We start from the raw sequence: 115343 nt of genomic DNA, 5'->3' as shown, positions 1-115343 counted from the left end.
ACAATCGTAGGAAGAAAAGTGGAATGTGAAGTCGATATGACGTGCATCGATGAAGCATCGTGCCGTGTCGGCTGATGGCATGAGGTCATTCTAAAATCACTCATGCATAAATAATTAATATTTTAATCATTCAAAAATTCATTTTTGAATGGAGGCCTGGTTTTTCGCGAATTCGATTGATCCCTAAATATATGAGGACAGTCGACGAGATGAGAAGCATGTTTCGGGGCGCCGCTGTCCGCTGCATTGAGTGCCGAAGTGTGGCGGGAAGCAGGAAATCACCGCCACTTGCCGGCTCGCGGCTGTCGTCGCGTGCTCGGCAAGCCTGAGACGGGCTGCTGCGCCTGCCGTTGCTCACATGTCACGCATTTTTGTTAGGGGGTCGTCAAGTGACTTTTGCTCGCGTTATCGGCGATATTCTTCGCCCCAACGGCTTGACGGAAGGTTTCGATCAACTGGCTGAAAAGATCAGGAAGGTGATTCCGTTCGACAGGTGCCTGATCCTGCACGAGGGCCGTGGCGATACGCGGCCGCACGGGCTGATTTATCGCTACGGGACGCTCGTCAATCTCGCGGACGCCCGGCGGGGCGTGACGCTGTTCGGGTCCACGCTCGACATCGACCGATACCTCGATTGCTTTGCCTTGTCCGACCAGCAGGATCACACGTATCGCTGGCGCGATCTCGATACCGACAGGTCGTCGCTGCATGCGTCGGAGGCCGATGTCGCATCGTACATGCGCGGGCAGGGCATCGTGGCCTGCATCGGTGCCTCGTCTGGCGACCCCGCCGCGATCCGCACGGTGCTGCAGCTGAAATGCGAGGACGAGTCGCTGCACTCGGCCCTGATCCTGAGTTTCATCGCCATGCATCTGCATGCGGCGCTGACGCAGAAGATCCCGGATCGCAGCCATGGCGAGGCGCGAATGCCCGCGGCCGAGACGGATGGTGTGGGAAGCGCCGACGGCGAGGGGTTTCAATTCACCAGGAAGGAGTCCGAAGTCGTCAAGTGGGTCGTCGAAGGCAAGACTGCTTGGGAAATCGGGCGAATCCTGTGCATGTCGGAGCGCACGGTCAAGTTTCATCTGACCAACGTATACGAAAAGCTGCGTGTCACCAACCGCGCGCAGGCGGTGGCGAAAGTCAGCCGTCTGGGCCTGATCTAGGAGAGTCGAGATATGTCGTTCAAGGAAAAGATTGGAGCGTTCGTGGCGCGCCATGGGTTGACGTACAAGGCCTATGTTCTGTCGATCCTGTTCATGCCGCCCGCTGCGCTCTACATCGCGTGGAAGCGGCCCGGGCTGCCGGTGCCGGGCCGCGTGCTGCTCGGCGTGACCGGCGTGCTTGCGCCGCCGCTGATCGGCGTGCTGACGGCCGTGATCGCGAAGCGCGCATTCGATGTGATCCACGCGGTCGTGGTGGGCTAGTCCGATGCGGTTTCGAACATGTCGTCTCGGCCTGAAGGTTGAAGATTGCCTCGCGATCATCTGTAGAAGTCGCGACCCGATCTGACAGTTACCCGTTCCGACGGTGCGTGACTGTCAGATCAGATTCAGGTGGCTCACTTTCTCCTTCCACACCTCCTTGCCCGCGATGAGCGTCTGCAAAGGCGTGCGACCACAACACATCTTACCTTGATGCGTTCGCTCGCCGTTGTAGTACATCAGCCAAGTATCGAGATCGACCTGCAGTTCCGCCAGCGTCAGATAGAGCTTGTGGCGGAACGCGACCTGATAAAACTCCTGCAGGATGGTTTTATGGAACCGCTCGCAGATGCCATTGGTCTGCGGATGTCGCGCCTTGGTTTTGGTGTGCTCGATGTCGTTCAGCGCCAGGTACAGCTGATAATCGTGCGATTCCGGCTTGCCGCAATACTCCGTGCCTCGATCGGTCAGCATGCGGATCACACCCATGCCGTGCTCCTCGAAGAACGGCAACACCCGGTCATTGAGCAGATCGGCCGCCGTGATCGGCGTCTTGGTCGTGTACAGCTTGGCCATCGCCACTTTGCTGTAGGTGTCGACGAAGGTCTGCTGGTAAATCCGGCCTACGCCCTTGATCGTGCCCACGTAGAACGTGTCCTGCGAGCCCAGATAGCCGGGATGAGCGGTTTCGATTTCGCCATGAGCCACATCGTCGTCCTGCTTTCTTTCCAGCGCGGCCACCTGGTCCTCGCTCAGCACGATGCCTTTTTCAGCGACCTGCTTCTCCAGCGCCACGAGCCTCAGCTTGAAGGACGACAACGCGTGACGCAGCCAGATCGAACGAACGCCGGATGCAGACACGAAAATGCCGCGCCGGCGTAATTCGTTGCTGACCCGAACCTGCCCGTGGGCGGGCTGCTCGATGGCATAGGCCAGCACGGCGATTTCCGTCGCTTCATCGACTCGATTCTTGGGATTCGGCTTGCGCCGATTGCTGTCGAACAGGGCATCGACGCCGCCCTCGGCCACGGCGTTCTGATAGCGGTAGAACGTATCGCGCGACAGCCCCATCACCTTGCAGGCTTTCGACACGTTGCCCAGCTCGGCGGCCAGATTCAGCAGACCGATCTTGTGGCGGATGACATTTTGGTTGAGACTACTCACGGGGTTACTCCTTGGCGCTTGCGCGCTGTTTTGATGAAGATTCGCACCTCTATCAAAACGGGTAACCCCGCCTCTTGGCAAGGCCTTACTGTCAGATCAAGTCTGAACTTCTACAGATCATCTTGTGTCCGGTTGCGTAACCTCTTGTTTCGTCGATCCCCATGAACGCCCGACAACCCCTGTCCTACCTGCTCGATCGCGTCTGGGATTTCGACGGAGTACACCGGCCGTCGCGCGACATACCGTATAACTACACCTCGTTTGCCGATCGCGAGATCGTCCTTCGTCTGCTGGACGAGCGGGCCTGGCACCTGTTCGATGTATTGCGCGGCGAACATCGCGCGAGCCGGGCGATCCGCATGCTGTACGAAGTGCTCGGCGACATCTGGGTGGTGCGTCGCAACCCGTACCTGCAGGACGACCTGCTCGACAACCCGAAGCGGCGCCAGATGCTGGTGGACGCGCTGAACCACCGGCTCGCCGAGATCGACAAGCGGCGCCAGGCCGACCTCAGCACGCACGACGACGACGCGGGCCACGACCGCGCCTCGCGCGTGGCGCTGCTGACGGTGGCCGCGCGCGGCGCGGTCGACGCGTTCGCGCGCGAGTTCGAGCAGATGGCCGAGCTGCGCCGCCGCGCCACCAAGGCGCTCGGCCGCTGCACGCAGAAGGACAACATCCGCTTCGACGGGCTGGCGCGCGTCTCGCACGTGACCGACGCCACCGACTGGCGCGTCGAATACCCGTTCGTGATCCTCACGCCCGACACCGAGGCGGAGATCGCCGCGCTCGTGAAAGCCTGCATCGAGCTGGGCCTGACCGTGATCCCGCGCGGCGGCGGCACCGGCTACACGGGCGGCGCGGTGCCGCTCACGCCGTTCTCGGCCGTGATCAACACCGAGAAGCTCGAGCAGCTCGGCGCGGTCGAGCTGACCGAGCTGCCCGGCGTCGCGCACAAGGTGCCGACCATCTTCTCCGGCGCGGGCGTCGTCACGCGCCGCGTGACCGAGGCGGCCGAGGCGGCCGGCTACGTGTTCGCGGTCGATCCGACCTCGCTCGACGCGTCGTGCATCGGCGGCAACGTGGCGATGAACGCGGGCGGCAAGAAGGCCGTGCTGTGGGGCACCGCGCTCGACAACCTGGCCTGGTGGCGGATGGTCGATCCGGACGGCAACTGGCTCGAGGTCACGCGCCAGGAGCACAATCAGGGCAAGATCCACGACGTCGCGCTCGCGCGCTTCGAGCTGAAATGGTTCGACGGCGCCCACGCGCCGGGCGAGAAGCTGATCAAGAGCGAGATGCTCGAGATCGAGGGCCGGCGCTTTCGCAAGGAAGGGCTCGGCAAGGACGTCACCGACAAGTTCCTGGCGGGCCTGCCGGGCGTGCAGAAGGAGGGCTGCGACGGGCTCATCACCTCGGCGCGCTGGATCTTGCACAAGATGCCCGCGCACACGCGCACCGTCTGCCTCGAATTCTTCGGCCAGGCGCGCGAGGCGATCCCGAGCATCGTCGAGATCAAGGACTACCTGTTCGAGACCTCGAAGCAGGGCGGCGCGATCCTCGCCGGCCTGGAGCATCTGGACGAGCGCTACCTGCGCGCGGTCGGCTATGCCACCAAGAGCAAGCGCAATGCGTTCCCGAAGATGGTGCTGATCGGCGACATCGTCGGCGACGACGCCGACGCGGTGGCCGCGGCCACCTCGGAGGTGATCCGGATGGCCAACGGCAAGAGCGGCGAGGGCTTCGTGGCGGTCAGCGCCGAGGCGCGCAAGCGCTTCTGGCTCGACCGCAGCCGCACCGCGGCGATCGCCAAGCACACCAACGCGTTCAAGATCAACGAAGACGTCGTGATCCCGCTGAACCGGATGGGCGAGTACACCGACGCGATCGAGCGCATCAACATCGAGCTGTCGATCAAGAACAAGCTGCAGCTGCTCGAGGCGCTCGAGGCGTTCTTCCGCACCGGGGACCTGCCGCTTGGCAAGAGCGACGACGCCAACGAGATCCCCAGCGCCGAACTGCTCGAGGACCGCGTCCAGCACGCGCTGGAACTGCTGCGCCAGGTGCGCGCGCGCTGGGAATTCCTGCGCGAGCGGCTCGACATGCCGCTGCGCGAGGCGCAGCACTACCTCGTGCAGCTCGGCCACGGGAAGCTCGCGGCGGGCTTCGCCGCGCGCGCCGACGCGCAGCCCGAGGCGACGGTATTCCACATCATGCAGGACCGCACGATCCGCGTGTCGTGGAAGCAGGAGCTGCGCGCGGAGCTGCGCGCGATCTTCAACGGCGGGGCGTTCAAGCCGATCCTCGACGAGGCGCAGGCGATCCACAAGCGGGTGCTGCGCGGGCGCGTGTTCGTGGCGCTGCACATGCACGCGGGCGACGGCAACGTCCACACCAATATTCCGGTCAATTCCGACAACTACGAGATGCTGCAGGACGCGCACGTCGCGGTGGCGCGCATCATGCGGATCGCGCGCTCGCTCGACGGCGTGATCTCGGGCGAGCACGGCATCGGCATCACCAAGCTCGAATTCCTGACCGAGGAGGAGCTGCGCGAATTCCGCGAGTACAAGCATCGCGTCGATCCGCACGGCCGCTTCAACCAGGGCAAGCTGATGGAGGGGGCGGACCTGCGCAACGCCTATACGCCGAGCTTCGGGCTGATGGGCTACGAGTCGCTGATCATGCAGCAGTCCGACATCGGCGCGATCGCCGAGTCGGTCAAGGACTGCCTGCGCTGCGGCAAGTGCAAGCCGGTCTGCGCGACGCACGTGCCGCGCGCGAACCTGCTGTACAGCCCGCGCAACAAGATACTGGCGACCTCGCTGCTGGTCGAGGCGTTCCTGTACGAGGAGCAGACGCGGCGCGGCGTGTCGATCCAGCACTGGGACGAGTTCAACGACGTGGCCGATCACTGCACGGTCTGCCACAAGTGCGCCACGCCGTGCCCGGTCAAGATCGACTTCGGCGACGTGACGATGAACATGCGCAACCTGCTGCGCAAGATGGGCAAGAAGAAGTTCAATCCGGGCCAGGCGGCGGGCATGTTCTTCCTGAACGCCACCAATGCGCGGACCATCAACGCCGCGCGCAGCGTGATGATGGGCGTGGGCTACAAGGCGCAGCGCCTGGCCAACGACCTGCTGAAGACGCTGGCCAGGAAGCAGACGGCGCGGCCGCCGGCGACCACCGGCAAGGCGCCGGTGGTCGAGCAGGTGATCCACTTCGTGAACAAGAAGATGCCGGGCAACCTGCCGAAGAAGACGGCGCGGGCGCTGCTGGACATCGAGGACAACAAGATCGTGCCGATCATCCGCAACCCGAAGACCACCTCGGTCGATTCGGAGGCGGTGTTCTACTTTCCGGGCTGCGGCTCGGAGCGGCTGTTCTCGCAGGTCGGTCTGGCCACGCAGGCGATGCTGTGGGAGGCCGGGGTGCAGACGGTGCTGCCGCCGGGCTACCTCTGCTGCGGGTATCCGCAGCGCGGCTCGGGGCAGTACGACAAGGCCGAGCAGATCGTCACCGACAACCGGGTGCTGTTCCACCGCGTGGCGAACACGCTGAATTATCTCGACATCAAGACGGTGGTGGTGTCGTGCGGCACCTGCTACGACCAGCTGGCCGGCTATGAATTCGACAAGATCTTCCCGGGCTGCCGGATCATCGACATCCACGAGTTCCTGCTCGAGAAGGGGATGAAACTGGAGGGGGTGACGGGCACGCGCTACATGTACCACGACCCGTGCCACACGCCGATCAAGACAATGGACCCGGTCAAGCTGGTCAACGAGCTGATGGGCGCGGAGCGGGACGGCTACCGGATCGCCAAGAACGACCGCTGCTGCGGGGAGTCGGGCACGCTGGCGGTCACGCGGCCGGACGTGTCGACGCAGATCCGCTTCCGCAAGGAGGAGGAGATCCGCAAGGGGGCGGCGCGGCTGCGCAACATTCCGGTGGTGTCGGGTGACGGCGCGGCCGTGGCGGGCCAGGCGGACGTGAAGATCCTGACGAGCTGCCCGTCGTGCCTGCAGGGGCTGTCGCGCTACAACGAGGATGCCGGCATCGAGGCCGACTACATCGTGGTCGAGATCGCGCGCAGCCTGCTGGGCGAGAACTGGATGGCCGACTATGTGGCGCGCGCCAACCACGGCGGGATCGAGCGCGTGCTGGTGTGAGCCTCGGGGCCGCCGGCAGCCAGGCGTGGACAGCATGGCGGCGGCACGCCCTCGACGAGGCGGATCGCGAGGGGGGCGCGGGCGCGCGGCGGCCCGCGGCCGGGACCTGTCGGGCCTTTGTCGCGGCACCGGCCGCAGGCAGCTTTCAGGCCGGACGCTCGCGCCTGGGGCGGACCTCGTCACGCGCGTGGCCTTGCCCTTTCACTGAGGCGAGCCGATGCGGCGCCCCGGCGGCTCGACGGCGGCGACTTCGAGCCAGCCCGGCAGCGCGAGCGCCCAGCGCCGATACGAGAGCGATCCGCCGCCGGCGCAAGGAAAGCGCAACAGCCGATCGGCCGCCGCGGCTTGCGGGCGGCGCAGGACGAACCCGGGAGGTGGATTGACCAGCATGCCGGTCTGAAACCAGAGCCGGGGCAAGCGGGGGCGCGGGCGCCGCGCTGGCCCGTGCGAACGCGCAGGCCAGGCGACGCATGGCGCGTTGCCCGCCGCGCGCGGGTACGGCCTGACCTCGCGCGCCGTGCGTGAGCGCTTGCAAGCGCCGCGCTGCCCCATCGAACAGGTTTGCCGCGCGCGCCAAGTTGATATTCTGCGCAGCGCGATCGCTCCTGCTGTCGTGGGCCGCCAACTTCGTAGATCGAGACCATGAACGCCGTAAAACTCGAAGCCGTTGAGAAGTCGTATCTGATGGGTTCCGTCAACGTGACCGCGCTGCGCGACGTCACGCTCGAGATTCGCGACGGAAGATTCACCGTGATCGCCGGCGCGTCCGGCAGCGGGAAGTCGACGCTGCTGAATCTCGTCGGCTGCGTCGACCGGCCCGATCGCGGCCGCATCGTCGTCGCCGGCGAAGACGTGGGCCGCCTCTCGGACGACGCGCTGTCGGATTTCCGCGCGCGCCGGCTCGGCTTCGTGTTCCAGAACTTCAATCTGCTGCCGGTGCTCACGGCGCACGAGAACGTCGAGTATCCGCTGCTGCTGGCCGGCATGCGGCTGACCCAGGCGGAGCGTGCGCAGCGCGTGCGCGACATGCTCGATGCGGTCGGGCTGGCCGACAAGGCGCATCATCGTCCGGGCCAGCTGTCCGGCGGCCAGCGCCAGCGCGTCGCGATCGCGCGTGCGCTCGTTGCGGCACCCAACCTGGTGCTGGCGGACGAGCCGACCGCCAACCTCGACAGCAAGACCGGCCAGCAGATCATCGCGCTGATGAAGCGGCTGCAGCGCGAGCGGCGCGTGTCCTTCGTGATTTCGTCGCACGACCCGCAGGTGCTCGCCGCGGGCGACGACGTGATCCACATCGCCGACGGCTGCGTATCAGCGCTCACGCATGCCGATACTCGTGAGGTCCTTGCATGAAGACGCTTTCTCTCGCGCTGCGCAACCTGCTGCGCAACCGCCGCCGCTCGATCACGACCCTGCTGGCGATGATCGTGGGCGCCCACGCGGTGCTGCTGTTCGGCGGCTATACGCGCAACATCACGTATGGCCTGCAGACGGACTACGTGAAATACGGCGGCCACTTGCAGATCGAGCGCAAGGGGTTCTACGAATTCGGCAGCGGCAATCCATCCGAGTACGGAATCGGCAATTACCAGACGATCATCGACGCGGTGAAGGCCGATCCCGTGCTGGCGCCGATGCTGCTGGTGGCGACGCCGACGCTGCAGCTGCAGGGCATCGCCGGCAACTTCGATGCGGGCCTGTCGCGCACCGCGCTTGCGCTCGGCGTGCGGGTGGCCGACCAGAACCGGATGCGCGAATGGAACGACTATCGCTTCCCGGTCACGATTCCGCCGATGGCGCTCACCGGCACGGCGCAAGACGCGGCGGTGATCGGCACGGGGCTCGCGCGCGTGCTCGAATTGTGCGCCCCGCTCCAGGTAGCCGACTGCCAGCCGCCGAAGCGGGCGGCCGGCCCGGCCGACGCGCCCGCGCTGCCGGGCGACATCGCGGCGCTCGCCAACGGGATGCGCGCCGCCTCGCCGGCCGGCGCGAACGGCAGCCGCATCGAGCTGCTGGCGGCGACCGCGCGCGGTGCGCCGAATGTCGCCGAGCTGCGCGCGGTGAAGGCCGAGCGGCAGGGCATCAAGGAGTACGACGACATGTACGTCGGGCTGCATCTCGCGCAAGCGCAGCGCCTGGTGTACGGCAACGAGCCGCCGAAGGCCACGGCCATCGTCGTGCAGCTGCGCCATACGTCGGATCTGCCGGCCGCGAAGGCCCGGCTCGACACGCTGCTGCGCACCCGGTTCGGCGATACGGATACCGAAGTGGTCGACTACACCGTGCTGAATCCGTTCTACGGCCAGGCGCTCGCGATGTTCACGACGCTGTTCGGCTTCGTCGCGCTGCTGATCGCCGCGATCGTGCTGTTCACGGTTGGCAACACGATGAGCACCGCGGTGTTCGAGCGGACGGTCGAAATCGGCACGCTGCGCGCGATGGGGTTGCGCCGCGGCGGCGTGCGCCGGCTGTTCCTCTGCGAAGGGATGCTGCTCGGCGTGATCGGCGCGCTGCTCGGCGTGACGAGCGCGGCCTTGCTCGCGGGCGCGATCAATCACGGCGGCCTCACCTGGACGCCGCCCGGCCGCTCGCCGGTGCCGCTGATCATTCGCGTGTGGGGAGAAAACGACCTGATCGTGTGTACCGCCCTGGGCTTGCTGGTCGTGTCGATGTTGTCCGCGTTGCTGCCGGCCCGTCGCGCGGCCCGGATGGAGATCGTCGATGCGCTTCGTTATGCCTGAGCGTGCACGGCATGCTTGCGTAATCGAAATGAATATGAAAGAGTTGCGTCGGCAATTCATCATGAGAATCGCCGTGCTCGGCGGGGTGGCCTGGCTTGCCGGCTGCGGCGTGTCGGGCGATTCGCGGCCGCCGGCCGGCTTGAATCTCGCGCTGACCCAGCCGACGTCGGGCGGCACCTATGTCGTGACGCTCGTTCCGCCCGAGCCGCCCGCGGCGCTGCCGCTGAACCGGATCCACGCCTGGCGCGTCGCGCTGAGCCGCGCATCCGGCGAGCCGGTGAGCGGCGCGCGCATCGACGTGGCCGGCGGCATGCCGCAGCACGGGCATGGCCTGCCGACCCGTCCGCGCGTCGTATCGGCCGGCGGCGGCGGCTACCGGCTCGAGGGCATGAAGTTCAGCATGCCCGGCTGGTGGACGATCACGTTGAAGGTGCGGGCCGCGCAGGGCGACGACGACGTGACCTTCAACGTCGTGCTGCCCCCGGCCGCCGCGTCGTGACGCGCCCCGCGGGCCGCGCGCCGACGGCCCCGATCCATCCCATCCACGGAGAAGTTTCGATGCGAAAAGTCATGGTGTACTGGATGCTGCTGCTGTTCGCGCAAGTCGTGCCCGGCGCCGCGGGCGCCGCCCAGGCCGGCCCGGCGAGCGGCACGGCCGCCGCCGCGCCCGCCGCCGAGCGCGCGGACCGCCTGCCCGCCTATACGCCGCGCTTCGGGCGCACGCGTCCGGTCGTGGCCGTGGTCGGCGAGAACTACTACACCGAACTGACCGATTACGTGGTGCCCTACGGCATCGTCGCGGAATCGGGCGCGGCCGACCTGGTCGCGCTCGCGACGAAGCCCGGCCCGATCCGGATGTTTCCGGCGCCGATGAACCTGATCCCCGACGAGACCACCGCACAGTTCGACCAGCGCGTGCCCGAAGGCGCCGACTACGTGATCGTGCCCGCCGTGCATCGCGACAGCGACCCGGCGCTGATCGCCTGGGTGGCCGGGCAGGCGAAGAAGGGCGCGACCGTGATCGGGGTGTGCGACGGCGTGTGGGTGGTCGCCCGCGCGGGCCTGCTGGACGGCCGCCGTGCGACCGGCCACTGGTACTCGATGGACGATCTGCGCAAGAAGTTCACCGATACGCGCTGGGTCGACGGCAAGCGCTACGTCTCCGACGGCAAGGTCGTCACGACCACCGGCGTGACCGCGACGATTCCCGTGTCGCTCGCACTCGTGGAGGCCATCGCCGGCCGTGCGCGTGCGCTGCAGGTGGGCGAGCGCCTCGGCCGCCCCGCCTGGTCGTCGGAGATCGCGAGCGAGCGCTTCAGCCTCGGCTTGCCGGCGATGGCGACGATTGCCGGCAACTACGTGCAGTTCTGGGCTCACGAGGATTACGGCATTCCGATCGCGCCGGGCGTCGACGAAATCGCGCTGGTGCTGGAGGCGGACGCGTATTCGACGACGTTCCGTTCGACCGCGTACACCGTCGCCGCGAATCGCGAGCCGCTGCGCACGCGCCGCGGGCTGACGATCGTGCCCGACCGGGTCGCGGGCGTCGATGCGCCGGCGCGCATGCTGCCGGCACCCGTCACGCAGCATCCGCTGCACGCGCTCGACGCGTCGCTGGAGGCGATCGCCACCGAGTTCGGCAAGCGCACGGCCGCATGGGTGGCGCTGCAGATGCAATACCCCGGCTACTGAGCCGCGCGCGTGCGCGCGCCGTTCGCCCCGCTCACCCCGCTCATCCCGATACCCGCCTGGAGAGGATTTTCATGCAGATGCATACGATGGCGCGCCGCTGCGCGGCCGCGCTCGTCGCACTCGCGTGCGGCACCGCCGCGGCCGCGCCCGATCCGCAGCGCATCCTGGCCGCCAGCGACGCCGTGCGCAATCCGGGCGAGCCGTTCTCGCTGAACGTCACGCTGACCCAGTACACCGATGGCAAACAGACGGACGCCAACGCGCTGGCCGCGTATTCGCGGATCAATCCGGCGAGCGGCCAGTTCCGCAGCCTGATCCGCTTCGTCGCGCCGGCGCGCGACGCGAACAAGCTGATGCTCAAGAGCGGCAACGATCTGTGGTTCTTCGATCCGGCCAGCAAGGCGACGATCCGCATCTCGCCGCAGCAGCGCCTGCTCGGGCAGGCGTCGAACGGCGACGTGGTCACGGTCAACTTCGCGCAAGGCTACCGCGCGCAGCTCGAAGGCGAGGAGGAGGTGCAGGACGGCGAGCGCCAGACGCGCCGCGCCTACCGCCTGAAGCTCGTGCAGAGCGTACCCGACATGACCTATCACGCGGTCGAGATGTGGATCGACACGACCGACTCGCGGCCCGTCAAGGCGCGTTTCTTCAGCGAAAGCGGCAAGCTTCTCAAGACCGCGTTCTACCGGCGCTACCAGCAGCAGCTCGGCGCGCTGCGGCCGACCGAAATCGTCATCATCGACGGGCTCAATCCGAACCTGGTGACGGTGATGCGCTATGCGGACTATGTCGCGCGCGAGATTCCCGACGCGTGGTTCCAGTCCGATTTCATGGCGCGTTTCGAGCCTCAATGACGCGCCGAGCCTGCATCGCGTTGGCCGTGCTGACGTGCTGCGCGACGAGCGTGTGCCGTGCCGACGACGCGGAAGCGGCGGGCCTCGCGCTGGCCGATGCGACGCCCGTGCAGACGGTCGACGAGCGCAACTACCGGTTCAGCATCGAACCGGGCCTGCGGCTCGCCGAGGTGCGCCCTGGGGGCGGTTTGCGCACGGCCGGGCGGCTCTCGCTCGACCTGTTTGCGCGGCATGCGCTGGCGGGCGGCTGGAGCGTGAACTTCGCCGATCGGCTCGACCTGAACGGCCCGCTGCGCTTCGACGGCGACGCGGCGGCGATCAACACGCTGAAGGAACTGTACCTGGACGGCCGGCTGGGCGGCGGCAAGACGCTGCTGCAGGCCGGCCGCGTCAACGTGCGGCTCGGCGTTGCGACCGGCTACAACCCGACCGATTTCCTTCGCGACAACGCGGTGCGCTCGGTGACCTCGGTGGATCCGGCGAGCCTGCGCGAGAACCGGCTCGGCACCGTGATGCTGCGCGGCCAGCAGCTGTGGAGCGGCGGCTCGGCCAGTGCGCTCGTCGCGCCGCGCGTCGCGGACCGTCCGAGCGATGCGTCGTACTCGCCGGATTTCGGCGCGACCAACCAGCGTACACGCTGGCTGCTGCAGTTCAGCCAGCGCATGGTGCTGGACCTCACGCCGCAGTTCATGGTGTACCACGACGGTAAGCCGGGCAGTTCGCCGCAATTCGGGCTCACGCTCGATCATCTCGTGAACAATGCCTGCGTGACCTATGCCGAGTGGTCGGGCGGCCGCGGGCCCTCGACGCTCGCGCGCGCGCTGGGGCGCCCGTACGGCGACGTCGCGTTTCGCTGGAAACTGGCGGCCGGGCTGACGTGCACCACGTCGCGCAACCTGTCCGTCACGCTCGAATACGACCGCGACGGCGCCGCGCTGGACCGTGCCGGCTGGCGGGCATTGCGCAGCGGGCCGCCCGCCGCCTATGCCGCCTATCGCGCGCTGGCCGCCGCGCAGCAGGATCCCGTCACGCGCGACGCCGTGTTCATGATGGCGCGCTGGCAGGACGCGTGGATTCAGCGGCTCGACCTGTCGGGATTCGTGCGGATGAACCTCGCCGACCGCAGCCGGCTGACCTGGCTCGAGGCCCGCTACCGGTTCGCGCGCACCGACGTCGCCCTGCAATGGCAGATCGATGCCGGCGCCTCGTCGACCGAGTTCGGCGCGCTGCCGCAGTCGAACCTGTGGCAACTGCTCGTCAAGCACTACCTCTGACCCGGCATCGGCACGGCGCATCCGATCGAGCCGATCCACGCGGCGCGCCGGCAGGGCGCCGCATCCTTCCAGGAGATTTCCATGAAACGCTATGTGACCTCGGGCGAGGGCCTGCCGCAATGGCCGTCACCCATCAGCCACGCGGTCGTCGTGAACGGCACCTGCTATCTGAGCGGGCAGTTGTCGCTCGACGCCGATGGCCGCTACCTGCCCGGCACGCCGGCCGACGAGGCGCGGCGCGCGTTCGACAACCTGTTCCGCGCGCTCGCCGCGGCCGGCTTCGAGCGGCACGACCTGGTGTTCGTCGACATCGCGTTCACGGATATCGGCGCGCTGCCCGACGTGAACGCCGTGTATGCGGAACTGTTCGACGCGCAACGCCGTCCGGCGCGTACCGTCTACCAGGCCGCCGCGTTGCCGTTCGGCGGGCAGGTGAAGGTGATGGGCGTGGCGGTGAGGGACACGGCGCCGTGACGCGCGAGGCCGCCGCGTTCAGCGCGCGAGCGGCCGTTCGACGATGGAGCCCGACAGGGCGCCGAGCAGCGCGATGAGCTGCCGCTGCTCCGCGTCGGACAGCGCGATCCGCTTCAGTTCGCTGCGGCCGATCGCGGCGGGCGGCGGGTCGGCATAGTGGCGCACGGCCGCGTCGAGCGACGCGAACTGGCCGGCGTGCATGTAGGGCGCGCGCGCCGCGACGTTGCGCAGCGTGGGCGTCTTGAATGCGCCGAGCAGCTGCGGATCGTCGTTCGAGATGAACTGCAGCTCCTCGCATTGCGCGGGCTGCGCGTCGCTGAACGGCCCGAGGCAGTTGAATTCGTCGGCGAGCACCTGGCCGATGGCCGCCGCGCGTCCCGCATCGGCCGCCGCCGCGCCGCGCGGCGGCACGCCGATGTTGTGAAACTGGCGGTCGCTCAGCATCGGCCCGGTGTGGCAGCTCACGCATTGCGCCTTGCCGATGAAGAGGCGCAAGCCGGCCTTTTCGACCGGCGTGAGCGCGGCAAGCTGCGCCGCGTTGCCGCTGCTTACGCCGTCGAGGTAGCTGTCGAAGCGCGACGGCGCGTATTGCAGCGTCGCTTCGTATGCGGCGATCGCCTTGCCGAGATTGGCGAACGCGCGTGACACGCCGGCGCGCGTGGGCTCGTCGAGCGCGCGCCAGGCCGCCTGCTCGGTGCCGGTACCCAACGGGCCGGCATCGCGCGGCAGGCGGCTGACGTCGGGCAGCGCGCCGAACAGCCGCGCGTAGTCGGCACGATAGTGCTCGGCGAGGACATGCACGGCGCGAAGCCGTGTGGCGCCGTGCTCGCTCGGGTTCTCGATCGGGCCGACTGCCTGCGACCACAGGCTGTCCTTGCGGCCGTCCCAGAACAGCCACGGCGCGTCGGTCGCGCCGACCACGGGCATGGTGCGCCGCGCGCCGGTGGCGATGCCGAGCGCGAGCGGCCGGCCGTCCTGGAACTGGTCGCCCGGCAGATGGCAGCTCGCGCAGGCGACAGCGCCGTTGCGGCTCAGGCGCGGGTCGGCGAACAGCCGCTTGCCGAGCCGGGCGGCGTCGGCGGACGCCGCGACGCGATTCGACGGATCGACGCTGGCCGGCCGCTCCGGCGGCAGCCGGAGCGAGGCCAGCAGCGCGCGCTGGTCGGCGCGCCAGCCGTCCGGCGCATCGCTGGTTCCGGCCGCCGCGGTGTCGGCCGCGCCCGGCCAGCCGCTCGCGGCCAGCGCGGCGCAGGCGAGCGCGGCGGCCGCCGCGGCCGTGAGCCGGCGAGGCGCGCGAGCCGTCCGGCGCGCGCGCCGCAGCACGTCATGCGGCCGCATCGGCGGTGTGCACGGCCGGCAGCAGCGCGCGCGCATTGTCGGCCATCAGCCACTTGCGCTGCATCGGCGCGACCGCTGCGAGCGGCCCGCTGCGGGCGAGGAACTGGTTCATCACCTTGCGGTGTCCGCCCGAGTTGCGAAACAGCGGCCAGTCGGTGCCGAACAGGATCTTGTGATTGAGGTTCATCCGGAACAGGTCGGCGAGCGCGGCCGGCCAGCCCTGCGGATGCTGGGAGCCGAGAAACGCGCTGATGTCCAGGTACACGTTGGGCCGATACGCGCATTGGCGCACGCAGGCGTCGACGTGATGCACCGCGCCGTGCGCGAGGATGAAGTTCACCTCGGGAAAGTCGAACGCCGCGCGGTCGAGCAGGTCCGGGTGCGAATACGAGAATTCGAGGGTCGGGGCGGTCGGGCCGATATGCAGCAGCACCGGCAGCCGGTGCGCGCGGCAGATCTCGTAGAGCGGGTAGAGCCTGCGGTCGCTCGGGCTGTAGCCGCACGGCGGGTACAGTTTCAGCCCCGAGAAGCCATACTCGACCACGCCCTGCTCGAACAGCGCGACGCCGTCCGCGCCCCAGCGCGGATCCATGCCGCCGAACACGTGAAGCCGCCCCGCGTGGCGCGCGAGGATCGCGCGGTGTTCCGCATACATCTCGGCGATCGTCAGGTCGGTCTTCATCACGTAGGTGAAGTCGGGCAGCAGCACCACGGCCTGATCGATGCCGCCCGAGGTCATGTCGGCCACCAGCGCGTCACCGTGGTGGTCCTGGTTCTGGTCGAGATACGCGGCCAGCAGCTCAGCCCGGGACTTGCGGATGCCGTTCGCGGCGAGCCGGGCATGCACGTTCGCGCACAGGCCGTCGAGGAACGCCGTCGGGATGAAGCGCGTCGACGCGATATGGCAATGCGAGTCGACGATCGGCCCGCTGTAGGTGGTCTCGCTCATCTCGCGGCGCGCTCGGCGTCGCGTGCCGGCACGCGCTCGCGCAGCATGCCGAGCGAACGGGCCTTCAGGTCCGCGACGGGCTGCATCATGAAGCGGCCGGCATGCACCTGGCCTTGCGCGCGCGCGTAGTCGGGCAGCGTGCCCCACGTCTGGAACCCGAAATGTTCCCAGACGCGGTGCGCAGGCGTGCCGTCGCGCACGTCGAGCGTGACGATCTCGACGCCGTCCGCATCGCATTGCAGCGCGATCTCGACGAAGGCCGCCGGCAGCACGCCGCCGCCGCGAAACGTGTCGTGGATCATTCCCTTCGCGAGGTCGGTGATATGGCGGTTGTTCGGATTCAGGTTGCGCCGCAGCGTGCACAGGCCGATCAGCTGGCCCGTGCTCGCGAAGATCGTCAGCAGGCGCACCTTCTGCGCGGCGAGGTTGGCGCGCAGCTCGGCGAGATAGGCCAGGCCTTCCTCGTCGCTGATCGTTTCGGCGAACCCGATGATCGGCGCGGATTCGCTCGTGCGGCGCATCAGCTCGACGATCTGCCCGCCCAGGGCGTCGTCGACCGTGTCGGCCCAGCGATAGGCGACATGCGTGACGTCCGCCTTCTCGAACACGATCGGATAGTGCGCGCCGTCGGCGAGCGGGGTGCGAAGTGCATCGTTCATGGCAGTCTCGGGTTTACAGGGTTTCGAGGTCCGCGACGCGCGCCTCCAGAGGCGGCGTCTCGATATCGCGCAGCGCGTCGAGCACGGCCTGCAGCCCGTGCGCGACGAGCCATTGGTCGTCGTAGATCGTATCGAGGTATTTCGTGCCGCTGTCCGGCAGCACCAGCACGATGTTCGCGGGGCCCTGGCAGCCGGCCACGTAGCGCCGTGCCGCATGCGCGATCGCCCCGGACGAGCCGCCGAGCAGCAACCCTTCGTCGAGCGCGAGGCGCCGGCAGCCGACGAAGGCGTCACGGTCGGCGATGCGCATCGTCTCGTCGACCAGTTCGACGCGGATGTTGCCGGGCTGGAAGCTCAGGCCCGCGCCGTTCTGCAGATGAGGCCGGTAGCTGCCGCCGAAGACCACCGACCCGTCGGGCTCGACGCCGACCACGCGGGTCTGCGGATCGCGCTCCTTCACGTAGCGCGCGATCCCGCTCAAATGGCTGCCGGTGCTGGCCGACACGATCACCGCGTCCAGCCGGTCGGCGAGCTGCGCGACGATCTCCGGCCCGGTCGAGTAGTAGTGCGCGTCGATCGCGGCGGGATTGTTGTACTGATCGAGATTCACGCAGTTCGGCACGCTCGCGGCGAGCGCCTTGGCGACGGCGATGCGCTTTTTCTGGTAGCTGCCGGTTTCGTCCGGCTGCTGGACCATTTCGACTTCGCCGCCGAACGCCCGGACCAGATTCGCGTTGGTCTTCGGCGTCTTCGGATCGAGCACGCAGATGAAGCGGTAGCCGCGCGTGGCGCACAGCATGGCGAGCGCGTGCCCCATGTTTCCCGACGTCGATTCGACGATCGACCAGCCGGGCTTCAGGCCATGGTCGCGCTCGGCCTGGCGCAGCAGCTGGAGCGCGCTGCGGTCCTTGACGCTGTTGCCCGGGTTGTAGCTCTCGAGCTTGCCGTACACGCGGATGCCCCGCCGTTCGTCCGACAGGCTCTTCAGGTGCAGCAACGGCGTGTCGCCGATCAGTTCGACAAGGCTATTTGCGTACATTCGAAAACTCCGATCCGCTGGTTGGCGTGGGGTTGGGCATCGTCCGCGAAACAGGCGCTGGGTGCGGACGGATTCGATTCGGATGGCTGATGAAACCAGAATGTAATGATTGGCGGCGCCCGCCAGTAACTGTCCGAACGGGCAGCGCACGGCGCGCGTCACAGCTCGCCGGACTCCATCTCCTCGCCGGCGGGCGGTGCGGCCATGCACAGCCGCGGATGCGGCAGCGCGCCGGCCGCGAGCGCGGGATCGGCGATAAAGCCGCCGACCAGCTGCGCGAGCAGGGCCGCGTTCTGGTGAATCATGTGGTGGCTGCCGCCGCGCAGCTCGATGCGCAGCGGGCGGAGCAGCGCATCGCCGATCGCGTGGGCGCGCGTCGCGCATGTCATTTCGTCGTACTGGCCGGTGACGAGCAGCGCGGGCAGGCCGGCGAGCGTGTCGTCGCGCTGCGCTTCGATCCGATGCGCGCGGAAATTCAGCAGCTGGCGGCTGTAGTCGACCATGTTGGACGGCGTGACGAACGGTGCGTGCAGCCAGTGGCGCGTCACCGCGTCGGCCTGGGCGAGCATCGACGCGTGGCCGCCCGACCGTGCTTCGTCCTTGTCGCGCTTGTCGAGCATCGCCAGCATCGATTTCGCCATGCTTTCCGCCGCCTTCGGCATGCGCGCCACCAGCGAGCACATCGTGTTGAGGTTGTTCTCGTACGCGCTGTCCGCGCCGTCGTAGTCTTGCGCGCCGGCGAACGACGGCGCGATCAGGCTCAGCGACGCGATGCGGCCCGGCAGCGCGCGCGCCAGCGCCAGCGCGTAGCGCGCGCCGCCGCACCAGCTCGCGACATGGATCGACGCGAGCCCTTCGAGGTCGAGCAGCTCGGCCACCGCGTCCGCATAGCGCGACGGTGCCTCGGGTTCCGTGTAGTAGAGGCGCGTCAACCCCGCGTCGGCGGACTGCTCGTGCAGCGCGTCCAGCAAGTAGACGGCGACCTCCGGCGCGAGCGCGGCGGCGAAATCGTGCCAGACGTCGTTGGGTATGCCGAAGGCATTGACGAGCAGCAGCGCGCGGGGGCCGCGACCGGTGTGAAGGAACGCGTGGCCGGTGCCCGTCGTGATGCGGCGCGCGGCCGGCAGCTCGGCCAGGCGTGGTGCGGTGCGGCTTGCGTGCGCGGCGGCATGGAGCGCGACGCGCGCTGCCACGCGCGAGCGCCAGTCGAACGGCGCGCAGCGCAGCCGGCGGGGCGGGACGCCTTCGGCGCGCTGCGGCGCCTCGCCCGCGCAGCCGAGCCGATGCATGGCGTGCAGCAGGTTCGCGCCGAGCAGCTCGGCGAGCGCGTCGGTGCCGGAGCCGGCAGAGGCCGGCCGCGTATCGACGCCGATCGCTTGCGCCGCCGCGCCGGCGAGCGCGTGCCAGGTGATGCGCAGATCGCCGCGCAGCACGTGCACGCCGGCGTCCGCGTCGGCCGCGAGCCACGCGCGCACGGCCTCGGCCGTCAGCAGATCGGTGCCGGCCGAGGCGTAGCCCGGCAGCGGGAGCGCCTGATTCTCGAAGTACCCGTCCGCGCGGCGGCGCACCTCGAACAGCATGTCCGCGACCGCATCGGTCAGCGTGTCGAGCGCGCTTGCCGCCGCGGCTCCGCGCTCGTCTGCGGCGTCCGCGAGCGGATCGCCGAGCACCACGATGCAGGCCTGCGCGAGCGCGCTGCCGTCGGCGCCGAGTGCGGCCGCGAGCGTCTGCGCAATGGCATCGAATGCGCGGGTGTCGCGCAGCACGGGATCGTCGAGCACGATCACGGGCCGCGCCCCGTCGACCCGGGCTAGCGCATCGCGCAGCCGCGCCACGGCGGCGGCCTGGCCGGGTGCCGGCACGCCTTGCGCCGCGAGGCGGAGCGCGTGCAGCTCGGCGGCGTCCAGCCAGACGGCGGACGACGCCGCGCGCGCGGCGGCGCCGGGCTCGGCGAGCGCGACCTCGTCCAGGGGCGGCCGATCGTTCATGGCGGCGCTCACGCTTTCACCGTCATCAGCATCTCGACCAGATCGGCGGCGTCGCCGAGCGTATCGAGATTCGCGACCTGCTGCGTGTGCGCCGCGAAGCTCACGCCCAGGCGCTCCTCGAGCAGCGCCATCAGCGACAGCAGCGAGATCGAATCGAGCATCAGATCCGACGTCAGCGAGGTGTCGCGCGTCAGCATTTCCGGCGCGACCTCGAGCGACGCAATCTGCGGAATAAGTTCGGTAAGCGTGGCGAACACGTTCGCTTGATCGTCCATCGAATTCTCCAGGGGCATTGGCGTAACGCTTTATAGCGTCAAGCGCACGGGCTGCCTACCTGCCCTGGCGTACAGGCGTGGCACGTGGGCAACGTACCCGCCCGAACGAACAGGTTTCAGTGACGAAAGCCGCCTTTACATTAGCGCTACCCAACCCACAGGGAGCGATCATGACGCTTGCAGGCGAACACGTGCTGATGGACAAGGCAACTTTCTCGCGCGCATTGCGCGACACGCTGGACGAGCAACTGACGCTCGATCATCCGATCTTCGCGGAGCTGTTCACGCCGCAGAAGAACTGGCGGCTGCTCAAGATCATCACGCTCGAGGGATACCAGATCACCCGGTATTTTCTCGAGTACATCGAGAATCTGTATTTCCGCTGCCCGTTCCCCGACCACAAGCGCCGGCTGCTGTACAACCTGTTCGAGGAAGAGACGGGACGCTTCTCGAAGACGAAGAACCACGTCGAGCTGATGGAGGACTTCATCCGCGCGCAGCGGATCGACGACGAGGAACGCGATGCATGGACGCCGTCCGACGCCACGCGCGAGCTGATCGATTACCGGCTCGTGAACTGCAAGGGCGAGCACACCTACCATATCGGCGCGGCCGCGGTGATGATCGCGAGCGAAGGCCAGAGCCTCGAAACCCGCGCGGGCGATGCGCGCCACTCGATTCTCGCGAAGTGCTACGGGCTGAGCGAAGCCGATACGCGCTTCTTCTCGGTACACCAGAAGGAGGACGTCGCGCACGTCGCGGAAGGCATCTCGCTCGTGACCGATCTGTGCACGACCGTGCAGATGCAGCAGGAAGCGCTGTTCGCGGTGCGCCATACCTGCAAGCTGTTCTGGAACATGTATGAAAGCGCCGCGCAGAAGTACTACGCCTCCGCGGAGGGCGTCGCGCTCGCGTGACGGGGAAGCGCCGATGATGACCTTCGATGATCTCGTCGCGCGCCTGCGCGACAGCAGCCACACCCTGAGCTTCGTCGACGATCAGGGACGCGAAACCGTCAGGACGTTCCACGAGCTGTTCGAAGACGTGTGCGCGACGGTGGCGCGCGGCCGCCGGCTCGGCCTCGTGCCGGGCACGCGAGTGGGCCTCGCCGCGCCCAACGGCTATGCGTGGATGGTCTGGGACCTCGCGTGCCTGCAGCTCGGCTGCGTGTCGGTGGCGCTGCCGAACGACGGATTGCACGACACCTGCGAGGCATTGATCGACCGCTATCGGCTGAGCGTCCTGGCCGTCGATGCGGGATGGCTCGATCCCGCCGCGCCGCTGCCCGCGCGGGCCGTCGACATCGACCCGGCCGCCGCCGCGCGCGGCAGCGACGTCGCGGTCGAGCCGGTGCGCGTCGAGGACGGCGCCGATACCCATTCGCTGGTGTTCAGCTCCGGCACGACCGGCAAGAACAAGGGGCTCGTGATGAGCCGGCGCGGGACGGCGCATTTGCTTAACCTGTATGCCGACGCGTTCGGCGTGGCGCCGGGCGAGCGATTCCTGACCTTCCTGCCGTTCGCGAACTATCAGCAGCGGATGACGTATTACTTCTGCCTGTATCACGGCATCGACCTGGTATCGGTGCCGTTTCACGGGCTGTTCCCGGGGCTCAAGCGGCACTGCCCGACCTTCGTGATCGGGCCGCCGGTGCTCTACGAGACGCTGCACACGCTGGCCCGCGCGGCGGCCGGCCCGGCCGCCGACCGCACGGCGCTCGCGCAGCGGCTCGCGGCGCTGACCGGCGGCAGGATTCGCTACATGATCACCGGGATGGCGCCGATCAAGCGCGCCGCGCTGGATTTCTTCTGGGACTGCGGGATCGCGCTGTACGAGGCGTTCGGCATCACCGAGGCCGGGATGGTCGCGTGGAACAAGCCCGGATGCGTGCGGGTCGGCACGGTCGGCAAGCCGGCGGAGCCGGGAACCGTGTCGCTGGCCGACGACGGCGAAGTGATCGTGACGCGCGACGCGCTGCTCTCGCTCGGCTATTTCGATGCGCCGATGGAGGACACGCGCGCCACCTACGTCGCACCGAACGCGGTCGCGACGGGCGACATCGGGGAGCTGGACGGCGACGGCTTTCTGCGCGTGGTCGGTCGCAAGAAGGACGCGATCGTCACCAGCAACGGCGAGAAGTTCCATCCGGAGCCGATCGAGTCGCTGCTGTATCGCGACCCGCGCGTCGAGGTGGCGGTGGTGATGGCCGGCGCACGCGCCGGGCTCGCGGTGGTGATCGCGACGCGCCGGCCGGACGACCCCGAGGTGGCCGACGGGCTGCGCTCGCTCGTGCGTTCGGTCAACGACACGCTGCCGGCGCAGCGCCAGCTCACGCAGATCATCTTCACCGACCGCGCCTTCGACGTCGAGGGCGGGTTACGCACCCGCAATCTGAAGCTCAACCGCCGTGCGATCGCGGCCACGTTCCTGCGCGACGCGTGAGATCGCGCCCGTGCGCGAGCCGCCTGCGCGCAGCGGCTCGCACCGACCTCATTCTGGACACACCATGACGACGCATTCGAACCCGAACGTGTTTCAGATGGATGTCGAACCGACCTCCATCGTCGAGACGCTCTCGCATCACACCGAGCGAGACCCTCATCGTGTCGCGCTGACCATCCTGCGCGACGGCGAAGCGATCGAAAGTGAAAGCACTTTCGGCGATCTGCATGCCGGCATGCTGCGCGTCGCGCGCGGGCTCGCGCAGCTGACCGAGCCGGGCGCGCGCGTGCTGCTGCTGCTGCCGACGAGCGCCGAGTTCGTCTGCGCGTTCTACGGGTGCCTGGCGGCCGGGCGCATCGCCGTGCCGGCCTATCATCCGCAGCAGGTACGCAAGGTGGCGCAATGGGCGAAGCTGCAGGCGATCGCCGACAACTGCGGCGCCACGCTGATCGTCGCGCCGGCGACGTCGGTCGACACCCTCGAGACCCTGCGCGCGACGCAGCAGCTGTTCGCCGGCTGCACGCTCGTGACATACGAGGCGCTCGTCGCGGCGGGCGAGCAGGGCGCGTCGGCGGGGCCGCGCATGCCGGCGCCGGACGAGGTGGCCTTCCTGCAATACACCTCCGGATCGACGGGCACGCCGAAGGGCGTGATGATCACGCATGGCAACATCATCGACAATCAACGCTCGATCGCGCGGCTCATGGAGCACGACCGCGATACGCGCATGCTGTCGTGGCTGCCCCTGTATCACGACATGGGATTGTCGATGCCGCTGCAGCTGGCGTCGATCGGGCTGTCGGTCGTGCTGATGTCGCCCGTCGCGTTTGTCCAGCAGCCGGGCCGATGGCTGCGCGCGATTGCAGCGCACCGTGCGACCACCTCGGGCGGCCCGAATTTCGCTTACGCGCTTGCCGCGGCCGCGCTCGAGGCGGGCGACGGCGCCGACCGGCTCGACCTGTCGAGCTGGCGCGTGGCGTTCTGCGGCGCGGAGCCGATCCATCGGCGGACCGTCGTCGATTTCATCGAGGCCGCCCGCCCGCACGGCTTCGCGCCCGGGTCGTTCTATCCCTGCTACGGGATGGCCGAGGCGACCCTGATCGTGTCGGGCGTGGCGCGCGGCGAAGGTGCCCATTATCTGGACGTCGACAGCCTGAAGCTCGCTGCCGGAACCGCCGAGCCGGCCCGGCCCGGCGACGCGAACCTGAAGAGCCTCGTTTCGTGCGGCGCCGCGGCGCCCGGCACCGAGATCCGGATCGCCGGCCCCGACGGCCGCCCGGTGGCCAGCCCGAACGGGGTCGGCGAGATCTGGGTGCGCGGCGGCGCGATCGGCGCCGGCTACTACGGCAACCCGGAAGCGACCCAGGCGACCTTCGCCGCGCGTTTCGAGGCCGATCCGGACGCGCGCCCGTTCCTGCGCACCGGCGATCTGGGCGCGCTCGTCGACGGCCGCCTGTACGTGACCGGCCGCGTGAAGGACATGCTGATCGTGCGCGGGCGCAACCTCTATCCGCAGGATATCGAGGCGTGCGTGCAGGACGCGGTGCCGGCGCTGCGCCGCGGCTGCGGTGCCGCCGTGTCGGTGCAGGCCGACGGCGAAGAGAAGCTCGTGATCATCCAGGAAGTCGGCCGCACCGCGCGCCGGACGATGGATCTCGGCGCCACGCTGCGCGAGATGGTGGTGGCGGTCAGCGAGGAGTTCGGCGTCACGCCGCATGCGATCGTGCTGGTCGAACCGGCCACCATCGACAAGACCTCGAGCGGCAAGATCGCGCGCGCGCTGTGCCGCCGCGCGTATCTGCAAGGCGAACTGCGGGCGGTCGCAGGCTGGACCGACGGCGCCTATGCCGGCGCTGCGCCGAGCCCCGCGGCCGCGCGGCCGGCCCCCGAGCCCGGCGTCGGCGCGGACGCCATGCTGATCGAGCGCGAGATCGCGCAGCGGATCGTCCGGATCGTCGCCGAGCGGCTCAAGATCGCCGAGACGCAGGTCTCGCGCACGGCGGCGTGGGCCGAGATGGGCTTCGATTCGATGAGCGCGCTGCAATTCTCGTTGAAGGTGCAGCACGAGCTCGGGCTGAGCTTCGATGCCGCCGTGCTGTGGGACTGCTCGAACGTCGAGCAGCTCGCCGCGCACCTGGCCCGCATGCAGGGCGCAGCCGATCTGCTGCGAGCGGGCGGGGCGCCCGCACCGGCGGCCAGGCAGGTCGAGGCCGCGCCGGCCGGCGCGCAGGCGCAGGCGCAGGCGCCGCTTACCGCGGCGCAGCTCGCGGCGCTCTCCGAGGCGGATGCGCAAGCGCTGCTGCTCAAAGCGCTGCAGCGCTGAACCATTCCCCGGCAGTCTCGTGCCGCGAACGTCAGGAAGCTTACCCATGAACGAATCCAGTATGGCGTCCGCTGCGCCGCCCATTTCCCTTACGCCCGTGAAGCAGGCCCTGCTGAAGATCGATGCGTTGCAACGCGAACTGGCCGCGGCGCGCGAGGCCGTGAACGAGCCGGTCGCCGTGGTCGGCATGGGCTGCCGTCTTCCCGGCGGCGCGGATTCCGCCGAGGCGCTTTGGTCGATGCTCGCGGCCGGCACCGATGCGGTCGGCACCGTGCCGGCGGACCGGTGGACGGATGCGATCTACGATCCGCGGCCGGGCCGGCGCGACACGAGCTACAGCCGGCACGGCGGGTTCATCGACGCCGTCGACCGTTTCGATGCGGCATTTTTCGGCGTCTCGGACCGCGAGGCGGCGCACATCGATCCGCAGCAGCGTCTGCTGCTCGAATGCACCTGGCGTGCGCTCGAGGACGCCGGCTTTTCGCGCGAGACGATCGCGTCTTACCGGGCCGGCGTGTTCGTCGGCTCGTCGGTCGACGACTATGCACGGGTCAGCGAAGGCGTGTCCGGCGACACGCTCAGCTATGCGCAGACCTCGCTCGGCACCGCGCGTCCCTTCGCGGCCGGGCGCATTTCCTACCTGTTCGGTTTTCATGGCCCGGCATTGCATCTCGATACCGCGTGCTCGTCGTCGCTGGTCGCCGTGCATCTGGCCTGCCACAGCCTGCGTAGCCGCGAGTCGGATGTCGCGTTCGCCGGCGGCGTCAACCTGATGCTGTCGCCGGAGATGAGCATCGCGTTGAGCGAGCTGCAGGCGCTGTCGCCGAGCGGCCGCTGCCGGACCTTCGACGCGGCCGCAGACGGCTACGTGCGCGGCGAGGGCTGCGGCGTGGTCGCGCTGATGCGTCTGTCCGATGCGCGCGCGCAGGGCCGGCCGATCCGCGCGGTGATCCGCGGCTCCGCGGTCAATCACGACGGGCGCAGCAACGGCATGACCGCGCCCAACGGGCGCGCGCAACGCGAGGTGATCCGCGCGGCCCTCGAGCGGGCCGGCGTGGCGCCGGCCGACGTCGACTACGTCGAGGCGCACGGCACCGGCACGCCGCTCGGCGATCCGATCGAGCTGCGCGCGCTCGAGGACGTGTACTGCCGCGACACGCAACGCGCCCGGGACCTGTACGTGGGCAGCATCAAGACGAACATCGGGCATCTGGAGTCGGCCGCCGCCGTGGCCGGGCTGATGAAGCTCGTCTGCGCGCTGCAGCACGGCGAGCTGCCGCGGCACCTGCATTGCGATACGCCGACCGCGCACGTCGACTGGCAGACCAACGGCATCCGCGTCGCGACCGAGCATGCGCCATGGCCGTCGTCGCGACCGGGCCGGCGAGTCGCGGCGATCAGCTCCTTCGGCATGAGCGGCACCAACGCCCACCTGATCGTGGAGGCCTGGCAGGCGCCCGGCGCCGCGGCGGACGAAGCGGACACGGCGCCCGCCGCGCACGCGCGACACGATATCTGGCCGTTGTCCGCCCACACGGCGCCGATGCTCAAACAGGTGATCGAAGATTGCGCGGCGCAGTTGCGGGCTGAGGCCGCGCTGGCGCCGGCCGCGCTCGCCAGCGCGCTGCGCGTGGCACGCGACAGTCATCGGCACCGTGTCGCGATCGTCGCCGATTCGCGCGATACGCTGCTCGACGCGCTGTCCGATGCCGCGCGGGAGATGGCCGCCCCGCGCGTGCCGCCCGCCGGCGTCCGCGACCGGCTCGCGTTCCTGTTCGCCGGGCAGGGCGCGCAGCGCGCCGGCATGGCCCGGCAGCTCTATCGGGACTTCGCGCCGTTTCGCGACGTGTTCGACGCCTGCGACGGCTGCAGCGAGGCGCAGGGGGAGCTGTCGCTCGCGGACCTGCTGTGGGGCGACCACCAGCATCGGCTGGACGAAACGCGTTACACCCAGCCCGCGATGTTCGCGCTCGAAGTCGCGCTCGCCCGGCTGTGGATGCACTGGGGCGTCGTGCCCGACGTGGTGATGGGGCACAGCATCGGCGAGTACGCGGCTGCGTGCATCGCCGGCGTGTTCTCGATCGAGGACGGCTGCCGCCTCGTGACCGCGCGCGGGCGCCTGATGGACACGCTCACCGCGCCGGGCCGCGCGCTCGCGGTGTTCGCCGGCGCGCGGCAGGTTGCCGACGCGGTGCGCGACTACCCGGGGCGGGCCGCCATCGCCGCGGACAACGGACCGGAGAGCGTGCTGGTGTCGGGCGAGCCGGATGCCGTCGAAGCGCTCGAGCGATGGTTCGCGTCGCGCGGCATCGCCACCCGGGCGCTGGCGGCATCGCGTGCCTTCCACTCGCCGCTGATGGAGCCGATGCTGGCCGAATTCGGCGCGGTTGCCGCGACCGTAAGGTATCGCGCGCCTGCGATCCCGATCGTGTCGAACGTGACGGGACGATTCGAAACCGAGCGCCTGTGCGATCCCGCGTACTGGGTCGAGCATGTGCGGGCCACGGTGGCGTTCCGCACCGGCGTCGGCACCCTGCTCGACGACCACGTGACGACCGCCATCGAGATCGGGCCCGGCAAGACGCTCTCGCGTCTCGTCACCGCCTGCCTGGGCGATCGGCCCGACCGCGGCGACCTGAGCGCGCTGCCCTCGATGAGCGGCGACGGACGCGAGACCGAGCAGGCGCTGCGAACCTTGGCGCACGTCTATCAGCGCGGCCGCCGGGTCGACTGGCAGGCATACGAGCGGTCCCGAACCGCGGCGCCCGTGGGCGCGGCCGCGCGCCACGGCGTGCTGCCGCGATATCCGCTCGAAGCGCACCGCTACTGGGTGGGGGCCAGGCAGCCGGCGCAGCGGCCGAGCGTGCTGACGCGCGCGGCCGGCGCGCACCGCCCCAGCGAGCACGGCGTGCTGGGCCGGCTGCTGGCGATCCCGGCATCGGCGCAGCGCCGCTACGAGAGCGAGGTGTCCGATCGGCATCTGCCGTTCCTGGGCGGCCACCGGCTGCACGGACAGCTGGTCTTTCCGGCGGCAGGGTTCATCGAGGCGATGCTCGATGCCGCGGCGCGGCGCGACGGCAGCGCCGCGGAACCCGAGGCCGGCCGCTGGCACGAAGCGCGTGCGGTGTCGTTCGACCACGCGCTCAGGCTGGAGCCGGGCAGGGCGGTGACGTTCGGCACCGTCGTGCAGGCGGCCGACGCCGCGGATCCGGGCGAAGGCGCGCCGATCGCGATTCACGCCTGTCACGACACGGCCGCCGCCGAGCCGCAATGGACCCTGCAATGCGCGGCGCGGATCGGGACGACCCAGCCCATCAGCGACGTGCCGCCGCTCGACGCATGGCGTGCGCAGTGCCGCGACGCGCTGCCGGTCGACGCATTCTACGCACGCCTGCACTCGACCGGGCTCGAGTACGAGGGGCCGTTTCGGTCGATTCGCGCGCTGTCGCGGGGCGGCGATGCCGCGCTGGCCCGGATCGAAATGGGATCGGACGGCACCGGCGATTGGGGGCGCGTGGTGCATCCGGCGCTGCTCGACAACGCATTTCAGGCAGTCGCGGGGGCGTTGTGGGACGCGGGGCTGAAGACGGCCTTCGTGCCGGTCGGCATCGAGCGGATCGCCTGCATGCCGATGCGCGGCGTGCAGGCGCTATGGTGCGCCGCGCGCGCCCGCGTCAAGCGCAGCTTCGCGACCGCCGATCTCTGGCTCTACGACGACACCGGACGCTGCCTGGCCGCCGTGCGCGGGCTGAGACTGCTCGCCATCGATCCGCAGCGGCTGCAGCCGCGAGCCGCGGCGCCGGTCGCGCTGCACTCGCTCGTCTGGCGGCCGCTGGCGGCCGCGCATCGAAGCGCCGGCGCGGGTTCGAACTTCGTCTTGATCGGCAACGGCTCCGCGCTCGACGGGCTGCTCTCGCATGCCTGCGAGAACGCCGGCGATGCCCTGGCGCTCGCGGCACTGCCGAGCGACGACGCGCTCGACGGCGAGGCCGGCGCCGAGCGCATCCGAGCCGCCCTGCGCGACGCGTGCGCCCGCCTGGATGCGGGGCCGGCCGTGCTGCTCTACGCGTGGCCGGCGGCCGACGAATCGGCCTCGGGCGACGCGCTCGCGGCACTCGGCGCCGCCTACCGCCGCGTCGCGAACATCTGGCGCGAAGTGCAGCAGACCCGCTGGACGGCGGGCGCCCCCGCGTTCTGCATCGTGACCCGGGCCGCGCAGCGCGTGCCCGGCGTCGAGGTGCGCGTGTCGCCGTTTCAGGCGGCCGCATGGGGCGTGGCCCGCAGCCTGATGCACGAGAGCGGCGACCATGCGGTGCTGGCGGTCGATCTGCCGTCGCCGGACGCCGCCTCCAGCGCCGCCGCGCTGGCCGCCGTGAAAGGCGCCGCGGCGAGCGGCGAAACGCAGTTCGTGGCGCATGGCGAGGCCCTCTACGTGCCGCGGCTGGTCGCACGCGAGGCCGGCGCGGCGCAGCCGCTCGCACGCGGTGCCTACCTGGTGACGGGCGGGCGCGGTGCAATCGGCACCCGGCTGATCGAGCGGCTGATTCGCAACGGCGTCCCGAAGGTCGTGTCCGTCAGCCGTGCGGTGCCGGCCGACGGCGAACGCGCGAGGCTGGCGTCGATCGCGGACCGGCACGGCGCGAGCGTCGAATTCGTGGCCGCCGACGTGACCGTGGCCGCCGACGTGGACGCGCTCGTCCACGCGCTCGAGGCCGATCGCGCGCATCCGCTGGTGGGCGTCCTGCACGCGGCGGGCACGCTGGACGACGGCCTGCTCGCGACCCAGCCGAGCGCCGAGGTCATCAAGGTGCTCGCGCCGAAGGTCGCGGGGACCTTGAACCTGCATCGCGCCACCGACCATCTCCGGCTGCAGCACTTCGTGTCGTTCTCGTCGATCGTGGCCTGCATTGGCTCGCCGGGGCAGTGCGCCTACGCGGCGGCGAACGCCTACCTCGATGCGCTGACGGCCCTGCGCAACCAGGACGGCCTGCCCGGGCACACCATGAACTGGGGCCTCTGGGGCGGCAACGGGATGGTCGATCAGCTCGACGCGCGGCAGCTGCGCCGCATCGCCTCGTTCGGCCTCACGCCGATCGAGCCGGACGCCGCGCTTGGCCTGTTCGACAGGCTGGTGGCCGAACCCGACGGACACACGCAGATCTGGAACGTGGAAGTCGAGACGCTGATCAGGCGCAGCCCGAGTCGGGCGATGGGCGCGCTGTTGTCGGAACTGGCGACGCCAGCGCTGGCGGCCGATCGCCCCGCCGCCAGCGGGCCCGGATTGCGCGAGCGCATGGCGGGCCTGCAGGGCGAGGCGCGCGCGCGGCTGCTGCGCGGGCACCTGAGCGAGGCGATCGCCGCGACCCTGCATACGCCGGTCGAGCGGATCTCGCCGGATATCGCGCTGATCGAGCTTGGGCTCGATTCGCTGATGGCCGCGGATTTCCGCAACGGATTGCGCAGCGAGCTCGGCGTCGAGGTTCCGTTCGGGCGATTGCTCGAAGGCGCGACCATCGACGACGTGGTGCGCACCATCGTCGCGACGCTCGATCGCAACCCAAGCCGCGCGCCGGAAGCCGAGCCGCCGTCGCGCACCGCCGGCGGAATCGACGCGGTGTCCGGCGAGGCGACGTTCGGCATGGAAATGGAAGGAGGAGAGCTGTGAGCTCGATCGCATTCATCAATGAGCTGGCGGGACGGGGCATCGAGCTGTGGGCCCAGGACGGCAAGCTGCAATACAAGGCGCCCAAGGGCGCCGTCACGCCGGCGCTGCTCGATCAGCTGAAGGCCGGCAAGGCCGCGCTGGTCGCGCTGCTGGAGCAGTTCGCCGGCACCGCGGGCACCTATGCGCTGTCGTTCGCGCAGCAATCGCTGTGGTCGCTGCATCAGCTCAATCCGGACAGCGCCGCGTACAACGTCACCTATGCGACGCGTCTCGTCGACGACGTCGATGTCGCAGCGCTGCGTCGCTGCGTCGATTATCTGATCGCGCGGCACCCGGTGCTGCGAACCGCTTACCGCCTGATCGACGGCGAGCCGCGCCAGCAGATCGGCACCGACGCGCGCGCGCAGTTCACGATCGACCGCGTGTTCGCGGCCGACGAAGGCGCCATTCGCCGATGGGTCGACGAGGAATCGAATCGCCCGTTCGACCTGACGCAGTCGCCGATCAGGCTGAAGCTGCTGCGCAACGAACACGACGGCGCGGACGCGATCCGCACCGTGCTGCTGTTGAACGTGCATCACATCGCCGCCGATTTCTGGTCGCTGGAGATCCTGCTCGGCGAGCTGCAGGCGCTGTATCGCCTGGCTCGCCTGGGCGAGCCGCTGAAGCTGCCGGCCCTGCCCGTGCAATACAAGGACTGCGTGGAGCACGAGCGCCGCAGGCTCGATGCCGGCGAGGGCGAAGCGCTCGCCGCGTTCTGGCGGCGTGAGTTGCAGCACGGCTTTCCGGTCCTGAATCTGGCGACCGATCGCATCCGGCCGCCGCGCAAGACGGAGCGCGGCCGCGTGTTCGACCATCCGCTCGGTGCCGCGCTGTCGGCGCGGGTGCGCGACACCGCGAAACGGTTGCGCGTGACGCCGTACATGCTGCTGCTGGCCGTCTATCAGCTGCAGCTCCACCTGCACACCGGACAGACGCGGCTGATGATCGGCGCGCCGACCGCGGGGCGCAACGCGCCCGGCAGCGAGAACGTGGTCGGTCATTTCGTGAACACCGTCGTGCTCGCGTGCGAGCTGCGGGCCGACGAGCCCTTCGACGACCTGTTACGACGCACGCGCGAGATGATGCTGCGGGTGCTCGATCACCAGGACTTTCCGTTCCCGAAGCTGGTCGACGATCAGCGGCCGCCTCGCGACCCGAGCCGCTCGCCCATCTATCAGGTGATGTACAACTGGAACCAGGCGCGTGGCGATTTCGCCGCGTCGGGCGCTGCCGACGTTGCGCTCTATCGCGAGCGCCTCGCCGCGTCGAGCACCGGCACGCGCGGTGCAACGCACGACCTCACGCTCAACGTGCAGGATCTCGGCGACGCGTACCTTTGCGCGTGGACCTTCAACACCGACCTGTTCGAGGAGGCGACGATCGCCCGCTTCGCGAGCCAGTACGCCTACCTGGTCGAGCAGGTGGTGAACGACGCGCAACGGCCGCTGCATGGGTACCGGCTCGCCGCCGCCGAGGCGGTACGCGAGCGGCTCGCCGCCGCCTGCGCACGCCGCCCGGCGCCGGCCGGGCCGGCCGAGCCGGTCGAGGCATCACGGGCGGTCTGGCGCTTCGACGAGCGCGAGATCCTGCACGGCGAGGTGGCCGGCGCGGTAGGCGCGCTGGCCGCGCGGTTCGAGGCGCTCGGGATCGGTGCGGGTCAAGGCGTGGCGCTGCAACTGCCCGCCATCGCCGAGCGCGCGGCCGCGCTGCTCGCGATCCGGGCAGTCGGCGCGCGTCTTGCCGCCTCGGCCGAACAGGCGGACGCGGTGTGCCGGGGCCGTGACGATGGGTGGGCCGGCTGGGAGCCCGGGGCAATCGAGATAGCGCGCACCGGCCGGGCCGCGGCGCGGGACGGCGCCGGCGAGCCGGGCGCGGCGGTCGATCCGTTGCTCGACGAGATCGGCGCGTGGCTGCGACTCGACGCCGACGCCACCGTGCTGATCGTGCGCGGCGCCCATGCCGTGCTCGCGGCGGCGGCGCTCGCCAAGGTGGTGCTGACCGGCGGCCTCGCGCGGCTGTCCGGGCGGGCCGGGCTGGACCGGCTCGCCGCGCGCGAGGCGGCGCTCGCGAAGCCCGCGTATGCCGAACTCGGCCGCTTGCTGGCGCATGCCCCGTCGGTGCTGCTGCCCACGCTGTTGCTGCGGCAGGCCGATGCGCTCGGGCTTGCCCGCGCGCGCGCGCTTCTCGCCTATGGCGACCATCCGCATCCGCTGGCGCGGCTCGTCGATGCCGGCCGCGCACCGGCGCTCGCGCATTTCGTGCCGCTGTGCGGCGCCGACCTGCCGGCCGCGTGGTGCGCGTTCGTGCCCGGGGCGCACGGCTGGCGGCTCGCCGACCCCGCGCATCCGGCCCGTGTCGCCGTCGTGCTCGGTGCGTCGGGGCACTTCGCGGACGACCGGCAGGCCGGCACGCTCCACTTCTTCGACGGCACGCGGGCCGGCGCGTCGTCACCGTCCGGCGACGCGCCGCCGGACGGCACCGGCGTGGCGACCGGCCTGGCCGTGTCCTGCCGCGATGGCGAAATATGGTGCGCGGATCCGTCCGCGCGCGTCGCAGGCCATCGCGCCGCGCCCGTCGCGATCGGCGAGCTCGAGCGTGCGATCTCGAGGGTCGACGGCATAGCCGACGTGGTATGCGTGAGCCTGGACGACGGCGCGTCCGCGCGGCTTGCCGCCTACCTCGTGGCGCACGACGCCGGCTCCGACGGGCCGGCGCTCGAGCATGCGGTGCGCGCCGCGCTGAAGCAAGCCTTGCCCGATGCGATGCACCCGGACGCCTATGCGCTGATCGAATCCTTGCCGCTCGACGCGGGCGGGGCGCTCGACGCGACCGGCCTGCCGTCGCCGGCGGCCAACCCGGCGGCGTCCCGCGCCGCCGCGAGCGAGCTCGAGCGCCGGCTCGCGGCGATCTGGGCCGAGGTGCTGGGGCAGCCGTCGGTCGGCGCCGACGACGACTTTTTCGCGCTCGGCGGCGATTCGATCCTGGCCGCGGTCATCGTGTCGCGGGCGGCGCTCGACGGCATGTATCTGAAGCCGCAGGACATTTTCCGGCACACCACCGTATCCGGTCTGGCGACGGCGGTGCGGCAGACGCCGGGGCTGGAAGTCGATCAGGGGCCCGTGCGGGGCGAAGCGGCGCTCGCGCCGGCCGCGCGCTGGTTCGCCGAGCGCGTCGAGGTCGACCGGTCGCACTTCAATCAGGCCCTGCTGATTGCGCTGACCGAGGCGCCCGACCCGGTCATCATGAACGAGGCGATCCGCATCGTCGCACGGCATCACGACATCCTGCGCTCGCGCTTCGTATCGCGCGACGGCGCGCTGCACCATCTGTTCGAAGCCGACGAGGCACTCCAGGATGCGCGGTTCGCGGTCGTGCGCTGCGTCGACGGCGACGGCCGGCACAGCGAGCGCGCGTGGGGCGACGCGATCGACGCGGCGCAGCGCGGCCTGGACATCGAAAGCGGCCGGCTGATGGCGCTCAGATGGCTGGAAAGCACCGACCTGTCGAGCAGCCGGCTGCTGGTCGTGGTCCACCACCTGGCGATCGACGGGGTGTCGTGGAGCATCCTGATGCAGGACCTGGCCGACGTCTATCTGCGCTTGCGCGCCCGCGAGGCCGCGGCGCTGCCGCTGAAGACCACCTCCGCGAAGACCTGGATCGAGCAGTGGCACGCGCTCGCGCAGGGCGACGCACTCGACGAGGATCGGCGCTTCTGGCGCGGGATCAAGACCCAGGTGCACGACACGCTTGCCGGCGCGAAGCGGATCGCGCTGATGCGTCACGGGCTGACGACGATCGTGCAGCATGCCTACCAGGAGGCGTCGCTCAGTTGCACGATCACGCTCGATGCCGAGCTGACTCACGCGTTTCGCACGGTGGCGCCGCGCGCCTACGGCACCGATGCGAACGACCTGCTCGTCGCGGCGCTGCACGCGGGTTTCCGGGCCTGGAGCGGCTGCGATGCGCTGTTCGTGGACCTCGAGGGGCACGGCCGCGACGCGCTCGGCGACGCGGTCGACCTGAGCCGCAGCATCGGCTGGTTCACGTCGATCTATCCGGTGCTGATCGACGCGCCGTTCGCCGCGGACGACCCGGCCGCGCTGATCAAGGCCGTCAAGGCGCGCCTGCGCGAGATTCCGCGCAAGGGCGCGAGCTACGGCGTGCTGCGCTACCTCGATGCACGCACGCCGGAGGACGACGCGCTCGCCGCGTTTCCGGCGGCGCCCGTGCTGTTTACCTACCTCGGCCAGCTCGAGCAGCTCGCCGGCCAGTCGCCGCTGTACGGCGGCGCGCCGGAGCCGGCGCCCGGCATCCGCAGCCCACGGCAGCGGCGCACCCACCTGCTCGACATGGTCGCCTACGTGTCGCGCGGACGGCTGACCATCGAGTCGAGCTTCTTCGGCGTGCCCGGTGTCGACGAAAGCATCGGCTGCCTGATGAGCCGCGTCGAGGAAGCGCTGACGACGCTGATTCGCCATTGCAGCGCGGACGGCGCCGGCGGACTGACGCCCGACGACGTGCCGCATCTCGACGTCGACCAGGACGATCTCGACGCGCTGCTGGACGAAATCGACGCACTCGACCGCTGACCGCACCAGGAATCCAAGATGACGAGAAACGTCGATACGATCTACCATCTCACGCCGCTGCAGCGCGGCATGCTGCATCACTCGCGGCTCGATCCCGCTTCCGGCGTGTATGTCGAGCAGTTCTCCTGCCTGCTGCACGGCCCGCTCGACGGGGCGCGCTTTCGGCGCGCGTGGGAAACCGTGGTGCACCGCCACGACGTGCTGAAGACGCTGTTTCTCCGCCTGCACGAGGAAAAGCCGCTGCAGGCCGTGCGCCACACGGTGAGCGTGCCGTTCGAGACGCTCGACTGGCGCGCCGAGCCCGCCGACGCGCAGGCGCGCCGGTTCGACGTGCTGCTCGCCGAGGATCGGGCGCGCGGTTTCGATTTCGGCGTCGCGCCGCTGATGCGCATCACGCTGGCCGTGCTCGGCGAGGCGTGCCACCGGTTCCTCTGGACCTACCATCACGCGATCCTCGACGGCTGGTCGATGCCGCTGCTGCTCGAGGAGGTGTTTCGTGCCTATGCGCACCCGGATAATCCGCTGCCGCCGGTCGGCCGCGACTTTCGCGACTACGCGGCCTGGCTGCGCGGCTATGACGGCGCGCGCGCGCTCGACTACTGGCGCGAGCGGCTGCAGGACTATCGCTCGCCGGCGCGCTTCGCGCCGTCGGTGATGCCGACCGCGGCGCCCGGCGCGCCGGCGCGCCGCACGCTCGCCTCGTCGATCAGCACCATGCCGCCGGACTGGATCGAGGCCGCGACGCGCAGCTGCCGCACTGCCCGCATCACGCTCAATACGCTGTGCCAGGGCGCGTGGGCGGTGCTGCTCGCGCGCCATGCCGGCCGCGACGACGTCGTCGGCGGAATGGTGGTGTCGGGCCGCTCGGCCGACCTGGACGGCATCGAGCGGATGGCCGGCCTGTTCATCAACACGCTGCCCTGGCGCGCGACGCTCGACGGCGAGCTCGACGTCGCCGCCTGGCTGCGCCGTCTGCAGGCCGATACCCAGGCGCTCGAGCAGCATGCGTACAGCGCGCTGACCGACGTGCTGCGCTGCAGTGGCGTGCCGCGCCAGCAGGCGCTGTTCGAGACGCTCTACGTGTTCGAGAACTACCCGGGCAGGGATGCCTTCGACCGGCTGGCGGCGAGTTGCGGGCTGCGGATCGAGGAGCCGCGCGCGCGCGAGGAAACCAGCTATGCGCTCGCGCTCGTGGTCCTGCCCGGCGATACGCTGACGTTCCAGCTGACCTACGACACCGCGCGTTTCGACGCCGCGTTCATCGACCGCCTCGCCGCACGCTATCGCCAGTTGCTGGAGACGATCGGCGACGGCGCGCCGCGCCGCCTGCGCGAACTCGTGCTCGAGGCCGACGCGCCGGCATTGCCAGCCGCCCGGCCGGCACCCGAAGCCGCGCGCGGTACGACCTTGCAGGACCGGATCGCCGCGCATGCGGCCCGCACGCCCGAGCGCATCGCGTTCGTGCGGCTGGGCGACCCCGGCCTGTCCGGCGAGGCGTGCGCCGTCACCTACGGCGCGCTCGCCGCGCGCGTGGCGCGGGCGGCCCGTCAATGGCGCAGCTTCGGCTACCGGCCGGGCGAACGGGTGCTGATCGCGTGCAACGAACCGGTCATGGCGCTGGTTCTGCTGCTGTCCGGCCTCAGTTGCGGGATCGATTGCGTGATCGCCGATGCCGATCTGCAGTCGTGCGCGTTCGATGCGGTGGCCGACGGCGGCTGGAGCCCCGAGCCGTTGCGCAGTTGCGTGACGGCCAGCCAGTGTTCGCCGGTGACCGGCATCGTCTGCTGCGTGTTCGACGAGCGGGACCCGATGTACGGGCGCGGCGACGGCGCAGCCGCCGATCGGGCGGACTGCGGTGACGGCGCCGCTCCGGTGCCGGGCGCCTGTTCGCTGTTGCGTCAGGACGCGGCGGGCGACTGGCGCGTCGTGCGCTATACGCAGGCCCAGATCGCCGAGGCGGCGCGGGTGTTCGAAACCACCTTCCCGGTGGGCCGTGCGCACGCGCTGGCGCTGGGCGAGGGGCCGCTGTCGCACACGACCTTGTGGACCGCGCTGGCCGCCCTGGGCGCCGGCTTGTCGCTGCACCAGATCGCGTCGGCCGGCGATCCGGCGTTCCTGCGCCGCGCCGCGTCCCCGGACATGCACTGGCACGGCGTCGTGCTGAGCCCGGACGCGACCCGCCGCATCGCGAGCGCGGCCGCCGGGCTGCCGGACGGCGCGCTGCAGGCGGACTGGCTGATCGTCGACGCACGCGCGTTGACGCACCAGGACGCGAGCAGACTCGCCGCGCTGGCGCCCGGCGCGCGGGCCGTGCGCCGGCTGTGCTGGCCCGCCTGGTCGCTGCCGCATGCGAGCGCGTCGGCCGCGCCAGAGCAGATCGCGCACGCCGGGCCGGTGTTGCCCGGCGCGACGGTATTCGTCGCCGACACGCATCTGAATCGGGCCGGCGTGGACGCGCTGGGCCAGCTCGTGGTGACCGGGCATTCGGTTCCCGACCTGATGCTGCGCAATGGCATGCCGGATCGCGAGGGCCTGGTCGCGACGCGCGACGGTACATGGCTGCGCACCACGCTCGAGGCGTGGCAGAGTGCGCACGGCTGTCGGCTGCGGCTACCCGACGGCGGCGACGCGGCCGATGGCGCGGGCTCCGGCTGGCGCGATCTCGAGCACGAGATCGCCCGCGCCGCGGGGCTCGACGAGGCGGTGCTGGTGGAGCGGATCGGCGCCGACGGCGAGTGGGAGACCGTGTTGTTTCATTGCGAGGCCGCCGCGGACGCAGCCGAGATCGCGCGCCGCATCGCCGGCCGGCGCGGCGTGCCGGCGCTGCCGGCCGGCTCGATCGTCGCGCTCGCCGCGCTGCCGCGCAACGCGAGCGGCGGCGTCGATCGCGCCCGGCTGATTGCCGGTGATGTCGCGCTACGCAAGGATCAAGGCCGCACGGCGCCGCGCGACGCGGTCGAAACGGCGATTCACGAAATCTGGTGCGAGCTGCTCAAGCGCGAACAGATCGGCGTTCACGACGACTACTTCGAGCTCGGCGGCGATTCGCTGCAGGCGACCGTGATGCTCTACCAGCTCAACGAGCGGCTGCAGCAGCAGCTCGAGATGGACGCGCTGCTCGCCGCGCCGACGATCGCCGCGCTTGCCGCACGCATCGCGGGCGGCCCGTCCGGGCAGGCCGCGCCGATCGATTTGCCGGCCGAGGCGGTGCTCGACCCGGCGATCGCGATCGGGCGCCCGTACCTGCCGCGCCCGTATCGCAGCGTGCTGTTGACCGGCGCCACCGGCTTTCTCGGCGTGCATCTGCTCGAGACGCTGCTCGCCACGACCGACGTCCGCGTGCTATGCCTCGTTCGCGCCGACGATGCCGCCGCCGGCGCACGGCGCATCGAGGCGGCGATGCGCGCGCACGGCCGGTGGGACGCGCGCCATGCGGCGCGCATCGCGGCCGTGCCCGGCGATCTCGGCGAGCCGAACCTCGGCTTGTCCGCGGCGGCGTTCGACGCGCTCGCGAGCGAGATCGATGCGATTTATCACAACGGCGCGTTGGTCAACTTCGTCTATCCATACGCGAGCTTGAAGCAGGTCAACGTGCTCGGCACGCAGGACATCGTCCGGCTCGCAAGCCTGCATCGCGTGAGCCCGATCCACTACGTATCGACGGTCGGCACGCTCGACCGCCATGCGGACGCCTTGCCGGAAACGCTGGCGGTGCCGTACCACGAGCACCTGACGAGCGGCTATGAGCAGAGCAAATGGGTCGCGGAGCAACTGCTCGCGCAGGCGCAGGCGCGCGGTGTGCCCGTCACGGTCTATCGCCCGGCGCGCATCGTCGGGCATGCCGCCACCGGGCGCATGAACCTCGACGACCTGTTCTGCCGGCTGATCAAGGGCATCGTCACGTTCGGCAAGGCGCCGCGCGACGTCGGGTTCGACAACATCCTGCCGGTCGACCTGGTGAGCCGGATCATCGTAACCGCGTCGTTCGAGCCGGCGGCCGCGGGCAGCGGCGTGCACGTGGTCAACCCGCGCTGGAACTCGATGGATGCACTCGTCGACTTCATCGAGGACGAGGGCTTCCCGATCGAGCGAATGGACTACGACAGCTGGCTCGCCGCGCTGGCCGAGCACGTGCGCCATGATCCGTCGCATGCGCTGGCGATGCTGATCCCGGTGCTGCGCAAGCTGAACCCGGCCGCGGACCCGACCATCGGCCGCATCCTGCCGATCGACACGACGCAACTGATGCGCGTTGCCGGCGACGTGCTCGCGGCGAGTTTCCGGCCGACCAACGACTGGCTGCGCGTCTTCTTCGACCACTTCTACGAGGTCGGCTTCATGGTGCGGCCGCAGCCGCTGCCGCGCAGGTCCGGATTGGCGTCGGGCGTTTGAGCGGGGAGCTCGTGCGGCTCGCGCTGCCGATGCCATGGCGCGCCGCCCCGGTGGCGGCGCGGCGCGAACCCGTCCGGCGCCGGCTCCGCGGCCGCAAGCCCGTCGGCGAGGCGCAGCGGCCGGTCGTGCGGGGTGCGGCTGCCCGAGGCCGGCGCACCCGGCCGCAGCCGCGGCGGCCGAGACCGGCGGGGCGGGCGCGCCAATTCACCGGCTGCGCGGCGCCAGCCTCGCGGGCGCGCCGGCCGAGGGCATCAGCAGCAGCGCCATCGCCAGGGAAATCAGGCAGCCGGCGAGGACTTCCTCGATGCGCAGGCGCGCCAGCGGCACGATGGCGAAGCCCAGTTGGCCGTACAGCAGCCCGACCAGCATCGTGATGAAGAACACGCCGCGCGCATAGGCATGCAGGATGTAGTAGGCCCAGCCGAACACCGACCCGATGATCGCGGCGGCCAGCAGCCACGGCTGGTGCCCGCACGCGGTGATCAGCAGCACGCTGGCCGCCGCGCCGGCCAGCGTGCCGGCCAGCCGTTTCAAGATGCGCTCGCGCGTGCCCTGGTAAGAGGTCGTGCCGAGAAACACCACGAAGGTGCTGATGACGGCCCACATCGAGCGTTCTTCCGACATCGCGTTGCCGGCCAGCATGGCCAGCAGCGCCGCGAGCGTGGCGGCCAGGGCGGGGCGCCACGCGAGCCGGTGCAGCCGATGCGCGAGCCGCTCGGCGAGCGGCCGGTCGCCGGGCCGTCCGCTCAGGAGCAGATCGGCCGCGCAGCGCAGCGCGGCGGCGGCCCAGGCCTTGGCCGCCGCGACGCCGTGAGGCAGCGTGCGCGCGAACGCCGGTGGCGGCGCCTCGGCCCGCTCCGCCGGAATGACGACGCGGCCCACGAAGGCGACCACGACCGGCGCGACTGCCATCACGGCCAGCATGTCCAGCCGCCGCTGGCCGGCCGGATGCAGATACAGGCCGAGGTAGAAGCACACCAGGGTCAGCGTCGCGGCGCCCACCGCGCGTGTGCCGAGCGATTGGCAGAGCACGCCGATGAACACGGCAAGCAGTGAGCCGGCGCCGCGCAGCGCGGGTTGCGCGGCGACCGCGGCGGCGGCCGCGAAGGCGGTGCCGGCGCAGGCGCCAAGCATCGCGAGCGAGACGAACCAGCTCGAGCAGCGGGCCTCGCGCAGGAACAGCGGCGCGATCATGGCGAACAGCGCACCGGGGGCGGCCATGGTGGGCGCATCGTGATGCGGCAGTCCCGCGAGGATGCCGATGACGGCCGTCAGCAGGCTGGCGAGCGTCGAGCGCAGGGCAACCCGCAGGCGCGCGAACGCGGGGTCATGGGTGCGGACGCGGCTGATTGCGCGTGAGCAGGCGGCGATCATGATCGACGATTTCCGTGCAGATCGGCGTGCGGCTCGTGGCCTGTCGCCGAGGTTCGGGCACCGTGGCCCGGCGTTGAGGGCGCCTCGGGCGCAGCCGTGCCGGGGTCTCCGGCCTGGCGTGCGCCCGGCGAGGCGAGTCCGCGAGCCGCCCGGCGTCGGGGGTACGGCGCCGGCCGGGCGGCTCGGGTTTTCCCGATGATAGCCGGACAAAATTGCGCGATCGGGATGTCGCCGGCGGCGCGCGCGGTCAGCGCGGGCCAGCGCGTCTTTGCCTGGCGCATCGGCGAGACTGCGGGACGGCGCGCCGGCCGGCATGGCCGGGCCTCGTCGCGACCGCGCCTGTCCCTTAAGAAAGCCGAAAACCTGTCGATATGTCTAGGATCACCCCCAAATGCGATATCGCCAGTGATCGAGGATTCTTCGTTGGAAAGGCACATGCACGCGCTGCTCGACACGGTTCGCCACAACGAGCGTGTGCTGCAGCGGTTTCAGCAGATCGAACTGCGGCTCGTGAGTGCCACCGATTTCGCGGTGTTTCACGACACGCTGGTCGAGGCGCTGGCGCAGGCCTTCGAACTGCCGTTCGTGACCTTGTGGCTCAACGAGGACATCTTGCTCGTTCGCGAGATGCTCGATGCCGTGTCGCGCGCGAAGCCGGCCGCGCAGGCGGTGCTGCGCGGCCGGCTCGACGCGCTCGCCGGCGCGCTGCCCGGCGAGCCCGGCCAGCCCTGGCTAGGCGCGGGTGCCGAACTCGGCGAGACGGCTCTTGCCGTGCTCTACGGCGGCTCGGAAGTGCCCGCCAGCGTCGCCGTGCTGCCGCTGCATCAGGAGCACGGCGTCAACGGCTATCTGTGCCTAGGCAGTCGCGACCCCGAGCGTTTCAGCGTCGGCAAGGCGACGGATCTGCTGGAGCGCTTCGCGGCCTTCGTCAGCGCCGGGGTGGTCAACGTCGCGCATCGCGAGCAGGTGGCCCGCTACGGCATGACCGACATGCTCACGAACCTGCCGAATCGCCGCTATTTCGACAGCCGCATCCACGACGAGATGCAGCGCTCGGCGAGAGCGAAGTCGCCGGTCGCCTGCCTGTTCATCGACGTCGACCACTTCAAGCGCGTCAACGATACCTACGGCCATGCCGTGGGTGACCGCGCGCTTGCCGCGATCGGCGCCTGCATTCGCAAGACGGTGCGCCACGGCGATACGGTCGCGCGCTACGGCGGCGAGGAATTCGTCGTGCTGGTGCGCGGCGATGCCGTCCACGCCTGCAGCGTCGCCGAGCGCGTGCGCGCGGCGGTGGCGGCGCTGGTGGCCGCGGAGGTGCGGGGCGACCCGGTCGGCCTGACGGTGTCGATCGGCGTGGCGGTCGGCAACGTCGGCGAGATCGCCGACGGCGAAGCCGGCGCCGCCACGCGGCTCGTGGAGCACGCCGACCAGGCGCTCTACGTCGCCAAGCACGGCGGCCGCAATTGCGTGGTGCTGCACCGCGCGGCGCCGGAGCCCGCTTCCCCCTGCGCGCCGCAGGCGCCGGCCCTGCCGGCGCCTTGAACGCGGCGCCGCGCGCCGCTCGCGTCCCGGGCGGCGCCGACCGGGCGCCGGTGGCAGGCGCTGGATGCGCGCGCAACCGAATTTCCGCACCGACGAAGGGTTCATGGCGATGGCGCTCCACCGCGCAGCCGGCCATGCGGGGCAGGGCGCCGACCTGCCGTCGCCGCTGCCTGCCGTACCGTGCCCGGTGCCGCCCGGCCTGCGCGGCGCGGCTGTTCCGGGTCTCGACGCGGCTTGCGGTACGATGGCGGCCTGAGCCGTCGGCCCCAGGTGCCGGCGGTCATCGGTGTCGTATCCGGTCGCATGCAGCGGGACATCGCGCGGCGTGGTACGCGCGAGTCGAATTCGTGGAAAAACGGACCATGCAGAATCTGATCGACGGCTTTATCCGGTTCCAGAAAGAGGTGTATCCCACCCGTTCGGAGCTTTTCCAGAAACTTGCCAACAGTCAGGACCCGAAGGTCCTGTTCATCACCTGCTCGGACAGCCGCGTGGTGCCCGAATTGCTGATGCAGGGCCAGCCCGGCGACCTGTTCGTGATCCGCAACGCGGGCAACATCGTGCCCTCGTATGGCCCGGAGCCGGGCGGCGTGTCGGCGACGGTCGAATACGCGGTGGCCGTGCTCGGCGTGCGCGACATCGTGATCTGCGGCCACTCGGACTGCGGCGCGATGAAGGCGATCTCGACCTGCATGTGTCTCGATCATCTGCCGGCGGTCGGCAACTGGCTGCGCCACGCCGATGCGGCGCGCGCCGTCAACGGGTCGCGCGAGTACGATTCGCCCGAGCGCCGGCTCGATGCGCTGGTGCGCGACAACATCGTTGCCCAGCTGGCCAACATCCGCACCCATCCGGGCGTCGCGCTGGGGCTCGCGCAAAAGCGCCTCAATCTCCACGGCTGGGTCTACGACATCCGGGCCGGCGCGATCGACGCGCTCGACGGCGAAACGGGCGAATTTCTCGCGCTGGCCGAACATCGTTCCGTCTGCGCGCTGCGCACGCATTGCTGAAGCTGCTTGGTACCGGCGGCGAGCGCCTGGCCGCGTGGCGCCGGGTCTGGTCCGGAGAGCACCGGGCGCCGAGGCCTGGCCGGAAGGCCCGGGCGAGCCGGATCGCCGTCCGGCCCGGGGGCCGCGCGTGCTGCCTCGCGCGGCCGTGCCGCGAGGGCAATGGCATGGCACGCGCTGCCTGCGCAAAACCGGTGGCGTTCTCCAACTCATACGATGGTGACGCACCGGCCCCGTCGTTACAGTGACGTCATTCGGCCCCGCGTGTCGCGGGGCCGTCGCATGTTACGTACCGAGCGCATGACGAATCCCATTCCCCCGGCCGGCGACGCACTGCGTGTCGCGATCGCATCCTGCATTGCCGAGCATCTGAATGTCGATGCCGCGCGGCTGCTGGCCGGCGTGCCGTTCGCCGAGGTGATCCCCGATTTCGATTCCCTGATGCTGCTCGAGATCGTGTTGCTGCTCGAAGCCAAGTTCGAGCTGAAGCTCGACGAGGTGCCGACCGGCCAGGCCGGTGGCATCGTGCCCTTGCCGCTCGATCTCGAGGAACTGGCCGGGCAGGTCGAGGCGACGGTCTGCCGCCTGAAATACGCACAGGCGGGGTCGCTCTGATGCGCGCGGCGCGGACCGTGGTGGTCACGGGCATGGGAGCGGTGTCGCCGCTCGGCGCGACCCCGGCTTCCATGTTCGCAGCGCTTTGCGACGGGCGCAGCGGCATCACGCGGCATCCCGATCCGGGCATCACGCGCTGCGTCGGCGTGGCCGACGTCGATCCCACCGCTCACTTCTCGCGGCGCATGCTCGATTGCTGCGACCGCGCCACCTTGCTCGCGATGATCGCCGCGCAGCAGGCCGGCAACGCGGCCGGGCTGCAAGACGCGGCGCTGCGCGAGCGCTGTGGCGTGTTCATCGGTACCGGTATTGGCGGCGTCGGCTCGCTCGTGGAGGGCGTGCTGTCGTTTCACGGCCTGATGCGCAAGGGGCCGAAGCTCATCATTCCGGCGGCGATGCCGAACGCGATCGCCGCGCATATCGCGATGCAGATCAAGACGCGCGCCGAGGCGCAGACCTACGCGACCGCCTGCACGGCCGGCGCGGTCGCGCTCGGCGAGGCGTTCCGGCGCGTGCGTGACGGGTATCTCGACATCGCGCTGTGCGGCGCGAGCGAATCGATGCTGACGCCCGAACTGATCGGCGCCTGGCAACAGGCGCGCGTGCTCTGCGACGAGCCCCCCGAGGCGCCGCACACCGGCTGCCGGCCGTTCAGCGCGGCGCGTACCGGCATCACGGTCGGCGAGGGCGCCGCGATCTTCTGTATCGAGCATCTCGATCACGCGCTGGCGCGCGGCGCAGTGCCGCTCGCCGAACTGGCCGGCTACGGCACCAGCAACGACAGCACGCATCTCGCGAAGCCCGATCCCTCGGGCCAGGCGCTCGCCATCGAGCGCGCGCTCGCGGACGCCGGCATCGGGCCGGACGCGATCGGCTACGTGAACGCGCACGCCACCGGCACGCACGGCGGCGACGCGGCCGAAACGCAGGCGCTGAAGCTCGCGCTCGGCAGCCATGCGGCGCGCATTCCCGTCAGCAGCACGAAGGGCGCCACCGGCCATCTGATCGGCGCGGCCGGCGCGCTCGAATTCGCGATCTGCGTGAAGGCGCTGCAACAGCAGCGCGTGCCGCCGACGCTGTACTTCGACGCACTCGATCCGCTCTGCGACCTCGACCATGTGCCCGATCGCGCACGCCGCGTCGATGGGCTCGACTACGTGCTGAGCAATTCGTTCGGCATGGGCGGCAATAACGCGAGTCTGGTCGCGCGAAGATTCATTCCGTAGTCCTTTTATTCTTGTCGTTCGTCAATAATCAGGATCGTTCCCGAGACGTCGACTGCCTGCAGCGTTAGAGTTGAGAGTCGGCACGGCGCCTCGGCCGTTCACGCGCCACTAGAGTGCCGGGTGGGCGCGCGCCAGCGCGGCGGGCGCTTCCCCGCCGACGCCGTGCTTCCCGTTCATGCCCGCAGCGCGGGTTCATCCTGGCCGGCCCCAGCGCGGCCGGACTTCCGAATCCACCGACGCTTCCCGAACCGGGCCGCCCAGCGCGCCCGCTCTCCTTCGATGCAACAGATCCTGAACCTGACGGAAAAGGCGCTTCACGAGGCGTTTGGACGCGTGAACGCGACGATCGTGCGCGGCACGCGCCATATCTGGCTGACGGTCGCCGGTGCGGGCGTCGCGCTGCTGCTGGCGGTGATCGCCGGCTGCACGATCGCGCTGTCGCTGAGGATCGACGACGAGATGCTGCGGCTGGCCCGGATCGCGCGGCGCGTCGAGACGTTCAGCGTGCGCGAGGCCGAAAACAACCGTCGTGCCGCCACGGCGCTGCTTGCCCGGCTAGCGCTCAGCCCCGATCCGGCCGACGAGCGGACCGTCGATCGCGCGCTCGCCCCCGGCGCCGGCTGCGTCGCGCCTTCCCCCTATAGTGACGGGGCGCCGCTTTGCATCGTGTTTCCGGCCGCCTCGCGCAGCGCCTATGGCCCCGCGTGGCGGCAGGTCGCCGACGCCGCGGCCAACGTCGTCGCGTTCTCGGCGGCGGTGTCGGCTGCCGAGCGCCGGAGCCGGCAGGTCTGGGTGGTCGGGCTGAGCCCGCCGTTCGTCGCGACGTCGGCGCCGCCGCCGGGCGGCTTGAGCGAGGGCCTGCTGCTGCGCGAGGCCAGGGCGGCGGCGGTGCGGGCGGGCGGGGTCCAGCTGGTGCGCCATGGCCCGCTCTGGCTCGGACCGTTCACGGAGTCCGGCGGCGGCTCGTCGATCGCGGTCGCGTCGGCCGTCGACACGCGCTTCGGCCGGCTCTACGTGATCGCGCAGCTGCCGGGCGCGGCACTGGAGCGCCGGCTGCACGACGCGAGCGTCGACGTCGGCGCGCACGACGTCGCGCTGGTGTCTCCGGCCGGGCGCGTGGTGGCGGCGACCTCGCCGCGCCTGCGCGCGATGCCCGCGATTCCGCTCTGCGAACAGCCCGCCGACCAAGACTGGTGCTGGACTCCGGGTGGCGTCCTGATCATGCGGCCGGCCAATCCGCAGATCGGCTTGGTGGTCCGCCGGCTCGACTATGCCGAGCTGTTCGGTGCGCTGCGCTGGCCGCTCGGCGGCGGTCTGGCCGGCGCGGTGGCGGTCGCGATCGGCGCGGCCGTCGCGTCGCGCCGCCGCCGCCGCAACCGCGAGGAATCGCGCCGGATCCTCGAGCGCGAGGCCGCCTATCACCTGCTCGCCGCCGTCACGCCGGCGGCGCTGTTCATTTCGCGGCGGCGCGACGCGGTGGTGCTGATCGCCAACACGCTGGCCGGCTCGATGCTCGGCATCGTCGACGGCGAACCGCTGCCGGCGCCGCTCGGCGAGCGGCTGTCGAGCCCGCAGATGTCGGAGCGCGACCGCGCGGCAGGCGAGGCGGCGCGCATCTTCCACTTCGAATATCACGACCGCGTCGCGCCGCGCGACCGCTACCTGCGCGTCACGTTCGCGCCCGTGCACTATCACGGCGACGACGTGCTGGTTTGCGTGGTGGTCGATGTCACGCGCCAGAAGCAGGTCGAGCGCGCGCTCGGCGGGGCGCGGCGGCGCGCCGAGGCATTGGTGCGGATGCGCACCGGCTTCATCGCCGCGATCAGCCACGAGATCCGCACGCCGCTCTCGGCCCTGATCGGCCATCTCGAGCTGATGGCGGGCGAGCCGATGCCGGACCCGGTCGCCGCACGGCTGCGCATCATCGAGCAGGTGTCGCGCTCGCTGCTCGCGACCGCCAACGACATGCTCGACATGTCGCGCCTGAGCATCGGCAAGCTGCGCATGGTGCCGGAGGATTTCGCGCCGCTCGCCCTGTTCGACGAGGCCGCGCAACTGTTCGGGCCGCTCGCGGTGCGCAACGGGCTGCGCTTCACGGCGTGGCTTTCGCCTTCGCTGCGCGGCAGCCTGCATGGCGATCCGGCGCGCATCGGGCAGATCGTCACGAACCTGCTGTCGAACGCGTTGAAGTTCACGCGGCGCGGCGCCATCGTGCTGCGCGCCTGGCGCGCCGACGACGCGAGCGGCAAGGCGCGCCTCGTCGGCGAAGTGCGCGATACGGGGCCGGGCATCGCTCCCTCGGAACAGAAGCGGATCTTCGCGCCGTTCGAGCAGGGCGGCCGCTCGGCGAGGCGGCGGCGCGGCGGCGCCGGACTCGGCCTCGCGATCTGCGCGGAGCTGTGCCGGCAGATGGCGGGCTCGATCCGCTTCGACAGCGAGCCCGGACGCGGCGCGTGCTTTCGCTTCGAGCTGCCGCTCACGCCGTCCGGCGCGAGCGGCCGGGCGCCGGGCGCGCCGGCCGGCGCCCGGCGCGCGGTGCTCGTGACCGGCGCCGAGGCCGGCGCCGCCTCGCCCGAAGGCATCCAGGCGCTGACCGAATGGCTGCACGCCTACGGATTCGAGGTCGAGCAGCGCGGCTCGGCGGCCGAGCTGGCCTCGCTGCCGGCGCCGTATTACGACCTGCTGCTGCGCGCGGACACGGTGCCGGCGCCGGGCGGCGCCGAACCGCCGCCCGGCGCCGGCTCGCCGAGCTTTGGCACGGTGCTGCGGATCGTCCGTCACGCGGCCGGCGACGCGCGGCCGGGGTCTGGCGCGCAAGCCGAGCCGTATCGCGCCGGCGAGCCGTTCGGCACGATCGACGAATGGGATGTCTGTGCGCTGGCCCGCGCACTCGACGCGCTGACGGGGCGCGACGCCGCGCCCGGTCCCGAGCCTCCCGCACCGGCCCCGCAGCCGCTGCTGGCGCTGGAGGACGGCGAATTGCCGGCGGTGCTGGTGGTCGACGACAACGTCTGGAGCCGCAACCTGCTGGCCGAACATCTGCGCCGGCTCGGCGTGACGGCTCATGTCGCGCGCGGCGGCACGGAAGCGCTCGCGATGCTGCGCGCCCATCCGATCGGCATCGTCATGACCGATCTCGACATGCCGGGCATGTCGGGGCAGGCGTTGCTGGCGACGCTGCGCGGGGCCGACCCGCACGCGATCGTGATCGCGGTCAGCGCGAGCGTCGGCGACGACGATGTCGAGGCCGGCCTGCGCGCGGGCTTCGACGATTACATCGGCAAGCCTGCGACCTTCGACGTGCTCTCCACGGCGCTGCTGGCTGCCTATGCGCGGCTCGGCTATCGCGCTTCCACGCTCGGCGATGCGCCGCCGGCCGGACCCGAGCGCCCGGCGCTGGGGCCGGACGAGTTCGCGCGTTATCTCGGCGAGGAACTGGCGGCGTTGCGCGACTGCGTGGCAGGCTGCGACCTGCGGCGCCTGCCACGCCTGCTGCATCGGCTGCGCGGCGCACTCGCCTGGCAGCGGCTCGAGGCGCTGCGCGAGCAGTGCGCGGCGCTGGAGCGTCTGGTCGAACACGGCGGCGACGCGGCACGCGTGCGGGTCTCGGCGCTGCGCCTGATCGATGCGATCGAGGCGCTGCGCATGCGCCTCGCGAACGGCCGGGACGAGCCGGCCGGACACGCTGGCTGAGAGCGGCGAGCCTGCTGCCGCGGATTTTGCCGGCCTGGCGCGGTGAACCGGGCCTCAGCGCAGATTCGCGAGGCCGGCCGCGTGAATGTACTGGATCAACTCGACCGTCGAGCGGATGTTGAGCTTGTCCATCGCGTTACGCTTGTGCGTGGAGACCGTGCTGACCGTCACGAACATGCGCCGCGAGATATCGACGACCGACAGGCCGCAGCCGATGTGGCGCAGCACTTCGAGTTCGCGCGGCGTCAGCGCCGAGGCGGGTGCGGGCGCCGTGCCGCGCAGCTGCTTCGACAGATAGGTACTGCCCTGCACGGCGACCTGGTCGACCGCGGCCAGCAGTTCCTCGAGCGAATCCTCCTTGCAGACCACCGCGTGCGCGCCCAGGTACAGCAGGCGCTGGGCGAGCGCCGGATGATTGAGCGCCGTGTAGACGATCACGCGCGCGCTCGGCCAGTTCTTGCGCAGTGCGCTGACGAGCTTGAGCCCGTCTTGGTCGGCGTGGTCGCTGGTGCCCATGCTCAGGTCGGTGATGATCATCTCGCAGGGATCGGCGCGTAGTTGCTGCAGCAGCTCCGCGCCCGAATGCGAGACGTGGACGACCGTGATGGAAGGCGTCTCGCCGAGCAGTTTGGTCATCGCGCTCGCGACCAGCGGGTGGTCGTCGGCGAGGGCGACGCGGATTCGGCGGTTGAGGGAAGGCGATAGAGTCATGGTCGGGTCGTTGTCAGTGAACGCAATGTCGCGCCGACCCGGCGCGGCGCGACCGGATCGGCTGCTGCGGGTTAGCGGCGGGCAAGGCGGTAGGGTGGTGGGCGGGTTGGTGGTCACGGCATCGTGGAATGAATCAATAGGTGATCGTGAATGTCATCACGCCGTTTGCGGTGCCGCCGCGAATCTCCTTGGCGGTTTGCAGGTAGCGCGCCGACATGTCGATGCGCGCCTCGCCAGAGGCGATCGGCAGCGCTATGCGCCGGTGCCAGTCGATCGGCTTGCCGTCGGCGCCGAGCACCTGGATGCCGACGCCGCTGGCCGCACTCCGGCCGCCGCTCAGGCGCAGCGTGCCGGGCTGGCCCGAGGGGTCCGGGGCGGCGTCGAAGGTCAGCCCGACCGCCGAGACGGCGGCGTCGCACTGCAGCCGGATCGAGAACGGGCGGCTGGCCGCGCCGGTGCCGATCCCGGAGAAATCGGTGCTGGCGACGTCGCCGAAGTTCACGGTCTGCTGCACCGAGCCGGCGGCGACGCGGCAGGTCGGCACGGTGACGACGATCGGCGCGCGCAGCATGAAAGTGATGAAATCCTCGTAGCCGTTCACGCTGTCGAAGCCGTACCGGCCGGCGGGTACGATGCCCGGGCTGATCGCGCCGGTCTTCACGAACTGGATCTGGAAATCCCCTGCCGGATAGTAGAGCAGGTAACCTTTATTGGTGTTGCTGATGGCCTGCGGAGCGTGCCATCCGTTCGGATAGATCAAGCGATAGCCGATCCCCGGCACGTTAGTCGAGAACAAGTCGCCGGACCAGAGCGGCCGCGTGCCGACGAAAATCTCCGTCGTGCCGACCGAGCAGCGTGCGATCGGTATGTATTGCCGCGTCGCTTTGCTCGGCGTGGGCATCGTCAGACGGCCTTCCGTGATCACGGTTCCCACCGGCAGTGCGGGATCCGCGGAAAACGACCCGCCCGGCGCCGCCACGATTCGCGTGCCGCCCCAGTCGGGGTTGCGCGTGCAGCCCGCGTGGACGGCCGGAGCGAGGCCCAGCAGCAGGATCAGCAGACAGAGGTGCCGGCCGCGGTGGATCATGGCGCGTGGCGGGCCGCAAGCGAGCGGGCCGGCTGGCAGGTGAGCGGCTGGTTGCGTTCTTGGCGCGTGATCCGGAACCGGCACAGCGTGTGACGCGCGTCGCCGAGCGTCGCGATAAAGTCGTTCTCGTCGCGCAGGCCGGTCAGCCAGACGCGCCCGAGCGGCCCCACCACGCTGACCACATGGTGCCGAGCGTCGCGGATCATGGCCCCGAACGGCAGCGGCTTGCCTTGCGTGTCGAGCAGGGTGTTCAAGGATCGCCAGCCGATCGCGGTCTGGAAGTGCAGCCGCGTGATCGCGCCGCGCGTGGGGACCGTGGTGGCGATCGATTGCAGCAGCGTGGCCTGGTTGTCGTCATCGTCGCGGCCCTGGGGTTCGTCGAGCCGGATTCGGTTGCGCCGGTACGGCATCAGGCCGGTCACCACCGCGCGGCCGTCGCGATTGGTGCGAATCCCGGGGTTGCCGTTGACGAGCGCGCCGCGCAGGCCGGGCGCATCGACGATGGCGGAGGTTTCGTCGACGTGCTGCGAGAGCAGCACGCCGCGCGCATCGCCGACGATGCCGCCCTTGACCTCGGCCACGGTACGCGCGGCGCGCTGCATGAAGGTCTGCGACAGCGCGACCATGCCCTTGGCGCCGGCGTAGGTGGTGGACGCGTAAAAGCTGCTGTCGTTACGCGTGCGCGACGCATTGGCGGTGTAGCTGAGCCGCCCGTCGCGCAACAGCGAACCGAACACGCTGGCCTGCTGCGACATGCCCGCCCGCCGGTCGTAGTTGCCCGAATAGCTGACGTTGGCCGCGCGGCCGAGCGGCAGGCTCAGCGTGAGGAGCAGATAGTGGCTCACGTCGCGGCCGCGCTGGCGGATGTTGCCGACGCTCAGGGTGTAGCTCGCCGCGCGGTACGAACCGCTCAGGCCGATCTGCAGGATGCGGTCCGAGGGCCGGCCGCCGAAATACGTGCGATGGTCGTATGAGGCATACATCGCGAGGGCGCCGCCGAGCCCCTGGTTGACGGTGAGCTGCTCGTGCGAACGCACCCCGTGCTCGGCGGAGGCCTGCAGCGTGTTGCCCATCGCATCGTCGAAATTCAGGAACGCCGCGTTCGTGTAGCGGCGCAACGTGGCATTCGCATTGAAGCGCAGGCGCGTGATCGAGTTCGCGTAGCGCAGCCGGTACGCGATCGACGGCAGGTTGCCCGTCAACGCGGCCGCGGCGCGCACGAGGTCGACCGAGACCGCGCCGGCGCGGCCCAGATCGAGGCCCGCGCCGAGGCTGCGGGCCGTGTAGCGGGATGCCTGGATCATGCCGCCGAACAGCGTGATCCGGTTGCCCATGCCGCGCTCGGCCTCGGCCCAGACGAACGGGTCGTGATGACGGTCGCCGTAGCCGTCGTAGGTGCCGGCCGCGATGCGGTAGCGCATGCGGCCCTGGCGCAGCATGATCGGCAGCGTGTTGTAGGGCTGACGGTAGTGCGTGACCCTGCCGGCCGCGTCGGTGATCGTCACGTCGAGATCGGCGCCTGCCGCCGCGCCGCCGAGATCGTCGATCGCATACGGGCCGGGCGGCACGTACTTGTCGTAGACCGTGCCGCCGTTCTGGCGGATCGTGACCCGCGATTCGCTGGTGGCGACGCCGCGAATCACGGGCGCATACCCCTGCAGGCTGTCCGGCACCATGCCGTCGTCCGACTGCAGCGTGACGCCGCGAAACCGGAAACTGTCGAACAGGTCGCTCGGCGACGACGTGTCGCCGGCCGTCAAGCTGCCGCCGAGCCGCGCGAGCGGCGTCGACAGCGAAAACTCGGCCGGCTGCCAGGTGGTCCGGCCACGATCGAGGTTCGCGTAGTTGCGATTGCGCAATAGCCAGCGGCCTGCGTTGACGGCCGTGTCGAGGTTCAGCGTCGCGCCGGTGTCGCCCTGGATGGCATCGTGGTTGACGCTGACGTCGTAGTTCGCCACGGCCGCGGTTTCGCCGTAGTTCCACAGGCGCGGATCGACGGCGCCCGCCGCGTGGTGGAGCAGCGCGGTTTGCGGCACCGTCACGAACAGCGACTGATTGTGTGCCTGGTAGCGCACGGTCGCGCCCGGAATCGCCGATTCGAGGTCGATGCAGCTGTCAGCGCTGGCGGGCAGCCGAGCCGTGTCGACCCCCCAGTCGTCGAGCATCGCCCCTGTAATACAGGGGACGACGTGCTCGTACTGGTCGCCGCTCGCGACGAAGCGGACCATTTGCAATCCGGTTGGCTCGCGATTGAACGTCACGAGGGTAGGGTGGCGGCCTGGCAACACGCTGTTTTCCTTTGCGAAGTAATCGAGATCGACTGGTAGTGCCACACCGTCCAGCGTCAGGAAGTCGTTGTTGAAACGCAGTGCGTCGCCGCTTCTGGCCGTGCCGGCGGTGGCGAACAGCAACACGGCGAGCGCGAGCCTAGTGCGGCGTGGACACCGGGCCGTCGAGCGGCGGCGTGAAGGGCGCGCTGATGCCGCCGTAGTCGTTGATCGATTGGATTCGGACATCGGCCGGCGGGCAGGACATCCTGGGCATCGGCAACGAAGCATGCGGATTGACGGTCAAGGATGTCTGTCGGTCGTCTTCGGGGCAGGTGACGAACAGTGAGGCGACATACGGCGAGGTGTTTTCCACCGATGCGCCGCCTCGGCTCAGCCTCAGGTCGCGTTGCAGGTCGAATGCGCCGTCGAGCCCGGGCGGTCGGTACAGCAGCTTGATGCGCGTGCGGATCGCGAATTGCAGCGTATTGCCCGCGGAAGCCTGCGGCGCTGGCGGGATCTCCTTCACATTGAGCCAATAGAGACGCTCGACGCGCGTGTCCGGCGCCTGTCCGACCAGCGTCACGCGGATCAGGTTGGTATCGCCCGGATCGAGGCGGAACAAGGGCGGCGCGGCGAAGAACGGGGTATCGAGCTTGTCGTCGGCCGTTTCGATCCAGGTCTGCACGATGGCCGGCTCGGTACCGGCGTTCGACACGGTGAGCGTCGCGTCCGGATGGCTGGCCGCATAGATCACGCGGGTCTTGCTGAGCCGGACGTCCGCATGGGCCGATTGCCAGGGCAGAAGCGCCGCCACCGCCAGCGCGACGGCGGCGACGCGATACGGCAGGCGCCTTGCGGCAGCCGATGCGCGCCGCGGTGTGGCATGCGGGGCGGTCATCTAGAACTCATGGATAGGAAAGCGTGAACTGCGCGATGGCGTTTGCCTTGCCGGCAACGGGGGTGCCGCCGTTAGACGTGTATTGGGCGGCGAAAGGAATGTCGTTGTCTCCCGTCTTGAGCTTGACCGAGGCCGAGGTCGTGTCGAGTTTCAGCGCCTTGCCGTCCTGATAGAGCTGAATGGCGACATTCTTTGCCGCGCCCGATTCGCTCGTCAGAGCAAGCATGCCGTCCCCCGCCTTCGTACCGCTGAACGTCACCTGGACGGTTTTCTTAATGGCCGTCGAGCAGTTGTTCAGCTTGATGCTGAAGGGCGTTTTCGGAGCACTGCCATCGAGAACTGCCCCGGTGCTGATGTCCTGCATGGAAACCTGGAGATTTTTTCCGTCGGTGGAAATCGTGCACGGTGCGTCGACGACGTTGCCGTTGAAATTGACGGTGCCGTCGAACGCATGGGCCGAGGTCGAAACCGCCAGCGCGAGCAGCGCGCCCGCAACGGGATGGAGCGAGTACGTGTTCATGAGAAGGTGCCGAGTTGAGAGTGAAGCGGGCCAAGCAATGGACGAGAGCCTGCCGTGACGGCGATCCGGCGCCGCTAGGGCGCCGACGAGACGGCAGGCGGGCAGGAAACAGAGCCGGCGAACGAGCATGCCGCCAAGATGCGGCCGGCTGGACAGTCCGAGCTGGTGAGCCGAATCGCTTGCGAGCCAGCGCACGGGGCGGCACAGGCAGGCGGCCAGCGCCGGATGGCGCCGCATCCGTGCCACCAGCCAGCGGCCCCAGATGCCATAGCCGTGCCAGTCGCGCTTGCTCAGCACCTGCCGGTAATAGAGCGTGTCGGCGCGCAGTTCTTCATTGGAGAGGAGGCCGGACCGATTGAGTTCGACGCAGACAATCTTGTTCTCCGGACCCCAAAGGCCCCGATCGAAATTCATGTCGATGCCGCTCCAAGAAAAGACGTAGAGAAGTGTGATAGATGATAGTGGCATGTAAATAATCGGTGAATGCTGCCGACAAGATATGCATAGGATTTCGAAAAGTTTCGACCCGCCGATGAGGATGACGGAACCGTCGCCCGGATCGGCGGTTTCATCTGCCTTTCAGATGATCGCGTTCTTGATGTGCGTCATGGTGTCCGATGTGCTGCTTTGACATGGAAAACGAAAGACCCCTACTATTCGCCCTGTTTTCATCTTCGGAGACTTCAGTGCAAGCCGATGCAAGCAGTAGTGGATTAAGAACCCACCTTGCCGCGGACTGAGGATTCGACGCATTTCACTGCGCCGCATCCCGGAACGCGGGATGCGGTGTCATCTCGCCCGATCGGGCAGATTTCCCGCCTGAAGACCGACCGACTCGACCACGCCGCCTGACGGCGGCCGGTGCGCTCGCGTAGCGCCGCCTGTCCGGCTGCTTGCCTGACCGGTTCGCCGTGTCGATCGAATCGTTCCACGACATTCCATCCAAGCCACTGCACGGCAGACGTCGCGCCCCGTGTGGCAACGCGTGTCCGGTCCTCGGTTCGCCGCCGGCCGGCGCCGCGCACCGCCCTCGGCACGCGTGCGGGGGCGTGCCTCGTCGGCGATCGTTGCCGTAGTTATCCGCTGCCGGTGCCCGCGGATAACTACGGATCGAGGCGAGCGCCGGCGACGCGGGATCGGTGTCGTATCGACTGCCATGACGGACTTGCCCGGGGCCGCCGCGCGCGAAGCACGATTGACGTGCGTTTCGCGCGGCACGGTCAGCGTTTTGCATTCCTGATCATGGCCGAGGAGACGAGACATGAAACTCGCCGTTCGCTCGCAATTCGTTCTCAGGAGCCTTCTGTATTTCTCGCTGGGCGCGCGCGCCGCCGCCTTGCCGCGCTTCGCGCCTCGTCGTGCCGTGCCGGCCGCGCGCCGCCTCGCTTTCCCCAACCGTTCCGTAGCTCAGGAGCCAGCAACATGAAGTCACTTGTTTTTCCGAAGCGCCGCGAGGTCTCGCTAGGCAGCGACGTGATCGTGCTCGTCTGCGCCGTGCTGTTCGCATGGTTCTTCGCGACCACGTGGATCGACATGCATCGTCCGGCCAGCGAGAATCCGGCCGTCGCGCTCGCGCCGGCGAACCTGCTCTACTACTCGATGCGTACCACCATGCGCTTCCTGATCGGCATGGTCTGGTCCACGCTGTTCTCGCTGGTGTTCGGCGTGCTCGCCGCGCGCTATGCGCCGATGCGCCGCGTGATCCTGCCGTTCGTCAATTTCATGGAATCGGTGCCGCTGGTGGGCTTCATGACGTTTACCACCGGCTTCTTCCTCGGGCTCTATCCGCACAACACGATGGGGATGGAGGCGCTCGCGATCTTCGCGGTGTTCACGGGGCAGGCCTGGAACATGATGCTGACCGTCTACCAGACCATGCGCGTGGTGCCCAAGGAACTGCGCGAAGTGGCCGATTCGTTTCGCTACAACGCCTGGCAGCGCTTCTGGCGTCTCGAATGGCCGTACTCGGTGCCGGGCTTCCTCTGGAACGCCATCAATTCGCAGGCGGCCGCCTGGTTCGCGCTGGTCGCCTCGGAGGCGATTCCCGCCGCCAACGGCGACACCGTGCTGCTGCCCGGCGTGGGCTCGTACGTCTCGATGGCACTCGACTCGGCCAGCTATCGCGCCGTCGTCTACGCGCTGATCGCGCTGGTGCTGAACATCGTCGTGATCGACCAGTTCATTTTCCGCCCGCTGGTGCGCTACACGATTCGCTTCAAGAGCGACGATTCGGCGGCCAAGCGCGATATGCAGTACCGCTCGTGGTTCTACGACTGTCTCGCCAGTTCGCGGATCGCACGCTCGGCCGGCGAGCTGCTCGCGCAACTGGCCAATGCCTGGATCTTCGGGCTGCCGCGCGTCTGGTACGCGCTGCGCATCGACTGCCTGACGCGCCTGCTGGCGCGCGCGAACTGGCTCTGGTCGACGATCTGGTACTTCGCGCTGACGGTGGGCTGCGCCTACGGCGGCTACCAGCTCTGGCAGTACGTGCCGAAGCAGGACCTGGCGATCATGCCCTGGTGGATGCTGGAGACCGCCGCGCGCGTCACGCTCGCGATGCTGCTCAGCTGTTTGCTGTTCGTGCCGCTCGGCGTCTGGATGGCGTGCCACCCGCGGCGGCTGACCTGGTGCCAGCCGGTCGCTCAGGTGCTCGCGGCGATCCCGCCGAACATCTATTACCCGCTGATCGCGCTGTTCGTGATCACCGCGCACCGCTCGCTCGGCTGGTGGACGATCCCGATGATCATGGTCGGCACGCAGTGGTACTACCTGTTCAATGCCATCGCCGGCACGCTCGCGATTCCCACCCAGATCACCGAGGTCAGCCAGATTTTCCATCTGAAGGGCGCCATGTGGTGGCGCAAGTACATGCTGCCGGCGATCTTTCCGTACATCGTGACCGGCACCATCTCCGCCGCCGGCGGCGCCTGGAACGCGGCGATCGCCGCCGAGATCGTGCAATGGGGCTCGCACACGGCCAGCACCTCGGGCCTCGGCGCCTTCATCTCCACCACCACCGCCAATGGCGATCACGCGGCCGCCGCGCTCGGCTGCACCGCCATGTGCTCCATGGTTGCGCTTTGCATCATGTTCGTCTGGCAGCCGCTGTACCGCTTCGCCGAACGCAAGTTCCGTTACGACTGATCCGATCCCAAGGAGTCACCTCATGAAGAACCTGTCGAATCCTTTCCATGTCCTGGCGCCGCTGCCCTCGCGCTTCCTCGAGCTGAAGAACGTCAGCAAGACCTTCTTCGGCCAGGGCGGCGCGGGCCACGAAGTGCTGCACGAAATCAACCTTGAGATCGGCGTCAACGAATTCGTCAGCATCCTCGGCAAGTCGGGTTCGGGCAAGTCGACGCTGCTGAAGACGATCGGCGGCCTGGAGCAGCCCACGCTCGGCGCCGTGTCGCTGCGCGGCGAGGAGCTGCGCTGCCCGCACAGCGCGATCAGCATGGTGTTCCAGACGTTCGCGCTGTATCCGTGGCTGACCGTGTTCGAGAACATCGCGTTCGGCCTGCAGGCCAACGGCATCGAGGCGACGCGCATCGATCACGACGTCGCCAACCTGATCCGGCTGATCGGGCTGCAGGGCTACGAGAAGGCATTTCCGCGCGAGCTGTCGGGCGGCATGAAGCAGCGCGTGGGTTTCGCCCGCGCGCTCGCGATCGAGCCCGAGCTGCTGCTGCTCGACGAGCCGTTCTCCTCGCTCGACATGTTTACCGCGGGCAAGCTGCGGGACGACCTGATGGCGATGTGGACCCGCCGCGAGATCGGCACCGCGTCGATGATCATGGTCACGCACGACGTGACCGAAGCGGTGATGATGTCCGACCGCCTCATCGTGCTGGGCTCGAACCCCGGCCGCATCACGCACGAGATCTCGATCGACACGCCGCGCGCCGAGCGCACCGTGCGCAACATGCTCGACCGGATCGAGCATGTGACCGAGCTGCTCAACGCGCAGATCGCGCTGTCCTACGCATGACGCCCGCCCCCGCCCGCCGCCCGCCCGTCACCCGGACGGGCGGAGCGGGGTGGCTCCGACCACAGCAGGCATCCTGAACGAAGACATCGGCCGTAGGGCCGTCCCGATGTGAGATCCACCTGATGAAGAAGATCAAGCTTTCCCTGAAAAAGCGCGACGCCGCCGTGCTCGGCGCCTTGCTGGCACTACTCGTCTGCCGCGGCGCCGAAGCCGGCGCGGCGCCCACCGACCTGATGCAGCGCGCGACGCTGTTCGGCGATTTCGGCGGCATACGTCCCTGGCTCGCCGATCACGGCGTCGATCTCGGCCTGCAGGAAAGCTCGGCGTATTTCCGCAATTTCACCGGCGGCATCCGGCGCGCCGGCCAATATAGCGGCACCACCCAACTGACGATCGGCGTGGACACCAAGAAGGCGTTCGGCCTGCCGGGCGGCACCTTCAATGTATCGGGCCTGCAGATTCACGGCCGCAGCCTCAGCATGCACGATCTCGGCCTGATGCAGAACGCGGGCGGACTCGAGGCGGACGCCGGCACGCGGCTATGGGAGCTCTGGTATCGACAGTCGCTGTTCGACGGCGCGTTCGACGTGAAGATCGGCCAGCAGAGTCTCGATCAGGAATTCATGGTCAGCGATACCGGCTCGGTGTTCGCAAACGCCGCATTCGGCTGGCCGGGCCTGCCGTCCGCCGACATGCCGGCGGGCGGCCCCGCCTATCCGCTGTCGTCGCTCGGCGTGCGGCTGCGGCTTGCACCGTCGGCGCACTGGACCTTGCTGGCCGGCGCCTTCGACGACAATCCCGCCGGCCAGGGCGAAGGGGACGCGCAACGCCTGAACGCCCACGGCACCACGTTCAACCTGCACGGCGGCACGCTGCTGATCGGCGAGGCCCAATACGCGCTGAACCCGGACGATCCCACCGCGGGCGGCTTGCCTGCGGGCCTGCCCGGCACCTACAAGGTCGGGTTCTGGTACGACACCGGGCGCTTCGACGATCTGCGCGACGGCGCCGACGGCGTGCCGCTCGCGGCCTCGGCGAGCGGCGGCACGGCGCGCTCGCATCACGGCAACTACGGCCTTTATGCGATTGCCGACCAGACGGTCTGGCGCGCGGCGGCGGGCGGCCCGCGCGCGGTGAGCGTGTTCGCCGAGGTGATGGGCGCGCCCGACGACCGCAACGTCGTCGGCATCGGCGTCAATGCGGGCCTTGCGCTGAAGGCTCCGTTCGCGGGGCGCGACGACGACGTGGCCGGCATCGCGGTCGGCTATTCGCAGATCGGCTCGCATGCGCGCGCGCTCGACCGCGATACCGCCGCCGCCACGCCCGGCTATCCGCAGCGCAGCGCCGAGACCGTGCTCGAGGCCACCTACCAGTACCAGGTCGCGCCATGGTGGCAGCTGCAAGGCGATCTCCAGTACGTGTTCCGGCCGTCCGGCGGCATCCCGAATCCGCTCGATCCGGGCCGGCGCATCGGCAACGAACTGATTGCCGGCGTGAAGACGGTGCTGCAGTTCTGAGGCGGGCCGGTGACGCGGCGGGGCGGCGTGCCATCCTCGCCGCCGTCGAGCGTTCGCTCCAGTGCGACGATCGACGCCGGTTCGCCTTCGGCCGGCAGCATGTCTTGCGGGGCGCGCGCGCCGCTTCGCGCCGACGTACCATGCGGCATCCACGCAGCACGCGCGTCGTCGCCGCCGCGGCACGTGGTTTCATCATGAACGGGAGTAGGACATGGATCTCGGTATCAACGGCCGCGCGGCGCTCGTCACGGGCGCATCGAAGGGCATCGGTCTCGCGAGCGCGATGGCGCTGGCCAGGGAGGGATGCGGCGTGCATCTGGTGTCGTCCAACGCCGAGGCGATCGAGCGCGCGAAGCGCGCGGTCGAGGCGGCCTTCCCAGTGCCGTTGCGCGCCACCGCGCTCGATCTGGCGGATTCGCGCTCACGCGAGCAACTGCTCGCCTCGGCCGGCCCGATCGACATCCTCGTCAACAACGCCGGCGCGATCCCGGGCGGCGGCCTCGATGCCGTCGACGAGGCCGCATGGCGCGCGGCATGGGAGCTGAAGCTGTTCGGCTATATGGATTTCGCCCGGCTCGCGCTGCCGGCGATGATGGCACGCGGCAGCGGCGTGATCGTCAACGTGATCGGCGCGGCCGGCGTGGCGCCGCGCTACGACTACATCCTCGGCTCGACGGCCAACGCCGCGCTGGTCGCGTTTACCCAGGCGGTCGGCGCGCAGGCGACGACGCGCGGGGTGCGCATGGTCGGCATCAATCCGGGGCCGTGCGCCACCGAGCGGCTCGAGACGCTCTACCGGCGCCGTGCGCAGACGGCATTCGGCGACGCCTCGCGCTGGCGCGAACTGCTCGATGCGCTGCCGTTCGGCCGGCCCTCCGAGCCCGAGGAGATGGCCGACCTGGTGGCGTTCCTCGCTTCCGAGCGCGCTTCATACCTGAGCGGCGTGGTGATCGACGCGGACGGCGGGGCGAAGTATCGGTGAGCGGGCCGGGCGGCGCGGACCAGCGCGGCCCGGCTGCAGCGGGAGCCGCGCCCGACCTCTGCCGGGTCGGTGCCGGACCGGCGCCGAGCGCGCGCCCTCAGCGCGCGTCGTCCTTCACATACGAGGCGCGCCCGTTGCCGAACGACCACTCGTCGCGCGCGTTCGGCGTCAGCACGATCATCACGTCCTCGGGGCGCAGGCCCGGATCGCGCGCGAGATTCGCCGCGATCGCCCCATACAACGCCTGCTTCTGCGGCGTGTCGCGCCAGTTGCCGGCGATGATCTGGATGATCACGAGATCGTCGCTGCGACGGATGCCGAGATAGTCGGCGTCGTAGATCAGCTCGTCGCGCTCGTGCTGGTGGACGAGCTGGAAACGGTCGTCGGCGGGCACGCCGTAGGCTTGCATGAGCGCGCGGTGGACGCCGTCGCCGATCGCGCGGATATGCGCCGGGGACTTGCCCTTGATGAGCGAGAGACGGATGAGCGGCATGTCGGAACTCCTCGAGGATCGTTGAATGAGCATCGGCGCCGGCGCCGCCGCGCATGCCCTCATGCGACGCGTGCCGGCCGGCTTCGGTGCCGTGCTTGACATCGCTACGATAGGCTTCAACAATCATTCTGAGAATTTGAAATTCAAGAATCCATACATCAAAAAATTCGAATGATGGCGGCCCGTAAAAATCTCGACATGGACGTGCTGCGCACCTTCGTCACCGGCTTCGAGCTGGGCAGCTTCGCGCGCGCGGCCGAGCGTCTCGGGCGCTCGCAGTCGGCCGTCAGCACCCAGTTGCGCCGGCTCGAGGAGCAGGTCGGCCAGCCGCTCGTGCGCAAGTCGGGGCGCGGGCTGGCGCTGACCACGGCGGGCGAGAGCCTGCTCGGCTATGCCAAGCGGCTGCTCGCGCTCAACGACGAGGCGGTCGAGAGCCTGCGCGGCGCCGATGTCGCCGGCTGGGCGCGGCTCGGACTGCCGCAGGACTTCGCCGAGGGCTGGCTGCCGGCGCTGCTGCAGCGCTTCGCGCGCGCTCACCCGAAGGTGCGGGTGGAAGTGCAGGTCGACCGTGCCGTGCCGCTCGTCGAGCGCACCTTGCGCGGCGAACTCGACATCGCGCTGGTGTGGGGCGACGCGGCAGGCATGCCGCGCGGCGAGAAGGTGGCCGACGTGCCGCTGCAATGGATCGGCGCGCCCGGCTGGCCCGGCGTGGCGAGTCTCGGCCCCGAGCCGCTGCCGTTCGCGGCGTTCGCGCCGCCGTGCGGTTTTCGCTCGGCGGCGGTCGGCGCGCTCGATGCGGCCGGGCTGCCGTGGCGGCTGGTGTTCACCAGCCCGAGCCTGTCGGGGCTCTGGGCCGCCGCCGAGGGCGGCCTCGGCATCACGGCGCGCACTGCCATCCATTTGCCGAAGACGCTGGCCGTGCTCGATCCGGCCGCCACCGGGCTGCCGCGGCTGGCATCGATCCCGCTCTTGCTGTGCCGGGCCGAGGCCGACCCGCCGCCCGCCGTCGAACGTCTCACGGCGATCCTGCTCGAGATGGTCCACGACGAGATCGGCATGGCCGCCGATCGTGCCGCCTGAGGGCGGGAATCATTCGACTCCGAGCAAGCGCGGAGTCCGGATTCTCAAAGTTTCGGAAGCAGCGCGCCTGCCTAGGCCAGGGTCACGGGCCCGACTCAGGCGGCCCGCCCGTGCCGGGCAGAAGCAGGATGCCCTTCGTCGCCGTCGGCTTGGCCGGCCGCTCGAACCGCAACCGCTTGCACGGCTTCGTAAAGGCGTGGCGGCACGGATGGCGGAGGTGATGGATCAGGCCGCGTCGCGGCTGGGCGTGCTGGCCGGGCAGGTGCTGCCCGCGGGCGGGAGCGCGGGCGGCGCGCCGGTGCGCGGCGCAGGTCGAGGCGGTCGTCAGTGCCGGCACCCGTAGCGCCGAGCAGACTGCCGCCGCTGTCACGGCTACACCCGCGCCCGATCCCGGCCGGGTGCACCCGCCGGCCCCGCTTAGGCCGCGTGGTGCCATTCCCTTGCCGCGCGCGCCAGCCCCGCCGCCGTGTGCAGCACGTTGGGCGCGGCCGGCTGCGCGCCGCTCACGCGGTGCAGTTGCGCGAGCGCGGCCCCCACCACCCGCTCCACGCCGGGGTCGCGCGTACAGGCAGGATCGTGCGGGCAATCATCGCGCAGCAGGCAGGGGCGGCGCGGTGGGCAGTCGGCCTGCACGCGCTGACGCGTCGGATCGGGCGGCGCCGGATGGCGTGCGTCGCGGCCTGCGGCCACCACGACCGACGCGGTGCCCATGGCGGCGGCGATCCTGGCGATGCCGGTGTCGTTGCAGACCACGAGACGCGAGCGCGCCACCAGCGCGGTCATCCCGCCCAGCGAGGTCAGCCCGGTCAGATGCAGCGCGGGCGCGGTCATCTCGCCGAGCACGGCGCCGGTGGCGGGCGCGTCGGCGGCGGTGCCAGTGATCGCGATCTGCCAGCCGTCGGCGGCCAGATTGTCGGCCACGGCCGCGAAATGTTCGGCCGGCCAGCGGCGCGAGGGCAGGCGCGCGCCGGGATGGATCAGCACCAGCCGCTCGGGTTCGAGCCCGTGCGTGGCCACCAGCGCCGCGCATTCGTCGCGATCGCGCCGCTGCAGTGCAAACGCGGGCTGCCGGCCGGTCGCAGGCGCGCCGAGCGCCTCCATCAGCGCCAGACAGCGCTGCGCTTCCGGCAGCGTGTCGGGGCAGGCGATGAAGCAGCCGTGCGGCAGCGCCTCGCCGCGCTCGACGAAGCCGGCATTGGCGCGCGCGCCGAACTCGCGCAGCAGCGTGTTGGCGCCGCCGCCGCTGCCGTGCAGCTGGATCGCCAGGTCGAAGCGGCGTGCGCGCAGCCGCGCGAGGAAATCGGGCAGGCCGGCATCGGCTTCCGGCGGTGCGGGAAAGCCGGGCGCAGCGGGAAACACGATCAGTTCGTCGACCAGATCCGGATAGCGCTCGACGAAGCGCTGCGCGCGCGGCAGGCCCACCAGCGAGATGCGGGCCTGCGGCGCGGCGCGCCGCAAGGCACGCAGCGCCGGTACGGTGTCGAGCAAGTCATCGCAGGGCAGCGCGCGCAATACGGCGATCCGGCGCGGCGCGGGCGCCATCGGAAACGAGTAGTCATTCATGAGAGGTCTACCTGGGAACGGGCGGCGCGGTGCGGCCGTCGCCGATGGAGGGAAGGTGGGCGCGGTGCTCGCGCGACGGCGCTGTCATGCGCCGCGCCCGGCGCGGCCACGGTGCCGGGCAGCGCGCCCCGCCCGGCCCGCGTAACGGGCCGGGCCGGCAGGCGAAGCGGGATGGCAGGCAGGGCGCTCATGGCAGGTGGTGGCCGCCCGTGACGCCGCGGATCTCGCCGGTGACGAAGCTGGGCTGCTGGGAGGCGAGCAGCACGTGGACGGGCGCGAGTTCGGCCGGCTGGCCGGGGCGCTTGGTGCGGAAGGTGGCGCCCAGCCGCGCGGTGGCGAGCCCGGCGAACTGCTCGATGCAGACCTGCTTGCCGGCGACGAGCTGCCGGCAGAACGATTCGCCGGCGATGTCGCCGGGCAGTGCGAGCGCCTGGCGGCCGGCGTCCGCGACGAGGGCGAGCACCTCGCGGGCATCGGCTTGCTCGCTGTGTAAATAGTTCAGGGCGAGATGGGCGCCTTCGCGTGCGAAGGCGGTGGCCACGGCGCGGCCGATGCCGCCGTCGCCGCCGGCGGTCAGCGCGCGCCGGCCGCTCAGGCGGCCCATGCCGCGACAGGAGGTTTCGCCGTGGTCGGGGCGCGGGCGCATCTGGCCGGCGAGGCCCGGAGCGGGCCGGGGCTGCTTGTCGAAGGCGGAACGCGGGTAGTGCGTGAGCGGGTCACGCATCGTGGTTTGATCCATGCTGCCGGACATGGCGACGCTCCTGTTGGTGGACGCAGGCCGGGATCGCGATCCCGAGGCTCACCGAGCAGGCAGCAACGCTCGTACCCGAACCCGGCGCCGCCGCGCCGGCAGCGGCCTGCGGGCGCGGCGCCGCAAGGCAGTGGAAAGCATGTCGAGGCGTCGCGCGACCGTCGCGGCGACGAGCCGGGCGGTTGGCCGGCGCTGCGCCGGGGCCGCGCGCCAGTGTGGGGGCGGGCGAGGCCGGCGCTGCGGATCGGCTCGTCGGCTCGGGCCGAGCGGGCGGCCCGTCCGAGGCCGGCGTCCGCCCGCTCAGGTGACTCGCTTCGGCGGCCCGCTCCGGCCCGCGGGCCGGGGCCGCTCGCTGCCGGGCGAGGCGGCCCGGTTGGCCGGCGCGGTGCCGGCTTGCGGCCGCCTAGTGCCGGCGCGCCGCCGCGTCGGTGCCGACAGTGGCGATCGCGCGCTCGATGTCCTCGAGCGTGGCCGGCTTCACGAGATGGTGATCGAAGCCGGCCGCGCGCGTGCGCTGGCGGTCGCTTTCCTGGCCGTAGCCGGTCAGCGCGATCAGCAGCGCGCCGGCGGTGGCGGGCAGGGCGCGCAGGGCGCGCGCGATCTCGTAGCCGTCCATGCCGGGCAGGCCGATGTCGAGCATCACCACCTCGGGCTGGAACGCGGCCGCGGCCGCGATCGCCGAGGTGCCCTCGTAGAGCGTGCGCACCTCGTGGCCGAGGATGCGCAGCAGCACCGACATCGATTCGGCGCCGTCCACGCTGTCGTCCACCACCATCACGCGGCGCTGCGGGCGCGGCGCGGCGTCGGCGGCGGCCGGGCCGGCGGCGGCCGGGTCGGGCACGGCGAGCGGCAGCCGCACCACGAACCGCGAGCCGTGGCCGATGCCGTCCGAACTCGCGACGATGGTGCCGCCGTGCAGCTCGGTGAGCGTGCGCGCGAGCGACAGACCGATGCCGAGCCCGCCCTCGGAGCGCTTGACCGAGTCGGCCGACTGCATGAACAGGTTGAACACCTCGTCGAGTTCGGCCGGCGCGATGCCGATGCCGTTGTCGGCCACGCTGATCTCGACGGCGCCGGGCGCGACCGCCACGCCGAGCTCGATGCGTCCGCCGTCGGGCGTGTACTTGGCCGCGTTCGACAGCAGGTTGGCGATCACCTGCGAGATCCGGATCGCGTCGCCGTTCACCACGCAGGGCAGCGGCGGCATGCTCACGCGCAGCACGTGGTGCTTGCGCTCCATGGCCGGCTGGCTGGTTTCCACCGCGGCGGCCACCGCCGCCTCGATGTCCACCGGCTCCATGCGCAGCGCGATCTTGCCGTGAGTGATGCGCGACACGTCGAGCAGGTCGTCCACCAGCCGGCTCAGATGGTCCACCTGGCGGCGCGCGATCATGCGCGCGTCGTGCACCAGCGCCTCGGCCGCTTGGTATTTGGGGTCCATCAGCTCGATCGCGTTGCGGATCGGGGCGAGCGGATTGCGCAGCTCATGCGCGAGTGTGGCGAGGAACTGGTCCTTGCGGCGGTCGGCGTCGCGCAGCGCCTCCTCGGCCCGGTGCAGGCGCAGCAGCGCGCGCACGTTCGCGACCAGTTCGGCCGGCGCGATCGGTTCGGTCAGATAGCTGTCGGCGCCGCCGTCGAGCGCGCGCACCTTGTCGAGCGACTGCACCGCCGCGGCGGAGGTCTGCAGCACCAGCGTCGAGCGCGTGCGCGCGTCGCGCTTGATCTGCGAGCAGACGTCGATGCCGCTGATGTCGGGCAGCCGCACGTCGAGCAGCACCAGCGCCGGGCGGCGCGCCTCGACCAGGTCGAGCGCGTCCTGTCCGGTGCCGGCCTCGATCACCTGGTAGCCGGCGTGGATCAGCACGCGCGTCTTGGCATAGCGGGCGCCCTCGTTGTCGTCGACGTTGAGGATCAGCGGGCTTAACGCGGCCATGCGTCATCTCCACGCGAAGTCGGGGTGTCGGTGAGGCCGCCGGCAGCGGCGGCGCCGTCGTGGTGCGCCTGGGCCGGGGCCGCGAAGCGCAGCGGCAGCGTCGCGTAGAACGTCGAGCCTTCGCCGAGCCGGCTCTCCACGCCGACGTGGCCGCCCAGCAGCGCGGCGAGGTTGCGGCAAAGCGGCAGGCCGAGCCCGGTGCCCTTGACGCGTTGCTGCAGATGGCTGCGGACCTGACCAAATGCCTCGAATATCAATTCCTGATCCTCCTGCGCGATGCCGATGCCCGTGTCCGTGACGAAGAACGTGATGTGCTCGTCGTCGGGCTGCAAGCGCGCACTGACGCGAATTTCGCCGCGCTCTGTAAATTTGAGCGCGTTCGATACAAAGTTGCGCAGAATCTGAGTGACCTTCGCCTCGTCCGTGAGCATCGCCGGCAGCCCCCGCATGTCGTCGAAGATCAGCTGCACGGCCGGGCTGCTCAGCAGCGGCGCGAGCGTGGCACGCACCGCGGCCACCAGGGTGTGCGGCTCGAACAGCACCGGCAGCACGTCGGTGCGGCCTGCCTCGATCTTCGCCAGGTCGAGCAGGTCGTTGACGATGTCGGTCAGATCCTCGGCCGATTTGCGGATCAGCAGCACTTGCCGTTCCTGTTCGCCGGTCAGTTCGCCGTCGAGCCGGTTCAGCAGCAGATTCGACAGCGCGCGGATCGAGCTGAGCGGGGTGCGCAGCTCGTGGCTCATGTCGGACAGGAAGCGGGTCTTGAGCGAATCGACGCGGCGCAGCTCCTCGGCGCGCTCGTCGAGCTCGGCGTAGAGCGCGACCACGCCGCGGTTGGTGGCCTCCAGCTCGCTCGTCAGGCGCGACAGGTCCTCCTGGCGTGCCTGCAGCTCGGTCAGCGCGGCCAGCAGTTCGCGGTTCTGATGCCGCAGCTCGGCGAACGGGTTGCGCGGCGGGTGGGCAAGCGAGCGCGGCGCGGCGGGCGCGGCGGACGTGCCGGGGGCGGCCGGCGGGGCGGGCAGGTCGCCGCGCAGCGCCTCGACGAGCGCCTGCACGGCCGATGCCGCCATCGGCGGCCGGTCCTGCGGCAGCGCGCGCAGCATGGTCACGGTGGTGCCGCGGCCGGCCGCCGATTCGATCGTGCAGCGGTCCATCAGACGCCGACAACTGGCGATGCCGTTGCCCGCCATGCCGGACTCGGAGCGATGGCTGCCGTCGAGCACGGCCTGCAGATTGTGGATTCCGGGGCCGTCGTCGCGCACCTGCACCATGAGCGCCTGCGGCCGGGCCTGCAGGTCGAAGCCGAACCACACGGTGCCGCCGCCGGCGTGATCGAGCGCGTTGCGGGCGATCTCCGACACCGCGCTGGCGATGCGGGTCTGATCGAGTGGCGCGAAACCGAGGCCGGCGGCGATCACGCGTGCCTGGCGGCGCGCGACCGCCACCTGTTCCTCGGAATCGAGCGAAATGAGCTGTATCTGGATGGCCATGCTCGGATGGATCGGTTCGTGAGTCTCGGTATCGCCCTGGTTCGTCGGCCCGGTTCGTCAGCGTGACGGCGCCGTCTTGACCACGACCACCGTCGCGTCGTCGCGGCGGCGCGAGAAGTCGCGATACAGCACGGCCGCGATCACGGCCGCCGGCTGCAGCCGCAGCCCCGGGTAGGCGGCCAGGTCCCAGCGCGTTCCGAGGCCGTCGGAACTGAGGATCAGCATCGCGCCGTCCTGCCAGCGCGCCGCGATCTCCTGCGCATCGCGCATCGCATGCCCCACGATACCGTTGCGCGAGACGAGCTGCCAGCTTTCGCGTTCGCCGCGCGAGCCGGCGGCATCGGCCGCGGGGCGTCCGACCTGCTGCGGCCCGGGTAGCAGCCGGCCGCCGCCCCACAGCGACGCGGCGATGTTGCCCACTCCGGCGAACGACAGTCCGGTGCGGGCCGGATCGAACCGCGCGATGGCCACGGCCGCGCCGCGCGTGGCGCGCAGCGCATCGTGCATCGCCTGCATCAGGCGGCCCGGTTCGAGGCCGGGGTTGCGGTGCGCGATGTCGATCGCGCAGGTGGCGGCGACGTGCGCCTCGGGGCCATGGCCGAGGCCGTCGGCCACCGTCACGACGAGGCCGGCGCCGCCCACCTCGATGCCCCAGCCGTCGCCGCTCACGGTCTCGCCCGGGTAGGGCACGCAGACCCCGCCGATGTCGAGGCCCGCCACGGCCGTCGCGGTCGCGCTGCCGCCGCCGCCCCGGGTGCGCACGGCGGCGCGCACCACGGTGCCCAGCCCCGGCTGCGAGTACACGGCGAGTTCGTCGGACAGCCTGCGGATCGCGCCGAGCCCGGTGCCGGGCGTGCCGGTGTTCGAATAGCCGTCCTCGAACGCGGCGCGCACGTCGGGCATGCCGGGGCCGTTGTCGAGCGCGATCAGCTCGACGCCGCTGCCTGCCTGCGGCCCGGCTTGCGGCCCGTGCGCCGGCAGCTCGCGCACCAGCAGTTCGCCGTGCTTGGCGTGCTTGAGGATGTTGGTGGCGGCCTCGGTGACGATCAGCGCGACCCGGCCGAGGTCGGTTTCGCCCGACAGGCCGCGGCGCGCGATGTCGTGCGCGCCGCGGCGCGCGAACGCCACGCCGCTCGGATCGCCGATCTCGAACGAGGCGTGCGCGGCACGCAGGCCGCTTAGCGGATTTTCCATTTCGCGATCGTGATTCGGGTGCCCTTGCCGCGCTCGGTCTCGATCTGGAACTCGTCGGACAGGCGCCGCGCGCCGCCGAGCCCGAGCCCCAGGCCCCCGGCGGTGGTGAAGCCGTCCTGCAGCGCGCGGTCGACGTCGGCGATGCCCGGGCCGGTGTCGATGAACGCGACCCGCAGGCCCTTGCGCGCGCCGCGCTCCAGCACGCTCAGTTCGGCGTCGCCGCCGCCGCCGTGCAGCAGCGTGTTGCGGGCCAGCTCGCTGGCGGCCGTGACGAACTTGGTCTGATCGACCAGCGACAGGCCCAGCGCGATCGCGTGGTCGCGCACCAGCTGGCGCAGCTTGACAATTTCCTGATCCGAACGCAGTCCGACCCGGGTGGTCGAGACGACGGTGAGGCCGGCGGCTTCCATGGCGGAATGAGTCGGCGGGGTCAATGGCGCCGCCGCTGCCGCAGCAGTGCCATGCCGCGGTCGACGTCGAGCGCGGTGCGCACCCCGGTCAGCGTGAGTCCGAGCTCGACCAGCGTGATCGCCACCGACGGCTGCATGCCGACCACCACCGTGTCGGCGTCGAGCACGGTGGCCATCGCGGCGATGTTGCTGATCATCCGGCCGATGAACGAATCGACCACGTCGAGCGCGGAGATGTCGAGCAGCACGCCCTTGGCCGACACCTTGACGATGCGCTCGGTCAGATCCTCCTGCAGCGACAGGGCGAGCCGGTCGTGCATGTCGGCCTGGATCGCGATGATCAGGCAGTCTCCGAGCTGCAATATCGGAATGCGGTCCATGTCGCGCGCCTCACTCGACGGCGCCGCCGGCGATGCTCGAGCCGTTGCGCTTGAGCGCGACGACGAAGGCATCGGCGAGCGTCGATTTGGTCGTGACGTTGGTCAGGTCCACGCCGAGGTGGACGATGGTCTGCGCGATCTGCGGGCGGATCCCGCTGATGATGCAGTCCGCGCCCATCAGGCGTGCCGCGGCGACCGTCTTGAGCAGGTGCTGCGCGACCAGCGTGTCCACGGTCGGCACGCCGGTGATGTCGATGATGGCGATGCCGGCGCCCGTCTCGACGATCTTCTGCAGCAGGCTTTCCATCACGATCTGGGTGCGCGCCGAGTCGAGCGTGCCGATCAGCGGCAATGCGAGGATGCCTTCCCACAGCTGCACCACCGGCGTGGACAGCTCGAGCAGTTCCTCCTGCTGGCGCAGGATGATGGCCTCGCGGCTGCGCTGGTACACCTCGGTGGTGTAGAGGCCGAGCGCGTCGAGCAGCACGTTGACGGACCAGCTCAGGTCGGCGAGCGCGGCCGCGTCGTTGCCGAACTCGTTGCGCAGCAGCGTGTAGAGCGGCTGCTTCAGCGAGAACACGAAGGTGGCGGTCTCGACCGGCGTGAAGCCGAGCCGCACGCGGTGCTTCGAGATCTCGGCGAGGAACTCGCGCACCGGCTCCCATTCGGGCCGCGCGGCGTCGATGGCGTCCACGCTGGCGAGCGTGTCGATGAAGATGCCGAGGAAGCCGCGGAACTGGTCCGACATCTCGGCGTCGGTGGTCAGCCCGCGCCGCTGCGCCGTCGACAGGTGCTGGTCGAGCCAGTCCTTGAGCAGGGTGGCGCGGTTTCGCGAGAGGACTTCGGCCAGCGCAATGCGGTTCGGTGGATTCATGAATGCTCCGTAAATGATCGGCGAGCGTGCCTGGTCCGTGGCTTCGCGCAGGCCGCGCAGCCCGGCGCGCGAGCTGCCGCCGCCGGTCCGGCGCATCCTGCCGCCGCCGCGCGACGTCCGCCGCTGCCGTCGTGCGGTGGAGCGGGGCGCGCGCGGCACGGCGTTCGTCAGTTTTTTCGAGTTAGGAGGATAGGACCCCCGATGTGCAAAAGCAATCGATATCGGCGCGGCGGCCGGCGCGCGGCGCCGGTCCGCAGCGGCACCGGGCTCGCGCTCGGCCGCTCCTGCCGGGCCACCGGGCGCGCGTGACGCCCGGCGGGCGGTCGGGCCGGGCGGCGGGCGGTGGCGTGGGTGGCAGCCGCGCGCCGCGCCGCGGCGCCGATCCTCAGTATTTCAGGAACGCCGCATAGCGCGCGCAGATGTCGTCGACCTGCGAAAGCGTGCCCGACAGATGCGCGCGCAGCGCCCGCTGCGCGCCGGCCGCATCGCGGGCGGCGATCGCCGCGACGATCGCCTCGTGCTGTTCGAGCACGCGCCCGGTCTTGCCGGGCAGCGGCACGTGCAGGCTGCGCAGCCGGTCCAGATGGCCGCTCTGCCCCAGGCCGCGTTCAGGCCCACGGCCGTTTTATCCCGCCTGCGGTCGCCGCACGGGCGGCAGCCGCCCTCGCGCTTCGGGCCCGCAGCCGCGCGGCGCCGGCGCGCGAATCAGAGCGCCATCCACATCCGGTAGAACTGCACGTCGGGCTTCGAGGCCAGCGTCAGCGGTTCGGGATCGCGCGCGAAGCCGAGCCGCGCGTAGAATCCGGCCGCGGTTTCGCGACCGGTGCACCAGAGCGTGGCGCCGCCGTGCTCGCGCGCATGGTTCGCGCAGAGCCGTACCAGCACCCGTCCGAAACCGAGCCCGCGCAGCGGCTCGTCGATCGCCATGCCGCGCAGGCGCCAGCCGCCGGCCTGCGCGAACCCGGGGTGATCCTCGCGGCATACCGAGGCCACCCCCACCAGCCGCCCGTCGCGCCGGATGCCGAGATGCAGCGTGTCCGCTTCCAGATCGCCGGTCAGGCGCGAGGCGATCTCATCGCCGTCGAGCAGCAACCGGGCGCGCAGCGGATAAACCTCGTCGGCGCCGGCCATAACAATTTCAAACAGCGAAGCGTGATTAATCATCGAGAATCTGGGCGATAGAGTGCAGACTTTGAATTCGGTGTTGCCCGTCACATCTGACGGTTGCTCGGCGCAGGCGGTAAGGGTATCCTCGTGCGCGGGCCGATTGCGTGTTTAGCAAAAGACAATACTGCGATCACAGAATGGAAGAAAAAACAAATTCAGACGCCGACCACGCGTATGACGAAATTCGAACACGAATTCTCGACGGACGCCTGGAGCCAGGCCAGAAAATCTCACATCGCGGGTTGGCAAGCAAACTCGGAATCGGGCAGATGCCGGTGCGCAGCGCGCTGCAGCGGCTGGCCGCCGAGAATCTCGTCACCGTGTTCGACAAGCGCGGCACCTACGTCAACGATCCGACGCGCGACGATCTCCAGCAGATCTTCGAGGTCCGGCTCGCGCTGGAGAGCACGGCGGCCTATCTCGCGGCGTGCCGCGGGCCGACGCCCGCAATGGCGGCCTCGGTGGAGCGCATGGAGCGGCTGATCGAGAGCGGCGAGACCGACATCATGGCCGAGCAGCGCATCGGCTGGGTTTTTCATCAGGAAATGTTTTTGGCCGCGAGAAACGAGCGGCTGCATAATTTTTATAAATTACTGAGAGCACAGACGCTTGCATTGAATGAATTGCCGCGGCAGGACATCGAGACGGTCCGGCGCGGCACCATGGAACATCTGGCGATTTATTCCGCGATCCGCGACGGGCAACCCGAGGAAGCCCGCGGTCACATGTGGAATCACATCGTGGATGGCACCCCTGCAAGAATCAAATTAATCCGGGCCAGAAATGAATCAAAAGAATAGCAGGACCTCGCTGCCACTGATCATGATCGTCGCGCTGATTCTCGGCGCGTTCACCGGCGTGTACGCCCCGCGTTTCTCGGCCGACGTCGGCTTCCTCTCGACGCTGTTCGGCCACGCCATCAAGATGGTGGTGATGCCGCTGATCCTGCTGTCGGTGGTGGTGGGCAGCTATCGCGCCGTCGAGCAGCGCCGCCACCTCGGGCGCACGGCCGTGATCGCGATCCTGTTCTTCATCGTCATGACGGTCGTGTCGAGCGCGCTCGGGCTCGGTCTCTACTGGCTGTTCCGTCCGGGCCTCGGCGCCTCGATGACGGGCTCGGGCGCGCTGCCCGACCATCTCGCCACCAGCATCGACTGGATCAAGTTCATCACCGACATGGTGCCGCAGAACCTGGTGGCCGCGCTCTCGTCGGGCAACGCGATTCCGGTGCTGGTGTTCGGCGTGATGCTCGGCACCGCGCTCGGCGCCACCGGCGAAGCGGGGCGCCCCGCGATCAACCTGTTCGCCTCGCTGCTGGCCGGCCTGTTCAAGATGGTCGAGTGGATCGTCGCGCTCTCGCCGCTGGCGATCTTCGCGGCGGTGGCCGGGCTGATGAGCAGCCGCGGCGTGGCCGGCCTGATGCCGCTCGTCAAGCTGCTCGGCATCGCCTATCTGGGCATGGCGATCCTGGCCGTGCTGCTGACCCTGATCATCGTGGCCACCGGCAACCGGCCGCTCGCCGTGATCCGCAAGGTCAGCGAGCCGCTGATTCTCGCCTTCACCACGCGCTCGTCGGAAATCACCTATCCGGTGCATCTGAAGAAGCTGACGGAGATGGGCGTGCCGTCCTCGATCGCCTCCACCATCCTGCCGCTGTCCTACATCTTCAACCGCGACGGCGCGGTGCTCTATACCGCGCTCGCGGTCGGCTATCTGGCCGACGCCTATCACGTGGTCTGGAGCTGGCCGCTGGCGCTGACGATTCTCGCGCTGACGATCCTCACCATCGACGGCGCCGCGAACGTGCCGTCGGGCGCGATCGTCGCGATCACCATCGTGCTGGCCGCGGTGGGGCTGCCCGCCGAGGCGGTGCTGCTGATCCTCGGCGTGGACGCGTTCTTCGACATGGGCCGCACGGCCATGAACGTCTACGCGAGCACGGTGGCGATGACGGTGTCGCTGCGCCTGTCGAGCGACGAACGGATCACGGCGGCCGAGGGCGTCGACGGCGCCGCTTCGTACCGGACCTGATCGACCCGCGCCGGGCGGGCCCGCCTGCGCGGGCGTCCGGCGCCGTGACGCGAGGCACGCCGCGCGCCGGCCTGATGAAGGCGGCACGGCTTCGCCCCGCATAGCGGCATTCGACGACGAAGCGCGCGGCCGTGGCCGCACACCGGCCGCACACCGGCGGCCGGGGCAGGCTTGCCCCCGGCGGGGCGGGCGGCCGTGAATCGATGACAAGTATCAAGCAAACTGCGATCGCAGATTCGCGCGATCGCCGGCATGCAACAGGCGAAGTGAAGACGTGTCCATGACGTCGCGACGTGTTCGCGGGCGGCCCAGCCGCTCCGGACGTCGCTGCTTACCGAGAGAGAGCGTTCGCATGACTGTCCTGACGGAAACCCGGATGCAGCACCCGGCCCCGGCCCGACCAGCCCGGCCGGCATCGACGCGGCCCGCGCCGCGGCGCGAGGCGCGAGGTGGGCGCCATGCGTGAGATCGGCCAGCCTGATTATTTCGCCGTGTTCGATGAACTCGAGCACGCGCCGGACCGCGCCGCGCTGCGCACGATCGTCACGCGGCTGATCCGGCCGCTGGGCGGCGAGCGTTTCGCGTTCCTGCTGATGCCGGCCGACGGCGCCGCGCATCAGCGGCTCGACGACGACGCGGTGCTGACCGACGCGGCGCCGGGCTGGCTGGCGGGCTATCGCGAGCGGCGCGGGTTCGACGCGGACCCCGGCATCGCCTACGCGCGCCGTGCCTCCACGCCCACCACGGCCGGCTCGATCGCGCCGCAGACCGATGGCCAGCTCGCGCTGCGCACCCACGATGCCGCGCACGGCTTCGGCGCGAAGCTGATCGTGCCGGCCCATTTGCCGACGCTGAACCTGGGCGGCGTGCTCTATGTGGGCAGCGGCGCGCCCGCACGCGAGGCCGAGCCGGCGCTGCACGCCAAACGGATGTTGTTCCGGCTGATCGCGAATGAGCTGCTGGACTGGCACGCGCGGCAGATCCGCCGCGACGCGGCGCGCTCGCTGGCGCTGACCGAACGCGAGACGGGCATCCTGCGGCTGCTGCGCAGCGGCTATACCGCCCACAACATCGCCAAGGAATTGAGCGTGGCGGTGCCGACCGTGTACGGATATTACAAGCGGCTGAATGAAAAATTTTCCGTAAATCACATTTCGCTAACGGTAAAGAGAGCCGCTACCCTGGGTTTGCTGGATCAATAAATGATTCGCTTAAAAAAAATGTGTGGTATGGAATCGTTTTTCATCGATAAGGGGCTATCAGGCGGCACGGATATTTAATATAGTGGCTGGAAAATTCGGGTGTTACGATACGGGCGAATTCGTAGCGCTACACCCACCTGCAACCGGGGCGAGGGCCCCGGCGAGGCGTCCGTCCAGAGGGGGGCGGCCGCGGCCTCGGGAAATAATCCGTTATTCCTTTTTTCGATAACCGGACGCCGGGCATCGCGGCGCGGGCGGCGGGCCGGACGCGGCCGGTCAAATCGCGGTCAATCACGGAAGACGGTGGTTTTTTCATTCGGCGTAAATGCCGGAATGAATGGCAGGCGAAGCCGCAGATAATTGACGAAATCGATTTATTGCCGCAGCGCGGCGCGCGGTGGTCCGCCGGTATCACGGCGGCGGGCGCGGCGTGATACCGGCGGACCACCATCGAGAGAGCCATGGAACGTCCACTCAGTCAGGAGCGTCGAAACTTCGCCGTGACGGTCGAGAAATGCTGTCTGGCCGCGAGCGGGCTGCTGGCCGCCTGTGCCGTCGCGCTGGCGATCCTCGGCGGCTGCACGGCGGAGGACGCCGGCATGCACCAGGGCTCCGTCGCGCGCGGTGACGCGCTGGCCGGCGCGCGACTGCCGACGGCCGCGGCGGTCAGGCCCTGGCGGCATGGCTGAGCCCGATGACGGCGGCGTGACGGGGAGGGCGGGAGCGAGGCGGCGGGGCGCGGCGCCGACGGATCGGGCAGGGCGGCTTGGGCGGCGCCTGGCAGCGATGCCGCGCCCACGATTGGAACCAAGGAGCGAGACCAGATGAGCGTGCGGCAGGAGATGCGGACGGCCTACGTGGGCGAGGTACCCGGCATGCCGGCGGGCAGGATGACGAAGGACGAGATGCGCATCGACGTGCTGTCCGGCCGGATTCATGCCCAGGAGGCGCTGCTCAAGGCGCTGATGGACGTTTGCGTGGACAAGGACCTGCTGCTGCGCCGCCTTGATGCCGAAACCGCGAACATGAGCATGTCGCTGCGCGAGAGCGACTGTTCCTTGCTGATGTATGCGGCCTTCATCGAGCATACCGCGGCGCTGCGCGACTACGTTGCCGCGCCGGTGGTGGGGGAGTGCCTGCGCGGCAGCTGAGCGGCACCGCCTCGCCAGCGGCGAAGGCGCGGCGCGAGCGCCTGCCGCTCCTGGCCGTCGGCACCAGCGGCAGCGCCTGGCCGATGCCCCAACGAGCGGCCGGGCGGCGCCGTACCGCGAAAACCTGAGCAGTTGCCGTGCCCGCCGGCGCGCGCCTCTCGAGCGTGCCTCACCGTGAGCGGCGAGGCGGCGGGGCGCCCAGGCCCGTGTCGTTTTCCATGTCGACTTCGCAAAAATCCGCCGGCTCGCCCGTCGTCGAGCCACCGTGGCGGATCGTGCCGGGACCTGCCGCGCGATCGCCGGCCTGCCAGCGCGACGCCCCGGCACTTCTCCTGGCGGGCAGCCGGCGCCGTACTCGCCTCGGTTTGCGCCAGCGCGTCTGTGATCGACGCGAGCCGGCTGGCGGCTGGCGGCTGGCGCGGCGCTCGCGCTATGATCCGGCGCATACCGGGTCCGGGCGCCGCCCGGCCGCGCGTCGAACGGGGTGATCGGCGCGGACCACCGGAGCGCGCGCCGCCGCGCGTGACCGGGAGCGTTCGCGATGCCGGTGCGCCCCGCGTTGCCGTGTCATTCATTCATCATTCCCATGACTCTCCGAACTCGCCGCCCATGGTGGTGGCTCAAGATGCTGGCGAGCCTCGTCGTGCTCACCGTCGCGCTGGCGGCTGCCGGCATGTTCCTGTTCCTGCGCGCGAGCCTGCCGCAACTCGACGGCGAGATCCGCGCGCCGGGTCTTGGCGGCCCGGTGACGGCCACCCGCGACGCGCTCGGCGTGCCGACCGTGACCGCGCGCGACCGCTTCGATCTGGCCTACGGCATCGGCTATCTGCACGCCCAGGACCGCTTCTTCCAGATGGACTATCTGCGCCGCAGCGGCGCCGGCGAACTGGCCGAGCTGGTGGGGCCGCCCGCGCTCGATGTCGATCGCGCGCATCGGCTGTTCCGGCTGCGCGCACGCGCCGAGGCCACGCTCGCGCGGCTGCCGCCCGACCAGCGGCGGCTGCTAGATCGCTACACGCAGGGCGTCAACGACGGACTCGCCGCGCTGGGCGCGCGGCCGTTCGAATACGCGCTGCTCGGCGCGCGGCCGATGCGCTGGCGGCCCGAGGATTCGCTGCTGGCGATCTGGGCGATGTACTTCGAACTGCAGGGCAACCTGCTGCCTCGCGCGATCGCGCGCCACTGGCTCGCCATGCACGCCAGCCCGTCGCAGGCGGCGTTCCTGCTGCCGGTGGCCTCGGCGCACGACGCGCCGCTCGATGCCCCGGCCATCGATCTGCCCGCGCCGCCGCTGCCGGCCAGCGCGCCGGACGGCTTCCGCGCGCCGGTCGCCGCCGATGCCGACGCGGCACCGCGGCTTGCCGAGCTCGATATCCGCTCGTCGATCGGCAGCAACAACTGGGTGATCGCGGGCGCGCGCAGCGCGAACGGCGCGGCGATCGTCGGCAACGACATGCATCTCGGCATCGCGCTGCCGAACACCTGGTATCGCGCGGCGCTGGTGACCGACGACGGCGTGCGGCCGGCGCGGCGCGTGACCGGCGTGACGCTGGCCGGGGTGCCTGCGGTGGTGGTCGGCAGCAACGGCGAGGTGGCCTGGGGCTTCACCGACGGCTATATCGACGGCCTCGATCTGGTGCCGGTCGAGCACGACGGCGGCAATCCGCTCGCGCTTCGCGTCGGCGGCCGGCACGAGACGGCGCGGCGCTACGACGAGGCGATCCGCGTCCACGGCGCCGCGTCCGTCACGCTGCCGGTGACCGAGACCTCGCTCGGGCCGCTGCGCGAAATCGGCGGGCGCTGGTACGCGATTCACTGGATCGCGCAGGTGCCCGGCGCGGTGAACCTCGAACTCGCGCGCATGGCCGATGCCCGCGACCTCGGCGATGCGCTGCGCGTGGCGAACGAAGCCGGCATCCCGGCCGAGAACGTGGTGGTGGGCGATCGCGCGGGCCATATCGGCTGGTCGATCGCCGGGCCGTTGCCGGACCGCCGCGCTGCCGCCGCTGCCGCTGACGGCGCCGCATGGCAGGCCGTGTTGCCGCCCGAGGCCGTGCCGCGCGTCGTCGATCCGGCGGCGGGGCAGCTCTGGAGCGCCAACAACCGCCAGCTGGCCGGCGCGGCGTACCGGCTGATCGGCGACGGCGGCGCCGACAACGGCGCGCGCGCCACCCAGTTGCGCGACGACCTCGCCGCGCTCGGCCGCACCGACGAGCGGGCCGCCTACCGCGTCGATCTCGACGATCGCGCGCGCTTCATCGCGCCGTGGCGCGAGCGCGCGCTCGGCGTGCTCGACGACGCGGCGCTCGCCGGCCACCCGCAGCGCGCGGCATTCCGCCGGCTGCTGATGCAGCGCTGGGACGGGCGGGCCAGCGTGGCGTCGGTCGGCTACCGGCTCGCGCGCGGCTTCCTCTACACGCTGGCCGACGACGTGTTCGGCGGGCTGAACGCGCAGCTCGGGCGCGACGATGCCGAAGCCGCCTACCCGCTCGCCAATCCGCGCTGGGCGGTGGTGCTGGAGCGGCTGCTCGACGCGCAGCCGACCGGCTGGCTGCCGGCCGGTGCCGCGAGCTGGCGCGACCTGCAGCTCGGCGCGATCGACCGGACCATCGCCGAACTCACGCGCGATGGCACGCCGCTCGACCAGGCCACCTGGGGCCGCCGCAACACGCTGCGCATCGCGCATCCGTTCGCGGCCAGCGTGCCGCTGTTCGGCCGCTGGCTGAGCGCGCCCGCCGACGAGGTGCCCGGCGACGCCGGCATGCCGCGCGTGGCCGGTCCGAACTTCGGTCAGTCCGAGCGGATGGTGGTGGCGCCGGGGCACGAGTCGCAGGGGATCTTCAACATGCCGGGCGGGCAGAGCGGGCATCCGCTGAGCGCGTTCTTCCTGGCCGGGCACGAGGCCTGGGTGAAGGGCGAGGCGCAGCCGTTCCTGCCCGGCCAGACGCGGCATACGCTGCGGTTCGTGCCCTAGGCGGGGCGGCCGGCGTGATCCCGCCGGCCTGGCCGGCCCGGTCGCCGTCAGCCCTGCCGCGGGTTCGCGTCAAGAGGGAATCGGCCGGCGCGGCGCAGGCCGTCAGGGGCGTTGGCGGCCCGGCGCGGCGGGGGCGGCCGGCGCGGCCGGCGCCAGATGCGAGGCCGACAGCTCGGCCAGGCCGCGGCAGCCGAGCATGGCCAGCGTGCGATCCACTTCGTCGCGCAGGATCTCGAGCACGCGCGTCACGCCCGCCTCGCCGGCCGCGGCGAGCCCGTAGAGCGTCGCGCGCCCGAGCATCACCGCGTTCGCGCCGAGCGCGAGCGCCTTCACCACGTCGGAGCCGCGGCGCACGCCGCTGTCCACCAGCAGCGCGCCACGCGCGCCGCAGGCCTGCCGGGCGGCGCTTAGCACGTCGAGCGGCGCGACCGCGTCGTCGAGCTGGCGCGCGCCGTGGTTCGAGAGGATCAAGCCGTCGGCGCCCGCCTCGAGGCAGGCCACGGCGTCCCCGGTGTGGAGGATGCCCTTCACGAGCAGCCGGTGCGGCCAGCGCTCGCGCAGCCGGCGCAGGTCGTCCCAGCCGAAGCTCGCATCCATCTGGCGGCGCAGCAGCGCCGTTTTCGCCTCGATGCCCGCGTTGCCGTCGGCGCCCAGGTTGGCGAGCGTCGGCAGGCCGCCGCCGCGCAGCAGCGCGTACCACCAGCGCGGATGCAGGAGCCCGTCGAGCAGCACGCCCGGCGTGCAGCGCAGCGGCAGCGCGAAGCCGTTGCGCAGATCGCGTTCGCGCTTGCCGTTGAGCGGCACGTCCACCGTCACCACCAGCGTGCGGTAGCCGGCTCGCGCGGCGCGCTGCACGAGGCTGTCGGCCAGTTCCCGGTGCATCACGTAGAGCTGAAACCACAGCTCGCCGCCCGCCTCCCCCGCGAGCCGTTCGAGCGAGACGTTCGAGGCGGTGGACATCGCGAATGGAATGCCGGCGCGGCGCGCCGCGCGCGCCAGCGCCAGATCGCCGTCGGGATGGATCAGGCCGTTGAGCCCGGTGGGGGCGATCACGAACGGCGCGGCCAGGCGCGTGCCGAGCAGCGTGGTGGACAGCTCGCGCGTGCCGACGTCGGCAAGCCGCCGCGGCACGAACGCGAGCCGCTCGAACGCGGCGCGATTGCGGCGCAGCCCGCGCTCGTCCTCGGCGCCGCCGTCCAGGTAGTCGAACACGCGGCGCGGCAGCCTGCGGCGGGCCAGCATACGGAAATCGTCGACGTTGATCGGTGAGGGCATGGCGTGGAGGCGCTGGGCGATCGGGCACGATGCGGCGGCAGTCGGGCCGCCGGGCCGCCAGGAGCGCACGAGTGTATACGCAACGGCTCGCCGCGGCGGGGCCTGGCCGGGCGATTTGTTCGCGTGCGCAGGCGCCGCGTCGCATCGCGGGCCGCATGCGAGGCGCGCCGGTGCAACCATCGGCAGGTGGCCGCTGAAGGCGAGGCGGCCGGCGTCATCGAGACAGATGATCCGATGGATTTCCGGGAAGGGCGGGTGCTATCGCACCGGCAACGATCGGGCGCACCGTTTCCGGAAATCCCGGGCGCGCGCTGCGCGACCGGAACGAACAGAGAGGGCGAGTCATGCAGAGGTCGCAACCGGCGGCGCAATCGGCTTCACCCACCCAGGCGCAGCAGGGCGATCCGGCCGGCGGCGCGGCGCCGGCTGCGCCGGCCCTCGACTACCGCGCGATCGACCACATCGCGCTGGCGGTGGTCGATCTGGAGGCCGCGGTGCACCTGTTTACGCACGTGCTAGGCTTCCGGCTGATGGCGCGGCGCCATATCCAGGGCAGGAAAACGGGCATGCGCTCGGCCGAACTCGAATCGGGCGGCGGCCTGAAATTCGTGCTGTGCCAGGGCACCGAGCCCGAGTCGCAGGTCTCGCGCCTCGTCAGCGAGTTCGGTCCCGGCGTCGCGCACATCGCGCTCGAAGTGGACGACGTCGCCCGGACCGTGGACGAACTGCGCCGGCGCGGCCTGGGCTTCGACACCTCGGTGATCGAGGGGCCGGGGCTCACGCAGTCGTTCAGCTCGCGCGACCGCAACACCGGCCTGAGCTTCGAGTTCATCAAGCGCAACGGCGAACACGGTTTCGTCGACGACAATATCCAGTCGCTGTTCGATCAACTGGAAAGGTCGGATTCCTACTGAAAAAAATTGCCGCCGGGCCGGCGGTGCCGCGTGATCTTGCAACCAGGAGAGGGCGCTTGACGACTCGAGCAAAGGCCGCGGCGTCGCGGCTTTCCGTGATGAACTTCCTGAACGAGGCGGCCAACGATTACCCGCGGGCGATCTCGTTCGCCTCGGGCCGCCCCGCCGAGCAATTCTTCTCGCTCGAAGGCTGGCTGGCCGCGGTGCCCGACTATCAGGCCCATGCGGCGCGCGGCGCCGGCCAGAGCATCACGCAGGCCGGCCGGCTGCTGGCGCAGTACGGCCGCACGGCCGGCATCATCAACGCGCTGCTGGCCGAGCAGCTCGGCCGCGACGAGGGCGTGGCCTGCGAGGCCGAGCAGGTGGTGGTGACGGCCGGCTGCCAGGAGGCGCTCGCGCTGCTGGTGCCGGCCCTCTGCCGCGCGCCCGGCGACGTGATGCTGGCGCGCAACCCCACCTACATCGGCATCACCGGCGTGGCCGATTTCGCCGGCATCGAGATCCTGCCGATCGGATGCCGGGACGGCGAGACCTGGGAGCAGGCGCTCGCGCGCGTGGCCGCCGGCCTGCGCCGCGAGGGCAAGACCGCGCGCGGCTTCTATCTCACGCCGGAGTTCGACAATCCCACCGGCACCGTGCTCGACGAGGCCGAGCGCCGGTCGATCATCGCCGGCTGCCTGGCGCATCGCATCGTCGTGCTCGAGGACAACCCATACGGGATGTTCCGCTACGACGGCACCTCCACCGCGCCGATGTTCGCGCTCGACCCGGACGGCTGCGTGATCTATCTGGCCACCTATTCGAAGACGCTGTGCCCGGCCGTGCGCGTGGGCGCGGCGGTGCTGCCGCGGCGCCTGTTCGGCAGCGAGGCCGCCGCCGCACGGCTGCGCGCCGAACTGTCCGAGCGCAAGAGCTTCGTGACCGTGAACACGAGCCAGGTCACGCAGGCGCTGGTGGGCGGCGTGCTGCTGCGCGAGGCCGGCAGCCTGGCGCGGCTCGTCGCGGCGCCGCGCGCGTTCTATCGCGGCAACCGCGACACGCTGCTGGGCGCGCTCGAGCGCGCGTTCGACGGCGGCCGCGGCGCGGTGCGCTGGAACCGGCCCGACGGCGGCTTCTTCCTCGGCGTCACGCTGCCGTTCGCGTTCGGCCAGCGCGAGACCGTGGAATGCGCGCGCGAGCACGGCGTGATCGTGATGCCGATGAGCTTCTTCTCGCTCGACGGCACGCGCCGCGACGAGGTGCGGCTCGCGTTCAGCAATGCCGGCCCCGAGGCGATCGAGGACGGCGTGCGGCGCTTCGCGGCCTACGTCGGCGCGAAGCGCGGCGCGGCCGCCTGATCCACTCCCGCCGCCGCACGGCGGCCGCGCGGGGATTGGAGTCTTTTAAAAATCGGCTGATATGCCGGCATTTTGATCTGGTGCCAGGCAATAAATTTCGATTTCAAAAAGACCGTGCTGGATGCCTGCTATTTTTACCAGGAAAGCGAGGAAAATTCCGGATAAATGAGCGGAAAAGGCAGTGCATGATTGGCTGAAAAGCCTTGATGGCATTGCCATCCTGGCCGATGCGAAGCGCCGTGTCGGCAAGCGAATTCGCCATATGATTGAGAATGGCTATTCGATTCATCGTGAATGCCAATTGGCTTTCGAGGTCTCGCGTCAATACGATTCCACCGTCCCGATAACCAAGCACCCAAGTGGTGTCACTTCCTCACGGAGACGGTATGAAGACGCAAAGCAACCTGTCGCGCTGGGCCATTCCGGCCGCGATCAGCCTGATGATGTCGTCGATGGCATGCGCGGCCGGCAACCTGACCCGCGACAACGGTTCGCCGGTGGGCGACAACCAGAACTCGCAGACGGCCGGCCCGAGCGGTCCGACGCTATTGCAGGATTCGCACCTGGTGGAGAAGCTGCAGCGCTTCGACCGCGAGCGGATTCCGGAGCGCGTGGTGCACGCGCGCGGCACCGGCGCCTTCGGCGAGTTCGTGGCCGACGCGGACATCTCGGACCTGTCGGTCGCGAAGGTGTTCACGCCGGGCACGCACACGCCGGTGTTCGTGCGCTTCTCGACCGTGATGGGCTACCGCGGCTCGCCCGAGCAGGCGCGCGACCCGCGCGGCTTCGCGACCAAGTTCTATACGAGCGAGGGCAACTGGGATCTGGTGGGCATCAACCTGCCGGTGTTCTTCATCCGCGACGCGATCAAGTTCCCCGACTTCGTCCACGCCAACAAGCCCAGCGCCGTGACCGGCGTGCAGGACGCGAATCTCGCGTTCGACTTCTTCGCGCACGCGCCCGAAGCCACCCACATGCTTACGCGCCTGTATTCCGACGCGGGCATGCCGAACTCGTACCGCAACATGGACGGCTTCGGCGTCCACGCGTTCAAGCTGGTGAACGCGCAGGGCGAGGTGCATTACGTGAAGTTCCACTGGAAGAGCCGGCAGGGCATGCACGGCATCCGCCCGCAGGATATTCCCGCCTCGATCGGCCGCGACTGGAACCTGATGTCGAACGACCTGTATGGCGCGCTGAAGAACGGCGACGATCCGAAATGGGATCTCTACATCCAGGTGCTGAAGCCCGAGGATCTCGACAAGTTCGATTACGACGCGCTCGACGACACCAAGGTGTGGAGCGACGTGCCGGAGCGCAAGATCGGCACCATGACGTTGAACCGCATCCCCGACAACTATTTCGAGAGCACCGAGGAATCGGCGTTCGCGCCGTCGCGGATGGTGCCCGGCATCGAGCCGTCGGAGGACCGCATGCTGCAGGGCCGGATGTTCTCGTATGCCGACACGCAGATGTACCGGCTCGGAGCGAACTTCAACTCACTGCCGATCAACCGGCCGCGCGTGCCGGTGGTCAACAACAACCAGGACGGCCTGATGAACGCGGGCGAGCGCAAGGGCGAGGTGAACTACGAGCCCTCCACGCTCGGCGAGATTCCGCAGGACCCGAAGTACAAGTCCGTGCGCATGCCGCTGCGAGGCACGACGCAGCAGGCGGCGATTCACAAGACGCTGAATTTCCGCCAGGCCGGCGAGTATTACCGGGGGCTGTCGAAAGAGGACAAGGCCGATCTCGTGACGGCACTGTCGGCCGACCTGAACCATGTGACGAACGACGACAACAAGATCACGATGCTGTCGTACTTCTACAAGGCCGACGCGGATTATGGCAAGCGGCTGGCCGCGGCCACGCATGCCGATCTCTCGCGGGTGCAGGCCAAGGCCGCCACGCTCAGCGATATGTAAGCGCGGCGGGGCCGTTCGGGGCGCCGCGCGAGGGGCGCTTTCGGGCGGCCTGCCCGATGCTTGCGCGCGGGAGGGTGGCGCTTCGCGCGCCCGCGCCTCGCCGCCTTGAATCGATTCATTCGTCTTTCGATGGAGCCTTATGTCATGCCGTTCCGCAGGTTCTCATCCGCGCTCGTCAAGGCCGTGCTGCCCGCGCTGCTGGTTGCGCTCGGTGCCTGCGCCGCGCCGGAATTGCACAAGCCCGCAGCGGGCGCGGCCGTGCAGGATATCCGCGACTACGACGAGGACTGGTTCGCCGCGGCGCGACTCGGGCGCACGGATATTCTCGATGCGCTGCTGCAGGCGGGGTATCCGGTCGACGCGGTGACCTCGCGCGGCTACACGGCGTTGATTCTTACCGCCTATGACGCGCAGCCTCAGGCGATGGCGTTTCTGCTCGCGCACGGCGCGAATGCCTGTGTCGGCGACCGGAACGGCAATACCGCGCTGATGGGGGCGATTTTCAAGGGCGAACTCGATATCGCCCGGCGCTTGATGGAGACCGGCTGTCCGATCGACCAGACGAATCACGCGGGGGAGACGGCACTGTCGTTCGCCGCGCTGTTCGGGCGGCTGGATTTGCTGCCTGAACTGGTCAGGCGTGGGGCCGACCCGGACCACGCCGACGCGAGAGGCACGACCGCGCTGCGGCTCGCGCAGCAGCAGGGCAATCGGGACGCCTATCATGCCTTGCTGACGGTGGGGGCGACGCGCTGACTGTCGTTTCGGCGCGCGCGGCGGCGCCGGCGGGGGGGATGAGGGCCGGGCGCTTGCGATCCAGGCGCTTGCCTTGCAGCCCCCCGGTATCGGGGCCGCCGCCGCGTCAGGGCGCCGATGAGCGGGATTCCGTCCCGGCCGAGTCTGACGACACCAGCCGTACCGCCGATGCGAGGTAACGCGGCGACGGATCACGCCGGTCCTCGCAAAGACAGGTGTATGTCATCTTGATCACGTGCTCGTCGTTCGAGGCGACCGCCATTCGGCAGACGTCGTTCCAGTCGAGGCTGCTATCCGGGATGGCCGGTGACGCGGCGGGGAGGGGGCCGACCGTTGCGTAAGCCGCACACAAGGCAATCCAGAGGTCCGGCAGCAACTGCTCGACCAGGTCGTCTCGAAGCTCGTTAAACACGATGCGTGCGGCGCGGGTTGCGGTAACCGTATGGAGCAGGGTGAAGTCCGGCTCACGCCAGTAAGCGCCGATGGTCGTGCGCGCCAGGTCGTCCAGCAAGGCGGTGTCGGACGGGGGCGCAAGCATGGCCTTGCCGAACCGCACGTCGCCGGCAACCGCACGCAAGCGCGAGGTGATGAAGTCTTGCGGTAGCGTCGTGCCGCGCAATGCCCGGGTGACGTGGTCGAATGCGGCTTCGATGCTATCTGCCCTGCGATGGTTTTCCAGCGTGACGTCGATCGGCAGGTACGACGCAACGAACGATGCCAAGCCCGAGGCAATCTCGCCGGCATGGCCGGCCTCGATGCCGTAGGCCAGCCGGATCAGGGCGTGAAAGGCGTTGGAGGCGGGGGCGAACCGACCCGCTTGCAGCACTGCCTCGATCACCGGCACGGGCCCGGCATCCATCACCCAGTCCTGAAAGCACTGACGCAACGCGCCGAACGCGGCCAGGTCGCCGAGATGTTCGGTCCAGTCGCGGCGAGTGATCGTCGTGTCGACGGGGGGCGCAATCAATGCGACTTCGCGCTCCCATCTATCAAAGAATTGCCGCAGACGTTCTGGCGAGGCGCCCATCTTGGCCAGTGCGATCAGCGCCATCGGACAGTGGTTCGTCGTACCTTTCGCCGCAAGATCGAAGCGTGCATTCGCATCCAGCAGTTCGTTCAGCGTGAGGTGAACAATGTCGTCGCGCATATGGCTGCCTCCTGATTCCGGGAATGAAGCTGCATGGTACAGGTTCAAGTAAACTTGAGGTCAACACATGTGCGGGGAAGCTTCGTGAACGAGGGAACAATCACAATCGGCGAACTGGCGAAACGCTCGGGTGTAGCAGTGAGCGCAATCCGCTTCTATGACGATCAAGGGCTGATCAGCAGCACCCGAGCTGCCGGCGGTCAACGCCAGTACCGGCGGGAGGCGCTGCGCCGGGTCGGATTCATTCGTGCGGCGCAGGCCGTCGGACTGAGCCTTTCGGACATTCAAGCGGCCCTCGACTCCCTGCCGGGGCAGCGCACTCCGACAAAGCAGGACTGGGCGCGGCTGTCGCGGGCGTGGCAACCTCTGCTTCAGGCGCGCATTGATAGGCTCGTCGCATTGCGCGACAGGCTCGCATCTTGCGTGGGCTGCGGGTGCCTGTCGCTCAAGGCGTGCGCGCTCCATAATCCGGGCGATATCGCGCATCGACTCGGAAGTGGCCCGCGCTATCTACAAGGCGATACGCCGAGTACAACCTTGGCCAAGGATGGCCGCCGCGGGCGGCGTTGAAGATTGCACACGCATGGTCTCCCACGCAGAAGCCTATTTGAAAGACTTTCATCGCCGCCGGGCCGGCGCCACCCGTCGCGCCTTCGGCAATCGGCCGGCACGATCTGTACAGGCAGAATACCTTTCTTCCTATCACGCATTGGCGTATCGCGTACCGAACGATGCGATCTCGCGGACGGTGCTCGACCTGGCTTGTGGCGACGGGCCACTGCTGCAGATTCTGAGCGACAGGGGCAAGGCGGAAACGAAGCTGATCGGCGTGGACATCAGTGACGGCGAGTTGAGTGCCGCCAGGCAAGCCTTGCCGTGCGAGGTGCGATTGCTCAGGGAGCGAGCGCAACAGGTGTCGCTCGCTAACGGCTCGGTGGACTATGTGCTGTTGCACATGGCGCTGATGCTGATGGATGATATCGAGCGGGTAATCCGTGAGATTCGCCGGATACTCCGCAAGGGCGGCACCTTTTCCGCGATCGTCGGGCGGACCTTCTTGACTGGCAGGGTCGGCGAAGTCTTTTCGGACATCTTCGGGCCGATTGCGCGGGCGTCCCCCCCGCAGTGTCGGCTCGGTGACGCGCGCACGCGCAGCGAAGGCGGTTGGCGGGAACTGCTAGGCTCCGAGTTTGTCGACATCGCGTTTGAAGACCTCGAGATCGACTGGACGCCTACGGCCGAGCAGTTCTGCTTGGACATGCTCGACACCTACGATGCCGACAGGATGCCGGAGCAGGCACGTGCACGGCTGAAGCACGAACTGTCGTCGGCGCTCGCGCCCCTGCAGGATGAAAGCAGGACGCCTGCAGACGGGTTGGGGCCTTCGTCTGGTTCAGGCCACTGCCGCCTAGCGGCGGCGCGGCGACGTTCGGCAAGCTACGCGGATGGCGCCGGGCGCTCGACAGAGCTTGTATATTTACCCGTACCTAGCCGTTGCGGAGACTTTCCGGTGCGTATCTATCTCTCGTCCTTCGATGTGGGTGCCCGCCCGGAACGGCTCGCGGGCCTGGTCGGCGGCCAAATGCGCGCGGCCGTCATCGTCAACGCGCTTGACCATCGCGAATCGGCCCGCGCGCAATGGCTGGAGAGCCAGACGGCCAAACTGCGCGCGCTGGGGTTTAGCGCGCAAGAAATCGATCTCAGGCACTTCTTCGGCAATACCGATCGCATAGGCGAGGCTCTTGCCCGGTTCGACGCGGTATGGATCAATGGTGGGAACGCATTCATACTTCGCCGCGCGATGAAGCAGAGCGGATTCGACACCGCGATAGTGGATTTGCTCTCGCGCGACAGAATCGTCTACGCGGAATTCAGTGCGGCGGCGATCATTGCGTCGAGCACGCTGCGCGCGCTCGATTGCGTCAGCGACCCCGTGGAAGTCCCCCGTGGATACGACCCGGCCGTGATCTGGGACGGGCTTGGAATCCTGCCGTTTTCCCTTGTCGTGCATTTCGAATCCGATCATCCCGAGTCGGTAGCGGTCGGCGAGGAAGTTGCTTTCTACGCGCGCCACCAACTGCCATATCAAACCTTGAAAGACGGTGAGGTTTTTGTCATGGACGGCATGCGCAGCGAGATCGTTGGCCCGTAGCGCGGCGTTGCAGGCGGCTGGGGTTGGCCGGGATGGCTGGGGGCCCGGCGGGCGGGGACGCACCTGCTGCCTGCGCCGGCGCGCCACGGCGTCCGACGGTGAAGCACTGGCCGCCCCGGCCAGTGCGCCAGCCGGCCATCGTCCAATTTGCGACGCTCGACAGACTGGCCCGGATTGCCGACAATTGCCACCCTACCTATTTGACTGAACGAGCGGGCTCATGTCGAACAGCAAGCTGGCGTTTGGTAAGGCTATACCCGTTCTCGCCTCGCTCGACATCGCGCGGACCTTGCGCTTCTTCGAGGATGTCCTGGGGTTTGGGACTCGGCACGTCCATAACTTCTCGTATGGGATCGCTGCGAGAGGCGAGGTCGAGATTCACTTCTGGCTGTGCGACGAGAAGCACATCGCAGAAAACACCTCGTGCTATGTGCGCGTCGATGATGTCTACGCACTTCATGCGGAACTGGCAATGCGGTTGCCTGCGCTCGGGCAGGTCGCCGAACGGGAATGGGGTATGGCGGAACTCTATGTGTTTGATCCCGATGGCAATCTGATCAAGTTCGGCCAGCCGATCGATGGCGGTCGAGCACCAAGCGGCGATGCCTAGCGCGGGTGCGCAGTCGTCACCGCGTCAAGACGCTGGAGCGCGGATGAACCGGCAGCGGTTTACGGCCACGGGCCCGACATGAGAGCCGCGATGTTGATGCGGAGATAGCAGTCCCGCACCGGCACGTTGTTTCTCTGCCGCCGCGTCCAGGACACGCCGGACACTGCAGGAACAAAAACCTATGGATACGAGAACCCTGAGCGCCTACGACACAAATTCCGCGTCGTTTGCCGAAGACTGGGAAGCGCAACCGCCGGCGGAGGACTGGTACGCGCTCGTAAGGAAGCACTTTCGTCCGGGACGCACGGCGGATATCGGCTGCGGCAGCGGCCGCGATGCGGCCTGGCTGACAGCAAATGGTTTCCCAGCCGTGGGCTTCGAGCCTTCGAAGGGCTTGCTGCAAGAGGCTCGGCGGCGCCATCCCGACGTCCCGTTTCAGGTTGCCGCTCTGCCGGAGCTCGAGGGCGTTGCCGACGCCAGTTTTCAAAACGTGCTCTGCGAAACGGTCCTCATGCACCTGGAGGCTGGGCTGATCGTGCCTGCGGTGCGCAAACTGCTGGACATCACCGCGCCGGGCGGCACCCTGTACCTGAGCTGGCGGGTCATCGAGGGCGACGATCGGCGCGACGAACACGGACGGCTCTATGCCGCCTTGGATCCTTCCATGGTTCTGCGAGCGCTGTCCGACGCGGCTATTGTCCTTGATGAGCAAGTGACGAGTTCCTCGTCCGCCAAGGTAGTGCGCCGCATGATTGCCAGAAAGGCATAGACGCCCCTGTCGGCTACCGGATCGGCAATCGATATCGCAGCGGCCCGCCCTGATGCGCGGCGAAGCACGCGCCTGGATCAGACCAGGCGTATGCGCGGCTGCACGAGCGCGTTGATGCGCTCGGCGGTCCACAGCAACGTCGCCTTGCGAAATCCATGCAAGGCCTGTTGATGCTGCCGGTACAGCATCGCGTGACTCAGTTGCGCGAAGCGTCCCTTGACGAACCCCCCGCGGAAGAACCCGAACTGGCCGAGCGTGCCGAACGCGTTGTAGTCGCTAAGCGAGACCAGGGCGCCGAAGTCGTGAAAGGCGAAGTCGGGCAGCTTGCCGGTGCTGAGCCAGTCCGGCAGATGCCGGGCCAGAAAACGCGCCTGTTGTGTCGCGACCTGGGCCGTGGGGGCGAGCGGGCGCTCGGCGCCCGGCAGCGTCAGCGTGGAGCAGTCGCCGAGCGCGAAAATATGATCGTCGTCGAGCGACTGCAAGCTTGGCCGGATGCAGATCTGGTTCGAGCGGTTCGACGTGATGGCGTCGAGCTTGCCGAGGAACTCGGGCGCCTTCACGCCGGCCGCCCACACCATGAGATCGGCCGGCTGCGCGCTGCCGTCGCCGAGCGCGAAACCATCGGGGCGGGCGGCGGTGATGCGTGTACCGGTCCGGACACTGAATCCGATGCGCCGCAACTGCGCCTCGCTCGACTCCGACACAGCGGCCGGAAACGCCGCGAGTATGCGGGGCGCGCTTTCGTATAGCGTCAGGTTCAGGCGTGACCGGATGGCCGGATCGCCGTAGCTGCCGGCGACTTCGAGCAGACGGCTCAACTCGGCGGCCAGCTCGACTCCGGTAGCGCCCGCGCCGACTATCGAGACGCGCAACGGGCTGTTCGATACCACGCTCTGGAAGACCCGGATACGTAGCGCTTCGTTGAAGGCCTCGGCCTGTGCCTGGCTATCGATGAAATGGCAATGCTCCAGCACGCCCGGCGTACCGAAATCGTTCGCGCGGCTGCCGAGCGCGAGAATCAGCACGTCGTATTCGACGCTGCGCGCGCCGACCACCACCTCTCCCGACGGCGCCCTCAGCTCGGCCAACCTGACGGTGCGTGCGTCGCGGTCCAGCCCCTCCATTTCCCCGGGCTGGTAGTGGAAGCCGTGCTCGCGCGCGTGTGCGAGATAGATCACCTGCTGCTGCTGCACGTCGCGCGTGCCGGCCGCGATGGTGTGCAGCATCGGCTTCCAGATGTGGGTGGCGCTCCTGTCGATCAGCGTGACCTGGGCTCGGCCCGTGCGGCCGAGCGTGTCGCCCAGTTTCGTCGCGAGCAGGAGCCCGGCAATGCCACCACCCACGATCACGATACGCTTGGTTCGGCTCATTGAAAATAAATCTTCAAGTGATGAATTAAGCGATGCTACGTTCCGGACGTGCCGCTGTCAAACAAAGAACGAGCGGGGACGAGGCGGGGCTGGGCAGCGGTTAGAATTTCGAGTTCCGGGATTAACGCTGCAGATCACCACCCATGAAACCGTCGAACCACCACGCCCGGCCCGCCGCCGGCGTCACGCCGCGTCGCGCGCGCGGGCGTCCCGCTGCCAACGAGGCGGGCGGCGCCGACGCGCTGCTGCGCAATGCGCGCATCGCGTTTGCGCGGCGTGGCTATGAGGCCACCAGCGTGCGCGAGATCGCGAAGGCGTCGGGCGTCGACCCGGCCCTCGTCGCGCATCATTTCGGCTCGAAGGAGTCCTTGTGGCTCGCCGTGGTGGAGCGGATCGCCGGCGAAGCCGCACCGCTGATCGAGAAGACCGGAAGGTTGCGCGACGACGCCGGGCTAGGCGCGCGCGAACGCGTGGAGGCGGCGCTGTCGCTGCTGATCGACCAGGTGTTCGCCACCCCCGACGTCGGCATGTTCTTCTCGACCGCGGCAACCGAGAGCGGGGCACGCCTGGACGTACTGATCGAGCGCCTCGTGCGGCCTTATCACGACGTCCTGGTGCCCTTGCTCGCCGACGCGATCGACGCCGCTGCGGTGCCGCCGCAGGATGCGCAGATCATGTTCATGCTGCTCGTCAACGCAATCAGCAAGACGGTCTCCTATGGCCACGTGCTGGGTCCGTTCTCGGTGCTGCCCAAGCGACCCAGGGCATTCAGGCAGGCGGTGCTGGCAAGCGCGCTTGCAATGCTGGGTTGAAGCCTTGGACGCGGCGCGCCTGCCGGCGGAAGCTGCAGGAATCGCCCGCAGTCCGCAGCGGTCCGCAGCGGGCGCCGTCCTCCCCGGCGAGATGGCTTCGCCACGCGCCGGCTACCGCGATCCGACGACAGGCGCGGCGTGGTCGGGCCGCGCGCGTCGGCCCGCATGGTTGCAGCACGGCGAGAGCCGAGTTCGCGACCGTTCACGAGATCGGCGCGCCGTGTTGCGCCTCAAAACGACGCCCATTCGCTTGAGCCGTCGCTTGGCTTGGGCGCGGGTGCGCCGTCTCGCACGGGCATCGACCGAGCCTTGGCCGGCGCCTTGACCGGCACCTTGGCCGGTGCCACCGGGAGGCCGGACGAGGGCCTTGCCGGCGCGACGCTCGGCTGCGAGTGGAGATCCAGTCGGAAAATGGATACCGTTTCGCGCAGCGCGTTCGATTGGGCCGCCATCGATTGCGCCGCGGCAGACGCCTCTTCGACCAAGGCCGCGTTTTGCTGCGTGACCTCGTCCATTTGCGTCACCGCGATGTTGACCTGCTCGATGCCGGTGCGTTGCTCGACCGATGCCGCCGAGATTTCGCCCATCAGGTCCGCCACGCGCTGCACCGATTGCACCACTTCCTCCATCGTCCGGCCGGCCTCGTCGACGAGCCCCGAGCCCGCCTGGACCCGCTCCACCGAACTCTCGATCAGCGTCTTGATCTCCTTCGCGGCGGTGGCGCTGCGCTGGGCGAGCGTGCGAACCTCGCCCGCCACCACCGCGAAGCCGCGCCCTTGGTCCCCCGCCCGCGCCGCCTCCACCGCGGCGTTGAGTGCCAGGATATTGGTCTGGAACGCGATCCCTTCGATAACCGAAATGATCTCGCCGACCTTGGCCGAGCTGGCCGAGATTTCGCGCATGGTGGTGACCACGCGTCCGACCACGTCGCCCCCGCGCCTGGCCACCTCGGAAGCGTTGGCCGCCAGGCTGTTGCCCTGTTGCGCGCTCTCGGTGTTCTGCTTGACCGTGGCCGTGAGCTGCTCCATGCTCGCCGCCGTCTCTTCGAGCGATGCCGCCTGCTCCTCGGTGCGCTGGCTCAAATCGCTATTGCCGGCGGCGATCTGCGACGCGCCGGTGGCGATGCTGTCGCTGCCGGCACGCACCCGGCCCACCACCTCGGCCAGCCGCTCGTTCATGCTTTTCAGCGCGCGCAACAGCTGGCTCGTCTCGTCCCTGCCGGCCACCTCGATCCGGGAGGTCAGGTCGCCGCGCGCCACCGTTTCGGCGATGCTCACCGAGGTGCGGATCGGCGTGGTGATCGAGCGCGTGATGAAGTAGGCCACCACCATGCTCATGCCGAGCGCGATGATGATCAGCACCGAGGTCAGCCAAATCGCGCCGCGATACGATGCGTCCGCTTCCGCGCTCGCGCGCGCCGCGCCTGCCGCGTTCAACGCGATATCCTGTTCCACGAGATCGGCGAACGTGGCAAACAACCTGGAAGAATCCCCGGCGGCCAGGCGCCGGGCGTCATCGAAATGATCGGTGTCTTGCATGAGCTGGTGCAGCCGTGCGTCCGTCGCGCTATAGGCCGCCCATGCGGTCTTGATCTGACGAAAGAGTTCGCCTTCCTCCGGCGAGGCGATGAATTGCTCGTACTTTTTCATCGTCGCGTCCAGCTTGGCGGCAGCCGTTTCGTGCCGCGCCCAGTAGGAACTGCGCTCCTGCTCGTCCAACGCGACGAGCCGGCTGATCGACGAGCGGCGCACCGTGTTCGCGTAGGCGCGAACGTCGCCGAGCGTCTGCACGCTCGGCAGCCAATTGGCGGCGAGGTCCGTGGTGTTGTCGTGGATTCGGGAGGCTTGAATCAGGGCAAGCGCTCCAACCATGCAGAGCAGGGCAAGCGTAACGGCGAACGCACCGCCGAGTCGTACGCCAATCTTCAGGTTATTCAGGGCTTTCATGGGTTACCTCCGCAGTGTCGCCAATTTCCTGTGCTTACGGATGTTCCGGCAAGAAAATTGAGAGGTGCCATGAAAATTCACAATGCGGCGGCGGCATGACAGGCGGCCAGTGCTTTGCCGCCGCCGCGATGACGGGTGACGGTTGCGCGTCCGGCATACCGCGAAGCCCTGCCGCACGATCGCGACTGCGCCGGATGGGGGCTACCGCCATCTCGGCCGCCGAGCCGCGCCTCGCGCGGGATTCGACGTGTCACGGCTCGCGCGCTCGGCACGCGAGGCGGCGTGCTGCCGGATTGTTCCGAAGTACGAAGGAAAGCGGCGGGTGGGCCGGTGGCGATCCCCGGCTTGGTGGTTAACCCGAACCGGAGCGCGTCACGCAGACCGGCTTCGTCGCGGCCGCTTGCGCCGCCCGGGCCTTTTTGCCGGCCAGGGCGGGCCGGGCGCGCGGTTCAGGCCGTCGCGCCGCGCCGCCCGGCGAAGCTGAGCGCGAGCACCATCAGGATCAGTGCGCCGGTGGCCACCTGCTGCCAGTAGAAATTCCAGCCGATCAGCAGCAGGCCGTTGGCGACCAGGCTCAGCAACAACACGCCGAGCAGGGTGCCCGGCACGCTCGGTCGCCGCGCCGGCGACAGCGTGGTGCCGATGAAGGTGGCGCCGATCGCGTTGAGCAGGTAGCCGTTGCCGGACAGCGGCACGTAGGCCTTGACGGTCGAGGACAGCAGCAGCCCCACCACGCCATAGACCAGTGCGCTGGCCACGAAGCCGGCCGTCACGATGGCCGCCACCGGCAGGCCCGAGTGGCGCGCCACGCCGGGCTGCACGCCGAACGCGACGGCGGCGCGGCCGAAGCTGGACCAGGCCAGCGCGGCATGCACGGCCAGCCCCAGCACCGCCACGATCAGCAGCGGCACCGGCACGCCGCCCAGCCTGCCGTGCGCGAGCGCGCCGAACAGCGGCGGCAGCGCCAGGTTCAGCAGGTAGACGGGCTGGCCGCCGTCGGTGGCCAGCTGCTGGACGGTCTGCCCGATGAACAGCGTGCCGAGCGTGGCGAGGAACGGCGCGATGCCGATCCGCGCGATCAGCAGGCTGTTGAACAGGCCGACCGCGGCGGCCGCGGCCAGGCCGCCCGCGAGCGCGAGCGGCAGGCTCACGTGATGGGCGCACAGCAGCACGAAGGCGAGGCTGGCCAGATCGATCGCGCTGCCCAGCGAGAGATCGACGGCGCCCAGCGACAGGGCGAGCGTCATGCCGAGCGCGGCGATCGCGAGCAGCGCGAAGTTGTTGAGCAGCACGTCGGCCAGATTGCCGGGCCGTGCGAAGCCGGGCGCGAACACGGCGAACAACAGGATCACGGCCAGCAGCGCACCGACCAGGGCGAAGCGCCGCGGCGAGCCGAGGCGCGCGACGGCTGACGGGCGGGCTTCAGTCATGGGCGCGGCTCCCGGCATGGCGGCGGCGCACGAGCGCGGTGGCCGCGACCACGAACAGGATCAACAGGCCTTCCACGCCGTTGACCCAGTAGCTCGACACGTTGTCGAGCTGGAAGCCGTTGCCGATCACGCCGATGAACAGCACCGCCAGCAGCGTGCCGGGAATGGTCGGCACCAGGCGGCGCGAGAACACCACGCCGAGCAGGGCGGCGGCCACCACGGTCAGCAGGTTGTCGCCGGCGCCGGGCGAGCTGCCGCTCAGCAGGGCGAGGTTGGCGAGGGCGGCGAGCGCCGCCGCCAGCCCGCTCAGCACGTAGCTGGCCGCGATCGCGCGGTTCACGCGCAGGCCGGCCGCGCGGGCCGCCTCGGGGTGCGCGCCCACCGCGTGCAGGCGCAGCCCGAAAGGCGTGCGATGAAGCAGCACGGTGAACACGGCGGCCGCCGCCAGCAGGGCGAGCGCGAGGGTGGGCACGCCGGCCACGGCGTCGCCGAGCAGGGCGGTGAGCAGCGGCGAGCTGGCCGGCACCGAGGTGTTCTGGGTGAGCACCAGCTCGAAGCCGGCGCACAGGTTCATGGTGGTCAGCGTGGCGAGCAGCGGGTAGATGCGCAGCACGATCACGGCGAAGGCATTGAGTGCGCCGATCGCCGCGCCGGCCGCCAGCACCAGCGCGAGCGCCAGGCCGGGCGAGAGGCCGGCGCGCAGCGCGACGGCGTACACCGCGGCGCAGAAACCGAGGTTGGCGGCCACCGACAGGTCGAGGCCGCCGCGGATCGGGTCGGCACCGCCGCCGATCAGCACCGCCGTCAGGCCGAAGCCGAGCAGGCCCACTACCGCGGATTGCTGGACCACGTTGGCGAGATTGGCGAGCGTGAGGAATAGCGGCGAACTGAGCGCGAACCCCGCCAGCACGGCCGCGAAGGCAAGCGCCGCGCCGCTGCGCAGCCACCATTGCGGGCCGGGCAGCGGCAGGCGCCGGGCTGGGCGCGGCGAGGCGGGCGAGCTCTCACGGGCCGCAGCGGGCCGGGCGTCGAGCACCTTGCTCATGCGGCAGCCTCCGCCGGTGTCTGACCGCGCGCGAAGGCGTCGCTGCCGCGCGCGCCGGTGGCCCAGGCGAGCAGTTCGTGGCGATCGGTGTCGCGCGTGACCAGCTCGCGCACCAGGCGGCCGCGTGCCATCACCAGCACGCGGTCGGTGATGCCGAGCAGTTCGATCAGGTCGCTCGAGAACAGCAGCACGCTGGCACCCTCGCGGGCGAGCCGCGCGAGCAGCCGGTAGATTTCGTGCTTCGCGCCGATATCGACGCCGATGGTCGGCTCGTCGAGCAGGTAGACATGCGAGTCGCGGCTCAGCCACTTGGCGAGCGCGACTTTCTGCTGGTTGCCGCCCGACAGCTGGCGCACCGGCGCATCGCTGCCGGGCGTGCGAATCGCGAGCGCGTCGATCAGGCCCGCCACGATGCCGGTTTCCCGGGCGCGGGCCACCAGGCCGAAGCGGCTCACGCGCGCGAGGCTGGCCAGCGAGATGTTCTCGCGCACCGACAGCGCGGGCGCCACGCCGTGGGCGCGGCGATCCTCGGGCACGAACGCGATGCCCTGGCGCACCGCGTCGCGCGGCGAGCGCAGGCGCAGCGCGCGGCCGTCCAGGGCGAGGCTGCCGCTCACGCCGCGTTCGAGGCCGAACAGGCTGCGCACCAGCGGCTTGCCGCCCGAGCCGAGCAGGCCCGTCACCCCGACGATTTCCCCGCGCCCCACCGAGAACGAGACGTCGGCGAAGCGGCCCGGCGCCGATAGCGCGCGCACGCTCAGCCGCGCGGGACCCGTCGTGCGCGCCCCGGCCGATGCGGCCGGGGCGGCCGACGGCGCGTGCTCGCCGATCATCGCGGCGACCATGGCCTCGACCGACGTTGCGCGCGCATCGAAGTGAGCGACGTCGGTGCCGTCGCGCAGCACCGTCACGCCGTCGCAGACCTGGGCGATCTCGTTCAGGTAGTGCGAGACGTAGAGAATGGTCTGGCCGCGCTCGCGCAACTGCTCGATGGTGCGCAGCAAGCGGCTCACCTCGCGGCTCACCAGGGCGGCGGTGGGCTCGTCGAAGACGAGGATGGCCGGCTGCTCCACCAGCACGCGCGTGATCTGTACCAGCTGCTGCTCGGCCAGGCTCAGTTCGCCGATCAGGCGATCGGGCGGCAGCGTCACGCCGAAATGCGCCTCGAGCGCCTCGAGCGCCGCGCGCCGCATCCGGCGCCGGTCGAGCAGGCGCAGCGCGCCGGCCGCGCGCGGCCCGAGTGCCGGCTCGCGGCCCAGCGACAGCGCCTCGGCCACCGTCAGCGTGGGCGCCAGCAGGCGTTCCTGGTGGATGAAGCCGATTCCCGCGGCGGCGCCTTGCTGCGCGAGCCCGTCGACCTCGATGCGTCCGGCATCGGGCTCATGGATGCCGGCCAGGATCTTGATCAGGGTGGACTTGCCGGCGCCGTTCTGGCCGATCAGCCCGTGCACGGTGCCGCGCGGCACCGTCAGCGAGGCGCCGCGCAGGGCCGGCACGCCGTCGAAGCGCTTGACGATGCCGCGCAGCGCCAGCGCGGGCGGGGTGCTGGCCGGCCCCGTCATTTCGATGCGGCCGCAACGGGCCGGGTCTGGCCGAGCGCCTGCTGCAGCGATCCGGCATTGTCCTTGGTCACCAGCAGCGAGGGCACGTAGGTGTAGGGCGGCAGCGTGCGGTCGCCGGCCAGATAGCGCGCCACGTTGTCGGCCGCGGTCTTGCCGATCAGCGCCGGCTGCTGCGCCACCACCGCGCCGGCGCTCGACTTCGGATCCTTGACGAGCGCCACCACGTCGGGGCTGCCGTCCACCGCGTAGGTGCGGATCTCGCTGCGATGCGCGGCGTCCACCGCCTGCGTGGCGCCTACCTGCGGCACGTCCCAGGCCGACCAGATCGCCGAGATCTGCCCCTTCGGGTACTTGGTCAGCAGCTGGCTGACCTGCGCATAGGCGTTCTGCACGGTGTTCGGGATCACGTCGCGCAGCTCGGGCTCGATGATGTGGACCTTCGGGTAATACTTCAGCACGGCCTTCAACTGGTCGTAGCGGATCGCGCAGACCGGCACGCCGTAGAAGCCGTTGAACACCAGGATGTTGCCCTCGCCGTGGATGTCGTTGACGAGCTTCAGCGCCAGCTGCTCGCCGATGAAGAAGTTGTCCGAGGTGGTGTCGTTGAGGCTGGCGGGCGACGCCGTGTCGATCGTGAACAGCGGAATTCCGGCCTGGCGGATCTTCTGCAGCCAGGGCTCGAGCACCGAGGCCGTGCCGAGCTGCTCGATGATCGCATCGGGCTTCTGCGCGATCAGCGTCTGGATCTGGGCGATCTGGCGATTGTCGTTGCGGCCCGCGTCGAGCGCGATCGGCGTGCCGCCGAGGCGCTTGATCTCGTCGATGGCACCCTGGTAGGCCTTCAGATCCCAGTAATGATCGGTGCCGGCGGCCGTGATGCCGATCCGCTTGCCCTTCAGCGAGGGCACCGGCGTGCCGTCGGGCGCGGCCTGGGCCTGGGCCTGGGCAGGCGCTGCCTGCAGGGCGAGCGGCACGGCCAGCGCCGCGGCCGCGGCAACGGACGACAAGCGGGCAGCGAACGCGCCATGCAGGCGGCGCGTGGAGCGAAGGGGGCGGAGGCGGGAGCGAGGCTTCATCGAGGCACGAGTAGGGTCGAAAAACTGCGGAGCCGGCGGCGATCGCGCAGGATCGACAACAATCTACTCGGCGGCCCCGCCGCGTGTAACCATCGATTTGCGCTTTGATTATCAGAGCCGGCTCGAAGTGCTTTGTCGCTTTTCCGCACGTTGCATCTGAGGCGCAGTGGATTGCCCCGGTGATGCGATGCAATGGCGTCGTCACGCCAGCGCAGGATGAGGAAATGAAGACGGCATCGCTTCGTCGTTGACGGCAATTTCCGGCGGCCATCATCGGCCATGCCGGGCGCTGGCGTTGCCGCTTTCGGCGTGGCCCGGGCGACAGCGCGGAACTGCGGTGCGAGATGCCGCCGACATGGCGGCGGCCCTGTGCGGCGAACCCTGTCTGCCGTGGCGCGCCGTCGACGAGCGCGGTGCCGAATTCCCGAACTCGCCAACCTCAAGCTCCGTGCGACGCCCTCGTGATGCCGGTGCGAACGGCAACGTGACAAGGCCACAGCACTGATCGACGTGGCTAGGCAAGCCAATAATTTCAATTGTCTTGAAAAAATTACATGGACAACAATTTTTGTAAATTTTTTGGTGTTTTGCTCTTCAAACTGACGAGGACCTGTCGTTAACCCGGAGGTTGACGTCAGTCTCTGGATCGACGACGAGCTGTTCGTCAGCCACGACGCTTACCTTTTACGAAAACTCGCGGCGCTACCTCGTACGTAACACTTCGCATGCCTTATGAAAAATCTGAAAATTGGTACTCGTCTCGCACTTTGCTTCGGTGCCTTGATGGTTCTCGTGGTCATCACCGCACTGATGGGAATTGGAAGAATTTCAGCGCTCAGCGCGACCACCACGCAGATCACCGAGAATATTTACGTCAAGGCGGCGGCAACGTCTAAGCTCGGCTACGCCGTGCTGGATATGAGTCGTCTTGCCAGAAACATGATTCTCTCCAATGACGCCGAGAGTCTGCGAGGTTTCAAGCGAGATTACGATGCGCGCAAGGCGGAGGTTTCCCAACTGATGGCCACCTTGGACGCAAATATCCACACGGGAGCCGACCGGACATTGTTCGATGCCGTACAAGCCGCCAGTGAGCAGTTTTTCCCGTTCATGGACGATGTGGTTGCCTTGGGTATGCAGAACCAGGACAGTGAAGCCGCCAAGCTGCTATTCGGACCGCGATATGCGACGCAGGGCGTTTACCTGAAAACGCTGAAGGCGCTCACGCAATTCCAGGAGGCGCGGATGCACGAAGGTGGGCAGTTCGCCATGGCGGTGCGTGCGCAGTCCATCATATTGATGGTGGTGCTCTCGCTGCTGGCTGTTGCTATCGGTTTCGGTCTTGCATGGTACGTCACCCGCAGTGTGACCCGGCCGATCTCGGAATCAGTCGAGGTGGCGAAGCGGGTGGCCGCTAATGATCTGAGTCAGGCGATTGTGGTGGACCGCCGCGACGAAGCCGGGCAACTGCTCGAGGCACTGCGCATCATGCAGCACAGTCTTGCCGCAACCGTCGTCTCGGTGCGGACCAACGCCGAGAGCGTCGCCACGGCAAGCGCGCAGATTGCACAAGGCAATACCGATCTGAGTCGACGCACCGAAGAGCAGGCTGCCTCGCTGGAGGAAACCGCCGCGAGCATGGAAGAATTGACCGCGACGGTCAAGCAGAACACCGAGAATGCCCAGCAAGGCAATCAGTTGGCCAATCGTGCCTCGGAAATTGCAGCAAGGGGTGACGCGGTCGTCGATCGTGTCGTGGGAACCATGGCGCAGATATCGACGAGTTCCACCCAAATCTCCGGCATCATCACCGTCATCGAGAGCATTGCATTCCAGACCAATATCCTTGCGCTCAATGCAGCCGTCGAAGCCGCCAGAGCCGGGGAACAAGGTCGTGGATTCGCCGTTGTCGCCGCAGAAGTGCGCACCTTGGCCCAACGCAGTGCATCGGCTGCCAAGGAGATCAAGGATCTGATCACGGGCTCGTCGGCTCATGTGGAAAGCGGGTCGCTGCTGGTGAGCGAGGCGGGAACGACGATGAAAGAGATCATGCAGGCGGTGCGCCGCGTCAAGGATCTGATGGAAGAGATCTCGGCGGCCTCGCTTGAGCAACGCACCGGTATCGAGCAGGTCAACCAAGCCGTCTCGCAGATGGATGAAGTCACGCAACAGAACGCCGCGTTGGTTGAGGAGGCGTCAGCGGCAGCGCAATCGATGGCGGTACAGTCGACCGAATTGCGTCGTTCCATGGGGATGTTCGTACTCGCGACGGAAGCAACGGGGATGGCGAACCTCGCGCCGGTCGAGGCCGATGCCTTGCGGCCAGCCCACCGCACGGATGCCGTACCGAGCCGAAGCGGTCGACCGATGCTGGCCAAGCGAACCGAACCGAGTGACGTCAGTTGGCAGACGTTCTGAAACTGGCTTCGGCCATGTAATCGACGCGCCCGACATGCGGCTCGCTTAGCTGGCGCCGCCACTCGGGGCGACCTGGCGCGCAAGGTGCTCGACGATGCGAGGGCGGGCGCGTACTTGCCGCGTGGCCGGCAAAGTCCTGCGCCTGCGTGGGGTGTCGACGCGCGTGGCTGATCGTAGCCGATCAAGCACCGACCATTGTATCGATAGGAGAAAATGCATGAATGCCGTGCGGGAGATTTCACGAGAGGGCGACGCCCACGGAGAGAATTCGGAGCGGGACGCTCAGGAGTTCGTGACGCTGCGACTTGGCGCCGAAGAATATGGAATCGACATTCTGTGTGTGCAGGAAATCCGGTCATACGAAGCACCCACGCGCATTGCCAACGCCCCGGCCCATATCACTGGCGTGGTCAACCTGCGCGGCGTGATCGTTCCGATCATGGACTTGCGCATCAAGTTCGCGCTCGAATCGGTCGAATACAACGAATCAACGGTGGTGATCGTCCTCAACGTGGGCTCGCGTACCGTGGGAATCGTCGTGGACGCAGTCGGTGACGTGCTCAAACTGAAGCCGGCCGATCGCCGGCCGGCGCCCGCATTGGGCGCGTCCATCGATACCGGATTCATCACTGATCTCGGTTCGGTCAAAGGGGAGGACGGCGAGCGCATGCTGATTCTGCTCGACATCGAACGACTGATCACCGTATCGGATGTCGGGCCGTTCGCCTGACCGACGGGGGCGGCGAAATGGGAGATCGCCGCGTGCAACATGTTTCCGGGCGGCACGACGCCTGCCGGTGAAGCGTCGATGCCGATCGTGCATCTGTGTCCGGGGCGCCCGCCGGCCCTCGATACTGCTCGTTGGAATGCGGTGAGACATTCAATCCATGGTCACGGCAGGCGTGAGCCGTTGGCCGCGTTTTTTCCGCATCCGCCGATCCCATGCGGAGTCCGGCGATCAGCAGCCCATTCGCTACGTTGCTCAGGCCGCGTGGTGATGAAAGCAGCGCCGTCTTCGGCCTGCATAGTTTGTGAAGGCGCGGAGTTGTGAGAGAACAGAACGATGAAGAAGAAGGTACGCAAGTTTGCCCCGGAGGTCCGGGAGCGCGCAGTGCGGTTGGTACGCGAGCAGCGTACCGAGCATCCGTCGACGTGGGCGGCGGTGGAATCGATTGCACCGATGATAGGCTGCGCACCCCGGACCCTGCTGCATTGGATTAGGCGCGAAGCGGCCGGTCGTGTGAAACGAGAGGGAGTGGGCGCGACCGAGCGCGAACGCATCGAGGCCCTCGAGCGTGAGGTCGAGAGGCTGCGTCGTACCAATGAAGTCCTCAAGCTGGCAAGCGCGTTATTTGTTCAGGCGGAACTCGGGCGACGAGTCAAGCCATGAAATGCTTCCTCGATTGTGCGTGGGCGTTTGAAGCTGCTCCTGCGATTGGGGAAAGCGGTGACCTCGCTGATTAGGACAGTTTTGTCCGAGATTGTTAAGTGGAGCGTCCGAGGCGATCACGCTGACGATGGGATCGCTGGCAGCGTAGCGAAGTGTGCCTCGTTCGGCGTGCGATCCTCCAGGCTCGTATGAGGTGTAGAGGTACAGACTTGATCTGACAGTCAGGCCTTGCCAAGAGGCGGGATTACCCGTTTTGATAGAGGTGCGAATCTTAATCAAAACAGCGCGCAAGCGCCAAGGAGTCCCCCGCGAGTAGTCTCAACCAAAATGTCATCCGTCACAAGATCGGTCTGCTGAATCTGGCCACCGAGCTGGGCAACGTGTCAAAAGCCTGCAAGGTGATGGGGCTGTCGCGCGATACGCTCTACCGTTATCAGAACGCCGTGGCCGAGGGCGGCGTCGATGCCCTGTTCGACAGCAATCGGCGCAAACCGAATCCCAAGCATCGCGTCGAAGAGTCAACGGAAATCGCCGTTCTGGCCTATGCCATGGAGCAGCCGGCCCACGGACAGGTTCGGGTCAGCAACGAATTGCGCCGGCGCGGCATTTTCGTGTCTGCATCCGGCGTTCGTTCGATCTGGCTGCGTCACGAGTTGTCGTCCTTCAAGCTGAGGCTCGTGGCGCTGGAGAAGCAGGTCGCTGAAAAAGGCATCGTGCTGAGCGAGGACCAGGTGGCCGCGCTGGAAAGAAAGCAGGACGACGATGTCGCCCATGGCGAAATCGAAACCGCTCATCCCGGCTATCTGGGCTCGCAGGACACGTTCTACGTGGGCACGATCAAGGGCGTAGGCCGGATCTACCAGCAGACTTTTAGAGGCCAGTTCAAATTCCCCTGAGGGGCTGTTTACTTTCTCGGCGATTTGTTGACCTTGAGCATCGCAACGACGGGAGTGCAAGGATGGAAGCGCCGATACCGCTTCAAAAGCCGAGGATCGTCTACGCCGATCGCGGCTACGACTCCAGACGATACCGTCGCGCACTGCGCGAACGTGGCATCAGGCATCAGGCCCGTGATCGCAAAGCGCCGCACCGAGCGCGGTAGCGGACTCGGCACGTGTCGTTGGGTCGTCGAACGCACTCACTCTTGGCGCCACAATTTCCGTCGTCTACGCATTCGCTTCGATCGTAGCGCTGACATTCACGAAGCGTTCCTGAAACTTGGCTGCTCGCTCGTCCGTTGGAACGTCTTCAGGCGGCCTGGGCAGGATTTTTGAACTGGCCTCTTACAAAAAAGTTCTACATTTTGCTGCGCAATGCCGTTGAAGACCAACGGTGTTGCGCGGGACGCCGGCTAATCGGTCCCCTAGCAGGTTGCTGAAATACCTCTGGAGCGGGGCAAGCAAAAAATTGCCGACGGCATAGAAAGCCCTACACGCCGCTCGTTTGACTTGGGCAAGGGGTGGACCACAGCTGGAAAGGGCTCCCGGGCACCCCGCAAAACGGTATTTCAGCAACCTGCTAGCGGGTGGTACGCAGGCTAACTCCGGAAGTACCGCCATAGCTTCATGATCGCCACATAGGCAAGCGTTCCTACGATCAGTTCAATCGTCACCCACACCACGAAAATCAAATTTTCGGGGTCCCGGATGCCGAGCCAATCCGAAGCACGCCACCAAGGGGCTAGCTGGCTCTCCGTCATCGGGAAGGGATACGGGCGAACGTAACGAACCGAAAGAAAAAGCAGAAACAGAAGCAGGGAGACCTTCAACACCCTACGGGCAAGTATTGCCATACGTGATGACCTCAATTGTTCCATAGGAGCGAAGCCCCGCCCTGCGTGCGGGGATTGTGACTGTGTGCAGCAATGCGTTGCGGATTCTCATGAAGTCGGTGAGACTGGGCAGAGTAATGCAACCGAGTGAAATACCTGCACCACCTGCCGGATGTAGTCGGAAATGCCCGCGCTCGACGCCGTCCACCCAAGTTGTGTCATCTGTAGAAGTCGCGACCTGATCTGTGAACCGCACCGGGAATCGTGGAGGCCGGTTGGTTTAAGTTAATGCAGGCACTTCAGCAGCATTTCTGAGTTGCCTGTAGTAGTTTGCCTCAGCTTCGGCAGGTGGGATATAGCCGAGCGGTTCCATCAGCCGATGATGGTTGTAGAAGTCGCGACCTGATCTGACAGTTACCCGTTCCGACGGTGCGTGACTGTCAGATCAGATTCAGGTGGCTCACTTTCTCCTTCCACACCTCCTTGCCCGCGATGAGCGTCTGCACAGGCGTGCGACCGCAGCACATCTTACCCTGATGGGTTCGCTCGCCGTTGTAGCACGCCAGCCAAGTATCGAGATCGGCCTGTAGTTCCTCCAGCGACAGATACAGTTTGCGGCGGAACGCAACCTGATAAAACTCCTGCAAAATGGTTTTGTGGAACCGCTCGCAGATGCCATTGGTCTGCGGATGTCGCTCCTTGGTTTTGGTGTGCTCGATGTCGTTCAGCGCCAGGTACAGTTGATAATCGTGCGATTCCGGCTTGCCGCAATACTCCACGCCTCGAGCGGTCAGCATGCGGATCATACCCATGCCCTGCTCCTCGAAGAACGGCAGCACCCGGTCATTGAGCAGATCAGCGGCCGTGATCGGCGTCTTGGTGGTGTACAGTTTGGCCAGTCGACAAAGGTCTGCTGGTAGATCCGGCCTACGCCCTTGATCGTGCCTACGTAGAAGGTGTCCTGCGAGCCCAGATAGCCGGGATGAGCAGTTTCGATTTCGCCATGGGCTACATCGTCGTCCTGCTTTCTTTCCAGCGCGGCCACCTGATCGTCGCTCAGCACGATGCCTTTTTCAGCGACCTGCTTCTCCAGCGCCACGAGCCTCAGCTTGAAGGACGACAATTCGTGACGCAGTCAGATCGAACGAACGCCGGATGCAGACACGAAAATACCGCGCCGGCGTAATTCGTTGCTGACCCGAACCTGCCCGTGGGCGGGCTGCTCGATGGCATAGGCCAGCACGGCGATTTCCGTCGCTTCATCGACTCGATTCTTGGGATTCGGCTTGCGCCGATTGCTGTCGAACAGGGCATCGACGCCGCCCTCGGCCACGGCGTTCTGATAGCGGTAGAACGTATCGCGCGACAGCCCCATCACCTTGCAGGCCTTCGACACGTTGCCAAGCTCGGTGGCCAGATTCAGCAGACCGATCTTGTGGCGGATGACATTTTGGTTGAGACTACTCACGGGGCTACTCCTTGGCGCTTGCGCGCTGTTTTGATGAAGATTCGCACCTCTATCAAAACGGGTAACCCCGCCTCTTGGCAAGGCCTTACTGTCAGATCAAGTCTGAAGTTCTACACATTACAGCTCGCCGAGGAAGTAAACCGCCCCTCTCGGGTGTTTTTGAACCGGCCTCTTATCGAAAACCGCTGGTAGCCCGCCGAGGCTTGGCGCTCGCTTTCGGTTGCGCGTGCGAGTGAGCGGCGCCGGGCCGGCTGGGTTCAGAGCGAATGGCCGTTGGCGCGTGCGATGTAGTCGGGCAGATGCGGCACGTAATCCTCGGCGCCGGTGGCGCCGGCCGCGAGCGCCGTGGCGTAGGCGTTCTTGACGCTGCTGGCCAGATGGGTCGCGCAGCCGGCATGGTTGCCCATCGCCTCCACGTAGCGCAGGTCCTTGTGCGCATTGCCCAGCGTGAACTGGTGCGCGTCGCGCTTGCCTTCGAGCGTATAGCCCATGAAGGTCTGGTAGAAGCCGCAGTCCATCCGGCTGCCGCGCAGCACCGCGTCCACCTGCCCGGCCGTGAGCCCCGACTTGCGCGCGATGGTGAGCGCTTCCGCGTAGAGCGCACCGTAGCCGAGCGCGACGAAGTTGTTGATCAGCTTCATGCGGTGCCCGTCGCCCACGCCGCCGACGTGAACCACCTTGGCCGTCCACGGCGCGAACACGGGCGCAAGCCGCGCGAACACGGCCGGCGTGGCGCCGACGATGGCCTGCAGCTGGCCCGCCTCGGCCTGCGCCGGGGTGCCGCCGAGCGGCGCGTCGCAATAGTCCACGCCGCGCTCGGCCAGCATCGCGGCCACGCGTTCGGTGACGGCCGGATCCGAAGTCGAGCAGTCGACCACGGCGGCGCCCTCGCGCAGGTGGTCCTTCATCTCGCCGATCACGGATTCGACGGCCGGCGCGTCGGTCAGGCACAGGAACACGATCGACGAGGCCGCCGCGAGCGCGGCGAGCGAGCCGGCCTCCTGGGCGCCGCGGCCGACCAGATCGTCGACGGGCGCGCGCCGGCGGTGGGCGACGACGGTGAGCGGATGGCCGGCGCCGAGCAGGTGTTTGGCGATGCCGTGCCCCATCAGTCCGACACCGACGAATCCGATTGCAGCCTTTTCCATGAGTGTTCTCCCAGGTAATGTCGAGCGATGCGGTGAGCGCGGCATGCGTGCCGGGCGCCCCGCGAGGCACGGCGGCCCAGCAGCTTAGCAAGTGCGGCACTCCGCATCTATGCCGAAAATAGATGGATTCGATCTGCAGAATCCATTTCCGGAATGCCGCGCCATGCCTCTACACTCGTCGTCTTGCACGCGATGCGACGCCGCGGATTCGCCCGGCGTCGCGCATCGGACCAGGAGGAAAAGACATGATGCAGTATCAGGCGGACCCGAATCGTTACCACGACGCCATGCCGTATCGCCGCGTCGGCCGCAGCGGCATGGTGCTGCCGGCCATCTCGCTTGGCCTCTGGCAGAACTTCGGCGGCGTCGACGTGTTCGAGACCGGCCGCGCGATCCTGCGCCGCGCGTTCGACCGCGGCGTGACGCATTTCGATCTCGCCAACAATTACGGGCCGCCCGCCGGCTCGGCCGAGGAAAACTTCGCGCGCTGGCTCGCGGCCGACTTCAAGCCCTATCGCGACGAACTGGTGATCTCGACCAAGGCCGGCTGGGCGATGTGGCCCGGCCCCTACGGCGGCCCGACCGGCACCCGCAAGCACCTGATCGCGAGCTGCGAGCAGAGCCTGCGCCGCATGAAGCTCGACTACGTCGACGTGTTCTATTCGCACCGCGTCGATCCCGACACGCCGCTCGACGAGACCATGGGCGCGCTCGCGCAACTGCACCGGCAGGGCAAGGCGCTGTACGTCGGCATCTCGTCGTATTCGCCCGAACTCACGCGCCAGGCGGCCGCGATCCTCGCGGCCGAGGGCGTGCCGCTCTTCATCCACCAGCCGAACTACTCGATGCTGAACCGCAGCATCGAGCACGGGTTGCTGCAGACGCTCGACGAGCTCGGCGTGGGCTGCATCGGCTTTTCGCCGCTCGCGCAGGGCCTGCTGACCGCGAAGTACCTGCAGGGGGTGCCGGCCGACGCACGCGTGAGCCGCAGCGGATCGATGAACGCCGGCATGCTGAGCGCCGACAATCTCGAGCGGATTCGCGCGCTGAACGCGATCGCCGAGCGGCGCGGCCAGACGCTCGCGCAGATGGCGATCGCCTGGACGCTGCGCGATGCGCGCGTGTCGTCCACGCTGATCGGCGCACGCACCGTGGCGCAACTCGACGATTCGCTCGACGCGGTCAAGCAGCTCGCGTTCAGCACCGAGGAACTGGCCGAGATCGACCGCCACGCGCAGGACGGCAACGTCGATATCTGGCGCGTGTCGTCGGAGATCGGCGCGCAGTAGGGCGGGCCCGGCCGGCCGCGGCTTGTTTCGTGGACGAAGCGAAGCCGCGGCCTGCGCGGCCTACTTGCGCGAGATCCGATACACGGCCGCGGGCGGCAGATTGCGGAACACGCGGCCCACGCAGACGGCCTTTAGCCCCAGCGCCTGCAGCGTGGCGCGCGGGATCGGGCAGCGCAAGCCGTAGGTGAACTGATAAAGCGCGCCGCCGTCCTTCAGGTAATGGAACGCACCGCCCACGATCGCGCCCACCTTGTCGTTCGGCATCGACAGCAGCGGCAGGCCACTCACCACCGCGCCCACCGAGCGCGGCAGTGCCACGCCCAGCGGTAGCAGGTTCGCCGCGTCGCCCACCACGATCCTCGCGTCGGGAAAGCGCCCCGCGAGCAGGGCGGCGAAGCGTTCGCTGCTGTCCACCAGAATCAGGTCGCGCTGCGCGAGCCCGCGCCGCAGCAGCGCCTTGGTGAACACGCCGGTGCCGGCGCCGAGTTCGAGCACGGGGCCATCGCGGCGGGAGATGTCGCGTGTCATCAGGCGGCCGAGCGGCTCGCCCGACGGGGCGATCGCGGCGACGCTGAGCGGATTTTCGAACCAGGATCTCAGGAAGAACAGCAGATCGGACGATGCGCTTCGGATTCGCATGGGTCATGTACCTTATTACAGGGAACCAGACTCACGCGGCGCGGGGCCGCGTGTCGAACTGAAGAGTTGGCACTGGGCAACGCAGCCTAGTGTGCATCGATTGGGGTTCGGTTGAAATGACGGACATAGATCGTTGCAATTTTTTCGCGCCGGCCGCGGCCTCGTGCCACGGTCGGTTGCCGGTGCCCGCCGGCCGCCGCCGGGCCGATGCGGCGCAGCGGGCGCGCCGGTGGGTTCGCCGACGGCCGGCACCGCGTCCGTCCGCACCCGGCATCGCGCGCGGCGGTGGGGGGCGCCGGCCCTGTTGCTAGAATGGCGCCACATGACAAACCGCCCGGCCCCCCGCATGCCATCTTCCCGACCCGCCGCCGCCGGCAATCCGCCGGACTCCGGGCGCCAGACGCCCGAGGCTTTGCTGGCGGACATCTCGGCGCAGTTCGACTCGCTGAGCAAGCAGCTCAAGCTGATCGCGCGTCATCTCGAGGCGCATCCCGAGCGCGTGGGCCTGCAAGGCGTGCAGGAGGTGGCCGACGCTTGCGGCGTGCAGCCCTCGGCGGTGGTGCGCTTCGCGAAGCACTTCGGATTCTCCGGCTTCTCCGGCATGCAGCGCGTGTTCCGCGACGCGATGGTGCGCCAGGTCGCGCCCGAGCTCAGCTACCAGTCGCGGATTCGCGGCATCATCGAGCAGGGCGAGCCGCGTCGCACCAGCGAGCTGGCCACCGAATTCCTCGGCGACAGCATCGCCGGCATGCAGCGGCTCTGCGCGTCGCTCGACGCGGCCGCGTTCGAGCGCGCCGTGGATCTGCTCGCGGCCACCGACGCGATCTGGCTGGTCGGCATGCGCCGCTCGTATCCGGTCGTGGCTTATCTCGACTACGCGCTGCAGCACACCGGCAAGCGTATTCAGCTGGTGGCCGGCACGGGCGGCATGCAGGCCGGGCAACTGCGTTCGCTGCGTGCCGGCGAGGTGGTGCTGGCCGTGTCGTTCGCGCCGTATGCGCAGGAGACCCAGCAGATCGTCGAGGACGCCCTGCGGCGCGGCGCGGCGCTGATCGCGATCACCGACAGCCGGCTCAATGCGCTGGCGAGCCGCGCCGACGCAGCGCTGCTGCTGCAGGAGTCCGACACCTTCGGCTTTCGCTCGCTGACCAGCACCATGGGACTCGCACAGAGCCTGTTCATCGCGCTCGCCTATCGGCTCGAACTGACCTACGAACTGCTGCCCGACCACGCGAAAAGCTGAATCGGGGCCGATATCACGATTGAGAAAAATCGGCAGGATTTACATATCGCGTGATTCGTCGAGGTATTAATTTCTGATCAGTCGGCCGATTGTCACGGCCGTGATCGGGCGAGCGGAGCCCATAGCCATCGTCACGCCCGCACGGTTCGCGAATCGCCGGCTGGCCGGTTACAATCGCCCGTCGATTCGATCAGACGCTTGCCGAGAGCGCTGGATAAGAAGAAGGGCGAACCACCATGAACGTGCAGGATATCGCGGAGGCGATCCAGGCCGGTGTGATTCAGCAGGACCGGCTCGTGAAGCTCGATACTCCGCTGGGACCGGACCAATTGGTCGTGCAACGCGTCGTCGGCCGTTCGAGGCTGGGGCGCGACTACGGCTTCACGCTCGACGTCGTCTCCAGCCACGACGACTTGCCGCTGAAATCGCTGATCGCGCAGCCCGTCACGCTGTGGCTCCAGCAGGCGGACCAGCGCTACCGGCCGATCCAGGGCCACGTGTTCACCGCGCGCCGGCTCGGCGCCGACGGCGGGCTGACCACCTACCAGCTGACGATCAATGCGTGGCTGCACCTGCTGCACTTCCGGCGCGACCAGAAGATCTGGATCGACAAGAGCGCCGACGCGATCATCACCGACGTGTTCAACGCCCATCCGCAGGCGAACGGCCGTTTCCGTTTCGCGCTCTCTCAGCCACTCGCCAGCCGCTCCTACACGCGCCAGCACGAGACCGACTGGAACTTCGTCCACCGGCTGCTGGAGAGCGAGGGGCTCTACGGTTACTGGGAACAGGGCAGCGACGGCAAATCGCATACGCTGGTCGTGACCGACGCCATCACCTCGCTGCCGGAACTCGCACCGCGCAGCGTGTCGTTCGCGCGGATGGCCACCGGCGCCGAGACCGACGCGCTCACCCAATGGTCCGGCACGCGCACGCTGCAGAGCGTCTCGTTGACCACGCGCACGTTCGACTACAAGAACCCCGCCGTATCCGGCAATCCGAAGGGCACGCTCACGCCGACCATGGACCAGCAGGGCGCACTGCCCGCCCAGCTGGAGGTGTACGACTACACCGGCGCCTACACCTTCGGCGAGCAGTCGCACGGCGACCGGCTCGCGCAAATCCGCATGGAGGAATGGGAGTCGCGCGCCAAGCGCTTTCACGGCGCGGGCGGCGTGCGCGCGCTCGATGCCGGCCGGCGCTTCACGCTGGCCGACCATCCCGTCCACGACGCCGATCCCGCCGCGCAGCGCGAGTTCGCCACGATCGAGGTGGCATGGTGGATCGAGAACAACCTGCCCGTGACCGGCGCGCCGCATTTTCCGCACAGCCTCGAAACCGAGCTGGCCGAGGCGCGTGCCGCCGACGGCGGCGCGGCGGCCGCCATCGCGCATGCCGACGGCTCGGTGGGCTTCTATCGCGTCGAGGTGGAGGCGCAGCGCACCAGCGTGCCGTACCGCAGCCCGTTCGAGCATCGCAAGCCCGAGATGCACCTGGAGACCGCCATCGTGGTCGGGCCGGACGGCGAGGAAGTCTATACCGACGAGCTGAACCGGATTCGCGTGCGGTTCGTCTGGGATCGCGTGAATCCCGGCGACCAGGGTGCCTCGACCTGGGTGCGCGTGGTGCAGGCCGATACCGGCGGCGGCTACGGCGGCGTGCACATGCCGCGGGTGGGCGAGGAAGTGCTGATCGACCACGTGGGCGGCGATTGCGACCGGCCGCTCGCGGTCGCGCGCGTCTACAACGGCGCGGTCAAGCCGCAGTGGCACAGCAACGGCATCCTGTCCGGCCATCGTTCCAAGGAGTACGGCGGCAGCGGCTACAACCAGATGGTGATGGACGACGCCACCGGCCAGAACCGCGTGCAACTGATGAGCAGCAGCGCGAACAGCCTGCTGCATCTGGGCTATCTGATCGAACAGTCAGGTAATGCGCGCGGTGCTTATGTCGGCAGCGGCTTCGACCTGCGCACCGACGACTACGGCGCGCTGCGCGCGAGCCAGGGCCTCTACCTGAGCACCCATCCGAAGACGGCCGCGAGCCAGCCGCTCGACGTCGCTGAAACGCAGCAGCAGCTCGTCAGTGCCGAGAGCCTCGTCGAGGCGATGTCGGGGGCGAGCGTGCAGCATCAGGCCGAGAGCCTGCAGGACGCGCACGACGCGATGCGCGCGCTGACCGATGCGACGCAGCACACCGCGACGGGCGCCGCCGCCTCGGGCGGCAACACCGCGGGCGGCGGCACCGGCAGCGCCAACGTGTTCCAGCAGCCGGTGATGGTGTTCGGCAGCCCGGCCGGCATCGCGCTGTCGTCGAAGCAGTCGATCCACCTGGCCGCCACCCGGCACGTGAACTTCGTCAGCGCGCAGAGCACGCACCTGGCCGCCGGCAAGTCGCTGGTCGCGAGCATCGGCCAGAAGCTGAGCCTGTTCGTGCAGAACGCCGGCATGAAGCTGTTCGCGGCCAAGGGCAAGGTGGAGATCCAGGCGCAGGACGACAACATCGAGCTGAGCGCGCAGAAGACCGTGAAGATGCTGTCCGCCACCGACCAGGTACAACTGGCCGCCGACCAGGGCATTCTGCTGACGAGCGGCGGCGGCTACATCCGCCTGAGCGGCGGCAACATCGAGATCCACACGCCCGGCAAGGTCGACGTGAAGGGTGCCTCGCACGTGTTCGCGGGTCCGGCCAGCATGGGCTACCCGCTGCCTTCCGCGCGCCCCGACCAGCCGGGCCAGCTCGAACTGCTGCACCAGTACGCGAATGGCGAGGCCGTGAAGGGCGGCAAGTTCTCGGTGCTCGACGCCAATGGCGGCGTGCTGCGCCAGGGTGCGCTCGACGCGAGCGGCAAGACCGTGGTGAGCGGGCTGCCGCCCGGCGTGGTGCAGGTGGTGTTCGGCCAGGACCCGCGCTCGCAGGCCGACAAGGCCAGCGCGTTCAAGCTGCCGGTCTGGCCCGCGCCCGAGGACACCGCAAATCGCGGCGCCGAGGCTGGCGCCGCCGCGCAAGCGCAGCTCGGCTCGCTGCTGCCGTCGGCAGCAGCGCTGGCGTCGTCGGCCGGGGCCGTGGCCAAGGCGGCCGGTGGCGCGCCGGCGGGCGGCCTCGGCGGCCTGCCCGGCGCGGCCGGCGCGTTGGGCTCGCTCGCCTCGGGCGCGCTCGGCAAGGCGGGCGGGCTGGGCGGCGTGGCCGGAATGGCCGGCTCGCTGGCCTCGGGCGGCACCGCCGGATTGAGCGGCGCGCTCGCTTCGCAGGGGCTCGGCGCGGCGCAGCAGGCGCTCGGCAGCGCACTGCCGGCCGGCGCGCAGGCGGCGCTGTCCCGGGCCGCCGCGCTGAAGTCCGCCGCGCAGCAGCTCGGCGGCCTCGCGCAAGGCGCGCGCGGCGCCGCCGCCGCCCTGAAAACCGTCTGATGCGCGGCACCGCCTTGTCCGCCGATTTCGATCAACACCCGCTTCGCACGATATCGACATGAATTCGCCGGCCGCCATGCAACCGACGGCGACCGCTGTCTACATCGGACCGCTCGATGGTTTTTACAAAGTCGACATCGACGCGAACTTGCGCGACCTGAGCCAGTGGCTGATCGAGGTCAGCCACGGCGTGATCACGGTCGAGCGGCTCAAGACCGTCGCGGAAAATACGCCGGTGCTGGCGAACATCTTCGCGGCCGTCGACGTGATCAGCGACATCCGCGCGATGATCGATCATGGCGACCGGCCGCTCGACCTGTTCGACTGGCTGAACCTCGGCCTCGATCTGATCGGCGTGATTCCGGTTGATGATCGCTGCGGCGCCGCGTTGGCCGGCCGAGGTTGCAGCGAGGCGTTAGCCAACTGCGCCTTCTCATGCTCGCGAAGCGCCTGCGGAGCCCTCGGCTTGTCCTGATGACCTGGCCGTGCTCACGCAGCCCACGCAGCATCGCCAGATGCAGCCGATGCCATACACCGGCCGCTTGCCAGTCTCACGACGTCGCCAGCACGTCATGCCACTGCCGAAGCCCGGTTCTTGTGGGACGTTTTCCCACGCGACATGGGTTTGCAGCACATACAGGATGCCGTTGAGTGCAGCTCGGTCATCGACCGTGCGTCGTCGCCCGTTCATGGGCGAGGGAGTGAACTACGGAATCAGAGGTGCCAGCGCCACCCACAACTCGTTGCTGATTTTGCGTCTTGCTACGTCGCGTACAAGACGACGTCTATTGCGTGATGTCTAGGTTGTGTTGGCGATTCTTA

The 115343-nt window shown here is 69.1% G+C and carries 87 protein-coding genes and 7 pseudogenes; 54 read left to right on the top strand and 40 right to left on the bottom strand.

What is annotated here, in order from left to right; genetic code table 11:
* Positions 1–389 precede the first annotated feature (389 nt).
* Both KS03_RS28025 and KS03_RS28020 read left to right on the top strand, forming a co-directional pair.
* Complete coding sequence (locus tag KS03_RS28025) at positions 390–1166, top strand: helix-turn-helix transcriptional regulator (protein WP_230674513.1); 777 nt, start codon at positions 390–392, stop codon at positions 1164–1166.
* A gap of 12 nt (positions 1167–1178) precedes the next feature.
* Entirely contained in the window at positions 1179–1427 is a 249-nt protein-coding gene (locus tag KS03_RS28020) for a hypothetical protein (protein ID WP_017425184.1), read from the top strand.
* A 114-nt stretch (positions 1428–1541) separates the two neighbouring features.
* Here KS03_RS28020 and KS03_RS28015 read toward each other — a convergent pair whose 3' ends face one another.
* Positions 1542–2588: an IS481 family transposase gene (locus KS03_RS28015; protein WP_015877383.1), complete on the bottom strand. Its 1047-nt coding sequence runs from the start codon at positions 2586–2588 to the stop codon at positions 1542–1544.
* 233 nt (positions 2589–2821) lie between these two features.
* Here KS03_RS28015 and KS03_RS28010 point away from each other — a divergent pair.
* Positions 2822–6763 (top strand): annotated as a pseudogene (locus KS03_RS28010) (DUF3683 domain-containing protein); the annotation flags it as partial.
* 201 nt (positions 6764–6964) lie between these two features.
* On the opposite strand, the gene KS03_RS28005 reads toward KS03_RS28010, so the two are convergent.
* Positions 6965–7180: a hypothetical protein gene (locus tag KS03_RS28005; protein ID WP_017433605.1), complete on the bottom strand. Its 216-nt coding sequence runs from the start codon at positions 7178–7180 to the stop codon at positions 6965–6967.
* Between the two features lie 225 nt (positions 7181–7405).
* Between KS03_RS28005 and KS03_RS28000 the strand changes: the two genes are divergently transcribed.
* The 7 genes from KS03_RS28000 to KS03_RS27970 all read left to right on the top strand — a co-directional run bounded on the left by KS03_RS28000 (position 7406) and on the right by KS03_RS27970 (position 13798).
* Complete coding sequence (locus tag KS03_RS28000) at positions 7406–8116, top strand: ABC transporter ATP-binding protein (RefSeq protein WP_015876290.1); 711 nt, start codon at positions 7406–7408, stop codon at positions 8114–8116.
* The gene (locus tag KS03_RS27995; protein ID WP_015876289.1) at positions 8113–9504 is read left to right on the top strand and encodes an ABC transporter permease; all 1392 of its coding nucleotides are present in this window, start codon (positions 8113–8115) and stop codon (positions 9502–9504) included. The genes KS03_RS28000 and KS03_RS27995 overlap by 4 nt, the downstream gene beginning before the upstream one ends.
* 61 nt (positions 9505–9565) lie before the next feature.
* A complete protein-coding gene (locus KS03_RS27990) occupies positions 9566–10003 on the top strand; it encodes a FixH family protein (RefSeq protein ID WP_035980681.1) in 438 nt (145 codons plus the stop codon).
* Positions 10004–10062: 59 nt separating this feature from the next.
* Positions 10063–11196 (top strand): DJ-1/PfpI family protein, encoded by a 1134-nt coding sequence (locus tag KS03_RS27985; RefSeq protein ID WP_015876287.1) that lies wholly within the window; start codon positions 10063–10065, stop codon positions 11194–11196.
* 71 nt (positions 11197–11267) lie between these two features.
* On the top strand, positions 11268–12050 hold the full coding sequence (locus KS03_RS27980) for an outer membrane lipoprotein-sorting protein (RefSeq protein ID WP_015876286.1): 783 nt from the start codon (positions 11268–11270) through the stop codon (positions 12048–12050).
* Positions 12047–13324: a hypothetical protein gene (locus tag KS03_RS27975; protein WP_015876285.1), complete on the top strand. Its 1278-nt coding sequence runs from the start codon at positions 12047–12049 to the stop codon at positions 13322–13324. The genes KS03_RS27980 and KS03_RS27975 overlap by 4 nt, the downstream gene beginning before the upstream one ends.
* Positions 13325–13405: 81 nt before the next feature.
* Complete coding sequence (locus KS03_RS27970; protein WP_015876284.1) at positions 13406–13798, top strand: RidA family protein; 393 nt, start codon at positions 13406–13408, stop codon at positions 13796–13798.
* A gap of 18 nt (positions 13799–13816) precedes the next feature.
* Here the strand turns inward: KS03_RS27970 and KS03_RS27965 are convergent, their stop codons facing one another.
* From KS03_RS27965 to KS03_RS27940, 6 genes are all read right to left on the bottom strand, one after another.
* Entirely contained in the window at positions 13817–15136 is a 1320-nt protein-coding gene (locus tag KS03_RS27965) for a cytochrome-c peroxidase (RefSeq protein ID WP_015876283.1), read from the bottom strand.
* Positions 15123–16085, bottom strand: a complete 963-nt coding sequence (locus KS03_RS27960; RefSeq protein ID WP_015876282.1) for an amidohydrolase family protein — start codon at positions 16083–16085, stop codon at positions 15123–15125. Before KS03_RS27960 ends, KS03_RS27965 begins: the two co-directional genes overlap by 14 nt.
* Positions 16082–16744, bottom strand: a complete 663-nt coding sequence (locus tag KS03_RS27955) for a GNAT family N-acetyltransferase (protein ID WP_015876281.1) — start codon at positions 16742–16744, stop codon at positions 16082–16084. The genes KS03_RS27960 and KS03_RS27955 overlap by 4 nt, the downstream gene beginning before the upstream one ends.
* Positions 16745–16757: 13 nt before the next feature.
* Positions 16758–17783 (bottom strand): PLP-dependent cysteine synthase family protein, encoded by a 1026-nt coding sequence (locus KS03_RS27950; RefSeq protein ID WP_015876280.1) that lies wholly within the window; start codon positions 17781–17783, stop codon positions 16758–16760.
* 158 nt (positions 17784–17941) lie between these two features.
* Positions 17942–19771: an alpha/beta fold hydrolase gene (locus KS03_RS27945; protein ID WP_015876279.1), complete on the bottom strand. Its 1830-nt coding sequence runs from the start codon at positions 19769–19771 to the stop codon at positions 17942–17944.
* 8 nt (positions 19772–19779) lie between these two features.
* Positions 19780–20046 (bottom strand): acyl carrier protein, encoded by a 267-nt coding sequence (locus KS03_RS27940; protein ID WP_017924261.1) that lies wholly within the window; start codon positions 20044–20046, stop codon positions 19780–19782.
* A gap of 170 nt (positions 20047–20216) precedes the next feature.
* Between KS03_RS27940 and KS03_RS27935 the strand changes: the two genes are divergently transcribed.
* The 6 genes from KS03_RS27935 to KS03_RS27910 all read left to right on the top strand — a co-directional run bounded on the left by KS03_RS27935 (position 20217) and on the right by KS03_RS27910 (position 39499).
* Positions 20217–20963: an iron-containing redox enzyme family protein gene (locus KS03_RS27935; protein WP_015876278.1), complete on the top strand. Its 747-nt coding sequence runs from the start codon at positions 20217–20219 to the stop codon at positions 20961–20963.
* 13 nt (positions 20964–20976) lie between these two features.
* Positions 20977–22488, top strand: a complete 1512-nt coding sequence (locus KS03_RS27930) for an AMP-binding protein (protein WP_015876277.1) — start codon at positions 20977–20979, stop codon at positions 22486–22488.
* Positions 22489–22552: 64 nt separating this feature from the next.
* Positions 22553–24811 carry an AMP-binding protein gene (locus KS03_RS27925; RefSeq protein ID WP_015876276.1) on the top strand — a complete coding sequence of 753 codons (2259 nt, stop codon included), beginning with the start codon at positions 22553–22555 and terminating at the stop codon, positions 24809–24811.
* A 46-nt stretch (positions 24812–24857) separates the two neighbouring features.
* Positions 24858–30476 (top strand): type I polyketide synthase, encoded by a 5619-nt coding sequence (locus tag KS03_RS29065; protein ID WP_158335156.1) that lies wholly within the window; start codon positions 24858–24860, stop codon positions 30474–30476.
* Positions 30473–35107: a condensation domain-containing protein gene (locus KS03_RS27915; RefSeq protein ID WP_015876274.1), complete on the top strand. Its 4635-nt coding sequence runs from the start codon at positions 30473–30475 to the stop codon at positions 35105–35107. The genes KS03_RS29065 and KS03_RS27915 overlap by 4 nt, the downstream gene beginning before the upstream one ends.
* An 18-nt stretch (positions 35108–35125) precedes the next feature.
* Positions 35126–39499 carry a thioester reductase domain-containing protein gene (locus KS03_RS27910; protein WP_039202710.1) on the top strand — a complete coding sequence of 1458 codons (4374 nt, stop codon included), beginning with the start codon at positions 35126–35128 and terminating at the stop codon, positions 39497–39499.
* 204 nt (positions 39500–39703) lie between these two features.
* Here KS03_RS27910 and KS03_RS27905 read toward each other — a convergent pair whose 3' ends face one another.
* Complete coding sequence (locus KS03_RS27905) at positions 39704–41188, bottom strand: FUSC family protein (protein WP_080569366.1); 1485 nt, start codon at positions 41186–41188, stop codon at positions 39704–39706.
* 108 nt (positions 41189–41296) lie between these two features.
* On the opposite strand from KS03_RS27905, the gene KS03_RS27900 reads away from it, so the two are divergent.
* The 6 genes from KS03_RS27900 to KS03_RS27875 all read left to right on the top strand — a co-directional run bounded on the left by KS03_RS27900 (position 41297) and on the right by KS03_RS27875 (position 48959).
* The gene (locus KS03_RS27900) at positions 41297–42418 is read left to right on the top strand and encodes a GGDEF domain-containing protein (protein WP_015876272.1); all 1122 of its coding nucleotides are present in this window, start codon (positions 41297–41299) and stop codon (positions 42416–42418) included.
* A 64-nt stretch (positions 42419–42482) separates the two neighbouring features.
* Positions 42483–42674, top strand: coding sequence for a hypothetical protein (locus KS03_RS27895; protein WP_017433389.1), 192 nt, complete (start codon positions 42483–42485; stop codon positions 42672–42674).
* Positions 42675–42780: 106 nt separating this feature from the next.
* Positions 42781–43428 carry a carbonic anhydrase gene (locus tag KS03_RS27890; protein WP_015876271.1) on the top strand — a complete coding sequence of 216 codons (648 nt, stop codon included), beginning with the start codon at positions 42781–42783 and terminating at the stop codon, positions 43426–43428.
* Positions 43429–43725: 297 nt separating this feature from the next.
* Positions 43726–44040, top strand: a complete 315-nt coding sequence (locus KS03_RS27885; protein ID WP_017433388.1) for a hypothetical protein — start codon at positions 43726–43728, stop codon at positions 44038–44040.
* The gene (locus KS03_RS27880; protein ID WP_015876270.1) at positions 44040–45266 is read left to right on the top strand and encodes a beta-ketoacyl-[acyl-carrier-protein] synthase family protein; all 1227 of its coding nucleotides are present in this window, start codon (positions 44040–44042) and stop codon (positions 45264–45266) included. The genes KS03_RS27885 and KS03_RS27880 overlap by 1 nt, the downstream gene beginning before the upstream one ends.
* 279 nt (positions 45267–45545) lie before the next feature.
* Positions 45546–48959 (top strand): ATP-binding protein, encoded by a 3414-nt coding sequence (locus tag KS03_RS27875; RefSeq protein ID WP_045678927.1) that lies wholly within the window; start codon positions 45546–45548, stop codon positions 48957–48959.
* Positions 48960–49013: 54 nt separating this feature from the next.
* On the opposite strand, the gene KS03_RS27870 is transcribed toward KS03_RS27875, so the two are convergent.
* The 5 genes from KS03_RS27870 to KS03_RS29060 all read right to left on the bottom strand — a co-directional run bounded on the left by KS03_RS27870 (position 49014) and on the right by KS03_RS29060 (position 54859).
* Positions 49014–49670: a response regulator transcription factor gene (locus KS03_RS27870; protein ID WP_015876268.1), complete on the bottom strand. Its 657-nt coding sequence runs from the start codon at positions 49668–49670 to the stop codon at positions 49014–49016.
* Positions 49671–49803: 133 nt separating this feature from the next.
* Positions 49804–50757 (bottom strand): fimbrial protein, encoded by a 954-nt coding sequence (locus tag KS03_RS27865; RefSeq protein WP_015876267.1) that lies wholly within the window; start codon positions 50755–50757, stop codon positions 49804–49806.
* A complete protein-coding gene (locus KS03_RS27860) occupies positions 50754–53171 on the bottom strand; it encodes a fimbria/pilus outer membrane usher protein (RefSeq protein WP_158335155.1) in 2418 nt (805 codons plus the stop codon). Before KS03_RS27860 ends, KS03_RS27865 begins: the two co-directional genes overlap by 4 nt.
* A 13-nt stretch (positions 53172–53184) precedes the next feature.
* On the bottom strand, positions 53185–53925 hold the full coding sequence (locus KS03_RS27855) for a fimbrial biogenesis chaperone (protein ID WP_015876265.1): 741 nt from the start codon (positions 53923–53925) through the stop codon (positions 53185–53187).
* A gap of 7 nt (positions 53926–53932) precedes the next feature.
* Positions 53933–54859 (bottom strand): fimbrial protein, encoded by a 927-nt coding sequence (locus tag KS03_RS29060; protein ID WP_017424367.1) that lies wholly within the window; start codon positions 54857–54859, stop codon positions 53933–53935.
* Positions 54860–55706: 847 nt separating this feature from the next.
* Between KS03_RS29060 and KS03_RS32135 the strand changes: the two genes are divergently transcribed.
* The 5 genes from KS03_RS32135 (at position 55707) to KS03_RS27830 (ending at position 60929) form a co-directional block, all read left to right on the top strand.
* Positions 55707–55871, top strand: a complete 165-nt coding sequence (locus KS03_RS32135) for a hypothetical protein (protein ID WP_153477764.1) — start codon at positions 55707–55709, stop codon at positions 55869–55871.
* Positions 55868–57589, top strand: coding sequence for an ABC transporter permease subunit (locus KS03_RS27845; RefSeq protein ID WP_015876263.1), 1722 nt, complete (start codon positions 55868–55870; stop codon positions 57587–57589). Before KS03_RS32135 ends, KS03_RS27845 begins: the two co-directional genes overlap by 4 nt.
* Before the next feature lie 22 nt (positions 57590–57611).
* Positions 57612–58430 (top strand): ABC transporter ATP-binding protein, encoded by an 819-nt coding sequence (locus KS03_RS27840; RefSeq protein WP_017424364.1) that lies wholly within the window; start codon positions 57612–57614, stop codon positions 58428–58430.
* A 122-nt stretch (positions 58431–58552) separates the two neighbouring features.
* Positions 58553–59947, top strand: coding sequence for a carbohydrate porin (locus tag KS03_RS27835; protein WP_015876261.1), 1395 nt, complete (start codon positions 58553–58555; stop codon positions 59945–59947).
* Between the two features lie 211 nt (positions 59948–60158).
* Entirely contained in the window at positions 60159–60929 is a 771-nt protein-coding gene (locus KS03_RS27830) for an SDR family oxidoreductase (RefSeq protein ID WP_015876260.1), read from the top strand.
* A gap of 97 nt (positions 60930–61026) precedes the next feature.
* Here KS03_RS27830 and KS03_RS27825 read toward each other — a convergent pair whose 3' ends face one another.
* Entirely contained in the window at positions 61027–61422 is a 396-nt protein-coding gene (locus KS03_RS27825; RefSeq protein ID WP_015876259.1) for a tautomerase family protein, read from the bottom strand.
* A gap of 25 nt (positions 61423–61447) precedes the next feature.
* On the opposite strand from KS03_RS27825, the gene KS03_RS32130 reads away from it, so the two are divergent.
* Positions 61448–61597 carry a hypothetical protein gene (locus KS03_RS32130; protein WP_017433408.1) on the top strand — a complete coding sequence of 50 codons (150 nt, stop codon included), beginning with the start codon at positions 61448–61450 and terminating at the stop codon, positions 61595–61597.
* On the top strand, positions 61597–62502 hold the full coding sequence (locus KS03_RS27820; protein ID WP_015876258.1) for a LysR substrate-binding domain-containing protein: 906 nt from the start codon (positions 61597–61599) through the stop codon (positions 62500–62502). Before KS03_RS32130 ends, KS03_RS27820 begins: the two co-directional genes overlap by 1 nt.
* Before the next feature lie 417 nt (positions 62503–62919).
* Here KS03_RS27820 and KS03_RS27815 read toward each other — a convergent pair whose 3' ends face one another.
* The 10 genes from KS03_RS27815 to KS03_RS27775 form a co-directional block, all read right to left on the bottom strand.
* The gene (locus tag KS03_RS27815) at positions 62920–64065 is read right to left on the bottom strand and encodes a glycosyltransferase family 9 protein (RefSeq protein ID WP_015876257.1); all 1146 of its coding nucleotides are present in this window, start codon (positions 64063–64065) and stop codon (positions 62920–62922) included.
* A gap of 187 nt (positions 64066–64252) precedes the next feature.
* On the bottom strand, positions 64253–64816 hold the full coding sequence (locus KS03_RS27810; RefSeq protein ID WP_039201444.1) for an SDR family oxidoreductase: 564 nt from the start codon (positions 64814–64816) through the stop codon (positions 64253–64255).
* 403 nt (positions 64817–65219) lie between these two features.
* On the bottom strand, positions 65220–66749 hold the full coding sequence (locus KS03_RS27805) for an ATP-binding response regulator (protein ID WP_045678925.1): 1530 nt from the start codon (positions 66747–66749) through the stop codon (positions 65220–65222).
* Positions 66737–68239, bottom strand: coding sequence for an ATP-binding protein (locus tag KS03_RS27800; RefSeq protein ID WP_015876254.1), 1503 nt, complete (start codon positions 68237–68239; stop codon positions 66737–66739). Before KS03_RS27800 ends, KS03_RS27805 begins: the two co-directional genes overlap by 13 nt.
* Positions 68240–68296: 57 nt before the next feature.
* Complete coding sequence (locus KS03_RS27795) at positions 68297–69433, bottom strand: ATP-binding protein (RefSeq protein WP_015876253.1); 1137 nt, start codon at positions 69431–69433, stop codon at positions 68297–68299.
* Positions 69418–69843, bottom strand: a complete 426-nt coding sequence (locus tag KS03_RS27790; protein WP_015876252.1) for an ATP-binding protein — start codon at positions 69841–69843, stop codon at positions 69418–69420. Before KS03_RS27790 ends, KS03_RS27795 begins: the two co-directional genes overlap by 16 nt.
* Positions 69844–69863: 20 nt before the next feature.
* Entirely contained in the window at positions 69864–70223 is a 360-nt protein-coding gene (locus KS03_RS27785) for an STAS domain-containing protein (RefSeq protein WP_015876251.1), read from the bottom strand.
* 10 nt (positions 70224–70233) lie between these two features.
* On the bottom strand, positions 70234–71097 hold the full coding sequence (locus tag KS03_RS27780) for an STAS domain-containing protein (RefSeq protein ID WP_015876250.1): 864 nt from the start codon (positions 71095–71097) through the stop codon (positions 70234–70236).
* A gap of 385 nt (positions 71098–71482) precedes the next feature.
* Positions 71483–71680, bottom strand: a complete 198-nt coding sequence (locus tag KS03_RS30640) for an FCD domain-containing protein (protein WP_413226594.1) — start codon at positions 71678–71680, stop codon at positions 71483–71485.
* 122 nt (positions 71681–71802) lie between these two features.
* On the bottom strand, positions 71803–72312 hold the full coding sequence (locus tag KS03_RS27775) for a GNAT family N-acetyltransferase (protein ID WP_232252237.1): 510 nt from the start codon (positions 72310–72312) through the stop codon (positions 71803–71805).
* Positions 72313–72401: 89 nt separating this feature from the next.
* On the opposite strand from KS03_RS27775, the gene KS03_RS27770 reads away from it, so the two are divergent.
* From KS03_RS27770 to KS03_RS27745, 6 genes are all read left to right on the top strand, one after another.
* Positions 72402–73064 (top strand): GntR family transcriptional regulator, encoded by a 663-nt coding sequence (locus KS03_RS27770; RefSeq protein ID WP_015876247.1) that lies wholly within the window; start codon positions 72402–72404, stop codon positions 73062–73064.
* The gene (locus KS03_RS27765) at positions 73048–74295 is read left to right on the top strand and encodes a dicarboxylate/amino acid:cation symporter (protein ID WP_015876246.1); all 1248 of its coding nucleotides are present in this window, start codon (positions 73048–73050) and stop codon (positions 74293–74295) included. The genes KS03_RS27770 and KS03_RS27765 overlap by 17 nt, the downstream gene beginning before the upstream one ends.
* 458 nt (positions 74296–74753) lie before the next feature.
* Entirely contained in the window at positions 74754–75497 is a 744-nt protein-coding gene (locus KS03_RS27760; RefSeq protein WP_217908212.1) for a helix-turn-helix transcriptional regulator, read from the top strand.
* A 461-nt stretch (positions 75498–75958) separates the two neighbouring features.
* Positions 75959–76186, top strand: coding sequence for a hypothetical protein (locus KS03_RS27755; protein WP_124836371.1), 228 nt, complete (start codon positions 75959–75961; stop codon positions 76184–76186).
* A 135-nt stretch (positions 76187–76321) separates the two neighbouring features.
* On the top strand, positions 76322–76648 hold the full coding sequence (locus KS03_RS27750; RefSeq protein ID WP_017433956.1) for a hypothetical protein: 327 nt from the start codon (positions 76322–76324) through the stop codon (positions 76646–76648).
* A gap of 586 nt (positions 76649–77234) precedes the next feature.
* Positions 77235–79622, top strand: a complete 2388-nt coding sequence (locus KS03_RS27745; protein ID WP_035979926.1) for a penicillin acylase family protein — start codon at positions 77235–77237, stop codon at positions 79620–79622.
* A gap of 102 nt (positions 79623–79724) precedes the next feature.
* Here the strand turns inward: KS03_RS27745 and KS03_RS27740 are convergent, their stop codons facing one another.
* Positions 79725–80897, bottom strand: coding sequence for an alpha-hydroxy-acid oxidizing protein (locus KS03_RS27740; protein WP_015876243.1), 1173 nt, complete (start codon positions 80895–80897; stop codon positions 79725–79727).
* A 344-nt stretch (positions 80898–81241) separates the two neighbouring features.
* Here KS03_RS27740 and KS03_RS27735 point away from each other — a divergent pair, with 344 nt between their 5' ends.
* The gene (locus KS03_RS27735; RefSeq protein WP_015876242.1) at positions 81242–81811 is read left to right on the top strand and encodes a VOC family protein; all 570 of its coding nucleotides are present in this window, start codon (positions 81242–81244) and stop codon (positions 81809–81811) included.
* A 56-nt stretch (positions 81812–81867) separates the two neighbouring features.
* Positions 81868–83148, top strand: a complete 1281-nt coding sequence (locus KS03_RS27730) for an aminotransferase-like domain-containing protein (RefSeq protein WP_017432858.1) — start codon at positions 81868–81870, stop codon at positions 83146–83148.
* 103 nt (positions 83149–83251) lie between these two features.
* Here KS03_RS27730 and KS03_RS31860 read toward each other — a convergent pair whose 3' ends face one another.
* Entirely contained in the window at positions 83252–83449 is a 198-nt protein-coding gene (locus tag KS03_RS31860; protein WP_127913938.1) for a hypothetical protein, read from the bottom strand.
* Positions 83450–83588: 139 nt separating this feature from the next.
* Here KS03_RS31860 and KS03_RS27725 point away from each other — a divergent pair, with 139 nt between their 5' ends.
* Complete coding sequence (locus tag KS03_RS27725) at positions 83589–85073, top strand: catalase (RefSeq protein WP_373419884.1); 1485 nt, start codon at positions 83589–83591, stop codon at positions 85071–85073.
* A gap of 144 nt (positions 85074–85217) precedes the next feature.
* The gene (locus KS03_RS27720; protein WP_015876239.1) at positions 85218–85829 is read left to right on the top strand and encodes an ankyrin repeat domain-containing protein; all 612 of its coding nucleotides are present in this window, start codon (positions 85218–85220) and stop codon (positions 85827–85829) included.
* 106 nt (positions 85830–85935) lie between these two features.
* Here the strand turns inward: KS03_RS27720 and KS03_RS27715 are convergent, their stop codons facing one another.
* A complete protein-coding gene (locus KS03_RS27715) occupies positions 85936–86976 on the bottom strand; it encodes a questin oxidase family protein (RefSeq protein WP_015876238.1) in 1041 nt (346 codons plus the stop codon).
* 84 nt (positions 86977–87060) lie between these two features.
* On the opposite strand from KS03_RS27715, the gene soxR reads away from it, so the two are divergent.
* From soxR to KS03_RS27695, 4 genes are all read left to right on the top strand, one after another.
* Positions 87061–87546 (top strand): redox-sensitive transcriptional activator SoxR, encoded by a 486-nt coding sequence (gene soxR / locus KS03_RS30635; RefSeq protein ID WP_015876237.1) that lies wholly within the window; start codon positions 87061–87063, stop codon positions 87544–87546.
* Between the two features lie 13 nt (positions 87547–87559).
* On the top strand, positions 87560–89128 hold the full coding sequence (locus KS03_RS33015) for a methyltransferase domain-containing protein (RefSeq protein ID WP_232252238.1): 1569 nt from the start codon (positions 87560–87562) through the stop codon (positions 89126–89128).
* 220 nt (positions 89129–89348) lie between these two features.
* Positions 89349–89738, top strand: coding sequence for a bleomycin resistance protein (locus KS03_RS27700; RefSeq protein ID WP_015876234.1), 390 nt, complete (start codon positions 89349–89351; stop codon positions 89736–89738).
* A 181-nt stretch (positions 89739–89919) separates the two neighbouring features.
* Positions 89920–90507 carry a class I SAM-dependent methyltransferase gene (locus KS03_RS27695; RefSeq protein WP_017433235.1) on the top strand — a complete coding sequence of 196 codons (588 nt, stop codon included), beginning with the start codon at positions 89920–89922 and terminating at the stop codon, positions 90505–90507.
* A 77-nt stretch (positions 90508–90584) separates the two neighbouring features.
* On the opposite strand, the gene KS03_RS27690 is transcribed toward KS03_RS27695, so the two are convergent.
* Entirely contained in the window at positions 90585–91877 is a 1293-nt protein-coding gene (locus KS03_RS27690) for an NAD(P)/FAD-dependent oxidoreductase (protein WP_015876232.1), read from the bottom strand.
* Positions 91878–92020: 143 nt separating this feature from the next.
* Here KS03_RS27690 and KS03_RS27685 point away from each other — a divergent pair, with 143 nt between their 5' ends.
* Together KS03_RS27685 and KS03_RS30630 are read left to right on the top strand one after the other, a co-directional pair.
* The gene (locus KS03_RS27685) at positions 92021–92689 is read left to right on the top strand and encodes a TetR/AcrR family transcriptional regulator (protein ID WP_015876231.1); all 669 of its coding nucleotides are present in this window, start codon (positions 92021–92023) and stop codon (positions 92687–92689) included.
* Positions 92595–93014 carry an H-NS family nucleoid-associated regulatory protein gene (locus KS03_RS30630; protein WP_080569310.1) on the top strand — a complete coding sequence of 140 codons (420 nt, stop codon included), beginning with the start codon at positions 92595–92597 and terminating at the stop codon, positions 93012–93014. Before KS03_RS27685 ends, KS03_RS30630 begins: the two co-directional genes overlap by 95 nt.
* Here the strand turns inward: KS03_RS30630 and KS03_RS27680 are convergent.
* From KS03_RS27680 to KS03_RS27660, 5 genes are all read right to left on the bottom strand, one after another.
* The gene (locus KS03_RS27680) at positions 92920–94635 is read right to left on the bottom strand and encodes a methyl-accepting chemotaxis protein (RefSeq protein WP_015876230.1); all 1716 of its coding nucleotides are present in this window, start codon (positions 94633–94635) and stop codon (positions 92920–92922) included. The two genes, KS03_RS30630 and KS03_RS27680, sit on opposite strands and share 95 nt — an antisense overlap.
* A 449-nt stretch (positions 94636–95084) precedes the next feature.
* A complete protein-coding gene (locus tag KS03_RS27675; protein ID WP_017423099.1) occupies positions 95085–96065 on the bottom strand; it encodes an ABC transporter permease in 981 nt (326 codons plus the stop codon).
* Positions 96058–97110: an ABC transporter permease gene (locus KS03_RS27670; RefSeq protein ID WP_015876228.1), complete on the bottom strand. Its 1053-nt coding sequence runs from the start codon at positions 97108–97110 to the stop codon at positions 96058–96060. Before KS03_RS27670 ends, KS03_RS27675 begins: the two co-directional genes overlap by 8 nt.
* Positions 97107–98672, bottom strand: coding sequence for a sugar ABC transporter ATP-binding protein (locus KS03_RS27665; protein ID WP_015876227.1), 1566 nt, complete (start codon positions 98670–98672; stop codon positions 97107–97109). The genes KS03_RS27670 and KS03_RS27665 overlap by 4 nt, the downstream gene beginning before the upstream one ends.
* Positions 98669–99679, bottom strand: coding sequence for a sugar ABC transporter substrate-binding protein (locus KS03_RS27660; protein WP_015876226.1), 1011 nt, complete (start codon positions 99677–99679; stop codon positions 98669–98671). The genes KS03_RS27665 and KS03_RS27660 overlap by 4 nt, the downstream gene beginning before the upstream one ends.
* Positions 99680–100480: 801 nt before the next feature.
* Between KS03_RS27660 and KS03_RS27655 the strand changes: the two genes are divergently transcribed.
* The 5 genes and pseudogenes from KS03_RS27655 to KS03_RS30625 form a co-directional block, all read left to right on the top strand.
* On the top strand, positions 100481–102166 hold the full coding sequence (locus tag KS03_RS27655; RefSeq protein ID WP_015876225.1) for a methyl-accepting chemotaxis protein: 1686 nt from the start codon (positions 100481–100483) through the stop codon (positions 102164–102166).
* Positions 102167–102383: 217 nt separating this feature from the next.
* On the top strand, positions 102384–102896 hold the full coding sequence (locus KS03_RS27650) for a chemotaxis protein CheW (RefSeq protein WP_015876224.1): 513 nt from the start codon (positions 102384–102386) through the stop codon (positions 102894–102896).
* Between the two features lie 333 nt (positions 102897–103229).
* Positions 103230–103570, top strand: a pseudogene (locus tag KS03_RS31855) (transposase); the annotation flags it as partial.
* Positions 103571–103888: 318 nt separating this feature from the next.
* A pseudogene (locus KS03_RS27645) lies at positions 103889–104428 on the top strand (helix-turn-helix domain-containing protein); the annotation flags it as partial.
* Positions 104429–104529: 101 nt separating this feature from the next.
* Positions 104530–104830: pseudogene (locus KS03_RS30625) on the top strand (transposase); the annotation flags it as partial.
* 263 nt (positions 104831–105093) lie between these two features.
* On the opposite strand, the gene KS03_RS33010 reads toward KS03_RS30625, so the two are convergent.
* The 4 genes and pseudogenes from KS03_RS33010 to KS03_RS27630 all read right to left on the bottom strand — a co-directional run bounded on the left by KS03_RS33010 (position 105094) and on the right by KS03_RS27630 (position 107943).
* Entirely contained in the window at positions 105094–105348 is a 255-nt protein-coding gene (locus KS03_RS33010; RefSeq protein ID WP_035984287.1) for a hypothetical protein, read from the bottom strand.
* Positions 105329–105556: pseudogene (locus tag KS03_RS30620) on the bottom strand (tlde1 domain-containing protein); the annotation flags it as partial. The gene KS03_RS33010 and the pseudogene KS03_RS30620, both read right to left, overlap by 20 nt.
* A 211-nt stretch (positions 105557–105767) precedes the next feature.
* Positions 105768–106795, bottom strand: a pseudogene (locus KS03_RS27635) (IS481 family transposase).
* Positions 106796–107052: 257 nt separating this feature from the next.
* The gene (locus KS03_RS27630) at positions 107053–107943 is read right to left on the bottom strand and encodes an NAD(P)-dependent oxidoreductase (RefSeq protein ID WP_015876220.1); all 891 of its coding nucleotides are present in this window, start codon (positions 107941–107943) and stop codon (positions 107053–107055) included.
* 248 nt (positions 107944–108191) lie between these two features.
* Here KS03_RS27630 and mgrA point away from each other — a divergent pair, with 248 nt between their 5' ends.
* Positions 108192–109232, top strand: coding sequence for an L-glyceraldehyde 3-phosphate reductase (gene mgrA, locus KS03_RS27625; protein WP_042968320.1), 1041 nt, complete (start codon positions 108192–108194; stop codon positions 109230–109232).
* Positions 109233–109292: 60 nt separating this feature from the next.
* On the opposite strand, the gene KS03_RS27620 is transcribed toward mgrA, so the two are convergent.
* Positions 109293–109871, bottom strand: coding sequence for a class I SAM-dependent methyltransferase (locus tag KS03_RS27620; RefSeq protein ID WP_015876218.1), 579 nt, complete (start codon positions 109869–109871; stop codon positions 109293–109295).
* A gap of 346 nt (positions 109872–110217) precedes the next feature.
* Between KS03_RS27620 and KS03_RS27615 the strand changes: the two genes are divergently transcribed.
* The 3 genes from KS03_RS27615 to KS03_RS27605 all read left to right on the top strand — a co-directional run bounded on the left by KS03_RS27615 (position 110218) and on the right by KS03_RS27605 (position 114996).
* Complete coding sequence (locus tag KS03_RS27615) at positions 110218–111114, top strand: MurR/RpiR family transcriptional regulator (RefSeq protein ID WP_035984120.1); 897 nt, start codon at positions 110218–110220, stop codon at positions 111112–111114.
* A 236-nt stretch (positions 111115–111350) separates the two neighbouring features.
* Positions 111351–114521, top strand: coding sequence for a type VI secretion system Vgr family protein (locus tag KS03_RS27610; RefSeq protein ID WP_015876216.1), 3171 nt, complete (start codon positions 111351–111353; stop codon positions 114519–114521).
* 58 nt (positions 114522–114579) lie between these two features.
* Positions 114580–114996 carry a hypothetical protein gene (locus KS03_RS27605; RefSeq protein ID WP_015876215.1) on the top strand — a complete coding sequence of 139 codons (417 nt, stop codon included), beginning with the start codon at positions 114580–114582 and terminating at the stop codon, positions 114994–114996.
* A gap of 1 nt (position 114997) precedes the next feature.
* On the opposite strand, the pseudogene KS03_RS30615 reads toward KS03_RS27605, so the two are convergent.
* Positions 114998–115272 (bottom strand): annotated as a pseudogene (locus KS03_RS30615) (transposase); the annotation flags it as partial.
* Between the last annotated feature and the right edge of the window lie 71 nt (positions 115273–115343).

It is taken from the genome of Burkholderia glumae LMG 2196 = ATCC 33617, assembly GCF_000960995.1.
Classification (GTDB): Bacteria; Pseudomonadota; Gammaproteobacteria; order Burkholderiales; family Burkholderiaceae; genus Burkholderia; species Burkholderia glumae.
Note: the sequence above shows the minus strand (reverse complement) of the source record. Positions and strands in the feature narration are given on the sequence as shown.

What these genes read in the sequence shown, in the direction of transcription:
- KS03_RS28020 (WP_017425184.1), top strand. Translation starts at nt 1,179, where the DNA reads ATGTCGTTCAAGGAAAAGATTGGAGCGTTCGTGGCGCGCCATGGGTTG.
- KS03_RS28000 (WP_015876290.1), top strand. Translation starts at nt 7,406, where the DNA reads ATGAACGCCGTAAAACTCGAAGCCGTTGAGAAGTCGTATCTGATGGGT.
- KS03_RS27995 (WP_015876289.1), top strand. Translation starts at nt 8,113, where the DNA reads ATGAAGACGCTTTCTCTCGCGCTGCGCAACCTGCTGCGCAACCGCCGC.
- KS03_RS27990 (WP_035980681.1), top strand. Translation starts at nt 9,566, where the DNA reads ATGAGAATCGCCGTGCTCGGCGGGGTGGCCTGGCTTGCCGGCTGCGGC.
- KS03_RS27985 (WP_015876287.1), top strand. Translation starts at nt 10,063, where the DNA reads ATGCGAAAAGTCATGGTGTACTGGATGCTGCTGCTGTTCGCGCAAGTC.
- KS03_RS27980 (WP_015876286.1), top strand. Translation starts at nt 11,268, where the DNA reads ATGCAGATGCATACGATGGCGCGCCGCTGCGCGGCCGCGCTCGTCGCA.
- KS03_RS27975 (WP_015876285.1), top strand. Translation starts at nt 12,047, where the DNA reads ATGACGCGCCGAGCCTGCATCGCGTTGGCCGTGCTGACGTGCTGCGCG.
- KS03_RS27970 (WP_015876284.1), top strand. Translation starts at nt 13,406, where the DNA reads ATGAAACGCTATGTGACCTCGGGCGAGGGCCTGCCGCAATGGCCGTCA.
- KS03_RS27965 (WP_015876283.1), bottom strand. Translation starts at nt 15,136, where the DNA reads ATGCGGCCGCATGACGTGCTGCGGCGCGCGCGCCGGACGGCTCGCGCG.
- KS03_RS27960 (WP_015876282.1), bottom strand. Translation starts at nt 16,085, where the DNA reads ATGAGCGAGACCACCTACAGCGGGCCGATCGTCGACTCGCATTGCCAT.
- KS03_RS27955 (WP_015876281.1), bottom strand. Translation starts at nt 16,744, where the DNA reads ATGAACGATGCACTTCGCACCCCGCTCGCCGACGGCGCGCACTATCCG.
- KS03_RS27950 (WP_015876280.1), bottom strand. Translation starts at nt 17,783, where the DNA reads ATGTACGCAAATAGCCTTGTCGAACTGATCGGCGACACGCCGTTGCTG.
- KS03_RS27945 (WP_015876279.1), bottom strand. Translation starts at nt 19,771, where the DNA reads ATGAACGATCGGCCGCCCCTGGACGAGGTCGCGCTCGCCGAGCCCGGC.
- KS03_RS27940 (WP_017924261.1), bottom strand. Translation starts at nt 20,046, where the DNA reads ATGGACGATCAAGCGAACGTGTTCGCCACGCTTACCGAACTTATTCCG.
- KS03_RS27935 (WP_015876278.1), top strand. Translation starts at nt 20,217, where the DNA reads ATGACGCTTGCAGGCGAACACGTGCTGATGGACAAGGCAACTTTCTCG.
- KS03_RS27930 (WP_015876277.1), top strand. Translation starts at nt 20,977, where the DNA reads ATGATGACCTTCGATGATCTCGTCGCGCGCCTGCGCGACAGCAGCCAC.
- KS03_RS27925 (WP_015876276.1), top strand. Translation starts at nt 22,553, where the DNA reads ATGACGACGCATTCGAACCCGAACGTGTTTCAGATGGATGTCGAACCG.
- KS03_RS29065 (WP_158335156.1), top strand. Translation starts at nt 24,858, where the DNA reads ATGAACGAATCCAGTATGGCGTCCGCTGCGCCGCCCATTTCCCTTACG.
- KS03_RS27910 (WP_039202710.1), top strand. Translation starts at nt 35,126, where the DNA reads ATGACGAGAAACGTCGATACGATCTACCATCTCACGCCGCTGCAGCGC.
- KS03_RS27905 (WP_080569366.1), bottom strand. Translation starts at nt 41,188, where the DNA reads ATGCCGGCCGGCGCGCCGTCCCGCAGTCTCGCCGATGCGCCAGGCAAA.
- KS03_RS27895 (WP_017433389.1), top strand. Translation starts at nt 42,483, where the DNA reads ATGCGCGCGCAACCGAATTTCCGCACCGACGAAGGGTTCATGGCGATG.
- KS03_RS27890 (WP_015876271.1), top strand. Translation starts at nt 42,781, where the DNA reads ATGCAGAATCTGATCGACGGCTTTATCCGGTTCCAGAAAGAGGTGTAT.
- KS03_RS27885 (WP_017433388.1), top strand. Translation starts at nt 43,726, where the DNA reads ATGACGAATCCCATTCCCCCGGCCGGCGACGCACTGCGTGTCGCGATC.
- KS03_RS27880 (WP_015876270.1), top strand. Translation starts at nt 44,040, where the DNA reads ATGCGCGCGGCGCGGACCGTGGTGGTCACGGGCATGGGAGCGGTGTCG.
- KS03_RS27875 (WP_045678927.1), top strand. Translation starts at nt 45,546, where the DNA reads ATGCAACAGATCCTGAACCTGACGGAAAAGGCGCTTCACGAGGCGTTT.
- KS03_RS27870 (WP_015876268.1), bottom strand. Translation starts at nt 49,670, where the DNA reads ATGACTCTATCGCCTTCCCTCAACCGCCGAATCCGCGTCGCCCTCGCC.
- KS03_RS27865 (WP_015876267.1), bottom strand. Translation starts at nt 50,757, where the DNA reads ATGATCCACCGCGGCCGGCACCTCTGTCTGCTGATCCTGCTGCTGGGC.
- KS03_RS27855 (WP_015876265.1), bottom strand. Translation starts at nt 53,925, where the DNA reads ATGACCGCCCCGCATGCCACACCGCGGCGCGCATCGGCTGCCGCAAGG.
- KS03_RS29060 (WP_017424367.1), bottom strand. Translation starts at nt 54,859, where the DNA reads ATGAATTTCGATCGGGGCCTTTGGGGTCCGGAGAACAAGATTGTCTGC.
- KS03_RS32135 (WP_153477764.1), top strand. Translation starts at nt 55,707, where the DNA reads ATGAAACTCGCCGTTCGCTCGCAATTCGTTCTCAGGAGCCTTCTGTAT.
- KS03_RS27845 (WP_015876263.1), top strand. Translation starts at nt 55,868, where the DNA reads ATGAAGTCACTTGTTTTTCCGAAGCGCCGCGAGGTCTCGCTAGGCAGC.
- KS03_RS27840 (WP_017424364.1), top strand. Translation starts at nt 57,612, where the DNA reads ATGAAGAACCTGTCGAATCCTTTCCATGTCCTGGCGCCGCTGCCCTCG.
- KS03_RS27835 (WP_015876261.1), top strand. Translation starts at nt 58,553, where the DNA reads ATGAAGAAGATCAAGCTTTCCCTGAAAAAGCGCGACGCCGCCGTGCTC.
- KS03_RS27830 (WP_015876260.1), top strand. Translation starts at nt 60,159, where the DNA reads ATGGATCTCGGTATCAACGGCCGCGCGGCGCTCGTCACGGGCGCATCG.
- KS03_RS27825 (WP_015876259.1), bottom strand. Translation starts at nt 61,422, where the DNA reads ATGCCGCTCATCCGTCTCTCGCTCATCAAGGGCAAGTCCCCGGCGCAT.
- KS03_RS32130 (WP_017433408.1), top strand. Translation starts at nt 61,448, where the DNA reads ATGAGCATCGGCGCCGGCGCCGCCGCGCATGCCCTCATGCGACGCGTG.
- KS03_RS27820 (WP_015876258.1), top strand. Translation starts at nt 61,597, where the DNA reads ATGGCGGCCCGTAAAAATCTCGACATGGACGTGCTGCGCACCTTCGTC.
- KS03_RS27815 (WP_015876257.1), bottom strand. Translation starts at nt 64,065, where the DNA reads ATGAATGACTACTCGTTTCCGATGGCGCCCGCGCCGCGCCGGATCGCC.
- KS03_RS27810 (WP_039201444.1), bottom strand. Translation starts at nt 64,816, where the DNA reads ATGTCCGGCAGCATGGATCAAACCACGATGCGTGACCCGCTCACGCAC.
- KS03_RS27805 (WP_045678925.1), bottom strand. Translation starts at nt 66,749, where the DNA reads ATGGCCGCGTTAAGCCCGCTGATCCTCAACGTCGACGACAACGAGGGC.
- KS03_RS27800 (WP_015876254.1), bottom strand. Translation starts at nt 68,239, where the DNA reads ATGGCCATCCAGATACAGCTCATTTCGCTCGATTCCGAGGAACAGGTG.
- KS03_RS27795 (WP_015876253.1), bottom strand. Translation starts at nt 69,433, where the DNA reads ATGGAAAATCCGCTAAGCGGCCTGCGTGCCGCGCACGCCTCGTTCGAG.
- KS03_RS27790 (WP_015876252.1), bottom strand. Translation starts at nt 69,843, where the DNA reads ATGGAAGCCGCCGGCCTCACCGTCGTCTCGACCACCCGGGTCGGACTG.
- KS03_RS27785 (WP_015876251.1), bottom strand. Translation starts at nt 70,223, where the DNA reads ATGGACCGCATTCCGATATTGCAGCTCGGAGACTGCCTGATCATCGCG.
- KS03_RS27780 (WP_015876250.1), bottom strand. Translation starts at nt 71,097, where the DNA reads ATGAATCCACCGAACCGCATTGCGCTGGCCGAAGTCCTCTCGCGAAAC.
- KS03_RS27770 (WP_015876247.1), top strand. Translation starts at nt 72,402, where the DNA reads ATGGAAGAAAAAACAAATTCAGACGCCGACCACGCGTATGACGAAATT.
- KS03_RS27765 (WP_015876246.1), top strand. Translation starts at nt 73,048, where the DNA reads ATGAATCAAAAGAATAGCAGGACCTCGCTGCCACTGATCATGATCGTC.
- KS03_RS27760 (WP_217908212.1), top strand. Translation starts at nt 74,754, where the DNA reads ATGCGTGAGATCGGCCAGCCTGATTATTTCGCCGTGTTCGATGAACTC.
- KS03_RS27755 (WP_124836371.1), top strand. Translation starts at nt 75,959, where the DNA reads ATGGAACGTCCACTCAGTCAGGAGCGTCGAAACTTCGCCGTGACGGTC.
- KS03_RS27750 (WP_017433956.1), top strand. Translation starts at nt 76,322, where the DNA reads ATGAGCGTGCGGCAGGAGATGCGGACGGCCTACGTGGGCGAGGTACCC.
- KS03_RS27745 (WP_035979926.1), top strand. Translation starts at nt 77,235, where the DNA reads ATGACTCTCCGAACTCGCCGCCCATGGTGGTGGCTCAAGATGCTGGCG.
- KS03_RS27740 (WP_015876243.1), bottom strand. Translation starts at nt 80,897, where the DNA reads ATGCCCTCACCGATCAACGTCGACGATTTCCGTATGCTGGCCCGCCGC.
- KS03_RS27735 (WP_015876242.1), top strand. Translation starts at nt 81,242, where the DNA reads ATGCAGAGGTCGCAACCGGCGGCGCAATCGGCTTCACCCACCCAGGCG.
- KS03_RS27725 (WP_373419884.1), top strand. Translation starts at nt 83,589, where the DNA reads ATGATGTCGTCGATGGCATGCGCGGCCGGCAACCTGACCCGCGACAAC.
- KS03_RS27720 (WP_015876239.1), top strand. Translation starts at nt 85,218, where the DNA reads ATGCCGTTCCGCAGGTTCTCATCCGCGCTCGTCAAGGCCGTGCTGCCC.
- KS03_RS27715 (WP_015876238.1), bottom strand. Translation starts at nt 86,976, where the DNA reads ATGCGCGACGACATTGTTCACCTCACGCTGAACGAACTGCTGGATGCG.
- KS03_RS33015 (WP_232252238.1), top strand. Translation starts at nt 87,560, where the DNA reads ATGGTCTCCCACGCAGAAGCCTATTTGAAAGACTTTCATCGCCGCCGG.
- KS03_RS27700 (WP_015876234.1), top strand. Translation starts at nt 89,349, where the DNA reads ATGTCGAACAGCAAGCTGGCGTTTGGTAAGGCTATACCCGTTCTCGCC.
- KS03_RS27695 (WP_017433235.1), top strand. Translation starts at nt 89,920, where the DNA reads ATGGATACGAGAACCCTGAGCGCCTACGACACAAATTCCGCGTCGTTT.
- KS03_RS27690 (WP_015876232.1), bottom strand. Translation starts at nt 91,877, where the DNA reads ATGAGCCGAACCAAGCGTATCGTGATCGTGGGTGGTGGCATTGCCGGG.
- KS03_RS27685 (WP_015876231.1), top strand. Translation starts at nt 92,021, where the DNA reads ATGAAACCGTCGAACCACCACGCCCGGCCCGCCGCCGGCGTCACGCCG.
- KS03_RS30630 (WP_080569310.1), top strand. Translation starts at nt 92,595, where the DNA reads ATGGCCACGTGCTGGGTCCGTTCTCGGTGCTGCCCAAGCGACCCAGGG.
- KS03_RS27680 (WP_015876230.1), bottom strand. Translation starts at nt 94,635, where the DNA reads ATGAAAGCCCTGAATAACCTGAAGATTGGCGTACGACTCGGCGGTGCG.
- KS03_RS27675 (WP_017423099.1), bottom strand. Translation starts at nt 96,065, where the DNA reads ATGACTGAAGCCCGCCCGTCAGCCGTCGCGCGCCTCGGCTCGCCGCGG.
- KS03_RS27670 (WP_015876228.1), bottom strand. Translation starts at nt 97,110, where the DNA reads ATGAGCAAGGTGCTCGACGCCCGGCCCGCTGCGGCCCGTGAGAGCTCG.
- KS03_RS27665 (WP_015876227.1), bottom strand. Translation starts at nt 98,672, where the DNA reads ATGACGGGGCCGGCCAGCACCCCGCCCGCGCTGGCGCTGCGCGGCATC.
- KS03_RS27655 (WP_015876225.1), top strand. Translation starts at nt 100,481, where the DNA reads ATGAAAAATCTGAAAATTGGTACTCGTCTCGCACTTTGCTTCGGTGCC.
- KS03_RS27650 (WP_015876224.1), top strand. Translation starts at nt 102,384, where the DNA reads ATGAATGCCGTGCGGGAGATTTCACGAGAGGGCGACGCCCACGGAGAG.
- KS03_RS33010 (WP_035984287.1), bottom strand. Translation starts at nt 105,348, where the DNA reads ATGGCAATACTTGCCCGTAGGGTGTTGAAGGTCTCCCTGCTTCTGTTT.
- KS03_RS27630 (WP_015876220.1), bottom strand. Translation starts at nt 107,943, where the DNA reads ATGGAAAAGGCTGCAATCGGATTCGTCGGTGTCGGACTGATGGGGCAC.
- mgrA (WP_042968320.1), top strand. Translation starts at nt 108,192, where the DNA reads ATGCAGTATCAGGCGGACCCGAATCGTTACCACGACGCCATGCCGTAT.
- KS03_RS27620 (WP_015876218.1), bottom strand. Translation starts at nt 109,871, where the DNA reads ATGCGAATCCGAAGCGCATCGTCCGATCTGCTGTTCTTCCTGAGATCC.
- KS03_RS27615 (WP_035984120.1), top strand. Translation starts at nt 110,218, where the DNA reads ATGCCATCTTCCCGACCCGCCGCCGCCGGCAATCCGCCGGACTCCGGG.
- KS03_RS27610 (WP_015876216.1), top strand. Translation starts at nt 111,351, where the DNA reads ATGAACGTGCAGGATATCGCGGAGGCGATCCAGGCCGGTGTGATTCAG.
- KS03_RS27605 (WP_015876215.1), top strand. Translation starts at nt 114,580, where the DNA reads ATGAATTCGCCGGCCGCCATGCAACCGACGGCGACCGCTGTCTACATC.